We start from the raw sequence: 115,343 nt of genomic DNA on the forward strand, positions 1-115,343 counted from the left end.
CGCCGAGGCACGCCAAAGCGCGCGATCAGCGCGCCCGTCATCATGTGTGCATGCACGACGTCAGGGTCGATCTGCGATACCAGCCTGTTGAAGCGCGCGACCATCGCCGGCACGCGCAAAGGTCGCGGCGATTGCGGCAATAGCACATGACGCACACCGTGCCGCGCGAGCAGTTCCTCGAATCCGCCGCCTCCCGAGGCCACCGTCACGTCGTGTCCGGCGCGCGCCTGCATGCACGCGAGATCGACCATTACATTGACGATGCCGTTGCCCACATTCAGCGCGTGATTGGCGAGATGGATGATTTTCATGATTTTCCTGCAACGTCGATAGAGTTGCGATGAGCAGCCGCGAGCGCGGCCTTTGACGGCGTGAACCGGTACATCAATGCCTTGCCGTGCGCGTCTTCTTCGACGAATACCAGGTATTCGCCCGACGCGAGACGATGCGCGGTGACGGGCATCGGCACGTCGGCCCAGCCGCTCGCCGCGCCGACTTCCTTGCCCGGTGTCAGACGGCCCGCTTCGCGCCCGCTCGCGCGGTCATAAATCCGCACGGCTGCGCTGCGCGTTTCGACGGCAAAGATGTAGTCGCCCGCCACCGCAAAGCCGTTGACCGAAAGCCATTCGGGCGGACCGCGGTCCGGCAGATCGATCAAATAGCGCAGCACCGGCTTGCCGGTTTTCCAGTGGTCGTAGCGGGCAAGCTGTGAACCCGCACTATTCCAGTTGTCCTGAACAAACGGCCGCGCGCGCGTCGAGCCGGAGACGAACAGTGTGTCGTCTTCGGTAAAATAGTTGAGCCGAGCGACGCGGTAAAACGGCGCAGGCACTGGGTATTGCCGCATCGCCGCGTAACGGTAGACCGGATTGCCGACGCGGTCGAATCCTTGCAGCGGGAAGCAGCGAATGCCGGCCGCCTCGGTGCCCTGCCAGACGTCGCCGCGACTATCCACCCACCAGCCTCGCATTGCAGGCGCATCGGCGCCGTTGCTGCTCTGATCGAAAGCAGCACGGGAGAAGTCACCCGCGCCCGTCACGTCGCGCCAGATCCACTCACCGCGCGCCGGCTGATTGCGCGGCCACGGACCGTCTATGTGCGATTGCGCGAACAGCCCCGACGGAATCGCCGTCTCGCGATCTTCGGCGAAACGATAGACGCGCAGATACGACGAATACATGTCGGTGGTGTACAGCAGCCGATGCCCGTCGATGTCGCGCACCATCGGCATACCCCGCTGGCCGCCCAGGTACAGATGAAAGTACGGATCGTACGGGTAGCGGAAACGGTCGGCGGTATAACCCGCATACGACCACTCGTTGCCCGGCGTGCGCGTGAGATCCAGCGTGAAGCGCTTGCTGCCGCTGTACACGGACGGCGGATTGCCGTCGACGAACTGCGCGCCGTCGACGAACAGCAGCCCTTGCAGGCTGAAGCGCTGCCGTCCATCGGGCGTATAGCTTTCGAGCAGCGCGCCGTCGTAGGTGCTCGGTCCGGTGCCGTAGGGGCGCGGACCGGCACCGTTCATCGACACATAAATGTTGCCCGCGCGATCCACGCCAACGCCAGTCAGACCGTTGAAACGCCGGGGCCCCGGCGCGCCCGCGCGCCCCGCGTAGATACCGCCTTTTTCCCCGAAGCTGGCCGTCAATTTCATGGCCGTACCCTGCTGCGTATTGGCCGCCGACGTGCTAGTCCGTGCGTTCGCGTCGCCGGTAAAGATCAGGATGTGCTGGCGCATGCCGTTGTCCGCGATCAACAGGCGTCCGCGTGCGTCGACGGTCAGATCCGCCGGCACGACGCCTTCAGGCAACGGCAATTCGCTGATGACTGCCCCATTGCGCGCATGGTGCACGACGCGTTGCGCGCCGTCTGTGAGGCTGTTCTCCAGGATCCATAACGAACCGTCGGGCGCGAGCGCAAGGCGGCCCGGCTCACGCACCGGGAATGCGCCGATTGCCTGCATGGTCTGCGCGTCGAACACCTGCACCCGGTTCTCGAGCACGTTCGAGACAAAGAGCCGCGTGTCGTCCGCGGCCAGACCACGAATCGCGTAGTCGGCCTTAGCGGAATAAGTGGCTATCAGCAGGTACGCCAGGCGGCTGCCGGGGGGGAACTTCACCTGCCCCGCGAACGGTACGCCGTCGCGAATGTCCGCGCGGCTGCGGCGCGAGATACCGGTCCACACTTCCCCCTCGCGTGGCGACGGTCTGTGCTTCGCGGTTTCGTTGCCGAGGCTGACCATGGTTTGTGCGACGTACACATACTCGTCGTTCGCGGCAATCGCGTCGCCACCCATCATTCCCCAGCCATGCGTCTCGCCACCGTGACGGAGCAGCTCGCCATTGCGGTACTGACCGAGTTCGCCACCGCCCTCGTCCCATGGTGCATTGGTGAAGACGTCGCCTTGCGGCGTGACGGCGATCGCCTGGATGTCGATCTGCATCCAGCGCTGATCCCCGTAGCCCCATGTATTGCCGATCCATGAAGTTACATAGGATGGCGAATGATCCGCACCGGTCGCCTGTGCGCTGGCTGCGGGGTTGCTGGCCGCCGCTTCGGTGGCTTCGGTCAAAATCTTTGCGGCCGCAGGCGGAGCTTCCAGTTGACCCGCAGAGACTTCACCGCCCGGCAACCGGGCACCGCCCGCGCCGTGCTCCGACTCGCCCGCCGCAAGCAGCACGACCAGCGGGAGCGCGAGAGCGCCCGCGCACACTAGCCGCTCGAATGTTTTGCGTGTGAGGCGTCGCATGGTTACCGGCGTTAGAACACGTCGATTGCTTCGCGATAGATTTGCGCGACCTGCGCGGCCACCACCGGCCTGTCGAAGTTCTCACGCGCATACTTGCGGCATGCCTCTTCGCCCGGCAACTTGAGCCGGCCGAGCAACGCATCGGCCATGCCTTCTCCAATCGCCTTGCAACCGCCGGACGGCAGCACCAGATCGCGCGACAACGGCGCCACGGCCTCAGGCAGGCCGCCTACCGGCGTCACCAGAACCGGTGTGCCGGCAGCAAGCGATTCGATCGTAGTCAGGCCGAAGCCTTCCAGCGATACGGTCGGCACCACCGAGAGGTCGGCCGCGCGATACCACAGCGGCACGGTCTCATCCGGCACGAAGCCGGCAAGCGTCACGTTGCCCTCGAGGCCGCGCGCGACGATGCGAGCCTGCAACTGCGACGCAAGCGGACCCTTGCCCGCAATCGTCAGCAATACGTCTGGTAGCAACGGCTTCACGATCGCCATTGCGTCGATCAGATCTTCGAGCCCCATGCGCGACACCAGACGACGCATGCAGAAAATAAGAGGCCGGTCCGCTGCGAGGCCGAGTTGCCGACGCGCTTCGAGCTTCGTCATGCCAGTGTCGAAGTGCGCGACGTCGACGCAGCCGGGCACGATGCGGATGCTGTCCTCACTCACGCCATAAGTCTCATGAAGCAGACGGCCGAATGCCCGCGACAGCACGATATGACGCGTCGCGCCGCGATACACGAATCGTTCGAGCGCGACACGCAACGCGCGCGATAGCCCGCCTCCGCCCCCGGGATATGACTCCGCCGCCCACGGTCCATGAAAATGAACGACCTTCGGCACGTTGCGAAACACGCCCGCAGTCGGCGCTGCATAAAGGGCGAAATGCGTCGCGACTATGTCAGGCATGCGCGCGGCCCGCAACACACGCGAATGCCTGCGGGAGCCCAGCAACCGCGCGCCGAGTTGCGCCTGCGCGCCCGCGAACGATTGCACGCGGCCACCCGACGCCTCGATCACGTCTGCGCTGCCAGCCACCATGCCGCGCACGTTCACCCCTTGAGCGGGAAGCGTATCCACCAGCGCCTGAAACATACGATCAAGGCCGCCTGGCCGTTCGTCGAACCAGTGCATGCCAATTTGCAGCGAATCGATCGGAACCGCGCTCATAGTTTCACCGGCTCAGTCGCGCATGCGGGCGGCAACGGTTGTGCCGCGCGGCGTGCATGCACCTGCTCATACACTGTCAGATAGCGCTCGGCCATGGCCTGCCAGCTCAGGCTTTTTGCCACCTCTCTCGCGCGCGTGCCTAGGCTTCGCGCGTAGTCCGTATCGCTCGCCACACGCATGATGGCCGCGCCGAGCGCCGCCGCGTCGTCAGGATCGTCGAGCACGACGCCGCTGCCCGGCTCGATCACTTCGGCACCTCCGGCGGTGCGCACCGTTATGACCGGCAAGCCCGCGGACAAAGCCTCCAGCAATACCAGCCCCATTGGTTCGTAGCGCGAAGGAAACACGAACGCATCGACCGAGCGCATCAGCGCGGGCATGTCCATCACCATGTCGGTGAAGTGCACGCGTGCGCTCAGTCCGAGCGATTCGACCAGCGCCGGATACGGACTGTTGTGCAGAATGCCCGCGACCGCGAGATGCACGTCGGCTGACGTATGGATCAGTGCGTGCAGCACGGTGTCGAGGTTCTTGCGCGACATGCGCAGATCGCCCGCGAACAACAGCATGAACGGTACTTGCGGCAAGCCGAAGCGCGCGCGTTCGCATGCGCCGGGCCTGAACTCGTCGACATCCACGCCGTTATGAATCACCTGCATGCGCGCCGCACCGACACCCAACGTCCGCACTTCGCCTGCCACCTTCTGCGAAACCGGCACGACGACCTCGGTATGGCGAAACGCCCATTTCTCGCATGCGATGTTCAGCCACGTATAGATAACCTGATACGCGTGATAGAAACTGTGCAGCAGACGAAACGGATAGAAGCCGCAGCGATACCAGCCGTCGTGCACGAAGTGCGCCGCGTTGACGTCGGAGCGGGCCCATGCAATGAAGCCGTTGACATGAACCACGTCGAACTCATTACGGTGAGCGCGAATCCACGCACCGCAGCGCAAAGCGAACATCTGATACTGAACCAGCCGTGTCGGCAGGCGACTCGTCGCAACGCGCACGAAACGCACGCGCGGATGCGCGACCAGTTCCGCGACTGCTTCTGTGGCAAGCAGCGTCACGGTATGCCCAGCGGCCAGCGCCGCCTGCACGATCTCGTAGTTCACGCGCCCTTGCCCATCGTTCTTGCGCACGACATGGGTAACGATGAGAATTCGCATCCCGTTGTCCTTCATTTGTAATATCAGGTCCGCGAAAGCGCCGCACTGTTCGTGGCGTGCCGCTCTCGCGCATAGCGCGACGAAATCACCGGCAAGGTCACGCCGAGAAAGAAAAACATCCCGGATACGGAGGTGAGCGTGTTGATGAAAATCATCATCGAGAAAATGGCGACGGCCACACCTACGCCGGAGATAGCGAGAAGATCGGTTGGATGCGATCGGCTCGCGCGGTACGCGCGCCACAGCAACATGACCACGCCTGTCGCATACAGCAGCGTGCCTGGCCAACCCATCACGAAGGGCACTTCCATCAGGCCGCTGTCGAAGTCGGCTATTGCGGAGGCGGACTTGTCGTCGGACAGTTTGGTCCCTTGACCCGTCGCGCCGAGGCCTTGACCCGCGATATCGGTGAGCGCCGACGAAAGAAACGTCTTGTAGAACTCCGCGCGCGCCTGGTAGCTGTTGTCCTCGCCGATGTCCTGGATGGTGCTGAAGCGGCGCATTACGGGCTCGGCCACCTGATCGACCATCATTAGCGGCGCGGCCATCACGGCCAGGCCGAATACGCCGGCGAGCAAGCGCATCCGGCTCTTGCCGTCGAGCATGGCAAATGAATAGACGAGCGCGATTGCAAAGCCGCCCCATGTACTGCGCGCGCTGGTGAGCAGCAGCGCGGGAATGCCGACACAGCCGAGCACGATGCGCGCTTTGCCGCGCGCTGCGAGCGACATCAGCAGGATAGTCATGAGCGTGACCGCGAACGGGCCGCAAGAATTCATCGTGCTGCTGATGCGCATGCCGAACGGCACCGGCTGACCCTCGGATTCCATCTTCGAGGCAATCAGCCAGAAGGCGTCCCACGGCATCGGCGAGATGAATTCGAGCAATCCATAGAGACTCATCAGGAGTCCGCCGTAAATGAATGTCTTCAGCAGGACCCGGTGGTAGTCCGGATAATGGCGCCACGTCACGGTCATATAAAACGCGACCATCACTGGATAGAGCCAGTTGATCAGCGTAAAGGTTGCGGCGGCAGGACCGGCTTGCACAAACCCCACCACGTACGCGTACAGAAGCGCGATCACGATCAACAGAAGCGGTGCGGCCCGGCGCTGCCCGAACGCAGAGACGTGCTTGATGAGGGTGAATCCCATGAGTGCGACCGCCAGCAACGGTGCGACCATGATCGGGCTTTGCTGATTGAACGCTCCGCTCACGAAGTCCGCGAGACGCCTCACTTCCGGCGTGAGAAAGAAAAGCCAGCAGACGAAGCCGAGGTAGTGAGCCGGCGAGCGCCGGTACAGCAACAGCGCAACGCCAAAGGCACCGGCTGGAAAGAACAGCTCGACCACTTTGCCCTGATGCAGCAGGATGAGGCCCAGCGTCGCGCCGAACAGCAGCAACGGCCAACGCAGCGGGTGACGCAATGTGCGCGACGCGCGGCGAGTGCGAGCGGTTCTGGCCGCTCCTCGTTCGCTCCTCGTCGTTGCGCCTTGCCTGTCGTCAGCCGGCGTGCGCAGCGCGAGCCGCGCGCTCGACGGCGTGATCAGCAACCGCTCCATTACAGCATCTCGAACGTGTTGACGAGCGCAGCACGATCGCGCTCGCGCCGCCGCAACACAGCGAGCGGCTGCGAGGCGCGCATGTGCCGCGTGAGGCCGATGAAAGGCACGCCATGTTCGAGGTATGGACCTTCCGTCTTGCGAAAGCCGAATTGCTCGTAGAACTCGCGCAAGCCGAGCGGCGCGCTCACACGCGCGGCGTGTCCCGGCCAACGCTCGGCAATGGCCTGCAATACGCGCTCCACCAGCATTTCGGCGGTACCGTCGCCGCGCCGCAGCGGGCTCGTCAATACCTTGTCGATCGTGATCTCGGGGTCTTCAGCGTCGCCGGGCCGCACGCGAGCGTAGGCGAGAATCGGCATGGGCCGCCCCATGTCCTCCACGGCGAACACATGCAGCGATTCCTCGTCGCGGCCATCGGCATCGAGGTAGACATGCGATTGTTCGACGACGAACACCGCGCTGCGCGCCCGCAGAATCAGGTACAGCTCGCGTGCCGAAAGCTGCTCGAACTCCAGCGTTTTCCAGTTCATCACGTTCCCCAGCGGATTCTTTTATGTTTAACGGACCGGCGCCGCACGCCGCCCGCCTGGGCCACGTTCGACACGCCGGCCCGTCTGATGGCTACACGTTAAGGCCGCGATACATGCGTTTCCGTGCGGCATCGCACTGACGCTGCGGGTTGGCGATTCTTAAATACGAGGCACCGGATCGCGCCTCACGTCGCGAATAAAAAAATCGGCCGCATGCATTCGTCTACGTCGGCGAACGCGAAGAGACCGCTGCACAACTGAGGGGTACACCACCATGAAAACCGCATTGCGACGCATCCTTTCCGAATCCGCTCGCCTCGACGTATCGCCGGAGAGCCTCGCGGACGATGCCGATCTCTATGCCGCAGGCCTCTCCTCCCTCGCGACCGTGCACCTGATGCTCGCAATCGAGGATGAATTCGACGTCGAGATTCCAGACCGCATGCTCACGCGCCGGCTGTTCTCGAGCATCGATTCGATGGCCGCCGCCGTTACCGAACTGCAACAGGCGAAAGCAGCATGAACACCCCACTGCTGGATCCGGCTGCTTCGGCGGCTGCGACCACGCCTGCGGCTCTGACGGCGATCGAGCCCGAACCCGCATGGCGCGCTGCGGCGCAACGCTGTGCGGCGGTAGCCGCGCAGTTCGCCGACGCCGTCGACAGCGAAGCCCGGTTTCCTGCCGAAGCGTTCGCGGCACTCAAACGCGAGCGCCTGCTCTCGGCGATGGTGCCGGCGGCATACGGCGGCGAGGGCCTCTCGCTTGCGGACGTCGGCGCGATTTGCGAAACGCTTGCCCAGGGTTGTGCGTCCACCGCGATGATCTATGCGATGCATCAGATCCAGGTCGCATGTATCGACGAGCACGGCGGCGAGTCGCCATGGCACCGGCAGTTGCTCGCGCAACTTTGCGAGCAACAATGGCTTTTTGCATCGGCCACGTCTGAGGAAACGATCGGCGGCAATATGCGCACGAGCGCCTGCTCGGTCGAGGCCGACGGCGAGCGCTTTTCCATCGAAAAACTCGCCCCGACGATTTCATATGGCGCGCATGCCGACGCCATTCTGGTCACCGCGCGCCGCACGGCCGAGTCGGCTGCCTCGGACCAGGTGCTGATCGTCGCGTTACGCGGACAAACGCTGCTTGAAAAACGCGGCGCCTGGGATTCGATGGGCATGCGCGGCACCTGCAGCGAAGGCTTCAGGCTGGTCGCCAGCGGTCTTGCCGCGCAGATCCTGCCGACGCCCTTCGCCGAGATCGCCGACCAGACCATGCTGCCGGTCTCGCACACGCTGTGGGCATCGGTATGGACGGGTGTGGCCGCCGACGCAGTGAATCGCGCGAAGGCCTTCTACAGGGCCCAGGCTCGCTCCAAGCCGGGCGCGAATTCGCTGGCCGGCGTGCGCCTCGCGCATGCTGTCGGGTTGCTGCAGATGATGCAGGCGCGTCTTTCCGTAGCGCTCGACGCGGCGCGTGCGGCGCACGCCGCACGCCTTCACGAATCGCAAGCCGATGCGCCGCTCGCGGCGATGCTTGGCTTTGCGTCGGACATGAACACGCTGAAGACCAGCATTTCGACGATTGCACTGGACGTCGTACACGAAGTAATGATGATCTGCGGGATGGCCGGATACAAGAACGGCACGCCGTACAGCGTGGGACGCCATTTGCGCGATCTCTACTCCGCGCCGCTCATGATCAATAACGACCGCATCGCGCAGAACACCGCGAGCCTGTTGCTCGCGCAGCGCCCTGCCGCGCCGGGGAAAGCCTGATGAATACGATGACCGAAACCGCCGCTCTCGCTACCGCCACGAATGGCGACGAACATATTGCGCCCACCTTTCGCGACGAGTTGCTGGCCGCGGGCCTGTTGATCGATACCGGTGAAGATGGACTGTATGGCCGCAGCCAGATTTTCGAGGATGTCGTCGATCGCCTGAACGTGGCTATCACGCACCTTGGAGCCGATCAGGATGCCGAAGTATTGCGCTTTCCACCCGCCATGCGCCGGACAGACTTCGAGGACAGCGAATATCTGAAGAATTTCCCCGACCTCGCCGGCACCATCCACTCGTTTTGCGGCAACGACATGGGCCACCGGCGCCTGTTGCAGGCGCTCGATCATGCAATGAGCGCGAGCGACGACGATCGCAGCGACGAATGGATGGCGCAACAAAAGCCCACGCGCGTGGTGCTCACGCCGGCCGCCTGTTATCCGATCTATCCGGTACTGGCGCGGCGCGGCCCGCTGCCTGCGGGCGGACGCACCGTCGACGTGCTCTCGTATTGCTTCCGTCACGAGCCTTCTCTCGATCCCGGCCGCATGCAGATGTTCCGTCAGCGCGAATATGTGCGGCTCGGCAACGCGCACGAGGTAATGGCGTTCCGCCAGATGTGGATTGAACGCGGCTCGCTGCTCGTCTCCCTGTTGCAATTGCCTGTCGAAGTGGACCTCGCCAACGACCCGTTTTTCGGACGCGGCGGGAAGATCGTCGCCGATAGTCAGCGTGCCCAGGCGCTCAAGTTCGAACTGCTGATTCCTGTGGCGAACCCGGACAGCAAAACCGCGTGTCTGTCGTTCAACTATCACATGGACCACTTCGGCAAGATCTGGAAGATCGCCTGCGAAGACGGCACGCTCGCGCATACGGGTTGCGTCGGCTTCGGCATGGAGCGCATCACGCTCGCGCTGTTCCGTCATCACGGGCTGGACGTGAAAGCGTGGCCCGACGACGTGCGCGCTTTGCTATGGGGCGACACCGCAACACGCGTCGCGCACGGCATGGCACAGATGCACGCGTTGGCTGCGGCACCGGGCACCGGAGACGGCGCATGAGTCCATCGCACAGGCGTTTGCCGGGAAACGCATTCTCTACATCTCAGTTGTCTCGGCAACGCGCATCGGCTGCCAACGCTGCGCATGTTTCGTCGCAAGCAGCCGCACTCCACGCGCAAGCAGCGCGTGCGCGCCAGCACGAGCCGCATGCATGGCATCAGGGCGAGCGCGTCTGGCAGGAAACCAACTGCTATGTGGATTTGTGGATCGAATTGCTGCACGGCTTCGGTCTCGATCCGCGCGCGGCGTTTGGCTTCACGGTCACGCAGGACTTCGAAGGCGATCAGTTCACGTTCTTCAAGTTCCCTCTTGAAGACCTGGAGCGGCTCTACGGCACCCAGGTCCAGGAACTCGCGATCTACGACTCGCTCGAAGCACGCGTGCTCGCGCAGACTCTGCGCGGCCACACCGTGCTCGTAGAAGTAGACGGCTTTTATCTGCCGAACACGCGCGCCACGTCGTATCGTCGTGAGCATCCGAAAACTACGGTGGGTATCGACTTCATCGACCCGGACGCGCGCCGTCTCGGCTATTTTCACAACACCGGCTATCACATGCTGGATGGCGAGGACTACGACGGCGTATTCCGCAAGCTGCCGCAATTCGCACAGCAGCCCGACCTGCTGTTTCCCTACGTCGAATTCGCGAAGCAGGCGCGGCCCGCGCTGGAAGGCACGGCGCTCGCGGAAGCGTCGGCGGAACTGTTGTGCGCGCATCTAAGCCGGCGGCCTTTGACGAATCCAATCTCCGAATGGCGTGCCGCATTCCCGGGCCACCTCGATACGCTGATGGCGCGCGGCGAGGCGTTCTTTCACCCGTACTCGTTCAATCTGATGCGGCAGCTCGGTGCGAACTTCGAGTTTCTCTCGAAGTACCTACTGTGGCTCTCCGAGCAAGGCTTTGAGATTCCCGCGACGATTCCCGCCGCCGCGCAGCGTATCGCGTCGGAGTCGATGGTCATGCAGTTCCGGCTCGTCCGAGCGATCGCGCGCGGACGCCGTGACGCGTGCGGCGACTGCTTCGACGTGCTCGAAAGCGCCTACGAACAGACACTGCCGCCGCTCGCCGCTCTCGTGTCGTGACGCATGTGCCCCGAGCCCCGGGGACTCATCAGGAACCCGCCGTGGATGCACTGACGACCGACCCGGTGCCCGAAGCCGATGACATAGGCGGCTCGCCCGCCGTCGCGCCCGACGACATCTGGCCGCAGCGACTCGACACCGGCTGGCAATGCGTCAGTACACCGGCCGGCGCATGCGCGTCACCGTGCGAGCTGCCCGACAACGGCTGGCTCGCAGCGCAAGTTCCGGGCACGGTGGCGAGCGCGCGGCGAGCCGCGGGTCTCTTCGACGTGGCGCATCCCGAACCCCTCGCCTTCGACGATCACTGGTATCGCGTGACGCTGAACGGCACGGGCAAACGGCGCTTGCGTCTGCATGGACTCGCAACCATCGCGGAAGTCTGGCTCGACGGCATCAGACGCCTCGAATCCGATTCGATGTTCGTCGCACACGAGCTCGACGTCGAACTCAACGGCAGCGCGACACTCGACATATGCTTTCGCTCTTTAGCGCCAGCGTTGGCGGCAAAACGCTCGCGTGCAAGATGGCGGCCGCGGCTCGTCTCGCCACCCACGCTACGCAACGTCCGCACGACGCTGCTCGGCCACATGCCGGGCTGGTGCCCTTCTGTACACGCGGTGGGGCCGTGGCGGCCGGTCGAGATGCTGAGCGATGCACGGAACGCGGTCGACCGCTTCGAAGTCTCGAGCCGGATCGACGGCGACGACGGTTTTGTTTCGCTAACGCTACGTTTCGTTCATCCGCACGATCGCGCGGCGTGCCGCGCTTCGCTCAGCTGCGGCGGCCATGTCTCGTCGTTGCAATGGCGCGACGCCTTCACACTGACCGGCAGCGTGCGGGTGCCGTGCGTCGAACGCTGGTGGCCCCACACGCACGGGGCGCCCACTTTATATCCGCTTCTATTGCATCTCGATGACAGCGAGGTCATTCCGCTGCCGCTCGGCTCGATCGGCTTTCGCGAGATCGTCGTGGACCGCGGCGCTGACAGTACGGGCTTTGCGCTGCATATCAACGGCGTGCCGGTGTTCTGCCGCGGCGCGTGCTGGACGAGCGCCGACCTTGTGACGCTCGCCGGCAGCGAAGCGCAACTCCGGCACGCCTTCGAACTAGCCCGCGACGCAGGCATGAATATGCTGCGCGTGGGCGGCACGATGGTCTACGAGTCCGACCTCTTCTATACACTCGCCGACGAATATGGCGTGCTCGTCTGGCAGGACTTCGCATTGGCGAATTTTGACTACCCGAACGATGCGGCTTTCCGTGCGTCGGTCGAATGCGAAGCCTCGCAGTTTCTTGCCCGCACGCGCCGCTTTGCGTCGCTCGCGGTGTTGTGCGGCGGCAGCGAGGCCGATCAGCAGGCCGCGATGTTCGGGCTGCCGCCTTCGATGCGCGTGCAACCAGTGTTCGACGAGCTATTGCCCGCTATCGCCGCTCGCGAGCGGCCTGACGTGCCCTATGTGAGCAACTCGCCGTCAACAGGCGTGTGGCCGTTTTGCACTAATGAGGGCATTGCTCACTACTATGGCGTGGGCGCGTACCAGCGGCCTCTCGACGATGCGCGCCGCTCACAGGTACGGTTTGCTGCCGAATGTCTGGCTTTTGCCAACGTGCCAGACGACGCCACCTTGAATGGAGCGCTCGGTACGATCCATCCACACGATCCGCGCTGGAAAGCCGCAGTGCCGCGCGATCCCGGCGCAGGATGGGACTTCGACGACGTCCGGGACCACTATCTTCATACGCTTTATGGCGTCGAGCCGGCGCGTCTGAGATACGAAGACCCTCAGCGCTATGTGGACGCGTCGCGGGCAGTGGTGGCCGAATTGATGGCCGAGGTGTTCACCGAATGGCGCAGGAACGGATCGGACTGCGGCGGCGGACTCGTCTGGCAGCTTCAGGACTTGCGGCCGGGCGCGGGCTGGGGGTTAATCGACGCCACGGGACGCCCTAAAAGCGCTTTACACGGCCTCGCTCACACGCTGCAACCGATACAGGTGCTGCTCACCGACGAAGGCCTCAACGGCCTCGATATCCACCTGATCAATGAGCGCGCGCAAACGTTGTCAGCGCAACTCGAACTCGTCTGTCTGCGCGACGGCCGCGTGAAAGTTGCGCAGGCGAGCCGCGCGGTGCAACTCGCGCCGCGTTCCACCGCGCGTATCTCGGCCGCCGCGTGTCTCGGTCAGTTCTTTGATCTGACGCATGCCTACCGCTTCGGCCCGCGCGCACACGACGTGACGATCGCGACGTTGCGTGACGCGGCGAGCGGGAAGATTCTGTCCGAAGCGTTTCATTTACCCGAGCGGCGCATTGGCGAGCGTCACGAACTCGGCTTGACCGTCGGAATCGAGCGCGCGGGCTACGGCTGGCAGTTGGTGATAGAAGCGCAGCGCTTCGCGCGCTTCGTTCATATCAATGACGCGAAGTACCGCGCCGCGCACGACTGGTTTCATCTTGCACCGAACCGTCCTTGCATCGTGCCGCTCATTCCGCTCGCGCCGAACGCATCGCAAAGCGCAGTGGTTGCGCGCGCATCGAAAGTCGCCTTTAAAGCGGATGCAACAAATGCGGCACCCGCCGGTGAAGTGCTCGCACTGAATGCGGCGAGCCCCACCTTCTACGGGTAAACGTATCTTCTACCGCTCATCCCTTCGCAAGCCGCGTAAAACCTCGCGCTGCGCGAATGCATTTGTCTGCTGCGGCCCATCACTGTCGTTTTTTTTGCGACTCCTTAAACCACAAATGACGAACCGTACGCCAGCGAACGCAAAGCGTTGAACACATCTGAATCAATTCCGGCACATCGCGGACATCGCGTGAAGCGGTGCCTGGAAAGGCCCGGTTCACCCCGGCGAGTGCTGCGCGATACCCCTGCGAGTGGGCGCGAATCCAATTGGATCAAGCACTTGGCTCATATTAAAACAGCGCTCACGACGCCGGCTGCGAGGCTGACCGATGTACAGAATTGAAACAAAAAGCCGCATCTGGGTGGGCCAACCCACACTGACGTCCTCGCTGCGTCGCACCAGTCAGGCATTTCCCTATGGTTGGCACAATCCTCGCTAATAGGAGAACGCGACACCGCGACGCCGCAGGGGAGCAACGAAAACGGCGTCGCGCATCAGGCAAATACGGGGCCGGTTCCATTCATCCTCCGCTGCGCGCAATGCAGCAGGACTTATAAAAGGATGCAGGAATCGGATCAAAAACAGGAAGACGCGAACACGCGCGCCTTCACGCGAGGACCGATCATGTTGACACTTCAATCAGATCTGCATGGAAACCATTTGCTCGGCGCATTGCCGTCACACGAATGGCAAGCACTTGCTCCGCACCTCGAACTGGTTCATCTACGCACTGAGCAACTGCTCTGCGATTCGGGCCAACGTATTCACCATGTGTACTTCCCCACTACCGCAATCATTTCGATGCTGTCGACGATGGAAGACGGCAGCTCGGTGGAAATCGCCGCGGTCGGTCGCGAAGGCATGACGGGTGTGCCGGTGCTCACGGGCGGCGAGACCATGCCGAATCGCGTGCAGGTTCAGTGCGCCGGTTTCGCGTACCGGATGAGCGCTCAAGCTCTGAAGCAGCAATTCGCACGCTCCGATTTCCTGCGCCGGCTGATGTTGCTCTACATGCACGCTCTTCTTACGCAAGTCGCGCAAACGGCAGCCTGCAACCGTCATCATGCATTGAACAAACAACTGTGCAGGTGGCTTCTCATCGAAGTGGACCGCGTCGCGTCGAACGATCTGACGGTCACGCAGCAGTTGATCGCCGACATGCTTGGCGTGCGCCGCGAGGGCATCACCGAAGCGGCCGGCAAGCTGCATGACGAAGGCCTGATCCATCATAGCCGCGGGCATATCAAGGTGCTCGACCGCAAGGGGCTCGAAGCGCGTGCGTGCGAATGCTACGGACTCGTCAAGCGCGAGTTCGACCGCCTTCTGCCGCGCCTGCGCCAGGCTGAGACTGTCGAATAAAACACCGCACCGTTCGACTACCTCGCAGAGTCAATAATGTTCAGGAATACTGCGCGATGCCTCGACGCAATCTTCGTGATCGCGGGAGGCCTGCTCGCCCATTGGATGCGGTTTTCGACGCTCGCCGCATTGCCGGATACGGAACGCCTGCTGATCGCGTTCAACTGCGTACTGGTGCTGCTGATGTTTCCCGGCTTCGGCGTGTACGAAACGTGGCGCGGCAAGCCTCTGATGTCGATGCTCGCAAGAGTCGCGGCTGCATGGCTCGCCGTCGTCGCCGGTGCGTTGTTGCTTGCGTTCACGCTGCATCGCATGGATGAGGTGTCGCGTTTGTGGCTCGCTTATTCGACGCTGATTTCGGGCGTGCTGATCATCGCGACCAAATGCGGGGTACACGTGGCGTTGCGCAGTGTACGGCGCCGCGGCATGAATTTCCGCACGGTTGCAATCGTCGCCGCCCCCGGGTTTGCGCGCACGTTGCTCGCCCATCTGGAGCACGCGCCTCAAGCGGGCTTCAGGCCGGTCTGCGTATTCGATAGCAGCATTCACACCAGCATTCATGCGGGCACCGAAGCGTCCGGCGCTTACGGCGCGCGTTTGAACCGCCTTCCGGTATTGACCGACCTGAACGCATTTGCCGCAAAAGTGCGGGACGAGAACGTGAACGAAGTGTGGCTCGCATTACCCCTATCAGAAGAACGCATGATCTATCGTTTCCAACGCATGTTCAGGAACGACTTCGTGAATCTGCGCTTTATTCCCGATGTACGCAGCCTCTCGCTATTCAACCACTCGCTCGTCGACGTAGTGGGCTTGCCCACGCTGAACCTCGGAGCGCCGCCGTTTTCGCCGCCGCAGATGTGGCCGAAGCTGATTTTCGACCGCCTCTTCGCGGCGGCCGCGCTGATCGCGCTTGCGCCGGTTTTCCTGGTGCTTGCCGTCGGCATCAAGCTCACTTCTCGAGGACCGGTGTTCTTCCGCCAGACCCGTAAGGGCGCCGACGGCGAGACGTTCTCGATCTACAAGTTCCGTTCGATGACCGTGCATCAGGAGGCGCATGGCGAGCTCACCCAGGCCTCTCGCAACGACGCGCGAGTGACGAAGCTCGGCGGCTTCATGCGCCGCACGAGCCTCGACGAGCTGCCGCAGTTCCTGAACGTGCTGCTCGGCCAGATGTCGGTGGTCGGCCCGCGTCCGCACGCAATCGAGCACGACGATCTCTACAAGGATCAGGTGTACGGCTACATGCACCGCTACCGTATCAAACCCGGCATCACGGGTTGGGCGCAGGTGAACGGCTATCGCGGCGCAACACGCAAAGTGGAAAAGATGGAAGCGCGCGTGAAGTTCGACCTCTTCTATATCCACAACTGGTCGTTCTGGTTCGACATGAAGATCGTCTTCATCACGATCTTCAAGGGCTTTGTCGGCCGCAACGCATTCTGATCATGCCGCTACGTGAACCGCTCGTGAAAGTCTCAGTGATCGTCCCGACGTATCGACGCACCGCCGATCTGGCGCGGTGCCTCGCGGCGCTCGACGCACAGGAGCGCCGCCCTGACGAGGTGATCGTCATCGCTCGTCACGACGACCATGCGACGCTCGACTGGCTTCGCACGCGCGAGGCCAACCGGCCCGATCCGCGCCGCTACGTCGTGCTCGTGCATAAGCCAGGTGTAGTGGCCGCCTACAACCTCGGCATCGAAAGCGCATGTGGCGACGTGCTGTGCTTTACCGACGACGACGCCGCTCCGCATTCCGACTGGGTCGCGCGAATCGCCCGCGCATTCCAGAGCGATCCGGGCCTGGGCGGCTTGGGCGGGCGCGACATCGTGCATGAACGCAACGGCATTCTGCAGGGGCAGAAGCCGTGTGTGGGCATCGTGCGATGGTATGGCCGCACGATCGGCAATCATCACATCGGCCACGGCCAGGCGCGCGAAGTTCACATGCTCAAAGGCGTGAACATGGCGTTTCGCCGTGAGGCGATCGGCACACTGCGCTTCGACGCGCGCCTGCGGGGTAGCGGCGCGCAGGTTCATTGCGAAATGGGCTTCAGCCTCGACGTGCGGCGGCGCGGCTGGAAGCTCGTCTACGACCCGGCGCTGCTCGTCGAACATTTTCCCGCTCAGCGCGGCGACGAAGATCAGCGCTTCACATTCAACGACGCGGCTTTCTACAACGCGTCGTTCAATCTCCGACTCATCATGTGCGAACACCTGACGCCGCCTGGCCGATGGGCATTCGTCGCTTATTCGACGCTAATCGGCGATCGCGCGGACCCGGGGTTCCTGCGCGCATTGTCGCTGGCATTCGAGCGCGGCGGACTGGCGCTTGCGCTTCGCAAATGGCGAGTGGGTTTACGCGCAATGCGCGGGGCATGGCAGGAAGCGGTGCGCTAACCATCGACGTACCGGCTACACGCGAAGGGACCATAAAATGACTATCAAAACAATTGCCGCGACGCTCGCGGCTGCATCTCTATGCGCCTGTTCACTGGCGCCCGGACCATACCTCGACACCAAACGGCTGGAACCGCCGGCACCGCCCGAGCAGACCGCCGAAAAGTTTCCGGTGCACGCAATCGACGTCGGTTATTTCCGCGAGCAACGCGCGGCCACCGTTCCCGCCGTGTGCCCGTTGACGTGCCTTACGCCGCAAACGCGCGGCCTTTACGAGTATCGGCTGGGGATAGGCGACCAGCTGACCATCATCGTCTGGGATCACCCTGAACTGACGGGCGGCATGGGCCTCGCAACCGCCACGCCGCCGTTGCCCGGAGGCAGCGGCGCCGCGCCCTCGCCCGGCCCTACGCAGACACAAGGCGCGACGCCCATCGCGCCCACCACGATGAGCAGCGGCGAAGGCGGTCTCACGGTGCGCGTCGCCAATAACGGCACGATCTTCTTTCCGCGCGTGGGCCGCATGAAGGTGCAAGGCATGACTGCGCAACAGGTTCAGGAAGCGCTGACGAAAGGTCTCGCGCGCACGATTCGCGACCCGCAACTCGACGTGCGGGTGTCGGGCTTCAACAGTCAGTCGGTGCAGGTGACCGGCAACCTGCGCACGCCTGCGTCCGAAGCAATCACCGATGCGCCGCTCACCGTGCTCGACGCGATCAACCGTGCGGGAGGCGCGCTGCCCGACGCTGATCTGCAGAACGTCGGCGTCACGCGCGACGGCAAACGCCATACGGTCGACGTAGCGGCGCTACTCGAAACAGGCGACCCGCAGCAGAACGTATTGCTGAAGGACGGCGACATCATCGACGTGCCGGATCGCTCGAACAGCCGCGTATTCGTGCTCGGCGAAGTCAACAAGCCGACTTCGCTGCCGATGAACCGCGGCCGTCTCACGCTCGCCGACGCACTCACCGGCGCAGGCAGTCTCGATGTGAAGACCGGCGATCCGCGCTACGTCTATGTGGTGCGTGGCGCCGACAAAACGCTGACGCCGGACGTCTATCAACTCGATATGACGCAAGTGGACGCGTTGATGCTAATGACCAAGTTCGATCTGCAACCGAAGGATGTGGTGTACGTGCAAGTGTCGAATGCCGCGCGCTTTAATCGCGCACTCGAACAGATCACGCCGACTCTCCAGTCGCTGTTCTACACCGTCCAGTTGTCCAGATAAATTGCTTGCAACGGAGTATCGACATGAGTACGTATGACATGCTGGACCACGGCCCGGCGCCGGGCGGCGACGAAGACGCGGTGATGCGCGATCTGCTGCGCACGGTTACGGAGCAGATCTGGTGGGTAGTCGGCATTGCAGGCAGCGTGATCCTCGCCGCGGTCGTCTATACGAAGATCGCCACGCCGGTCTATTCCGCCGACGCGCTGCTTCAGGTCGACGCGCAGAGCAGCGGCAACAACGCGCAAAATCAGAAGCTGCTTTCGTTGACCCCGAGCGTGGGCCCGATGCGCACGGAGGCCGAGATCGAAATCATCAAGAGCCGCGCGGTGGTCGAGCCGGTAGTCGAGCAATTCAAGCTGAACTTCAGCACATCGGCGAACACGGTGCCGGTGCTGGGCAAGATTGCTTCATTGTTTGCGAGCCCGGGGCACCCGTTCGCCGCACCGTTCGGATTGACCGAATATGCCTGGGGCGGAGAGCAGTTCGAGGTTGCCTCGATCGTCGTGCCGAAGGCGCTCGAAGGCGCGCAACTGACGCTGCACGCGCTCGACAGGGGCCGATACGCACTGACCGATGCGCGCGGTGCAACGCTATTGACGGGCGTGGCCGGCGTGCAGGCACAGGGCCACGACATCACGCTGCTGGTGAAAAGACTGGTGGCGCGTCCCGGCACCGAGTTTTACATCACGCGATTCAATCAGCTGGACGCAGTGTCGGGGCTGTCCACTTCGTTGCAGGTCACCGAGAAAGGCCGCGACACGGGCGTCGTGCAATTGTCGTATTCGGGTACGGATGCCCATGCGATCACCGCGATCACGAACGCGGTAGCCGCCTCGTATCTGAAGCAGCGCACCGAACGCGCACAGGAAGAAGCGAGCCACATGCTCGACTTTCTCAACAGCGAACTGCCACGGCTGCGCGACGAGGTAAAGAAGACGGAAACCGCGCTATCGGAGTATCAGTCGAAAGTCGGTTCGTTCCAGCCGACTCAGGAAGCGGGCGTGTATCTCGCCGGTGGCCTCGACTACGAAAAGCAGATCGCGGCGCTGCGTATTCAGCGCGCGCAATTGCTGCAGCGTTTCACACCTGAAAGCCCGGAAGTGCTGCAAGTAGACTCGCAATTGGCCGCAATGGCCCGCGAGAAAGCACGATTCGAAGACCACTTCACGACGCTGCCGAGTTCCGAGCGTAACGCGCTCGCATTGCAACGCGATGCCAAAGTCGCCGAAGAGATTTACGTCGCGCTGCTCAACAAGATTCAGGAGTTGTCGATCTCACGAGCCGGCACGATCGGCAATGTTCACATCGTCGACGAAGCGTTGCTGCCGTCGAAGCCCGTGCGGCCGAAGTCGGCACTGGTGATTTCGGCGGGCACGCTGCTCGGCGTGATCGGCGGCATTCTGTTCGCGTACTGCAGGCGCAAGTTTTTTACCGGTGTGGCCGATCCGGAATTTGTCGAACGCCGCTTCCAGTTGCCGATTTTCGGCGCGATCACATTCAGTCCGGAACAGGCGCGCAGTGACCGGCTGTTGAGCGCGACGCGCGGAGCCGCTCTTGCCGCGCCTCGTTCGCGGCCGACCGAAGTGGAAGATGCTACTGCGTCCCCGAGCGGCATCGCGGGACTGTTGTCGTCCCGCTCGCGCGCGAATGCAGCGGCAGACGAAGCGCGCACCGAGCCAATCGGCACACAGACCGTGATCGCGTCGGGCAGGACGCCGGTGCGCCCGCTACTCGTCAAGACGCATCCGTACGACACGACTGTCGAAGGCTTGCGCGGCTTGCGCGCCACGCTGCAGTTCGGCCTGCTCGATGCGCCGAACCGCATCATCGCGATTACGAGTCCGGCGCCGTCCGACGGCAAGAGCTTCCTGAGCGCAAACCTCGCGGCGCTGATCGCCGAATCCGGCAAGCGCGTGCTGCTGATCGACGCCGATTTGCGGCGCGGTCGTCTCGCACAATATCTCGGCCGCTCCCCTGAAGGCGGGCTCACCGAGTTGCTGACAGGCCAGGTGGACCTTGAAACGGCGGCACGCGCGACGGGCGTCGCGGGTCTTCACTTCATCGCGGCGGGCACTTATCCGCCGAATCCGTCGGAGATTCTCACCTCGTCGCGGTTCAGTGAAATCCTTGCGCGTTTCGAACAGCAGTTCGACCTGATCATCGTCGATACGCCGCCGCTGCTTGCGGTCGCCGACGCCGCGGTGGTCGCGAACCTCGCGGGCTCGACGGTACTCGTCATGCGCGCCGGCGCGCACACCGAGGGCCATCTCGCAGAAGCGTTGAAGAAGCTGCGCCGTGCACGCGCGCGCGTGGTCGGTGGCGTGATGAACGCCGTACCGCTGAAGAGTCACCATAAAAATGGTACGTACGACTATGCTTATGCATACACGTACGCGACTGCCCATTCTGACGACACCGGCAAGACGGGCTGATTCACGCTGCAAGCGATAAACGGTAAGCGATCAAGGGCCGCGCTCCACGGAGACGCGGCCCTTTTTTCTATTACTGCGTCGACGCGCGATGATGCAATGGTGAGGGTGCTGGAGCGATAGCAGACAGGGCGCCGACAGCGGAAAACCGCCGGCGCAGAACGAGTGAGACGTCTTGAGTGAAACCAGCCGCACAGGCGGACCGCGGACGATCGGCGCCGCCCGGCTACGGCCTTATAGAAATGCGCTGACGTCCGTCTGGAAACGCTGGGCAAGCGCTTTAGCGACCTTCTTGCTGATCGAACGGCGGCCCGCCAGGATATCGCTCACCACTGTCGGCGACGCGATGCCCATCAGATCCTTCTGCTTGAGGCCGTGGGTCTCCAGCAGGTGCCGCAATACCTCGCGCGGCTCGCCTTTCGGAAGCGTCGTATTCTGCGCTTTCCAGGCGCGGACGAGCTCCGAAACGATTGCATGAAGATCGGCAAGCGGATCGTCCTCCTTGCCGTTCAGATGGGCGGCAAGCGCGCTGGCGAGCTCGACCATCGTCTGGTAATCATGCTCGTTGCGAATGGGAGTAATGGGCACGTGAGCCTGCAGCGCGGCCCAGCTTTGAGCAATGTCGGGAAAGGATCCCGGAAGGCGATCGGCATTCATGAGTGTAGGTTCATCCTCGTCCAAAGGTCGTGCTCGCATGCGTCACCACGTGACGAACGAATAACGACTGCCTGTTGTAATAAATCGCCGCGACAATCCGTGCCGGCTGTCGCCGCGTCGAAGACCGTGTATCGAGGCGGCCATGACCCACGCTGGCGCCTCCCCCCGGATAGCCGCTCGGGTGGCATCGCCCGGCGACTTGTTCGATGATGCTGCCCTGCTGAAACAGGTTTGAATCGCCGAGCAAGGAAGCTCGCGAAAGCCTCGGCTCATCGTCCCCAACTGCTCCGCGACGCCGGCTGTGCAGGCCAGCCAACCTCGTCGGTGATGAGATCGGCGCCAGTTCTCTCCACTACCGCCGCCTCACTGCGCAAGCCCGCCGCGGCGATCGTGCGCGTCACCTCGGCCATGAACGCGCGGCGAAACACAGCCGACGAGAACCGCTCCGCGTTCGCACGGCAAGCGGCTGGCGTGATCTGCTCGCGCTGCCGCTCGAAACGGTCGATGGCATCGAGCATCGACACGACAGTCTGTCGTCCGAAATAAACGCCTGTAGGATGCACTTCACCGACAGGCACAACTGTTTCGAGCGCTCCGCCCTTGCCGAACGCAATGACCGGCGTGCCGCAGGCCTGTGCTTCGAGCGGAACGATGCCGAAGTCCTCTTCGGCAGCGAAGACAAACGCCTTCGCGCGCTGCAAATAGTCCTTGAGCACGCCGGCCGGCTGATAGCCGAGTATCGTCACATTCGGCCCGGCCTTGGCGCGAATCGCAGCCATTTCGGGTCCGTCGCCGATCACGACCAACTGGCGGTGCGGCGTTGCGCTGAACGTCTCGACAATCAGGTCGATGCGCTTGTACGACACCATTCGCGAGGCCGTCAGATAAAAGTCTTCCTTGTGTGTGCACAGTTCGAACTGCTGCACGTCGACGGGAGGCGGAATGACGGCCGCGTCACGTCGGTAGGTTTTCATCATGCGGCGCGCGACGAATTGCGAATTGGCGATAAGACGGTCCACGCTATTCGCCGAGTGCGAATCCCAGCCACGCAGGTAATGCAGCAGCAGGCGCGCGAGCCAGGACCTGGGTCCGTGTGTCAATCCCGCTTCGCGCAGATACTGATGCTGCAAATCCCACGCGTAACGCATCGGCGAATGCACGTAACTCACATGCGTCTGATCGGGTCCGACGAGCACACCCTTCGCAACCGCATAGGAACTCGTGATAATGAGGTCGTAGCCCGAGAGGTCGAATTGCTCGACCGCGAGCGGCATCAACGGCAAGTAAGCGCGGTAGCGGCGCCGCGCGAGCGGCAGGCCTTGAATGAATGAGGTCGTGACCGGTTTGCCGCGCAACGGCCGGCGGTCTTCGAGGAAGTCGACGAGACTGAAAAGATCCGCGTCGGGAAAGCATTCGATGATCTGCTCGAGTACTTTCTCCGCGCCGCCGGGTGCGACGAGCCAGTCGTGCACGATCGCAACTCTCATGATCTCCTTATCCTCAGTCAACGCCTCTGGGCTTAGCAACGAGTGTATGTGGCGCTTCGTTTGCTGCGTGTGCGCGTGCACACATTCGACGCGCGACTGGACGCGAATAATTAATCATCGCCATTCGCCTCTTGCGAACGAACAAAAACCAATTAATTCGCCTTCCTATGCGCCCTACGCTCGACGCCTCTCCAATCGCTACCCCGCTTCCGCTCGTGTCGCCGGTGTTCATCGATCCAGTTGCAGCGCCTGCCGCGCCGGTCGGCTCCGGCATGTCGGCACCCGCGGTCAGGCACACGAGCGCATTGCCGCGCGTGCTGTTTGTCGACCAAAGCGGCCAACTCGGCGGGGCCGAGTTCGCGCTGCTGCAATTGGCAGAACATTGCAGATCGCATAGCGAAGTCGTCTTGCTTGCCGACGGTCCGTTTCGCATGCGTCTGGAAGCGCTCGGCGCTCGCGTGCAAGTGATCAACGACGCGAAGGTTTCGGGCATCGCGCGGCAAGCGTCGGCTTTGAACTGCTTGCGCGTGCTGCCGGGCATCGTGCGGCAGGTCCGCGCTCTTGCGGCACGCGCGCGCGCGTTCGACGTACTGTTCGTCAACACACAGAAAGCGCTTGTGCTGGGCGCGCTTGGCAAGGCGCTGTATCGCAAGCCTGTGGTCTGGTATCAACACGACATCCTCACGCGCGAGCATTTCGGCCGGGTGCAACTGAGCGTCATCAAGTGGGCGGTGCGGCTTGCGGTCGACCACGTGATCGTCAATTCGCAGGCATCGGCGAGGTCGCTTGCAGCACTCACGGGTCTCGCCGCTGACTCGGTGCCGGTCGTCTACAACGGCATCGACGCGAGCGCGTTCAATCGAGTGGATGGCACCGACATCGGCTCGCTCAGGCAGCGCCTCGGCTTGCCGGAGAACGCATGGCTCGCCGGTCTGTTCGGCCGCCTCGCGCCGTGGAAAGGTCAGCACATTGCGCTCGACGCGTTGGCGCAATTGCCCGATGCACACCTCGTTCTGGTCGGCGCACCGCTATTTGGTGAGGATGCCTATGCGCAGCGTCTGCGCGACCAGGCCACCGCGCTCGGCATTGCCGAACGCGTGCATTTCGCGGGCTTTCAGGACGACGTGCCCACGTGGATGAAAGCGATGAATGTGATCTTGCACACGTCGACGGAACCCGAGCCGTTTGGCCGTGTGATCGTCGAGGGGATGGCGGCGGGCCGGCCGGTGATCGCGGCGGCCGCAGGCGGCGTAACGGAGATCGTGCGGCATGGCCGCAACGGCTGGCTGGTCAAGCCCGGCGATGCAGCGGCGCTCGCGGACGCAATCGTCGCGTTGCGCGCGGATCCGGCGCTCGCACAGCGCCTCGCACAACAGGCCCTGACCGATGCACAGGCGGAATTTTCGGTCGAGCGGTATTTGCAGCGAATGATGGACGCGTTGACGGCCGCCATGCAGCGCCCCGGTGACAGAACGAATACTCAGACAAGCCGCTAGAACGCGTGCCGCTGCTGAAACGATGGATGCGTGCGAGCCCGCGTGAGCAGGCCCGCACGTGAGTCAGTCCTTGCGGTATTCGATGGTTTGCACGCCGGCGTCCGTGCCGAGCAAACACAGATTTGCGCCGCGCGCCGCGAAGAGTCCGACCGTCACGACGCCTGGCCACGCGTTGATATGCATTTCGAGCGTGCGCGGGTCGCTAATACGCAGACCTTTGACGTCGATAATCTCATTGCCGTTGTCGGTGATGAAGGGCGTGCCCTCTTTCGTGACGCGCACCACCGGCACACCGCCGAGCGCGGTGACGCGGCGGCCGATTGCGGTGCGAGCCATCGGCACCACTTCGATCGGCAGAGGAAAAGCGCCCAACGTGTCGACGAGTTTGCTCGCATCCGCGATACAGACGAACACGTCCGATACCGACGCGACGATTTTCTCGCGCGTCAGCGCACCGCCGCCGCCTTTGATCATCGCGCCGCTGTGGTCGATCTCGTCCGCGCCGTCCACATAAACCGGCAGCGAATCGATTTCGTTCAGATCGAGCACCTTGATGCCGTGCGATTGCAGGCGCGCGGTGGTAGCAAGCGAACTCGACACCGCGCCGCGATAGCGCGCCTTGTTGGCAGCCAGCGCGTCGATGAAGCAGTTCGCGGTGGAGCCTGTGCCCACGCCGATCAACGAGCCTTCGGGCACGTTGGCGTGGACGTAGTCGGCGGCGGCCTGGCCGACCAGTTGCTTGAGTTCGTCTTGAGTCATGGGAGTGCCGGCTAGCAGTAAAAAACACTAGTTTACCGGAGTAGAAGCCTCGGGACGGCCGGAATTACTTCTTCACCGCCCGCTGCCTGACCGCCTCGAACAGACATACGCCGCTCGCCACGGATACGTTCAGGCTTTCCACGGTGCCAGCCATCGGAATCTGCATGACGACGTCGCAGGTATCGCGCGTAAGGCGGCGCATGCCCTCGCCTTCGGCGCCCATCACGAGTGCAACGGGACCGTCGAGTTCCGTCTCGTACAGGCTCTTGCTGGCCTCGCCGGCCGTGCCCACGACCCACACGCCGGCGTCCTTCAGTTCGCGCAACGCCCGTGCGAGGTTCGTCACGGTGATGTACGGCACGGTGTCAGCGGCGCCGCTCGCGACCTTCGCGGCAGTCGCGTTCAGGCCGACCGCCCGGTCACGCGGCGCGATCACCGCGTGCGCGCCGGCAGCGTCGGCGACGCGCAGGCAGGCGCCCAGATTGTGCGGGTCCGTCACGCCGTCGAGCACCAGAATGAGTGGCGAACCGTTGATGCCGTCGAGCAATTCAGCCAGGTTCTGCGCGAGCGGCATGTCGCCCGCGCGCGCGACGACGCCCTGGTGACGCTCGGTGTGCGCGAGGCCCCACAGGCGCGTTTCGTCGGCGGCGATGAGACGCACGCCCGCTTCTTTCGCCACGTGCAGAAACTCGGTCATGCGACGGTCCTTGCGCGTGGCGTCGTAATAGACATCTTCGACGGTGGACGCGTCGTGCCTGATACGCGCGGTGACTGCGTGGAAACCGTATAGAACCTTGTGACGTGCCATGACTGATACAACCTTTGATTGAGCGCGGCAGGATCGCCGCGCTGCTGTGATGAATATATGTGCCTGTGCGCGATCCAGCCAGCGCGTGAATCCGGGATTGACCGCAGATTGAACCAGGCAGATGAAACGAACACCGCGCGCAACCGGCACGTCCAGACGTACCCGCTGCGCGCGGTTCAAGCCATGAGGCGGCTTTAGCGCTTCTTGCGCGCCGTCGGCTTGGACGCCGGTTTGGGCGGTGCGCCGTGCTTCTTCGCGGCACCGCGCGCGGCGCGTGCTTCCTTGACGGCAGCGCTTTGTGCGGGAGCCGCTTTCTTGCGACGCGCGCCCGCCGCATTGCCGCCTTCGACCGGCGGCAATGCACGCACGCGCGCGCCGCCGTTTTCGCCGGATGACTTGTCGGCCGGCGCCACGCCGCGCACCGGATGCGGCTTGATCGGCGTATCCCGCACGAGACGGAAGTCGATCTTCCGCGCGTCGAGATCCACGCGGCTCACCTGCACGCGCACGCGATCCGACAGGCGGTAGCGAATGCCGGTGCGCTCGCCGCGCAGTTCGTTCTTGATCTCGTCGTACTGGAAGTAGTCGGAGCCCAGTTCGGTGACGTGCACGAGGCCTTCGATGAAAAGCGAGTCGAGCTGCACGAAAATACCGAACGACGTGACACCGTTCACCATGCCGCCATATTCTTCGCCGAGCTTGTCGCGCATGAAATAGCACTTGAGCCATGCTTCGACGTCGCGCGACGCTTCGTCGGCGCGGCGTTCGTTGGCCGAGCAATGCAGACCCAGTTCTTCCCAGATCGCCACGTTGTTCGAGCGCGAGCGGCCGCTTTTTTCCTCGTCGGCCTGCTGCATCGCGCGTGCGCGCGGCGACAGTGCCGTATTCAGCGTGACGCCTTGCGGCGGCTCCGGCTGATACTTGCGGCCCTGCAGGATCGCGTAGATCGCGCGGTGCGTGAGCAGATCGGGATAACGGCGAATCGGGCTCGTGAAGTGGGCATACGCCTCGTAGGCGAGACCGAAGTGGCCGATGTTGTCAGGGCTGTACACGGCCTGTTGCATCGAGCGCAGCAACATGGTTTGCAGCATCTGCGCGTCGGGCCGTTCGCGGATTTGCGCCATCAGCGCGGCGTAGTCGCTTGCATGCGGCTTGTCGCCGCCGCCGAGCGTAAGGCCCATGCCGCGCAGGAACGTGCGCAGATTCTCGAGCTTCTCCGCAGTCGGCCCGGCGTGCACGCGGAACAGGCCCGGATGCTTGTTGCGCTTGAGGAAGTCGGCGGCGCAGACGTTCGCGGCCAGCATGCATTCCTCGATCAGCTTATGCGCGTCGTTGCGGGTGCGCGGCACGATCTGTTCGATCTTGCCCTGCGCATTGCAGACGATGTACGTCTCGGTCGTATCGAAGTCGATCGCGCCGCGCTTCTGACGCGCGGCAAATAGCGACTTGTAGACGCCGTACAGGTTCTGCAGTTGCGGCAGCAGCGCGGCGCGGCGCGCGGCTTCCGGACCCTTGGTGTTCTTCAGCACCGCGGCGACTTCGGTATAAGTCAGGCGCGCGGCCGAATGCATCACGCCGGGATAGAACTGATACGCCTTCACTTCGCCGCGTGCAGTGACGATCATGTCGCACACCAGCACGCAACGGTCGACGCTCGGATTCAGCGAGCACAAACCGTTCGACAGTTTCTCCGGCAGCATGGGAATCACGCGGCGCGGGAAATAAACGGAGGTGCTGCGTTCGATCGCGTCCGCGTCGAGGCCGCTTTTCGGATGCACGTAGTGCGAGACGTCCGCGATCGCGACGATCAGGCGGAACCCATCGCCGCGGCCTACCTTGACCGGCTCGCAATAGACGGCGTCGTCGAAGTCGCGCGCGTCTTCGCCGTCGATCGTGACGAGCGGCACGTCGCGCAGGTCGACGCGGTGACGCACGTCGGCCGGTCGGACTTCGTCGGGAAGTTTCGAGGCTTCGGCAAGGGCGTCGGCGCTGAACTCGTGCGGCACGCCGTATTTGCGCACCGCGATTTCGATTTCCATGCCGGGGTCGTCGATATCGCCGAGCACTTCGGCCACGCGGCCGAGCGGCTGCGAATGACGACTCGGAAAATCGGTCAGCTCAACGACCACCACCTGACCGACCTTGGCCTTCTTGGTGTTCTGCGTGATCAGGATGTCGTGGCCAATGCGCTTGTCTTCCGGCGCGACGATCAGCGCGCCGTTCTCGTTGAGCAGGCGGCCGATGACGCGTTTGTTCGCACGGTCGGTGACTTCGACGATATGCCCTTCCGGCCGGCCACGCCGGTCATAGCCGACGATGCGCGCGAGCACGCGGTCGTTGTGCATGACCTTCTGCATTTCGGCAGTGGGCAGGAACAGGTCGTCCTGGCCGTCGTCGCGAATCAGGAAGCCGTAGCCGTCGCGATGGCCCTGAACGCGCCCCGCGACGAAGTTCGACGGATGAGTCAGCTGATACAAATTGCGCTGATCGAGCCGGATCTGGCCGTCGCGCTCCATCGCGCCGAGGCGCTTGAAGAATCCCTCGCGCTCCTGGCGCTTGATCGACAAGGCTTCGGCGATGTCGTTGGCGGCGAGCGGCGCTTCGCTCGTACGCAGGACGCCGAGGATTTCCTCGCGGCTCGGAATCGGATACGGAAATTTGCTCAAGGGCTTGTCGATGATTTTTTCTCGTTGCATGGACGTCGGTCGGCGATGTGGCTCGGCTTAAGAAGCGTTTGCAGCGCGCATGATCCGCGCCTGCCGTTGCACTAAAAAGACTGTCTCGGGTCCGGCTCGTTCAAGGCTGAGTCCGACGGGCTTGTGCACCGTGCCAACGAACTACTGCGAGGCATTCTAACACCCGTGCGGCGCGCCACGCGGGCCGTCAATAGTCGCCAGGAAGCCCGCGCAGCGTCGTTGACGGGTTGTTTAAGGAGAAACGCTTGACAGGCTCCACCCTGCCGCTATAATGGCGGTCTTTGCTGTTCATCACCTGCCCAGGTGGCGAAATTGGTAGACGCACTAGGTTCAGGTCCTAGCGGTGGCAACACTGTGGAGGTTCGAGTCCTCTCTTGGGCACCAGGATTCAAAACTAAAGCCGCCATGTTGTATGGGCGGCTTTAGTTTTTGTGCAAAGCGTTTGGCTTGATGGTCATGCAGTCCGATTACCGGTCGTCGGCATTGGATGCATTACTCGTGGCTGTAAAAGCGAAGTTTGTTTATAGCGGGGATTGACACGCTGCATCAGCCCGCTAAAATAGCGTTCTAGCTTGAAGACGTGCCCAGGTGGCGGAATTGGTAGACGCACTAGGTTCAGGTCCTAGCGGTGGCAACACCGTGGAGGTTCGAGTCCTCTCCTGGGCACCACAGTTGTTCCGGCGTAAGCCGCAGTAGTCGAGAAACCCCGTAAGGTCAACGTCTTACGGGGTTTTTTGTTGTCTATAGATCCATTGCGTTCTACTGACATCGACGATTTTTGCCCCTACTCAGACCTCACGCATCGTTAATGCACGACGGTCGGCCACGTTCAATCGCTCACACGCACGGCGCGGTAACGCTGCCGCACTTCATGTCCTGACGTTTTTCCGGTGACAATTGCCGCAGCGCATTTGAAATAAGCTCGCCGACCAAGGATTGAATCGCCTCGTCGCTGACTGCTTGCGGCGTGCATATCTTCAAGAAGTGCACGCCGTTGCACAGGCTCATCAGCGTCAACGCGACGGCGTCCTGCGGCAAAGGCAACTCGCAGCCGCCATGCATGACATTCGCTCGCAAATAGGCGCTGACTTCTTCCAGTTGTTCGTGGCGGAGCGCATTCACGCGCTCCCGGAATGCGCTGTCGCGGCGCGCAATGAGATGCGCCTCCATCCAAAGCGGAAAGGAATCGCTTTGGAGAAAGCAGCGGCTGTAGTACGCGATGGCGCGCGAGCTCATATCGTCCGCCCTGCCCCTCTCCGCGACGATGGACTGCAGACGCACACTTGCCTCGTCGGCATCGCGCCGGAGCAGTTCCAGAAGTAGTTCCTCTTTGCAGTGGAAGTTGGAGTAGAACGCGCCGCGCGTATAACCCGCCGCCTTGACGATGTCCTCTACGCTCGTTGCGGCCAAACCCTTTTCAAGGAAAACGCTCCGCGCAGCCTCGAACAGACGCTCTCGCGTCTGCTGTTTCCTCCGCGCGTGGGTCAGGCGTTCGTGCGTCATCGCGTAGCTCACCGGTGGCGTTGCCGTCTGGGCTCGCCGAGCCTAAGCGAACGTGTCAAATGGCGGGTTGCTCGACAGCTCTACCGGTGCATCGAGCGGCGCACCGATCATGTCTGCATATAAAACTCATAACTGATTATATAGTCAATTGATAAAACCGGAACGGAAATAACGAACCGTCCCGGCAAGCACGCTCATCCTGACGTTACGCGGGCTCGGCTGCGGTCGCCGGCTGCACGACGTTCACTTCGCCGAGGTAGACGCTTTCGCCCAGTTCGCACTCGCGTGACGCGTTGCCGAGCGCGTGAACTATCTGCACCCGGTAGAGGCCGCTGTCCTTTGCGAGGCCCAGGAACCGGAAATCGCCGAACGCGTCCGACACCGTTTCGGCAATCTTCTCGCCACGCGCATACAGCACAACCACGGCATCGGCAACACACTCGACGATGCCTTTCACCTCGGCACTCACGCTTCCGCCGATAAAGCAGCTTTCCCAGCGTTCAAGGCCGCTGTACCACACTCGAGGTTTTGTGCCGAGACGCGGTTGCAAGACCTTCAGCCCCTCCTGCCTGGCCTTTTCCGCCATCTTTGCGTCGTCCAGCTTGACCGTTTCGAACACGCCAGTCGGACATGACTGTTCACATCTGGGGCGCTGCCAACCCGCGTCGAGCAGGTGAGCGTCGAAGATCCACGTCTGCGGCAGTTGCAATTCCTCGTTCCACACAATCGCCTTGTAGGGGCAGGACTTCACGATATCCTTCCGCCCGCGCGCCTTGTCAGGATCGATGATGACGATGCCGTCGGCACGTTTGCGAACGGCGCCGTCACCCGCGCGCACGCATGGCGCGTCGTCGCAGTGATTGCACATCACGGGCAGGTAGGTCGTGTCGACCATGTGCGAGCGGCCCTGCACACGGCGCAAGATCCGGATGGGGCTCCCGGCGCCGGCCGCGGCGGGTGCGGCGTAACCGGGGAAGTCGTTGCCGACGTGCTCGTCGCGCGCGGCGATGACGCAGTTCTGGCAGTTCTCGCAACGTCCGACCTTGATAATCAGATTCCATTTTTTCACGCTGTGCTCCTTACGCTGCGCGGGCGAGCAGAAACGCTTCGGCGCCTCGCCATTTTTCGACCTGTACGAGGCATGAATTCGGGCTCATGCTGCTCGTTCCTGCCGTTTGGGGCCGGTCGGGTGTCAGCATGTTCATGCAACCACCAATTTCGACGCGTTCGCCGTCGACCTCGATCAATTGAAACTCGGCGCTCGCCTCATATGACTTGACGACCCCTGCGGTGACCAGCGGCGAAACGTCGGCCGCGCAGATCACGGCACCGCGGTCGTTGTAGACCTTGACGAGATCGCGATGACCGATGCATCGCATCGCCGCATCGGCCGCGCTCAACCTGAGGAGCCAGAAACGGTGCCCGCCGATGAGCGCCCGATGATCCTCGACACTGTTGATGGACGAATTCTTGCCGTCACAATGCGTATGAAAGCTGTAGCGGCTGTGCGTGGCGATCAGTTGCAATGGGTACCGGTGAGCCAGGTCCGAGCGCAGCCCTTCCCACGACGGGATATAGCGGTTCAGCGCGGGCCGCTCAGGGTTGTCTGCGGTATGGCGCTTGAGCAGTTCGGGTATGAACTCGAACTTCCCGCTCGGCGTTTGCAGCCCCATGCCGAATTTTTCGGCATGCTGCGACGGCAGCGGATGCGGTTCCTGCAAGTCCTTGCGACGGCCCTGCGCGAACCAGCGCATATCCGGCGGCTGGCGCAATGCCGCTTTCTCGGGTGGCACGACGAAATAGCCTTTGCGGCAGAAGTCTCGCCACGAAACGTGATCGGGTAAATCCGACGATTCGAACACACGCTTGACCCAGTCGAGTTCGCTGCATCCCTCGGTGAATACGCCGCCGAGGCCGAGCCGGCTCAAGATGGCAGTGAAGATGTCGTAGTCGGAGCGCGACTCGCCCAGTGGCTCGATGCATTTGTGCTGCATGGTCATGATGCGATGATTGACCGTGCTGAAACCATGATGTGCGTAGCCGCCGGAATTCGACCATTCGCCGATGTCCCATCGCTCGAGCGACGTGCACGCGGGCAGGATGATGTCGGCGAACTGCGCCTCGCCTTCCATCCAGATCGACTGATTCACGACGAACTCGATGCTCGGGTGCCGGTAAGCCTCGGCCCAGCGTCCGGATCGGGTCACCGTGCTGAAGGCGGAGCCGCCATATCGGTAGATCATGTGGATGGGCGAGTAACCGGGCATCGGGTAACTGAACGGCGCAAACTGCGCTTCCTGAGAAATGCCGTCCCATAGATATCCGGTCGCATGGCCGTTGATAATCGCGTCGGGCAGTTGCTGCCGCGGCACCATCTGCTTGACCGGATTCATGGTGAGAATATGCGGCATGCGCTGGTAGTTGTTCACCGCGTTCGCGGTCCAGGCCAGGTCGCCGGACATGCCGCCGTCAGCATAGCCAGGGAAGTAGAACTGCAGATCGTGCGGAACCCCGATCTCCAGGCAGCCGAAATTGACGCCCGGCTTGCCCCAGCCTTGCATCGCCATCATCATGACCATGCAGCGCGCCCATTGTGCGCCCGTGGCGCCGCGTGCCGCACCGCCAAATCCCGCCCCTGTCATGCCGACGGCGAGATAGACCTTCCTGTTTCCCCAGCGCCGCGCGAGCGCGCGAACATCTTTTGCAGGAACGCCGGTTTCCGGCTCCTGCCATTCCGGCGTCTTTGGCACGCCATCGGATTCGCCCAGCAGATAGGCACGCCACTCGTCGAAGCCGGTCGTGCGCGAGACAACGTAGTCCTCGTCATATAAGCCTTCAACGGCCCATACGTGCATGATGGCAGTGGCCAGCGCCGCATCGGTTTGCGGCCGCACGGGAATCCACCGTCCGCCGAACAGTTGGGCGGTCGGATTGCAGTGCGGATCGATGTGCACGAACTCGATACCAAGCTCCTTCGCCCACAGACGCCTCGCCGTTCCTTCGAATCCGGCGTATGCCCCATTGGTGCTCTCCGGATCGCAGGACCAGAACACGATCATTTCCGCTTCCTTCAGGCAATCTTCGACGCCGCCGTAGCCGGACGGCACGCCGACCCGCATCGAGTTGCCGAAGTGATGCATCGCCCCCCAGTACCATCCCTCCCAACTGTCCGGATTCGCGGCCACGCGGGTGAACCCGATCAGGTTCGCAAACCGGGTCAGCGCGCTCAGGTAGTAGCCGACATTGCCCCATTGGTGATGGGAAGACATCGGAAACGTGATCGAACCGGGACCATGAACGCGCTTTTGCCGGTTGATCTCCCGCGAGACGATGTCGAGAGCTTCGTCCCAACTGATCGGCACATAGCCGGACGTGCCGCGGTTTTGCGGATTGCGTTCGCCATCAGGGTCGAAGTCGACCCGCTTCATCGGGTGAAGAATGCGCTTGTCCGAGTAGACCAGTGACTTGATCGCCAACGCGTGCGGCGCGACCATGCCTCGCCGCGGCGGGCTGAAACGGCGTCCGCGCGCCTCGATCTCCCAGCTTGCCGCATCGGAGCGATCCAGGTCTATGGGCGTGACCCGGACGATGCGACCATCCTTTACATAGACGAACAACGGCCCGCCGTTCGTACAGGTCGCATAGCGCCGCGTGCCATCGCGCATCGGCGTACCCATCGGCAGGCCGACGGTTTGCATCATGCTCAGTGTTTGCATGAGCCACACCAGCAGTTCGTCGTCGCCTTCCGTCACGACCTTGAAATTCTTCGCCGCATGCACGATCTCGGCCTGATCGGGACGTGGAGAGAGAAACTTGAGCGCGGTGGCCACATCCTTGAATGCGATGCGTACGTCCGGCTTTCGGCGCGTGTCAGCAAGAGAGCGAACTCGCCCGTTCTTTATCTGGATTGCGCGCCCCATGCTTTCGTCCATCAGTCCGATCCAGGCGACCAGATCGTGTTCTTTCAGCCGATGTCGATAAGCCGGAAAGCGGCGCGCCGTCAGTTCGAGAACTTTGGGCAGCGCAAAAAGAATGGTCTTGAGGACCTGTCGTTTCATCATTCGATCCTATGTGAGCTTTGTGTTGGAAGCGCAGCGGGCGGACTTGCGCTAGAACGTGTACGCCACGTTCACGAAAACGCTCACGGGATCCAGCCTGAGCGTGGATTTCGACACGACCTGGGTTCCCGTGGCGGTCTGCCCGTGCAAGGTCAGGTTGGTCTTGACCGGCATGTAGTTGACGTTGCTTCCAACGGACCAGTGCTTTGTGATCGCGTAACTTGCACCCAGCTCGAATACCGGATTCCACGACGAACTAAGCGTCGCGTGCGCCGATCCGCCGGGTCCAAAGCTTCCTTCGACGAACGCTTTGTTAGTAGCCCGTACCTGTGTAAACCACGTATAGTTCACGCCGAGCCCTATGAATGGCCGGAACGCCGAGCCGGCCGAAAACAGGTGATAGCGAAGTTCGATCGCCGGCGGCATGGGCTTCGTCGTGCCAAGATTGCCGTACTTCGCTAGCGTCCCTTCCCCAATCAGATCGACCTTCACTGGAAAACCCAGAAGCGCGGCAACGCCGATGCTGTCCGTCACGTAGTATTCGGTTGTGATTCCCACCGTATCCGACGTCGATGCATGCGCCCCCGTGCCTGTGAGCGTCTGATTCACTGGCTGCCCGCCAACGCTCTCGACCGTGAGCGGCGTTGCGTGACCCTGTGGCGCCACATGCAACCATCCGAGCGACAGCGTCATGCTGCCTGCGCTCTGCGCGTGGGCCGCATCAGTCAACGCGATCCCGCAGACGCACGCCACCGCTCCGGCAATGCCGGTTCTCCTCTGCTTCGTCATTGTTTTCTCCTGTCTCCATTTGCCGCAACTGTTATGAATTGGGCTCGTCCATGCCATTAGTGAGGCATTTTTTTAGATTTTTAATAGCCGTACTAAATTAATTGAATCGTTACCCGTGCGATGAAGAGGCAATGCGCGCAAACGTCTTTGCGTGCGGCGACGCCCTATCGTCGCGTCCCTGCTATGGCGGCTTCACCGCTCCTGCTGCTGGCGCACACAAGAAAACGAAATGGCGAACGGAAAACGTGCGAGTGCCGAAGCGGCCAAAGCCTCCAGTGCGAGATCGGAAAGTTCGACGTGCAGCGCAAGACCCTTTGTCGCGTCTTCAACGACGCTAATGCTGGCGCCTTCGATGCCAGCCGCTGCAAGAGCGCAATCAACTGCGTCTACCGTCTCGCGCCGTTTGAGCGCGGGCTTGAAAATCTTGCCTACAGCCGTCAGCGGCATGGAATCGACAATGCGGATCGCCTTCGGCAGCGCGGCGCGCTCTTGAATCTCGCCACGCAGGAAATCGAACAATTCCGCCTCTGTTGCGCTCATGCCCCGCTTCGTTTCGACATAGGCGACGGGCAGCTCGCCCGCGTGCGTATCCGGGCGGCCCACTGCAGCGGCGAGTCGTACCGCCGGATGACGATGCAACGGTTCCTCGATTGCCGCGGGATCGATGTTGTGTCCGCCCCGGATAATCAGCTCTTTTTTGCGGCCGGTGAGCCAGAAGTAACCATCGGCGTCACAACGTCCGAGGTCGCCCGTGCTAAGCCAACGGCGGTCGTCGCCCGTATCCATCCAGATGCCGCTGTTCTGCTCTGCTCTCGCATAGCCGACGAATACATTCGGGCCGGAGATCAGCAACTGTCCGACTTCATTTGCAGCGCAGTCGCGGACGTAGCGGCCGGCCTCGTCGACCACCACTGCTTTCATCGCCTGACCGGGCAGACGCAGACCGATCGAGCCGGCCCGGCGTTCGCCGAGCGGCGGGTTGACGCTGCTGACGCAACTGCCTTCGGTGAGACCGTAACCTTCGAGAATTCTTATTCCCGTGCGAGCCTGAAATGCACGGAGCAACTCAACCGGCATGGGTGCGGCGCCGCATAGTGCGTATTCGAGTGAACCGATGTCCCGGCCATCGACTGGAACCTCCATCAATGAACCATAGAGGGTTGGCACGCCGCTGAAAAAGTTGATCCGGTAATGCTCAACGATTTCCCAGAAACGCTTGACGACGCCCTCGCCCCGATAGCCCTGTGCCGTGCCAAGCACGACATGCGCGCCGCGCGAAAACGGCAGCAGACCCGTCACCATGACGGCGTTGACGTGAAAGAGCGGTAGTCCGCAGAAAATCGTCTTCCCGGGCCCGACGCTCTCTCCAAGGAACCGGCCGGCGCTCCACGCGTTGGCCACTTCGTTGCCGTGTCGGCGCATCGCGATCTTGGGCAGCCCGGTCGTGCCGCCCGTGCAGAAGTAGGAGGACACGTCGTCCGGGTTCATCCGCTGCGCGGTGCAAAGCGCCTCGCCCGACTCGCGCGCAACTGCCGTGGCGAAATCGTGGAACTCAATCTGCGAGGCCACGGCGCGACTCTCGCCGACAGGTTCGTGCTGCGGCGAGCATTCGCCGGCTCGACCCGTCTGGGCCGGAGCCGCCCGGTCGCTGCGCGCCTCGCCGGCGAGATCGACCAGTACGACATGCTTGAGCGAAGGCACCTTATTCAGAACCGGCTGCACCTTCTGCCAGACGTCAGTGCCCGGGAACGGGGCCAGCGTGACAAGCACGGCAGCACCTGACGACTTCAGCAATTGACAGATCGCCTCGCCTTCAAGCATCGGATTGATCGCACAGACGATCCCCACCGCCTCGCCGCCCCAGATCACACAATGCGTCTCGGGCAAATTGGGCAGCACGTAGGCGACAACCGTGCCGCGCTGTACGCCGAGGCGCGACAGCATGTTCGCCGTGCGCGTGATATCGCGCAGCAGTTCGCTGTACGTCCAGTGCTTCGCGTTCGCGTAATCGTCGGCAGTTGCGAAATACGAAAGCGCCGGTGCCGATGGATCGATCGCGGCGCCCCGGCAGATCATCTCGTAGGTGTTTGACGGCAGATCGGCCGGTTGTCCTTGCGCTTCGATAGCAAGAACGTCCTGTAGGTTCGCGACGCCTTTCATGCTGCCTCTGCGACGACCAGGTTACGCTGCACCCCAAGGTCGATCGAACCGTCGGGGCTGGTGATACGCGCTTCCACCACATCTCCCATGCTCAAATACTGCGGCCGCTCGGACTGCATCTTGAGGAACATGCGCCACTTTTCCGCTTCCGGAAGTTGCGCCGCGGCGCGCTGCTTCTCGGGCGATGGAACGATGAGCGCGCAGCCGGACGGTGTCCCGGTCGCGAGCAGGTCGCCTGCGTACAGGTCATGCACTCCGGAGAGTTCAGTTAAAGTCTCCGCCGGACCGTAGACGAGACCCGCGGTCGAATCGCTCTGGCGAACCGCGCCGTTGACAGTCAACGTCAGCTTGAGCTCCTTCAGCTTGGGAATGTCCTGCTGTTGAAGCAGACAGAGGTATGGACCGACCGGGCCGAACGTGCGGTAGCTCTTGCCCTTGTAGAACTGCATTTGCGGAATCTGGATATCGCGCGCCGAATAGTCGTTGACGATGACGATGCCCGCGACGAAGTCGTGGAGATTCTCGTCGGTAACCGTTTGGCGCGATGTGACGTTGCGCTTGAGAACAAGGCCGAGTTCGATCTCGTAGTCGAGAAACTGCACCTCCTTGGGCTTTACCAACCGGGAATCGGCGGCAACGATACAGCTAGACGCCTTCGTGAAGATCATGTTGAATTTCTTCACATCAGGGTCCAAGCCGGACTCGATCATATGCTGGCGGTAATTGGCGCCCTGGCAGATGAACTGCTGATCGGCCGTGACGGGCGAGAGCCATTGCACGTCGGATTCGGCGATTTTTTGACCGTCGAGGTACAGCAACTGCTCGACAGGATTGGCCTCGATGAACTCCGCGGTGGACTTGAACTCACCGGGGATGGGCGTGATAGCGCCATCGGCCACGACGCCCCATTGTGCGCGGCCTTCATGCAGGTAATGCAGAACGTGAACTGGCATAGGTCGATCTCCGGATTCCAAGAAAAGGTGTGGTGTCACGCGAAAATTCTGGCCAGCGTCCTCAGCTTGCTCAGCGTGAGATCTGGGCAGCGCCGCAAATTCGAAATCAATGCGGCTATGCTCGCGGGGGTGAATCGGGGCCTCGTGAAACTGCGTGGCATCGTGGGACCCCACTGAGCCATCGCCTCGCGGCTCACGGTATGAACGCCCGTTGGCGCGGCGGACGTGAATAGATCGCCATCGCAGTAGTGCTCATGCTTGTCGCCCCACGGGTCCTGCCAATAGTCGAATATCTGGCTGCCGAGAATATGCCGGCCGATGCCCCACGCGTGCGTCCAGCCTTTGTCGCGCAGAACGCGCTGGCCCATACCGACCGCGTCGGCGTCCACGACTTCGTAGGCACTATGGCTGTAGGTCGCCACGAAGCCCTGTGCGAGCGCGAGCGTGTGATGGTCGGCCGGCTCGTCACCGAGATCCAGCCGCAAGAATGCAACTGCCGGCGAACCGTCGGGAAGCACCTGTACGTCGCTCGGAATGAAGCCGAAGTGGCGCGTGTACCACGCACAGGTCGCCTGATAGTCGGCGAGTTCGAGCACGACATGGCCGAGCCGGATGACCTCCGGCGGCCGTTCGGGTGGCCGCTGCGTATCGTTGATGCGGACTGCCGCATCGACGGAATTGAAAGACAGCGGCTGCCGATGGGGCAAGGCCTCCGCCGGCGACTGGCCCCATATCGCATCGACTTGGAAGCCCGACGGATCGGTTAGCTGAACGACGTAGCCGCCGCCCAGGAGCGCACACGCTTGCACCTGGGACGCGCCCGGCAGGTTGGCCAGTGCATCGAGTTCGGCCAGGCTGCCGACCTGCAGACCGAACCCGGCAAAGCGAGCTTTCTGCGCCTTGCGCACGGCATAGCAGAAATGCGAAGCGCCGGTACCGCGAAGAAGCAGGAGCGCTTCGTCCCGCGATACGGTCAGGAGCCCGAAGTCGTTGAGAAATCGTTCTGCCTGCTCCAGATCAGGCCGCTCGAACATCAGATAACTCAATGCCGTTGCTTTTGCGGTCGGGTTGGCGTGACGAGCAGGCTGTGCGGTAGTGATTTTCATGGCGGGATGTGATCAGGCGATCGTAGTGACCGATGCGGCTTCGAAAGCCGGCGAACCGGCAGCGGGCGCAGACGGCGGAAGATGTCGTTGCCCACCGAGCTTGCCGACGGTACCGTGAACCAGAGGGATGCCTGGACAGCAGCGAGATAGGCCTGTCACGCGACGGCTCACAGGTCGCCGGGCAATCGCTGTCTCCGCTGGCGGGCATTTCTCCGCCACGGCATGAATGACGCATGACGACGCCGCCATGCGCGGAAGAATGAGGTAGTGCCGGCCGGTCGGCGCGACACCCTTTCGGGTTGCTGTCTCCACAGTCACTCCATCTGTTTTCATTAGACCGGCCGTTGCGCCGTTGATGACATTAAACTCATCGCTGATGGTTTTGTCAACGTAGACGTTCGAATCTATACTGTGGACATAACCAGATCAGGATTGAACATGACGAACACGACAAATCGCCGGACAGCCCCGCGTCCGGCGCGTAAGGCGCCCGTCTCGCCGGCTCCCGCCGTCGAAGAACGCGAGCCGCGCGGCGCGCGCCGCAAACGTGAGACACGCGCGCGGCTGCTGGACGCGGCGCTCAGATTGATGGCCGAAAAAGGCATGGAGGGCGTGGCGATCAATGAGATCACCGAGGCCGCAGACGTCGGCTTCGGCTCGTTTTACAATCACTTCGAGTCGAAAGAGGCGATCTACGCGACGCTGATCGACAACGTGTTCGAGGAATTCGCGGACATGCTCGACCGTCTGGCGGGCGGCATTTCCGATCCGGCCGAAGTGGTCTCTGTCTCGGTGCGCCATACGGTGCTGCGCGCACGGCGCGACCCGGTTTGGGGACGTTTCCTGATTCGCGAAGGGTTCTCTGCTCGCGTCGTCAGCCGCGGGCTGGGCCAGCGACTGCTGCGCGACATTGGAAACGGCATCGCTGCGAAGCGTTTCATCGTCGCAGATCCGTTTGTCGCGTTTCTGGCAGTGGGAGGCACGGTCCTCTCAGTTATTGCGGCCGATCTTAACTTTGCCGCACCAGGCGCAACCGCACCGGCGGTGCTCGCAGAGCTCGGCTTCAGCGGCGAGCATTTTCCCGAGCGCACGGCGGCCGTGCTGCTGCAAACGCTGGGTCTGAAGCGCGCGGAGGCGGAAAAGATCGCGGCGCGTCCGCTGCCCGTCGTGGACGAGGCCGCCGAGGAGCAGTGAGACAGATGACTAACGCGAGCGGTCCGGGTGCGTTTGCCATCGCACCCGGACTGTCAGCCGGAATGTCACCCCCGGTGCCGCTCGCACCACGCTCATAGGGCGTGATACGCGGCTCGCGGAGCTGCTTTAATCCTCGCCGCGCGGGACCGATCGGTCGGCGATAGTTGCAGCGCTATCGGACAAGCGGGGACATGCCAGCGCCGCCTTCCCCGTTTTGACAGATGTCGCCGCAGGTCGAAGGCCAGCCTCCGTCGATGTGCTGGAGAACGCGCGCACGGCCTGCGCGATCTGTGTAGCGATCGTCCGTATCGCGCGCCGATGTCCGTTCACCATGGCCTGATAGCCGTCTTGCACCGGCTCGCTCACCACGCTGCGACAGGTCAATGTCTGGCTACCGGCGAGCCTGTGAACGTTCCATATGACGTCGATCAGTACACGCGATCCAGGCCATGATTCGAAGCGCTGAACGTCTGCAGCGATCTGATAGGTCGGAATATCCGCGTCGTGCGCGACGCTCTCCCCACTCGGCGCGCCGCCGGCCTGCTGATTCACGCCGGCTAGAAGCGCGTAGCGGATCTCGTCGGGAAGCGGGGACGCCCACCGGTCGTCCTCCAGCACCTTCACCTGGGCCGCGTCGATCTGCACAACGAGCTGACTTCTGGCGACGGCGGGCGGTACCTTGACCGGGCGCATATCTATCGCGAAGGCGGGACTCGACGTGCTGTTCACAATCGTCGGCTGCGCGTCGGCGCCCAGCGTATAGAAGTGCGTAGGCGGCGACGCGCATCCAGCTAAAGCGGCGAGTCCAACGGCGGCAGCGATACGCGCCGCGGTGCTCAACGGGTAGAGGTATTTCAGTGTCATGGCTTGTCTCCTTTCTTGCCGACCAGCAGCGCCTGCGGATGCCGCTCAAGGTAATCCGCGAGCGCGTTGAGCGATTGCAGCGTACGCGTGAGTTCCTGCATCGCGTCCTGAATGTCCGACTGCATCGGCGCGGTCTGCCGGAGCGTCGATTCAGCGGTACTGAAAGTTTTTTGCGCGGCCGCGAGCGTGTCGCGGGCTTGCGGGACGATCTCCGTGTCCACATGCCCGAACAGCCTGTTGGCGTTCGCGAGCGCGCCGTTCAGATTGGCGCCGATCTGGTCGAACGGCACCTGGTTCAGTTTTCTTGCAATGTCCGCGATTTGCACCTGTAGTTCGTCGAGCGTATTGGGCACGGTGGGCAATTCAATTGGGTTGCGGTGCACATCGACGCTCGCGCGCGGCGCTTTCGGGAACATGTCGAGCGCGACATAAAGCTGTCCGGTCAGAAGGTTTCCGGTTCTCAGCTGTCCGCGTAGCCCTTCCATCACGAGATGCTGCAACAACTCGTGGCCGCCAGGCGTGTCCGGCGCGGGCAGGGCCTCGCTGGAGCGGCGGCTGAGCCGGTCAGGATAGAGCGCCATGGACACCTTCATACTGAAGCTCTTCTTGCCTTCGTTGTACTCGATGCCGATGTCCGTCACCTGCCCGAGCGCTATGCCGCGAAGATCGACTGGCGCGCCGACGGACAACCCGCGCAGAGACTGATTGAATCGCATCACGACATTCAGCGGCGGGCCGTCGGCCTCGCGCATCGCGTCCGATTCGTCCGCGGCCAGCCGGAACACCGCCTTGTCGGCTGCCGGTTGTCCGGCCTCCTGTCCCGGCGCAGACTGGAACGCGAGCCCTCCCACGACGACCGTCGCGAGCGATTGCGTGTTCAGCTTGAGCCCGTTCGAATCGAGCCGTAGATCGACCCCGCTTGCATGCCACCAACGCGTATTGGTTGCCACATACCGGTCGAACGGCGCATTGACGAATACGTTGACCACCACGCCCGCTCCGCTCGGATCGAGCGAGAAGCCAACCACCTGACCGACCTGGATACGGTGGTAAAAAACCGGCGCGCCGATATCCACCGAGCCCAGCGACTGGCCGCGCAGCGTGTACTGATGGCCAAGCTGCCCCGTCGTGACAATGGGCGGATTCTCGAGGCCGGGAAAAGCGGTTTGCTTCTGGGCGGAGCGGCCGATATCCACGCCGATATACGCACCCGAAAGCAACGTGCCCAACCCGGAGATGCCGCTTGCGCCGACGCGCGGGCGCACGACCCAGAAGCGCGTGCCCTCGGTCGCGAATTTCTCCGCGTCCTTGCTCAACTGGATGTTCACGATGACGCGCTGCAGATCCTTCGACAGCGTGATCGTTTGTACCGAGCCGATCTCGACGTCCTTGTACTTGACCTTTGTTTTGCCCGCTTCCATGCCGTCGGCGCTACTGAAGGTCACGCTCACCACGGGCCCCTTGTCCACGATGGATCGCGCCACCAGCGCAACGCCGATCAACGCTGAAATAAGCGGCACTAGCCAGATGAGCGACGGCAGCCAACGTTTGCGCGGCTTGAGTTCAGGGCTTGTCAGGTTGGAAAGATGCATCGTTTGAGAACTCTTTCAGGAATTGCGGTTATTGGTGATCAGCGGCGCAGCGGCGGCGACATCATGGGCCGGGCGGTTCAAGCACTGCGTCGCATCCTCGTGGTCCCAGATGAGCCGCGGATCGAACTGATGCGACGCGAGCATGGTGAGCACCACCACCGCCGCGAAAGCGAGCGCGGCGGGACCCGCAGTGACGACGGCGAACGAGCCGAAATGCACTAGTGCGACCGTCAGTGCGACAACAAACACATCGAGCATCGACCATCGGCCAATGCGTTCGACTATCCGGTACAAACGGGCTCTTTCACGAGCGCGCCAGCGCGAACCCCGGTGAGCGGCGAGCGCCAGAAGCGTCAGAACCAGGAGCTTGAGCACGGGCACGAGAACGCTCGCGACAAAGACCACGACCGCGAGCGGCCAGTCTCCGGATGTCCAGAAATACGCAACGCCACCGAGGATCGTGTCGTCCTCGGTGCGACCCAGCGAAGACGCATGCATGATCGGCAGCAGGTTCGCCGGAATGTAGGCAATTGCAGCGGCGAGCAGCAGACTCACGGTTCGCGTGAGACTGTCCGGGCGGCGCTGATGCAGTACGCTCGCGCATCGCGAGCAACGCGCGGTCACCTTGGCTTGGTGACCCGTCTGAACGAGACCGCAGGCGTGACAGCCGACGAGTCCCGCGCGCCGCGCGCTGACGGCGGCCGAAGAATCGCCCTTGACTGCCCGCTCGGGCCTGGCGAAGCAAACACGTTTGCGGCTCGCCGACGACCAGCGAAGCCTCGTCACGCGAGCAGACTTCGATTCATCGCCAATTGCCCAGAGTCCGCGGGGGTCGAAGGCGGCAAGAATGCCCAGCATGACCGTCAGCGCAGCCAGTGCGAATAGTCCGGGCCCGGCGATCACCTCGGCCATGCTGACCATCTTCACGATCGTCACCAGCACGCCGAGCATGAACACTTCGACCATGCCCCAGGGCCGCACGAGTTGCACTACGCGTAACGTCGTATCGAATTGCGGTGGCCGCTTGCTGAAGCGAAGCGGCACCAGCAGATACAGCAATGCAAGCAGTTCGATCAGCGGAAAAAGAATGGATGAACAGAACACCATGATCGCGACGACGCCCATGTTGCCCGTCCAGAGCGAGCGCACGGCGCCCCACAGTGTTGCCTCGGATGTCATGCCGTTTGCGCGCAGTCCGATCACGGGGAACGCCTGCGCGATGCAGAACGTAATCAACGCCGCGAGGGTCAACGCGCAAACCCTGTCGAGCGCCGCACCGGCGCCTTGCAGCGCCGCCAGCCTTGCACCGCAGCGGGTACAGGTCGCGACACGCCCCTCGACGTGTAAAGGCTTGCGAAACAGCATGTCGCATTCGTGGCAGGCAATGAGTCTCTGGTATTCCATATGGGGTGAAGCGGAAATCCGGGGGATGGACGGGCGCAAAGGCCCGCAGCGCGTGGTTCGCGCCGCAGGCCTCAGATGCAGGCGTTGTGCAACAGCTATCGTTCGACCGGGGCGGAAGCCGCGACTTCATGGCTGCGCCGAACTTGCGGCTCCGCCCACGTCGACTCGCGGGAACGTTCCGTTATTGCCCCGACGCTGTCGTCTGCTGGTTCACCGGCAGCTCGCCCATCGACTGGAAAAGCGTCGCGGTGTCGCTCATGCGCTGGCTGGCCGCCCGCACCGCGCCGATCTGCGCGTTCAGATAGCGCGCTTCGCTCGCGTACTGCGCCGTGGCAGGCAGCGAGCCCATACGATGGCGCGACGCGGTGTCGTCGAATGCTGCGCGCGCGGCCTGAGCGGCTACTTCGTTCGACGCCAGCGTCTGCGCATCGTTATGGAGTGCGGCAAGCGAATTCGCCACGTCCTGGAACGCGGAAAGCACCGTCGACTTGTAGTGCAGCACTGAGGCGTCGTAGGCATCGATCGAGGCGCGGCGCTGCGCAACGAGCGCGCCGCCGTGGAAGATCGGCTGCGACAGGCCGGCGCCGATAGCCCATAGGCCGCCTGCGCCCGAGAGCAGCGCCGGCCAGCTGAAGCCGCCGCGGCCCATCGAGGCGGTCAGCGACAGGCTCGGGAACATCTGCGCCGTTGCAGAGCCGACATCGGCGGCTGCAGCCTTGACGGCGGCGTCGGCGGCCTGAATGTCAGGGCGTGCACGCAGCAGGTCCGAAGGGACGGCGACGGGCACATGCTCGGGCAGCGACAGCGTGTCGAGTGCCGGCACGCCCGGCGGGTTGTCGGGCGTACGGCCGAGCAGCACAGCGAGCGCATGAATCGCAGACGCGCGCTGCTGTCGCAGCGCCGGCAAAGTCGCCGCGACCGACGCGGCATCCTGTTTCGACCCAAGCGCCTGAGCACGCGAGACCGAGCCGAGCGCATAGCGCTGCTGGTCGTCGTTTGCCGTGTCGTTGGATACCGCAACGAGCCGTTCGGTGAGCGCGATCTGCCGGTCGAGCGCCGCGACATTGATCGAAGCACCCACGATGTTCGCGGCCAGCGCACGCCGCGACGCTTCCAGCTCATACGCCTGCACGTTCACTCGGGCCGCGCTTGCCGAGTTCATGTAACGGGTCTGGCCGAACAGGTCGAACGTGTAGTGCGCCGCAAGCTGACCTGCAAAGAAGTTGTATTGCACCTGCTCGGGACCAAGTCCGGGCACGACCGGTGACCGGGCGCGCTCGATCTGTGCCACACCGTCGATCGACGGAAGCGTCGTCTCGCCGATCTGCGCCCGCAGTTGCTGTTGCGCCGACGCGAGCGTGCGCTGTGCCGCTGCGAGCGTGGGACTGTTGCGCAAGCCCTCCTCGACGAGAGCGTCGAGCGCATCGGAGCGATAGAGGCGCCACCATTGCGGCGCCGAGGTTGCGCCCACATCGAAAGTCTGTGTAACGCCGCCCGCCGCCACTGTCGTCGAAGGCTGCGCCTGCGCGCCGTAATGCTCGGGCGAAGGCATGGCCGGCGGCTCGCCGCCAGGTCCGAACGAGCACGCGCTCACAGCGAGTGCCGCAGCCACCGCCAGCATGGATGTCCTGTAGTTGAAGCTCATGATCAAACCTCCGTATGCTCGGCGACGACCGGTTGCGTGCCGCGCTCGTCATGGCGGACCCTGAAGCACGTCGCGTACAGCGCCGGCAGGAAGAACACGGTCAGCACCGTGGCGATCGTGATGCCGCCCATCAGCGCGGTTGCCATGGGTCCGAAGAAGCCCGAGCGAAGCAGCGGAATCAGCGCGAGCACGGCGGCAGCCGCCGTCAGCATGATCGGCCTGAAGCGCCGCACCGTTGCGCCGATGATGGCGTCGAAGCGCGCATGCCCCGCCGCGATGTCCTGATCGATCTGATCGACCAGGATCACCGAGTTGCGCATGATGATGCCGAACATCGCGATTACACCGAGCAGCGCGACGAATCCGAATGGCTTGCCGAACAGCAGCAGCGCAGTGACCACACCGATCAGACCCAGCGGCGCCGTCAGCACCACAATGAACGTCCGCGCAAAGTTCTTGAGCTGAATCATCAGCAGTGTGAGCACCGCAATGATCATCAGCGGCATTTCCGCATTGATCGACGTTTGCCCCTTCACGCTTTCTTCGACCGCACCGCCCACGTCGATCCGATAGCCGACAGGCAGCGTGGCGCGCACAGAGGTGAGTGCGTGGTCGATGTCGCGCGTGACGTCGATGCCCTGTGCGTCGCCGCGTACATCGGCCTGCACCGTAATGGTCGGCTGCCGGTCGCGTTCCCAGATCACGCCGTACTCGAGCGTATCGCGCACATGTCCGAGCGAGCCGAGCGGCACTGGGCCATTCGGTGTCGGAATCGCGAGGCTCGTGAGCTTTGCTGGATCGACGCGCTCGCTCTTCGGCGCACGCAGGTCGACGCTGATCAGCTTGTCGCGCTCGCGATACTGCGTGACCGTATATCCCGACAGCGTCATGGCGAGAAAGCTCGATACGTCTTCCGAACTCACACCCAACTGGCGCGCCCTGTTCTGGTCGATCTCGAACGAGATGGACCGTTCGGCCGGTTCGTCCCAGTCGAACTGGACGTTGCGCGTGCGCGAGTCGCCGCGGACCTTCTCCGCGACCGTCTCGGCGAGCAAGCGCACCGTCGCGATGTCGTCGCCGCTCACGCGGAACTTGATCGGGAAGCCCACGGGCGGCCCGTTCTCGAGTCGTGCAACACGGGTACGAACGCCGGAGAAGTCTTTCTCGAGTTTCCCGTCGAGCCAGTGCATCAGCTCCTCACGAGTCTCGACGTCCCTGGCCGTAATCACGAATTGTGCGAAGTTCGGCTGCTGAAGCTGCTGGTCGAGCGGCAAATAGAACCGCGGCGCACCCGTGCCGACGAAGTCGACGAAATGCTGGATCTCCGCCTTGCCGTCGAGCACTTTCTCGAGGCGCTTCGCCTCACGCAGCGTTGCCTCGAACGAAGCACCTTCGGGCAACCTCAGGTCCACGAGCAGTTCAGGCCGCTCGGAGTTCGGGAAGAACTGCTGCGGCACGCGCGTGAATGCGCCCATGGCGATCGCAAACAGCACGACGGTCACACCGAGCACGACCCAGCGTCGCTCGATGCACCACGTCACCCAGCCTGCCAGACGCTTATAAAAGCCCGTGTTGTAGACATCGTGCTCGTGCTCGTGCCCATGACCGCTGCCGGCATGACCCTTGCGCTCCGGCAGCATGTGAAAGCCCAAGAGCGGCACCAGCACGACGGCCGCGAACCACGAAACGACGAGCGCGATTGCCGACACTTCGAAGATCGAGCGCGTGTACTCGCCCGTGCTCGATTTCGCGAGCGCGATCGGCAGGAAACCGCAGACGGTCACGAGCGTGCCGGTCAGCATAGGAAACGCAGTGCTGGTGTAGGCAAACGCCGCGGCGCGCGTGCGGCTCCAGCCCTGCTCCAGTTTCACCGCCATCATTTCGACCGCGATGATCGCGTCGTCGACGAGCAGGCCGAGCGCGAGCACGAGTGTGCCGAGCGACACCTTGTCGAGCCCGATACCGAACAGATGCATAGACAGCGCCGTCACTGCGAGCACGATCGGAATGGTGATCACGACCACCATGCCCGTTCGCAAGCCCAGCGAAACGAGACTCACAACGAGCACGATCGCCACTGCCTCGCCCACCGAACGCACGAACTCGTCGACCGAGTGCTTGACCGCATGCGGCATGCTCGAAACGGGTGCGAGCTTCAAACCCGCGGGCAGCGTGGCCTGCAGTTCGGACGCCTTTGCGTCGAGCGCCTTGCCGAGGTCGATGACGTCGCCGCCCTTTTGCATCGTCACGCCAATGCCGAGCACCGCCTGACCGCCGACGCGCATCTGCGTCACGGGCGGATCGTCATAGCCGCGCCTGATGGTGGCGATGTCGCCGAGCCGGAACGTGCGCTTGTTGATGGTGATCAGCACGTCCGACAACGCCTGCTCGTCCTTGATCGCGCCGCTTGGCCGCACGAACACGCGGTCGTCAGCCGTGGTGACCGTGCCGACGGGCGCGACGGTATTCTGCGCGTCGATGGCCTGAGCCAGCTGCTGCGGCGTGATCGAAAGCCGCGTGAGCTGCGCATTCGAGACCTCGACGAAGATGTGCTGGTCGGGATCGCCGAAGTAATCGACCTTCGCCACGCCGGGCACGCGTAGCAGCACCGTGCGCAGCTTGTCGGCATAGTCGTGCAGCTGCGCGGGCGTGAAGCCGTCGCCCTCGAGCGCGTAGATGTTGGTGTAGACGTCGCCGAACTCATCGTTGAAGAATGGCCCGACCGTTCCCTTCGGCAGCGTTGCCCGGATATCGCCCACCTTCTTGCGAACCTGGTACCAGGTCTCGGGCACTTCCTTGACGGGCGCTGAGTCCTTCATCGCGAAGAAAATCATCGACTCGCCGGGGCGTGAGTAGCTTTTGATGTTGTCGACATACGGCGCCGCCTGCAACTGGCGGCCGATACGATCCGTGATCTGCTCCTGCACTTCGCGCGCGGTCGCGCCCGGCCAGTAGGTCTGAATGACCATCGTGCGAAACGTGAATGGCGGATCTTCCGATTGCGCGAGGTGCGTATAGCCGATGACGCCGAAGAGCGTCGCCAGTCCGATCAGGAAGATCACGAGCTGCTGGTGACGCAGTGCCCAGGAGGAGAGATTGAAACCGCCTGCGTCAGCGGTCTCTTTGTCGGAAGCATCCACGGGCGGCATGTCCGGCCCGTTCTCATGGTCGCGCGCGTTCATGACGGGAAGTCCTCCGGATGCAGCGGCGGCACGACTTGCACATGCTGTCCCGAACTCACGGCGTGCACGCCTTGCAGGATCACGCGGTCGCCGTCATGCAGGCCCGAACCGATCGACACCGTACGTTCTTCGTATCGCTGGATCGTGACCGGGCGCAGCTCGAGCGTGTCGCTCCCGCTACGCACGACCCACACCGCGGGATTCTCGCCACGATGGAAAAGCGCAGTCACCGGCAGCGTGAAGGTCTGTCCGGCTGCGTTGCCTTGAACCGAATCGAACGCAACGTTGGCCGTCATGCCAAGGCGCACTTCCGGGCTCGCTGCCGCGAGCGTCAGCTTGACCCGCCAGGTGCGGCTTTCCTGATCGGCGGCGGCCGACACTTCGCGCACGCTCGCTTCGAACGACTTGCCCGGCAACGCGGGCAGCGTCACACGCGCCTTGCTGCCGGCCTTCAGGGAGTTCACCACGCGCTCCGGGGCATCGCAGACGATATCCACATCACCCGTCCAGTCGATGTGATACACGGCTTGCGTGGCCTGAACGTTCTGCCCGGTGTTGGCATCTTCGGAAGTCACCACGCCGTCGTGATCCGCGGCAAGCGTTGCATAGCGCAGGTGATCGGCGGCGAGCGCCATCTGGGCCAGCGCGGAATTGCGCTGCGCCAGCGCGGTTGCGTAGGCATCCTGGGTCTGTTCGAGCTGTGCGGGCGCAATCAGGTTCGCGTGCGCCTGCGCCTCGTCGCGGTCGAGCTGCTGCCTGGCAAACACGAGGCGATGTTCTGCGGCGTCGAGTTGCGCTCGCGCGCTGACAAGGTTGTTCTGCAGATCGGTCGGGTCGAGCAGCGCCACCGTCTGTCCCGCCTTGACGGTATCGCCGATACGCACTCGCCGCTCAGTGATCTTGCCGCCGACGCGAAACGAAAGCGTCGTGGAATAGCGCGCCTCTACTTGCGCGGGCAGTGAGTCGCCCGGGATGCGTCCGTCGGGACGAACCACGCGTGCAACGACCGGCTTGGCCTCGGGCGCCACGGCTTCGCGTTGGTGACATGCGGAAAGAAGGATTGCGCTGCACGCCATGAGGATGACGGGCGCCCGATGCGTCGACCGGATGATGGAAGGTAACAACGAACGCGCCCGCTTCAGCGCGACAGGAACGGAATGTTTCACGATGTTCACAAACAGGTGGTGAGTCCAGGTAGAAAAGTCGTCCGCGCCGATGAAAGACCGCCGTGCCCGGAAGCACGCGTTGCCATTGGCGCGAAAACAGGAAAGCCCTCTGATGCGCTACTGATCCTCTCGAGCACCGCGGCAAACGATGGCACCGGCTTCTGGCCGGCCACCGAACCTGGCACGCAACACGTGCGTGTTGCAGATCAGCATTGACGGAGCCGCGCGATTGCATAAGCGCACGCGCTGCTCTGCACGGTATCTGCGGATTCCGGCCCGGTGTCCGTCAACGCCTGAGACGCTGCCGCTGTATCCACCCTGCTCGTTCAGTCCTGCTAGCCCTCGTTTCCGCATGTCAGCCGCACGGATGAGATTAGACCCATAACTGATAATCTTGTCAACCATGACGTTTGAATCTAAAATCGGAGCAGACAATGACCGAGGAGGCAACGATGTCTGATGGCTCCAACCCGCGCGCGAGCCGCCGACAAGCAGTCATGGCCCTGATTCCGGCGCGCGAGCCGCTCGCCGGAGATTCGCCGCGTCTCGCCCGGCGCAAGAGCGAAACCCGCGCCCGTCTGCTCAACGCCGCGTTCGGACTGATCGCGAAAAAAGGAATGGACGGTGTGACGATCAGCGAGATCACGGACGCAGCCGATGTGGGATTCGGCTCCTTCTACAGCCACTTCGACTCGAAGGAAGGCATCTTCACCGCGCTGGTCGAATGGCTGTTCGAGGAATTCGCCAATACGCTGGATCGACTCGCAAGCGGCTTGTCGGACCCCGCGGAAGTGATCGCGGTGTCGGTTCGTCATACGCTTTTGCGCGCTTGCCGTGAGCCGGTCTGGGGGCAACTGCTGATACGCGAAGGCCTGTCGATGCGCGCGCTCAGTCGAGGGCTCGGCCAGCGGCTGCTGCGCGATACGGAGAGGGGCATTTCCGAGCAACGCTTCGTGGTCGCCGACGAGCTGATGTGCGTGATTTCCGTCATCGGCACGGTGCTCGCAGGAGTCGCCGTCGAACTCAATTCCTCCGCGTCGTCGAAACGCATGGTTCATATGCGCAAGACGCTTCGATCGAAACAGGAGAAGCTCGCAGAGAGCACGGCGGCCATCGTCCTGCAGGCGTTCGGCCTGAAACGCGCGGAGGCGGAGAAGATTGCCCGGCGTCCGCTGCCGGCGCCGCTCCAAAGCCAGCAATGTTTTTGAGGAGTCGCCAGGCCGTGTCTTACTCTCTACGCGCTCCGCGCATGTACGTCATGCGGTATTTCTTTGTGGTCGTCGTCCGCCTGAGCGTTCTTGCGCTGTTCGGCATTCTTCCTGGCACGGCCCGCCCGGCCAACGCGCCACCTCCGGGGACGGCGGAATCCGCCTATGCTCTGCCCCTCATCGCCCCCGCACCGGAAGCCTCCCACGCACTCACTGCTTTTCAAAACAGGGAAGATCTGATCAGGCAGCGTGCATCTGCGGCAACCAGCGACGCCCAGCTACTCGAACTGGACGCACTGAGCCGCCGTGTAGCCGACGATGTCGACAGATTGATAGCAAACTCTCTGCAGCCCGATCTTGCGAGAACACATGCGCAGCTCGACGTGCTGGGTGCGATGCCCGCCGCGGACACCGGTTCGGAAACCCCTGCGGTGGCGAGGCAACGCGACGCACTGACGGCACAGCAAGCGCGGCTCGATGCAGAAGTCAAACAGGCGCAAGCGATCAAAGACAACCTTATCAACGTGAATGCGCAGATTGGGCGACTGCTGCACGAACATTTGAAAGACCAATTGGCGCTTCGAACAGGAAGCATTCTGAGCATTGCATTCTGGACGCCTGTCCTGCACCCTGAAGCGGCGGACTATCAACATCTGCGGGCATTCGGCGAGCAGATTGAAAAACTGATGCAATCGATGTGGCAACCGGAACGGAGGATCGCCACGGCGATTCTCCTGCTGATAGCGCTGGCCTGCACGACAATCGGGACGCGCATTCTTGAAAGCACGTTGGGCTCGCTCTGCCTGAGGCGTCTTCCGGAAGGACGGCTGCGGCGCAGTGCTTTCGCGGTATCGACCGTGCTTGCGACGTTGGCCACCGCGATTTGCGCCGTTCACCTCGTCAGCCTGGCGGTTGCCGGTGAGCAGCCCCTTTCGCCTGCCCTTCAGACCTTCGTCGACGGTCTGGTCAAACATATCGTCAATTGTGTGCTGGTCGCCGCTCTGGGCAGGGCGTTCCTTTGTACACGACATCCTTCCTGGCGGCTGCCGGCCATCGCCGATCCGGTTGCGCGCGCTCTCAGCCCTTTCCCACGGATATTGGCGGCGCTGCTGCTATTTTCAGGGACGATCGAGCAGATCAACCGGGCTGTCGATACGAGCCTGCAGCTTACGATTTTCACTCGCGGTCTGGTGGCGTTGATCGTCGTGTTGACCATTGGTGCGTCGTTGCTGCGGGTCAACCGGGTACGCACCGCGCTTGCCGCTGCGGGCCATTCCCCCGAAGCGCGGTCGACGCTTGCCGGCCTGATTCACGCTGCCGTCTGCGCGAGCGTCATGGGTGCTCTAATTGCACTGCTCTGCGGGTACGTTTCCGTCGCGCGCTTCGTCACCTACGAGCTCGTATGGTTCGACATCGTTCTATGCAGTCTCTATTTTCTTGTCACGCTCACGCACGACGTATGTGAAAGTGCGTTGTCTCCCGCGCATGCAAGCGGCAAGACGATCAAACATCTGTTTGCTCTTAAAGACTTTCATCTCGAACAGATCGGCACGGTTCTTTCGGGCATTTGCCGAAGCGCACTGATCGTCGCTGCGGTGGTCGCATTGCTCACCGGTGGCTTGGGAACGACGCCAGCCGATCTCTTCGACAGCATTCTCGACATGCTGGGCGGCGATCGCCTGCGCGCGCTCAATATCGTCCCCGCTCAGATCGTGAGCGCCATACCGACGTGCGGCATCGGGCTATACCTGGTCCGCTCGGTGCGCAAATGGTTCGACAACGAGTTGCTGCCCAAGACAGAGATGAGTCCGGGCATGCGCGCCTCACTGCTGACGCTGTTCGCAAACGTCGGCTACGCATTGGTTGCGCTGCAGACGTTGTCCGTGCTTGGAGTGAGATGGCACAACCTGGCCTGGATTGTCAGCGCGTTATCCGTGGGAATCGGTTTTGGCCTTCAGGAGATCGTGAAGAACTTCATCTCTGGGCTCATATTGCTCGCCGAGCGGCCCGTCAAGGTAGGCGACATGATCAGTATCGCGGGCATCGAGGGCGACATACGGCGCATCAGCGTGCGTGCCACCGAGATCCAGCTTTCTGACAGATCAACGGTGATCGTTCCCAATTCGCAGCTCATTTCGCAGAACGTGCGCAACGTGACGATGGGAAACACCACGCAAGGCGTCGTCACTCTTGTTCTTACATTCGCGCTGGATGTCGACCCCGAGCGGGTCCGCGATATCCTTGTCGATGCTTACCTGGATCATCCGGCGGTTCTCGAACACCCTCTGCCATCCGTCATGTTCAGTCATCTGACGCCCGACGGCATTACGATGACTGTCACCGGATATGTAAAGAGTCCTCGAATCGCTGGAGAAACGAGAAGTGAACTGCTGTTCGCCATACTGAAAAGGCTACGCGCGGCCGATATCTCGCTGTCGAACCCACGGACCGTGGTGGTTCAAGGAGCGAGAAGCAGCGAACTGATCGCGTGACAGCAATCTACTTAGAAAAGGACCCGGCAGCGAGCGACACGAGGTAAGGTTTCGTGATGTTTTCCAGTTCCGTACAGGAAACAACGTTCATATTTCAAGCACGACGCGGCCACGGGTCCCAGCCTGGACCGCCTCGTATGCGGCCTTTGCATTTTCGAGCGTGTATCGTTGCGCAATCACCGGCGGCTCGAAGCTTCCCCGCTCAAACTCCGCTCTTAGCGCATCCATGAAGGGTGCAGAGTCAGCAACGCCAAGTTTCGCGCTGTCCGCCCCGTATAGCTGTGTCTCGTTGTGATAAAAGTCGATCAGGTCGAATTCGACGCGCCGCTTGCCAGTGGCACTGATTTCAACGACACGGCCGCGCCGCTTCGCAAGCGAAAGCGCAAGCTCGAACGTCACTCCTCCTACCGCATCGTAGACGAGGTCGACACCACCGTTTGCCAGCTCGCGTACAAGAAGTGCTGCGTCCTCCGATATAGGCACGTAATGGTCGATGAGGCGACCGGCTGGTGAATCCCGAAGCGGTTCGTGGCGATCCACTGCTATCACTCGCGCGCCGCGTGCTTTTGCAATTTGCGTCACAGCACCGCCAACGCCTCCCGACGCACCAATCACGGCGATGGTTTCGCCCGCGGCAAGTCGCCCGTACTCGACCGCGCCCAGCCATGCAACGACGAAATTGACGCCAATGGAAGCGGCTTCGGCGTGTGAAAGGTTGGCCGGCTTGCGCGACAGCGCTTTAAGGGGAATTCGCACAAATTCGGCGTGAGTCCCGTCGCGCGTGAAACCAATGTCGCCTCCCGTGCCCCAAACTTCTGCTCCAGTCCAATCGGCAGGACCTTCGACGACAACGCCGCTGAAATCGCGACCAGGAATTCGCGGCGGTACGGTGTGCGAGAAGTGACCCGAAAGATTCTTGACGTCACTGGGATTGACCGACGCCGCTTTGACCTGAACCACCGCCTGCTCTGCATCGGCATGCGGGGTCTCCAGATCGAGATACTCGAGTACGCTCGGGTCACCGAACGAGCGGAATTGAATTGCTTTCATGGCCTGGTCCTTTGACGGTTCTGGCTGCACTGGAGTCAGTGCATGCATTCACGAGTGAAAGTGTAGTGCGTGATGCAGCGGAGCGTCCGATTGTGCTCACGCGGGCACTCACCACCCACAGTGGCAATCAAGACTCAGTCGGCTCGGCTCAGCCAGCGAATTATCGTTTGCAGAAATGGGCTACAGCCTCTGCTATCGCAGCCTTTCCTCTACCGCCGATGCTTCGCAAAAGCGCCAAAATCGAGTCATCCGCTCTGGCATGGAACAAAAAGTGCTGCTTCCAGCGCTCATGAAACGAATGCCGGAGCTCGTCCAGTCACGAGGCTTCTGCCTGAGGGAAAGCTAATGGGCTCGCAACGAACAGAGTGTCAACGGCCAGGCTTGGCGACCGATTGCCGTGGCCTTATCGGCAACATGAAGACGACGGCGCTCGTTTCCACCCATGGGTCCATCGATTTCATGTGCTATCCGCGCATGGATTCGCCCACCATCTTCGCCGCGTTGCTGGATAAAGAAGGTGGCCAGTTCTCGATCACTCCATGCTCTGCCGATTTCACCTCGAAGCAGATGTATTTGCCAGAGACTAACGTCCTCCTGACCCGCTTCATGACAGGCGATGGTGTTTGCGAGCTTGTCGATTTCATGCCAGTCGTCAATGACTCCAAGGGCAAACTCTCACAGTCGACGGCAAACTGCGTGATCCGGGCGGTCAAGGTTCTATTTGGCTCGATGCATCTGTCGATCTCCTGCACACCTCGCTTTAACTACGGGCGCGCTGGCCACACTGTCGAGCAGACAACGGGCGGCTTCCGGTTCGTCCCTGATGACGGTGCCGCACCTCTTCTCCTTCATGCGTCAACATCACTTGCATGCGACGGCGATACGGTTGAAGCCACAGTGAAGCTTACTGAAGGCGACACGCTTTGCATCGCGCTCGGTGCCGAGGCGGACCTCGCGCAGCGGAATATTGATTGTGAGGCGCTGCTCGGCGACACCACCGATTTCTGGAAGCGCTGGTCTTCCCAGTCGTCTTACCGCGGTCGATACCGGGAGATGGTTCTTCGCTCGGCGCTTACCCTCAAGCTACTCAGCTCGAGTGAGCACGGCGCGATTATCGCGGCACCCACCTTCGGACTTGCTGAATCGCAGGACGGCTCGCGTAGATGGGACTACCGCTTTACGTGGATACGCGATGCCGCGTTTTCCGTCTATGCGCTATTGCGGCTCGGCTACACGCAGGAAGCGGAGCATTTCATGCAATGGATTGCGGACCGGAACCGGGACTGCGCTTCGGACGGCTCCCTCCAGGTGATGTATGCCGTCGACGGTCGGCCTGTGCCAGAAGAAGAAGCCCTCGAACCGTTTGGCGGCTCAACCAGTAGCTTCCTGATAGGCAACGCTGCCCGGGACCAGAAGCAACTGGATGTCTATGGGGCGCTCCTCGATGCCGTGTACCTGTACAACAAATATGGCGTCAGCATATCGTACGAAGGCTGGCGCCATGTAGCGCGAACTGTGCAGTACGTGGTCGACCACTGGCGGGAGGCGGATAGCGGAATCTGGGAATTGCGCAATGGTGCCCGCCCGCTGCTGCATTCTCGCCTCATGTGCTGGGTGACTATTGACCGTGCTCTGCGGCTTGCTGAGAAGCGTTCCTTGCCGGCACCGTTCAGCGACTGGTTCGCCGCAAGGGACGAGATATATCGAGACATTCACGAGAATTTCTGGAACCCGGAGCGCAACACCTTCGTCCAGACTCCGGGCTCGACCACACTCGACGCCTCCGTGTTGATGATGCCACTGGTACGGTTCATCGGCCCACAAGACCCTCGCTGGACCGGAACGCTTGACGCAATCGGAGCAGAACTGCAGGTGGACCCGCTGATATTCCGCTACACGCGCGGCTCGACGCTCGACGGCCTGCCCGGTATGGAGGGCGGATTCAGCGCGTGCTCTTTCTGGTATGCCGAGGCTCTCGCGCGCTCCGGAAGAGTCGACGAGGCTCGCCTCGTATTCGAAAAGATGCTGGCTTACGCGAACCACGTCGGCCTGTTCTCAGAGGAAGTCGCCACGACGGGAGAATCCCTCGGCAACTTTCCGCAAGCACTGACTCACCTCGCCCTCATTAGTGCTGCTTACCGGTTAGACCGTGACCTTGATGGGAACCATGTTCCGTGGACCTGAGGCTGGAACATTGGGACAAAGAGCGGCAATCGCTCTGTCAAAGCCGCCACAATGAGGCTCGCATGCAACGTAATACGTAGCCATCTTTGGCGCGTCGTCACTTCGGTTTGTGACGGGGCTGATGGAAAGTTGGCTTCATCCATGCTTTACGCCGAAACCAGCAAACCGTCGTACGGCTCACGCTCTTCGGTGAAGGAAAATTCACCGTGTTTGAGCATCCCGTTCTTCTTTCGCGGGATTCAATCGAGTCGTCGCAACGTTGCACTGTTCGGGCGCAACGGCAGTCCATAGTGCCGAGTCGAGTCTTGAGCCGGGCCGCACCAGACGCAGCGCATGGGAGCCGTCGCCAAACGCGAGGCATTCTATCTCCATGCAATCGCCAACCGGTTCCGATGCATTGCGGCAGACGCCGCGAAAGCGCTTGAAAGGAAGCCCTCCTTCTCGCAGCATATCGAGAGCCGATGGCTCTCCGTCGAGTTCTTCCTTCGTTAATCGGCATCTATTGAGTAAGGTTGTTGCAGCTTCGGCGTCGTGCATCTTCGTACCCCGTTGGAGAGTCGTGGCGAGTGCCGCCCGGGGGGCGGTGTCCAGTCCACTACGCTAGCAATTTTTGTGCAATGCAGCACTGCCGTGCGCTGCTCGAACGGCGCGACCGCAGCGGGCGATTGTGCCGCGCCGGCGGTCTAACAGGGCTCTTCGTGCCGCATGACAAAGCATCACAAGGGATGCAAAACCGACGTCAATGAAGGGAAACTTTCTACAAAGCGGAGGGCGACATCGCCTTCACAAAACCGTCATAGAGCGGCCGGCGAAGATTTCGTTTGATACAAACGGCGTTCGCCCGCCGTTTGATAGCGCGCGGCATTACGCGTGGGTCATGAAGCCAGGAGGAATGGTTTTTGCCCATACTGGTGCATCGCGCAACATGAGGAACCATCATGACTTCGGACGGCAGCAAACCCCTACCCGACCGTGACGCGCTGGCGGAATCCAGCTTCGCGACCTACGCGAACCCGTTGGTCACCGAGGCCATCGGACAGGTGTCGGCTCTGCGGGACGATGCAGACGCCGAGAAGCTCCACAAACTTCGCATCGCCCTGCGCCGCTTGCGTACTTTGCTCTGGGCGTATCGGCCGATTCTCGACGAAAAATTCGACAACGAGCAGCGCGCCCTTTTCAAGTTCATGGCCAACGCGGCGGGCAACACGCGCGACTGGGACATATTGATCAAGCTCGTTGAGAAAGACAGTGACCAGGCCCTTCTCGATGCATTCAGAAGAAGTCGAAACGAGACGGCCGAAAAAAGCGCCGAAACTTTAAGTAACGCGCATCTCGACAAGGCGCTACGCAATGCAGTAAGCGAAGCGAACCGGGAGTTGAACACATCTCCGGCACGCACACCGTTGCGGAAATTCGCGCAAAAGCGGGTAAAGACGGCGCAGCAACAATTGAAAAAACGGATGCGCCACGCGTCGAAAGCAGGCAGCGCTGACTACAACTCGTATCACGATGTGCGCAAAGCTGGAAAGAAGGTGCGCTATCTCATCGAGTTCTTCGAGCCCTTGCTGGGCAAAAAACAGCGCAACGGACTGAAGGGACTCAAGCGGCTACAGAAGCATTTCGGCGCACTAAACGACGCCGTTGTGAGCCGTGACCTGCTCGACGCGAATCGCTCTTCGTTGCCTGCAGGCGTCGATGCAACGTCAGTCCTTCGTGCGTTGAAGAAGGAACAGCAGCGCCAGATTAAAGCGGCGTCAAAACTGCTTGGTTAAATGCTCGGGCCAGTCACCACACTCGCCTTGCAAGGCGCTCTGGTGTGCTGGCCCGTTGTGTGTTCGTTGTGTGTGGTTAGCGCCGCCGTGCGGCGAGCTAACAACCTGGCGTCATTCGAGCAACGAGGCAATCTTGTCCAGCGTCACAGAAGGCACAAAATCCTTGTTCTGATAAACCTTCGCCAATTCCGCTTCTGGTATTACCCGTGCTCCTGATGGCAGCGACGTGTCAGCCTTTTCGAATGCTGCTTCCCAGATGGCCGCAAGATATCGCGCTCCTGCGCCCATGAGCCTCGCGGTATCGTCTCCAAAAGCGTTCCAGAGACCATCGACTACCTTCGCCGAACTGCCGCCGCCGAGGCGAATATATTCGTCAATCAGCCTGCTGGGAGGGAGCATATCTGCCGCCTGCGCCATCAGCGTTACGGTGGCGAAAGCGGCATCGCGTCCGTTACAAATGGCGGGGATCGTACCTTCGAAGCGTTTCGCTTGCGGAGCGATCTTGGGCAGCAACTCAGTCGAGTGCCGGTCGACCATCTTGTCTTCGTATGTCGAATGGACTCCCTTGCCCGGCCACGTCTTGCTGGTTGCGCCCGGGGCATCACGGTATCCGTCGGCATGATAGGACCCATGAAGCGGCTGGCACGCATCGCCAACGTAGTGAGCCAATACCCCTGCTGCGCACAGGAATCGCGTATCGTCCCGGGCCTTCAACTGCCGAACCATCTCGTCAAAGATCTGCCAAACGCGGAACGGCAGCAACCCCTCTGAGCGACTGTCCGCCTGCCCTTCATCGGCATACCACTTCAACCACGCAGAAACACTCATGTTGTCGATGCTGCTTAACGTGACGTCGCGCAAGGTCTTGCCGTTCGCATCGGGCCTGTCGATATCGGCATAATGGGTCGGATGTTCGGGCCCGGCGTTCTGCGCATAGTCCCGTCCGCCGGGCACACGCGCAGGCGTTTTCTTCCACACGAGGTCGGGCACATCGGCAAGTTCAACGAATTCGCCGTTGGCGAGTTTCGCGTGGATCTGCTGCGGCGTCAGCTCATCAGGACGAAAACTGATGCGCTCTATATTCGCTGCCATAAACTCCCGCAGTGGACCGTTCGATACCGACTCAATTGCAGCGGTCGCGATGCTGTAATGACCCGTTTGTCCCCAGTACGGGTTAGCGCCCTGATTCTGGTCGCGGATCAGGTCGACGTCGAGCAACTGACATGCAGTGCTGAGCCCGGTAGCCAGCGCGTAGTTCAAACGCTTGTCGCCTTCGAGTAACGTCTGTCCACCCCATTCCACCGCCAACGGATGCAGCTTGGGCTTTTCCTTGTCTCCAGACTTCAGATACCACACCGTGCCTGAATCGCCGGCCTGGGTTTGCGTCGAGCCCGATGTCGGCGCGATGAGAAACTGCGAAACATAGTCATAGCCCGCCAACGATTTGTGGCGGTAGAACAGGGCTTTAATTGTTCCCTCGAGCAGTCCCGAAGCGCTACCGAATGCAGTCACGGGCTGGTCGACCAATCGAAGGCTCAGGCTCAGTTCGTTCAGGTCAGCGATTTCCTCGGGCGTTCCTTCGATGCCGAAGGGCTGGCTCGACCAGTCGTTGGCGTCGTGGACTTCGACGAGGCCAATGTCTAGCGTCAGATAACTGCGGCTCCCAGGAAACGCCGGAAAGACGGAGGTGAACGGTTCGCGCGTCAGTTGTCGCTCAGAGGCGATGCCGATTTCGACGACCGCGCCGCGCAGACGCGCTTTAACAGGACTTCCAGGCTCCCCGCACACGTGCCGATTCGTGAGCGCATAGGTTGTATGGCCGTCGGTCACGAGACATCCCACGCTCGCGGTGCGTTCGACACCTTGGGCCTGCGCAAGCAGCGGACATCCGCCGCCAATATAGGTCGAGGGCCAGCGGGTATCGGCCGGGGCTTTTTTGGACGGCTCGGTCTCCTGCACTGCGACAACACAAACAGGAACTGCGCGGCCGTCCGGCATATAAAGCGTACGTGGCACCATGTGGTCCGGGTCGACCTTGCCAAATCCGAATTCCGTCGCATCTATCCAGTTGCGCACGAGCACGATGACTGCAGGCCACGAATACGGACGCACTTCCGAATTGTCGAACGTGCGAATGCCTTTCTCGAGCGGCGAACTGCTTCTGTCGGAATCGGCATTGTCCCCGGGCCAGGGGTCGTCTTTCCGGATCAGGTACAGACCCACAGCAGTGCCTACGACGTTCGCCTTGTTCGACAGATGCCAGTGGTAAAGCTCTCTGGCTTCGAGCAAGTCCTTCAGTGAGAGGCTCTGGAAATTCTGCTGCGTGGACAGTGGGCTCATCTCATCACCTTCGCGAGTTCGACCAGGAGCGGCCGGTTAGGATGCGCGTCGTGAGACAAGAAACTGCCCGCTTCGCGCACGTTCGCATTCAGGTTGGATGACCCATGTGACAACTTCGCGAAAGCGTCGTTGGCGCGGTCGCAACGCGGGCTTTCCAGGTCCCGGCGGACCGCCGATGATTTAATTGACCCTTGGTTTACAGGAACATCGTGTGGGTGGCGCAAGGAACACGTTTTAGTCGCTTGCGCCCTGCCAACAAGTTAGAAGGCGCGTGAGCGAGCGCCCAGACCGACTGCTTTCATCCTTTCGCGGGGCGCCCCGTCTTCACCGCCTCTACCGCGGTCACGGCTGCCAGAAGACGTTTCAACGCCGCAGCCTCGAGCATGATTAGCCCCGCTCGCAACAGCTCACTCTTCTTGACGGATATGCCCGCGTCCAGACATTTCTGCTTCAGGGCCGCAATCTTTTCGTAGTCGGATTTCGGCATCGTAAAGCTGTCTCGTACCACCTTTTCCTTTCTTGCGCGACGGGGCTTCTCTTCAGCCTGCGCCTTTACTTCCTCCTGCTTCGAAGCAGCGGCGCGCTTCGCTTTCGGTGCAGCTTTCGTCGGGACAGGATTGTCGGCCGCAGACTGCTCGGCAGGAGCGGCCTGCGCTACGTTATGGCTTTCCTGACCTTTCGAGTTTTTAGGGAAATGAAACGCCTTTTTCGTTGGCTGTCGTAAAGTCGGTGCGGCCATGGCTGATCCTTAAGAATAACGGTATAAACAGTATATACCGTTGCTTATCCGGGAAGTGGTCTATGGGAGCGCCGGGCGGGCGCCGCGCGCTTCGTGACTACGCCGCGCCGGTTGCGTATGGTCCCCCTCCAGTCCCGCCGCTCGCGCCTGCATATCGTCTGAGGGCGGCGAAGAATCGGTCCTTGACCGTTTCGACCCAGTATCATTTCGCATCGTCGCCGATCGGTTTGACGTGCCGCGGAAGCCCATCGCCGTTGCGGCTGCAGGCCTTTAAGCACAGGCCAGCCCCGGCCCTCGGAAGAGCCGGCGTCGTTGACTTGGCGTGCTTCGTCCCGTATTGTTAAATGGACCCTTGGAGTGAGAGGTGGGCCTGCGGCGACCGCTCGCACATATGCCGCGAGCCCTGCCTTGCGTCACTCTCCGGTCTCCCTCATCTTTGGATAGCAGCATGGCTGGTTACACTGTCGAGCTTGCCCGACGGCCTGCCCGGGCACCCGATTACGCAGCCGAAAATCAGGCCCTCGTCGCTCTCGCCCGGGCCCAGGCTGGCTCGCGCGAAGAACTTCTCCAGGCAATTGCAGATACGGCGCTGTTGCTATGCTCGGCGGGCAGCGCAGGCATCAGCCTCATCGAGCAGCAGCAAGGCGAGCAGGTGTTCCGCTGGCTTGCCGTATCAGGACTCTGCGCGGGCCTTCAGGGAAAGACGACCGCATGGAACGACTGCCCCTGCGGAGTAACTTTGCGGGCCGGTACCGCCCAATTGTTTGTCGAGCCACAGACGCAATTCCCGTGTCTGTCATTCCCCGGTATTAGCGTCCCGGAAGGGGTCGTTGTTCCTATCAATGTAGGAGGCAGGGACCTCGGTGCGATATGGGTCATGTCCCACCGGGACGACTGCAGATTCGACCTCGAGGACGCCCGGCTGTTATCGAATCTTGCCGTCTTCGCGGGCTCTTCGCTGACAATCGTTGATGCACGCGACATCAGCGAGGAAAGCGAGCGCAGGCAAAACGAATTCATCGCGATGCTCGGGCACGAACTGCGAAATCCGATGGCGCCGATAGACAGTGCGATTGGCGCAGCGAGGCATCTCTGCGCCGACAACCAGCGAGCGGCCAGCGTGCTGGATATCGCACACAGGCAGATGCGCCACCTGCGCACGCTCGTAGACGACCTGCTAGACGCCGCGCGCCTGCAGCACGGAAAGCTCACCATCAAGCTCAGCGACACATCGTTCAACGACATTGCGTTCGATGCGCTGTCGGCAATCAGGCATCACATTGAAGCGCGCAAGCATAAGCTGACGGTAGCCGGCCTCGACGAGCAGCTCCCTGTCCGTGCCGATCATGTGCGGCTGAGTCAGGCCCTCGGCAATCTGCTGTCGAACGCTGCAAAGTACACCGCAGTCGGCGGCGATATCCGGATGAGCGTGAGCATCGAGCCTTCGAATTCCACTGACGGCGTCTCTGACTCGGTGCTTGTCGAGATTCAGGACAATGGCATCGGTATCGAAAGCGTCGCTCAGCAACAGATATTCGAACTGTTTGCCCAGGGAGCGAGAGGCGCAGCGCGGGCAGACGGCGGCCTCGGCATCGGACTCGCCGTTGCCAAACGCATGGTGGAACTCCACGACGGCGAAATCTTGTTACGCAGCGACGGTCCAGGAAGCGGAACGACGGTACGCCTTCGACTACCGATACTGAGGCCGGTCGCTGATACGCACGTCGCTCAGCAGGTGCAAGCGCGTGCGGAAACGAAACGGGCGCGACTGATGGTCGTCGACGACAATCGCGACGCGCTGGAGGCACTCGGGCTTCTGCTCGAAGTGGAAGGTCATGAAGTCACCACGTCGGACAATGGCACCGACGCAATCAAGCTGATGTCAGAGCGCCGCCCAGACATCGCGCTCATCGATATCGGAATGCCGATGATGGACGGATTCGAGGTCGCACGCCTCGTCCGGCTAAATCCAGAACTCAACGGCATCGTGCTGGTGGCACTCACCGGCTACGCAGCGGAATCAGACAAGTCCCGAGCGCTTGCCGCTGGTTTCGACTTCCACCTGACGAAGCCGCTTTCGCTGGACAAACTCGAATACATCCTGTCGAACCGGTCCGAAGGCACGCTTGGCGGCATGGTTTGAAGCCGGGAGTGGCCGCGCACCGGTTTGTATCGCCATCGTTTGTTCCTGATCCACAGATCCCTCTGATCGGCTAGCGCTTTCGCAATAGCCGCGGCATGCGGCTTGCTACGCCTTCAAAAACCTCGACGCCCCACTAGTCGCCCTCCGTACCGCCCGCCTCGCTACGGGACTGGTGCTGCAGTGACGGCGGGCGACTGGCGTCGATCTGAAATTGCACGACCCGGCAGTCCATCGAAAAACGATAAGTTGCGGAGTTCACGGAGCCGATGCAGACATCTCACCCAGCGCACCCGGTAGCAACATTCCTCGGCAAGACGCGTTTCGCTGCCGACGATCCGCTCGCCCTCGGCGCTGTATTGGCGGACCTCATCGAACAAGAGTTCGATCGCGCGCCCCACATGCCGCTGCCCGGTCATGGCGAGACTCTTTCGCGTTGGCGTGTTCTCGCCGATGTCGCGGCGCACGATCTGGGGCTCGTCAAACTCTACGAGGGCCACACCGACGCCCTGGCGATCCTCGCGGAGCTTCATGGCCCCACGCCGCAGCGCGGGAGCAAATGGGGCGTCTGGGCGGCCGAATCACCCAACGCGCGCGTCCGTGCAACGCGACAAGCGGTCGGAAGCAATCGTGCCGACGTGATCCTTGAAGGTACCAAAGCGTGGTGTTCGGGAGCAGGCGTTCTCAGCCATGCGCTCGTGACCGCGTGGCTCGACGATCAGCCAGTGCTCGCTGCCCTCGCCTTGGATCACCCTTCCGTTTCGATCGATACCTCGAACTGGCAGGCCGTCGGTATGCAGGCCACCGCAAGCGCAGACGTGACTTTTCGCGGCACACCCGCGACGCTCGTTGGCGACGCCCATGCCTATGTAAATCGGCCCGGCTTCTGGCATGGCGGCGCTGGCATCGCGGCGTGCTGGTACGGAGCCGCGGCGCGCATCGGCGAAGTGCTGCGTGACGCCTGCCGGCAGCACGCAGACCCGCACCGCCTCGCGCATCTGGGGGCAGTCGATTGCGCGCTGGCAGGCGCGGCGTCGGTACTGCGCGAGACGGCCGCGCATATCGACGCGCATCCTCACGCCATCGTGCAACGCGAGGCATTGCGTGCGCGTCTGGTCGTCGAAGACGCAGCGACTGCCGTGATGCGTCACACCACGCGCGCGCTAGGCGCGGGACCGCTATGCCGCAACGGCCGCTTCGCCCGCGCGATCGCGGACCTGCCCGTGTTCATTCGACAAAGTCACGCAGAGCGCGATCTGGCGGCGCTCGGCGAAACGCTCCTTGAAGAAGGTGGCGTCAGCACGCACAGCTGCGAAACGGAGAACTCCCCGTGGACGCTATGACGCACGACGCCGAACGCTATTTCGATGACCTGTACAAACACAGCGACGATCCGTGGAACCTGCGCAACGGCTGGTACGAACGCCGCAAGCGCTCGCTCACGCTCGCCGCTTTGCCACGCGAACGTTACCGCAACGCATTTGAGCCGGGGTGCGCAAACGGCGAATTGACCGCTGAACTTGCGACGCGCTGCGACGCGCTACTTGCCGTCGACCTGCACGAGCGCGCGGTGCGCGCCGCACGCGAGCGCGTGGCGCACGCGCCGCACGTGCGCGTCGAGCAATGTGCAGTGGCGCGAGAATGGCCGACGCAAAGCGGACCGTTTGACCTGATCGTCGTGAGCGAACTGGCCTACTACCTCGACGACAGCGAACTGCAAATGCTCGCCGCGCGGATCGCCGACACGCTCTCGTCCGACGGCACACTGCTCGCGTGTCACTGGCGCTGGCCCTTCGCCGAGGCGTTGCAGGAGACTACCAAGGTGCATGCGCTACTCGATGCGCGCTGTGGCTTGACGCGGCTTGTGCATCACGAGGAAACCGATTTCATCGTCGATGTCTGGTCGCGCGATGCGCGCTCGGCAGCGCAACACGAGGGCCTTTTATGATCGGCGTCGTCGTTCCCGCACACAACGAAGAGGCGCTGCTCAAGCCCTGTATGACAGCGCTCGCCGAGGCGTCGTGCCATCCCCTGCTTGACGGCGAAGCTGTGCGTATCGTCGTCGTGCTCGACGCGTGCGACGACCGCACCGGCGTCATTGCACATGCGCATGGCGCACAGACGCTGAGCGTAAGCGCGCGCAACGTCGGCATAGCACGCGCGGCCGGCGCAGATCTGCTGCTGGCCGAGGGGGCGCGCTGGCTGGCCTTCACCGACGCCGACAGCCGCGTCTCGCCGGGCTGGCTCGCCGCGCAGCTCGCGCTGGGCGCCGACGCTGTTTGCGGCTCGATCGCCGTGGACGACTGGAGCGAGCATCCGCAGAGCGTGCGCGATTTCTTTCGCGCGACATACATGGATGCGGACGGCCACCGGCATGTGCATGGCGCCAATCTCGGCGTCAGTGCGCAAGCGTATCTTCGCGCGGGCGGTTTCCCGCCCTGTGCGTGCAGCGAAGACGTGGGGCTTGTCGATCGGCTGATCGCTACGGGCGCACAGATCGCATGGAGCGCAGCACCGCGCGTCGTGACGAGCGCGCGAACAGCGGTACGCGCACGCGGCGGTTTTGGCGATACGCTCGTCTCATGGGCGGCGAACTAGCGCGCTGATCTTTCGCGTCGCTATGCATTGCCGCGAAAAGACGGAGCAATGCCCATTCAGAACGGACTGATGCCTGACATGCCGCCATCGACTGCGAGGTCGGCGCCGGTCACGTATCCGGATGCATTCGACGCAAGAAAAAGGATCGCCGCAGCAACCTCGGCAGGTTCGGCCGGCCGCTTCATGGGAATCACATTCGACCATTGCAACAGTTGCGCGTCGGATATGCCCAGCGTATTGAAGATCAGCGTATGGGCGACTCCGGTGAAATGCTGTTGACGCGCACGCCGAGTTCGACCAGATCGGCTGCAAAGCACTTTGCCAGCGAGACCACCGCCGCCTTCGAAGCGCAATATGCGGAAAAATTCTTCGTGCCCTGACTGGCCGCGAGCGACGCCACGAGGACGATCGACGCAGGTCGGGCGAGGAACGGCAACGCCTCTCGTACCGTCGAGAACACGCCGCCGACATTGATGTCGAGAAGTTCGGAAAATTGCTCCAGCGTCGTGTCGCGTAGCGGAGTTTGCCGGGAGACGCCTGCGTTCGCGACCACCACATCGACGTTGCATTTGAAACGGCCGACCGCTGTTTGATATAGCCGTCGCATGTCTTCCGGGTTCGCGGCATTTGCCATGACCGGCAACGCGTTCTCGCCGAGTTTGTCCGCGGCCTGCTGGAGTTTTTCCGCGTTACGCCCGCTGATCACCACGCGCGCGCCTTCGGCTATAAATCGCTCAGCGGTTGCGAAGCCTATGCCGCTGCTGCCGCCTGTCACGACTGCCAGAGCATGCTCGAGTTGCATCGCGTTATCCCCGCAAGTTGACGACTAATGCACGGCCTGGCCGGACTGCGCGCGTCGTGTGGCCGGTGGCCTGCAGATCGTTAGCAATGAAAACTGCGCCCGCTGGAAAACGCTGCGCTGTGTCCCGCCCTTGCACGCTGATTTCCAGTTCCCCTTCGAGCACCACGACATATTGCCGTGATGGCGGGTTGTGCCAGCCGAGAAAGTAATCACCATCGAATTCATGCATGAGCACGCTTTCGCATGGGAGCGGCGAAGACAACGAGACGGCAACACCCTTGAACAACACCGGGCTCGTTTCAAAGTCCTGGATAGTCCTGAAGTTCGGGTGTCCGTCGGCGCCCGTGTATATCTCGATGCACTCCATCGGATCTCCTTTTCTCGTCGACGAACAGGCGCAAGCGGTTCGGCATATGTGCAGACGATTCCACACGGCCATCAACCGCTTGCGGACAAGAATCGAGTCTAGGAGGTGAAACGGAAAAGATCACGCCGGCTCTGTGTGAACTGACTACGCGTTGAAGCCACCGTCGATCGTCAGGCTCGCACCCGTGACGAACCCGGCGTCCGGTCCGACAACATAAGCCACCATGCCGGCGATCTCATCAGGATGTGCATGACGCGGCAGTGCCATGAGGCCATGCAATGCCGACGCAAAGTCGCCGCTTTCCGGATTCATGTCGGTGTCGGTCGGGCCAGGCTGCACGTTGTTGACTGTGATCCCGCGTGGGCCAAGGTCGCGTGCAAGGCCTTGAACCAGTCCTTGCAGCGCCGACTTGCTCATCGCATAAGCAGCGCCGCCCGCAAAAGGCATACGCTCCGCGTTGCAACTGCCGATGTTGACGATGCGCCCGCCATTTCCCATGTGCGGCAGCACCGCCTTTATGGCGACGAACACCCCGCGCACATTGACTTCCAGCGTCTTGTCGAAGTCTTCCAGCGAGAAGGTGTCGATCGGGCCCATCAACAGCACACCGGCGTTATTGACCAGGATGTCGATCTTGCCGAGCGCCGCCGCTGCTTCGTCGACGGCGCGCGTCAGTGCGGCGGCGTCGCCTGCGTCGGCCTGCAGCGCGATGGCACGCCCGCCCGCCTGCGTGATGCTCTCCGCGAGATCGTTCGCAATCGCCGCCGAGCCTTTGTAGGTGAACGCGACGGCCGCACCGTCGCGCGCTAACCGTCGCACGATGGCGGCTCCGATTCCGCGGCCGCCGCCGGTCACAAACGCCACTTTGCCGTTGAGGGTTGAGTTCATGATGTCGTTCCTTGTTGAATTGAGTGCATGCAGTATGGGGCTCGACACCTGGTTACCGGTAGCGTTTAATGTAGAGTTGCTCTTTCAACCATTTGTATCAAATCGCGATGGAAGCGTTGAACTCGATCGAGTCGTTCGTTCTTAGCGCGGAGTCGGGCAGCTTTTCGGCAGCGGCCCGGCGACTCGGCCTCACGCCCGCGGCGGTCAGCAAGAACGTCGCTCGCCTCGAGGCGTCGCTCGGTCTGCGTCTGTTTCAGCGCACCACGCGCAACCTCACGCTCACGGCGGCCGGCGAACGTTTCCTGCGGGACGTGGCCGATCCGTTCTCCGCGGTTCGCGATGCCATTGCAAATGCAGCCACGCATGAAGGCAAACCCTCCGGCTCGCTGAAGGTCAGCATGGCGCTGGCATTCGGTCGCGAGTATCTGCTGCCGTTGCTCGGCGAGTTTCTCCAACGCTACCCGGCGATCATTCCCGACTGGCACTTCGACAATCGCCCGGTCGATCTGGTCGCGGGCGGTTTCGACGCCGCGATCGGCGGCGGCATCGAACTGACGCCGGGACTCGTGGCACGCGAACTCGCGCGGACCCACGTCATCGTGGCAGCTTCCCCTTCGTACATGGCGACACGGGCAATGCCGCGTCATCCCGGCGATCTGGCCGACTTCGACGGCATCGTGCGGCGCTCGGCTACATCGGGACGTCTGCGTTCATGGACGCTGCGTAACCAGGTCGGCGAGCAGGCCGAGGCCGAGTGCCGTCCGAGGATGATTTTCGACGACCCCGAGGCGATGGCTCACGCAGCCATGCTAGGCCACGGTGTCGCATTCCTTCCGATGCCGCATGCGGCGCGCTGGCTCGCGAGCGGAGCGCTGGTGCGCCTGCTACCCGGCTGGTACGCGGACCACGGACCGATTTCGATCTACTATTCGAACAAAAAACTCCTCCCCGAAAAAACGCGTGTGTTCATCGACTTCGTGGTCGCTGCTTTCCGGGAGCAGAGACTCGCGTCGAAGTTCGACGCGCGATAACACGAGAAGCGCGAGCCATCTGTCATCGCGACTCGACAGCCGCGAATCTGCTCGTTGCACGCCGCGCGAGGGAAAACCCCTAAACCGTGAAGCGGGCTCGTCCGCCCCCGCCACGCATGGGCCTCGGCATCGCCTACCTGGAATCGTTACCCTCACGATAACGAACGCCTGGCAAACGTCATTGAACGGTTGTCTCGCGCTCCCATAGACTCGCGCCATATCAAAAGAATTAGCAACTGCCTGGCATGAGGTCAGAGCAAGCACATGGCGAGCTCGAGCCGACACCATTTGCATGAGACACGGGACAGGAGACACGAATGATCATTTATGGAACTGCGCTGCTTGCTTTCTGCCACCTCGCCGGTCTGTTTCTCGGCGACCTGCTCGGGGTCGCCATCGGCGTGAAGACGAACGTTGGCGGGGTCGGCATCGCGATGCTGCTGCTCATCTTCCTGCGGCTCTACCTGCACGGCAAGGGTCTGCTGCCCAAGGAAACGGAAGCAGGCGTGGGCTTCTGGGGCGCAATGTACATCCCCGTCGTGGTCGCGATGGCGGCCAACCAGAACGTCGTCGCCGCGCTCAAAGGCGGGCCCGTCGCGCTGCTCTCGGCATTGGGCGCCGCAGCCTTGTGCGCCGTCTGTATCGCCGTGCTCTCACGCACCGGTCGCGACAGCACGTCGTTCATCGGCAGCCCGCAACCCGAAGAAATCTGAAGCAGGAGCCAGCCATGATCCAGATGCTCGACAAAGTACTGATACACAACGGCCTCGTCACGGCGTTCGCGCTGGTTGGGCTCATCATGTGGGTGTCGTCGGTGATTTCGCGCAAGCTCACGTTTGGGCGCGTGCACGGCTCGGCGATCGCTATCGTGATCGGGCTCGTGCTCGCTTACTTCGGCGGAGTTTTCACCGCTGGCCAGAAAGGTCTGGCGGACCTGCCGCTCTTCGCCGGCGTCGGCCTGATGGGCGGCGCGATGCTGCGGGACTTCGCGATCGTCGCGACGGCCTTCGAGGTGCAGGCCACCGAAGCGCGCAAGGCCGGGCTCATCGGCGTCGTCTCGCTGCTGCTCGGCACAGTGCTGCCGTTCATTGTGGGCGCAAGCGTCGCTCATGCGTTTGGCTATACCGATGCGGTCAGCATGACGACCATCGGCGCGGGTGCGGTGACCTACATCGTCGGACCGGTGACGGGCGCGGCGATCGGTGCAAGTTCGGACGTGATCGCGCTCAGCATCGCGACGGGCCTCATCAAGGCAATCATCGTCATGATCGGCACGCCGCTCGCGGCCGGCTTCATGGGACTCAGGACGCCCCGCTCCGCAATGATCTTCGGCGGCCTTGCGGGCACGGTGAGCGGCGTGAGCGCAGGACTGGCGGCCACCGATCGGAGGCTCGTTCCTTATGGCGCGCTGATCGCCACGTTTCACACGGGCGTGGGCTGCCTGCTCGGACCTTCGCTGCTGTTCTTCACGACGCGCGCACTGGTCGGCGGCTGAACTTTATCGAAGCGGTTTCGCGGGTGACGCGTGGCGACTTTTGTGCGACGGTAGGCGCCGCTGTCATGCGCCGCTGTCACACGCCGCCTCGCGGGACAGGCGCAAGCGCGCCACGAACGCGGGCACTCACTGTTATGCGCACGACAAAGCCGCGGCCCAAAACCTCAACCGGCGCTTCTTGTTCGAAGACGGCACACGGCCATGAGCGCAAGCAGGTTCGGATCACGCTCGCGTGCCCGCAGGAAGCTGACGCCGATCGTCTGGCGCATCATGTATTGCGGTTTGAGCGGAATGAACTGCACCTTGTCGCCGAATACACCTCGCACGCGGCCGGGCAACAGCGTATAGCCGACGCCTCCGCTTACCAGGTTCATCAGCGAATAGATGTCGCCCACTCGCATCGTCACGTTGGGCGTGAATTCCGCGACGCGAAATGCTTCCTGGAAGCCGTGATAAGTCGCAAACCCCTCGCCTAGCGAAACGAAGGTTTCGTCGCGGCAGTCGCGCAGATCGACGGCATCGAGGTTTGCATACGGCGAATCCGCGGGCGCGGCGAAGAAAATATCGTCTTCGAAAAGCGGGATCGATTCGACCTCGGGCTCGGCATCGGGCAACGCCATCAGTGCCGCATCGATCGCGCCCTGCTTGAGCTTCTCGATCAGTTCCGCATTCGGACCAAGCACCAGTTCGACCTGAAGTGCCGGCCGCCGCACCTTGAGGTCGACGACGATGCCCGGCACGGTCCTGATAGTCAGCGAATACAGCGAGCCGATCTTCAGGCGATCCGACGAATAACCGGCGGCCTCGCGCGTCGCGCGGATACCGTCGGACATCAGCGTGATCACTTCTTGCGCGACGTCGGCGAGCATTTGCGCCGCGTCGGTGGACTTCAGATTGCGGCCTTCGTGGCGAAACAGTGCGCAGCGCACACCCTGTTCGAGCGAGTGCAGCGCCCGATGCACGCTGACCGTGCTCACGTTCAGCGCCTCGGCCGCCTTCGCGAGACTGCCGGTCTGCATGAATGCGAGCAGCACTTCCAGTTTGCGGAAGGTAATCTCGTCGTCGATTCGGTCGCGCATGTCGAGCTGTGGAACGGTCGAAACCGTCGATTATCGGCTCGCGTGCGCCTTGCGGCAAATAGCGTTATTCCCTCACGGGCTGCGCCAAGCAGCCGGCGCGGGCACGCGTTGCGTCAATTGCTTGAGTTGCGTCAGTTGCGTGGCTGATGGCGCTGCCAGTACCACCCGGGTACCTGATGCAGTTCGCTTAACAGCTTGCTGCGGCGATGTTCCCGCCGATAGTGACCTACAGTGAAGACGATCGCAATCAGGAGGACCGTTACACCCAGCACGATGCTAATCAATTCTTCGTTCATTACCGCCCTTCGTTCAGTACATGGTTCTGGCCGTAACTGCTGCCCGGCTCAGCGCTTTCGCGCCACCGCATTGAGCATGGAATGGCCCGCGCCGGTCACATGCAGGCGCTGGTGACCGCACGCGAGCTCCTCGAGGGCGACCAGTTGACGTTCGAGCAGCGTGTCGAGTTCTTGCCTACACATGTCGATCTGGTCGGGCGCGGCCTTGACCAGCATCAGCGTGGCGAACTCTTTTGGACTCAGCATGGGTTGTCTCTCACAAATTTTGTATTAATAAAGATGGAAGAACGAATTACCTGCGGGCCGTTCCACTCCGGTAAATTTCGACATTTATCCCGCCTTTTCACTAATGCGAGGCGGAGATGCGTCGGGTGAACATTCTAAACTGAAAGGTACGGTGGTTATCAATCGAATAAACCATCGACGCCCGCACACGATAGCCGCTATATAAACATATGATATGCAACTTTAGCGAAAAGCCCGGCGCGTCTGGGATCACCTGTCCGGCGCACTCAGCGGCGGACAAAATAGTTCCGCCCGCAATTCTCGACATGTCAGTTAAATTTCACCCGTCAATAGATTAAACGGGTGAAAACAAACCGACACTTAATTACTTCGCAAAATGCCCGACGCTGTTCGAATTAGTCCAAACAATTATTAATCCGCGGGACGCGAATTTTCTTAAAAGACGTACACAACGGTCACTTGCGGGACACTTACCGCATGACAACCTTTATCTGCCTGAAATGAGCGACCCGACCCAGCGCGCCTCGGAGGCTCTTAAATGCGAGCGCATGGCGGCTTGTGCCTCAAGTGGATCGCGTGCGCATAGCGCCCCGACGATTCTTTCGTGCTCGACAAGCGCGGCGCTCCACGTCGAAGCATTCTCTGTTTGCATTCGCAGCTTTTGGGCAATGGGCGCGTGTCGCTCGTCGAACAGTTCGCCGACCAGCCGCGTCAACACCGCGTTCTGCGCGATCTCGGCAATACAGATGTGAAACTGCCGGTCTGCTTCCACCGGCGAGGCGCCTTGCGCAATGGCGCGACGCATATCCGCGACGAGTGCCTGCAGACGTGCGAGTCCCTGGTCGGTGAGACGCGCGCATGCCAACGACGCAACACAACCTTCGATTGCTGCGCGCGCCTGCATGATGTCGCTCGGGCTATCGCCTATTTTGTCGCGAAGTGCGTCCGGGACCGGTGCGATGGAGCGAACGAAGACTCCCGCGCCCATCCGGATCTCGACGACGCCTTGTATTTCGAGCGCAATCAACGCCTCGCGCACCGAGGGTCGCGAGACATTCAGCTGCAGCGCAAGGTCACGCTCGGGCGGAAGCCGGTCGCCGGTCGACAGATGGTTCGTCGCGATATAGGCCCGGATCTGATCCCCGATCAGGTGATAGAGCCGACGCGGCTGTACCGATTTGAGTTCCATGGTCCGAATCCCTGACATATCTAACTGGCCTGACCAAGTACGGGGAAAACGCGGGAAAAGCGCGGGCAATCTTGAGAATATGCGTATAAGCGACCCGTCATACTCCGTATTTACCCGCAAATCGCCAAAGTGGCTTGACCAATTCTGACAGGGAAAGTTATTCTACGTTCAGCGAATGCAAGGCTAGTTAAGCTTCGGCCCTGGTTTCGATGACATCACGCGGCAACGGCGCCGCTGTCAGGGCAGCCATCCGCGCCCTCGCACACGATGTTCCCGTCCTGCTCCAACTTTTCGATAAAAAAGCCCACATAGGTCATTTAGTCATGCTTACAGTTGTCTGCGAGAAGCCCGGCACTCTTCGATCCGAAACGCGCTCGATTCCCGAACGCGGGCCGGGCGAAGTATTGCTGAGGGTCAGGCGCGTCGGTGTGTGCGGAACCGACATGCATATATTCACGGGCAATCAACCGTACCTCGAGTACCCACGCGTGATGGGCCACGAACTGTCGGCCACTGTCGAGGCAGCCGACGCGAAGTCCGGCCTCGTTGCCGGCGATGCGGTCTACGTCATGCCTTATCTGTCCTGCGGCACATGTATTGCCTGCCGCAACGGCAAGACCAATTGTTGCGTGAACATCAAAGTACTCGGCGTGCATCGTGACGGCGCAATGACCGAATATCTGAGCGTACCCGCTCAATTCGTTCGCAAAGCGGAAGGCGTTACGCTCGATCAGGCCGCGATGGTCGAATTCCTCGCCATTGGCGCGCACGCTGTCCGACGCGCGGACGTCAGCGCCGGCCAGCGCGTGCTGGTCGTCGGCGCGGGACCCATCGGCATGGCTGCGATGATCTTCGCGGGCCTTCGGGGCGCAACGGTTACCGCGCTCGACTCGAGAGCCGATCGCTTGAAGTTCTGTTCCGCGAAGCTAGGCGTGGCAGCGTCGGTCACCGTCGGTAACGGCGACATTGAAGCGCTGAGCGAGTTGACGGACGGCGAGTTCTTCGATGTGGTGTTCGATGCAACCGGCAATCCGGACGCCATGCGCCGTGGCTTCGAATTCATCGCACACGGCGGAAGATATGTGCTGATCTCCGTCGTGAAGGACGTCATATCGTTTTCGGATCCGGAGTTCCATAAGCGCGAAGCAACCTTGTTAGGAAGCCGCAACGCGACGCTCGAAGACTTCGACACGGTTCTCGATGCGATGCGTGCCGGCAAAATCCCCGACGCGGCTTTGAACACGCATCGCTTGCAGTTGTCGTCTCTTCCCGCCGATTTCTCGAAGCTGCTCGATCCGTCAGCAGGCGTCGTGAAAGCCATCGTCGAATGCTAACGAACGGAAACCGAGCATGACAAACACGCCCTGTCCAATCCTTCAGTTCGGGACCAGCCGATTCTTGCAGGCGCACGTCGATCTGTTCGTCTGCGAAGCTGCGCGTCGCAATCCGGATGACGCGCTCGGAAAGATCGCGATGGTGCAGACCACTGCGAGCACGCAAAGTCGCGCGCGCATCGACGCGATCCGCGCAAACGCGAGCTACCCTGTCCGCATTCGCGGCTTGCATCGCAAGGAAACTGTCGATCTGACTATCGAGTGCGACAGCGTTGCTCAAGCGCTGCATGCCGACGACGACTGGCCGATGTTGCTCGAATGCATTCGCGACGAAGTGAAAGTGATCGTTTCGAATACCGCGGACAACGGCTATGCGCTCTTTGCTGAAGACACCGCTTCGGTGCTTGACGGCCGCACAGCGCCACGCGGCTTCGCGGCAAAGCTGGCCGTTCTGTTGCATGAACGCTATCGCGCGGGTGCCAAGGCAATCACGCTGCTACCGTGCGAACTGGTTTCGCGAAATGGCGACGTGTTGCGAGATCTGGTGCTTTCGGTCGCGCGCGGCTGGCAGATGGACGCCGACTTTCTGCGCTATCTGACGAACGATTGCATCTGGGTCAATTCGCTCGTCGACCGGATCGTCTCCGAAGCCATCGAGCCCGTCGGCGCCGTGGCCGAGCCGTACGCTCTCTGGGCGATCGAACAGCAGGAAGGCATGGTCTTGCCCTGCCGTCACGAAAGCATCGTGGTGACCGACGATCTGGCGCACTACGAGCGCCTGAAGCTTTTCCTGCTGAACCTCGGTCATACGATGCTGGCGCAATGCTGGCTCGACTCGCAAGGCGATCCGGCCACCACCGTCCTCGACGGCATGCGAAACGAATCGTGGCGCGCAACGCTCGAATCGACATGGAACGAAGAGGTACTTCCCGTGTTCGAAGCACTCGGCCAAGGTGAGATTGCGACGAGGTATCTCGACGATGTGCGAGACCGCTTCAGCAACCCGTTTCTGGCGCACCGGCTTGCCGATATCGCCAACAACCACCAGGAAAAGAAACAGCGCAGGCTCAAACCTGTTGTCGAACTCGCCAGCGAACTCGGCGTGCGGGTCGAGCAAAAGCATCTCAGGGCCGCACTAGCCGGTGCGTAGTCGTTCATAATCGTTCGTTACTGGTCTTGATCAAAACAGGCGGCCCGGCTCCACGCAAGAGGCCGTCATGAAGAAGTAAAGGAGACAAATATGCGCAACATGCGTTGGATAGTGATACTGCTGTGCTTTCTTGCGATCGCGATCAACTACATCGACCGCGCGAACATGGCCGTGGCGGCGCCCGCCATCCAGAAAGCTCTGGATATCGGTCCCGCTCAAATGGGTCTTATCCTGAGCGGCTTCTTCTGGACTTACGCGTTGATGCAGATGCCGTTCGGCTGGTTCGTCGATCGCATTGGTGCGCGCATCGCGTTGCCGCTCGCGGTGGGCTGGTGGTCACTGTTCACGGCGCTGACCGCGGCAGCGACCAGCGTCGGCGCCATGTTCGGTTGCCGTCTGCTGCTAGGCATCGGCGAAGCCGGCGCCTATCCTTCGTGCGCGAAGCTCGTGAGTCAATGGTTCAAGCCCGCACAACGCGCGCTTGCCACAAGCATCTTCGACAGCGGATCGCGGGTCGGGTCCGCACTGTCCATTCCGGTGGTGGCGCTCATCATCAGTGGGCTCGGCTGGGAGGCGTCGTTCGTCATCACGGGCGTAGTCGGCTTCGTGTGGGTTCTCGGATGGTTTCTGGTCTACCGGAATCCTTCGCGCGGCGATCTGACCGGCGAGCCCGATGGAGCCGCCCCGCAAACCGCAGTCCCCGGGCGGAAAGTTCCGTGGCTCTCGCTCTTCAGGCATCGCACGCTGTGGGGCATGATGCTCGGCTTCTTCTGCCTGAACTTCGTCATCTATTTCTTCATTACCTGGTTTCCCAGCTATCTCGTCCAGACGCGCGGTTTTTCGCTGAAATCGCTCGGCACGCTCGGCATGATTCCGGCGTTGATGGCGATTCCTAGCGGCTGGCTCGGCGGCTTCGTATCCGACGCGCTGTATCGCCGCGGCTGGAGCCTCACCAAGGCCCGCAAGACCTGCATGGTCACAGGCATGCTGCTGTCGTCGGTCATCACGCTATGCGCATTCACGACGAACATCTACCTGATGCTCGCCTTCTTCGGCATTGCTTATGGAAGCCTCGCTTTTGCCGCTGCGAGCATCTGGTCGCTGCCCGCCGACGTCGCTCCTACGCCCGACCACGTCGCCTCTATCGGCGGCATCCAGAATTTCGCGTCCAATTGCGCCGGCATTGTGATCACCACGTTCACCGGCCTGATGGTTTCGTTGACGCACGGCTCGTTCACGATTCCACTGTGCGTGGCGGGAGGCTTCTGCGTACTTGGCGCGTTCAGCTACCTCGTCATTGTGAAAAAAATCGAGCCGTTGCCCGTCGAGGGCGATGCATACGACGCCGAACGCAGCCACGCTCATTCAACGGTATGAACACCATGTCCACTCAATTAACGCAATCCGATCCTGCAGTGATTCGCCTGCATGCAAACGACGACGTCGTCATCGCAACCCGGCAGTTGATGTCGGGCGCGCGCATCGCGTCGGAAGATCTCGTCATTGCCGGACTGATTCCGCCGGGTCACAAGATCGCGACACGCGCTATCGCTGCAGGCGAGCCGGTCAAGCGCTACAACCAGATCGTCGGAGTAGCAACGCAGCCGATCCAGCGCGGCCAGCACGTCCACGTTCAGAATCTCGGCATGGCCGAGTTTTCGCGCGCTCACGAGTTCGGCGTGGCGGTGCATGCAACGCAATACGCCGCAGAGCCCGCGAGCTTCAAGGGAATTCGTCGCGCCGATGGCCGAGTTGCAACACGCAACTACATCGGCGTGTTGACGAGTGTGAACTGTTCGGCCACCGTCGCGCGTGCCATCGCCGATCATTTCCGGCGCGACGTGAATCCGCATGCGCTCGCCGACTATCCGAATGTCGACGGCGTCGTCGCATTGACGCACGGACTAGGCTGCGGCATCGATACACTCGGCGAAGGGCTTGCGGTGCTGCGCCGCACGCTTGCCGGATATGCGGTTCATCCGAACTTCCACTCGGTGCTGTTCGTCGGGCTTGGCTGCGAGACGAACCAGATTGCAGGCGTGCTCGAGTCTGCGGGATTGAAGGACACGGAACAGTTGCGCAGCTTTACGATTCAGGATTCCGGCGGATCGAAGAAGACGATCGAGCGCGGCATCGCGATGGTCAACGAGATGCTCGCCGATGCTAACCGTGTGAAGCGCGAGCCGTTGCCGGCATCGCATTTGATCGTCGGTCTGCAATGCGGCGGGTCCGACGGATATTCCGGTATTTCGGCCAATCCCGCGCTGGGTGCAGCGGTCGATCGTCTGGTGCAGCACGGCGGCACGGCGATTCTCTCGGAGACGCCGGAAGTGTACGGCGCGGAACATCTGCTCACGCGGCGCGCCGTCAGTCGCGCGGTCGGCGAAAAGCTGCTGGCACGCATTGCGTGGTGGGAAGAGTATTGCGCGCGAAACGGCGCGGCGCTCGACAACAATCCCTCCGCGGGAAACAAGGTCGGCGGCCTGACGACGATACTTGAGAAGTCGCTCGGCGCAGTCGCCAAGGGCGGAACGACAAATCTCGTCGACGTGTACCAGTACGCCGAGCGTATCGACGCGAAGGGATTCGTCTTCATGGATTCGCCCGGCTACGATCCGGTGTCCGCGACGGGCCAGGTCGCGGCGGGTGCAAACCTGATCTGCTTCACGACAGGGCGCGGTTCGGCCTACGGTTGCGCGCCCTCGCCTTCGTTGAAACTGGCGACAAATACCGCGCTGTGGGAACGGCAGGAAGACGACATGGACATTAACTGCGGCGGCGTGATAGACGGGTCGGCTTCGATCGAAGAACTCGGGGAAGCTATTTTCACGCGTATGCTCGAATGCGCGTCGGGTGTGCCTTCGAAAAGCGAAGTGAACGGCTACGGACAAAGCGAGTTCGTGCCCTGGCAGTTGGGCGTGATCACCTGAAGACAGCAGCGGCACGCGTTGTCGCCTGCACCGTCCTGCGCCGCCGCGAACGCCCGGCGCGCCATGGGCCACGCAAGCGCGCCGGCCGCGGATTCGCCGCATGCCGCTGAGCAGCGCCACCATCGGCAATTTCGCCGTTGGGACCGGGAGACACAACGACGCCAGCGTTATGGTCGTCGTTGAATCCGCCGTTCAGCTCGATTGCACGAAACATCGCTTGAAGTTTTTTCAGCATCACAGCACAGAGTCCTCATCAGGCATTTGCACTCGCGGCAAGCTCACCGTGACGCGGTGTGGCCGGTCACGCGTCACGCGCAACGGCGTTTCAAGCCGCACTCAAGCGCGCCAGTTCCGTATCGACCAGCAGCTTCTTCAACTCCGGCACACACGACCCGCAGTTGCCGCCGGCCTTCACGCACGCAGTGATCTGCGCGGCGGTCTTCAAGCCCTGCTCGCGAATCGCGGTACAGATCGTGTTGCGCCCTACGCCGAAGCACGAGCAGACCGTCGGCCCGGTATCGGCGCCCTTGCCTATTGGTTGACCCGCTAGCACGGCAATCCGGTCGGCTTCGTCTAGCTTGTCCTTCGCAAACAGGCTCGCGAGCCATTCGCGCGCCGGCAAGTCGGGACGCGCCGACAGGAAAACACAGTTCTCGATGCGGTCGTCAACCACATGAACCGCGCGATAGACACCGGCGGTGCGGTCCTCGTATTCCAGCCAGTCGGCATCTTCATCGTCGACTTCGAACAGCGCCCGCGCCCAGGCGCCGCGATCGCCCTGCTCCGAGAGCGGGTTGCGGCCCGCGAGTTCATAGCGCACGAACTGTGCGCCGTGAATGCGGGTCCAGTACGTGACGCCGGCGAGTGCCGGAGCGCGCCGGCTCAGCGAGAAGCCGTGCCACGCGACGTGAAACTTGTCGACCCGCACCGGCGTGTGTTTGAACTCGGGCTCGCCGGATAACGGATCGACCGATGGATTGACCACGGCGCCCACACGCGCGTCGGAAGCCACCTGATCGTTCCAGTGAATCGGCACGAACACGCTGCCGCGCGCCATGCCGCCGCCATATTGCACGCGCGCGACCATCGCCCCCCAGCGGCTCAATACGCGTGCAAGGTCGCCTTCGCGCACGCCGCACAACAGCGCGTCCTGCGGATGCATGTCGACGAATGCCTCCGTGACATGACCCGCGAGTTTCTCCGACTTGCCCGTGCGAGTCATGGTGTGCCACTGGTCGCGCACGCGGCCCGTGTTCAGCGTCAGCGGATAGTCGTCGTCGGGCTCGTTAGCCGGCGCGCGCGGCGGCGTAGCAATGAAGCGCGCCTTGCCGTCCGCGTGGCTGAAGCGGCCATCGTCGAACAGACGCACGGTGCCCGTCGCGGCCGGGTCGTTGTCCGCGCGAACGGGCCACTGCACGGGTTGCAACCCGGCATAGCCCTCGCTGCCGAGACCCACTAGCCCCGCGAGATTGAAGGCGCGATGCACGCCGCCGCCTTCAACGCTTGCGTCCTCGACGCCTGCGTCATCACGGCCCGCGCTGTTCCCGTTACGCCATGCACTCAGCCGCGCATGCTCATCGAAAATCTCCTGCTGGCTCGCGAACTCAAAGCCTGCATAGCCCATGCGCCGCGCCACATCGCAGATAATCTTCCAGTCCGCGCGTGCTTCTCCCGGCGCGGGTAGAAATGCGCGCTGCCGCGAAATCCTGCGCTCGGAATTGGTGACCGTGCCGTCCTTCTCTCCCCAGCCGAGCGCGGGCAGCAGAACATGAGCAAATGCATTGGTGTCCGTGCGCTCCACAATGTCGGAGCAGACCACGAGCTCGCAGCGGGCGAGCGCGCGTTTTGCCTGGTCGCTGTCAGGCAGGCTCACAACGGGGTTGGTGCCCATGATCCAGACCGCCTTGATTCGGCCTTGCTCGATCGCCTCGAACAGTTCGACCGCTTTGAGTCCTGGCCGCGATGCGATCGCAGGTGCGCCCCAGAACTGCTGAACGATTTCGCGATGCTTCGCGTTGTCGAGTTCCAGATGCGCGGCGAGCGTGTTTGCGAGACCGCCCACCTCGCGCCCGCCCATTGCATTTGGCTGTCCGGTGAACGAGAACGGACCCATTCCGGGCTTGCCGATGCGCCCCGTCAGCAAATGGCAATTGATGATGCTATTAACCTTGTCAGTGCCGGCGCTCGACTGGTTCACGCCTTGCGAATACACGGTCACCACGCGCTCGGTCCGCGCGAACAGGCGGTAGAACTCGAGCAGATCGTGAGGATCGAGCTTGCATGCCTTCGCGCATTGGGCGAGGTCGAAGCGGGTTGCCGCGCCGTTCGAATCACCGTTCACATCACTGGCTGAAGCGGCGGCTAACGCGTCGGCAAAACCGCTCGTATGCGCATCGACGAACTTGGCATCTATCGCACCGTGTTCCGCGAGAAAGCCAAGCAAGCCGTTGAAGAGCCGCACGTCGGTGCCCGCGCCCAGCGGCAGATGCAGATCGGCCATCTCGCAGGTCGCGGTATAGCGCGGATCGATCACGACGATCTTCATGTCGGGCCGCGCTTCCTTGATCCTGACGATCCGCTGGAACAGGATCGGATGACACCACGCCGTGTTCGAACCCACCAATACGACGAGATCGGCCAGTTCGAGATCTTCGTAGCAGACCGGCACGATGTCTTCGCCGAAAGCCCGCTTGTGTCCGGCAACCGATGACGACATGCACAGCCGCGAATTGGTATCGATGTTCGCGCCGCCGACGTAGCCCTTCATCAGCTTGTTCGCGACGTAGTAGTCCTCGGTCAGCAACTGCCCCGAGACGTAAAGCGCTACAGCATCCGGCCCGTGCTCTTCGACGACCTTGCGAAAGCCGCCGGCCACCGCATCGAGTGCATCGTCCCACGACACGTCGCGCAAGACGTCGCTCCCGGGCTCGCGCATCTTGGGATGAAGCAGCCGTCCGTCGAGTCCGATCGTTTCGCCGAGCGCCGAGCCTTTCACGCACAAGCGTCCGAAGTTCGCGGGATGCAGTTCGTCGCCTGCCATGTCATGTCCGCCGTCCGGCCGTGCGCTCACGCGCACGCCGCAACCGACGCCGCAATACGGGCAGGTGGTCCTGACAGTGTCGCGGCCTTCGTCAGCCGCGCTCGAAATAGCGATGGGGAAACTCACGGTGTCTTCCAGGTCAGGCAGCTTGCGTTTCGCAGAGCGTTTTGCCGAACAGCAAATGGCTGCGCAGCGAAGAAATGTCGGTGCGGCTCTGGATCAGGTCGAAATACCACGCGCCTTCCTTTACGTCGCCGTATAGCACCGCGCCGATCACGCGGTTACCTTCGATCACCAGACGCTTATAGACGCCGCGGCGCGGATCGCGCAGCACGAGGTCTTCGCTGTCCGGACCGCCAATGAAATCGCCGGCCGAATACAATTCGACGCCGGTAACTTTCAACTTCGTCGCCGTCGCACGTTGCACATAACGGCGATGACCCGCTCCGGCGAGATGTGCGCCGCACACGAGCGCCTGGTCCCAGATCGGCGCGACGAGGCCGAAGGTCGCGGTGCGATGCTGCACACATTCGCCGACCGCATAGATGCGCGGATCGTAGGTCTGCAACGTGTCGTCGACGACGATCGCGCGCTCGCAATGCAGCCCCGCCTGTTTCGCGAGGTCGATGTTCGGCCGCACACCGGCCGTCATCACCACGAGATCCGCGGGGACCTCCGTGCCGTCGTCAAAACGCACCGCGGTGACGCGATCCGGTCCGACGATTTCCGCAGTATTCGCCTTCAGCAGGAAACGCAAACCCTTGCGCTCCAGCGTCTGCTGCAGCAACGCCGACGCGCTTCGGTCGAGCTGGCGCTCCATCAGGCTGTCCGTGACGTGCACCACCGTTACCGACATGCCCTGGCGCATCAGCCCGTTCGCGGCTTCGAGACCGAGCAAACCTCCGCCGATCACGACCGCGTGACGATGACTGCGTGCCGCGTCGAGCATCGTTTCGACATCCTGAATATCGCGGAACGCGATCACACCCGGCAGATCGTGACCGGGCACCGGAATCAGAAAGGGCTTCGATCCCGTTGCGATCAGCAGCCGGTCATAGCCCGCTTCGACGCCATTTTTGGAGCGCACGATGCGTCGCGTGCGGTCGATCGCGACCACCGGATCGCCGGCATGCAGACGAATCCCGTTCTCTTCATACCAGCTACGCGAGTTGAGGATGATGTCGTCGACGCTCTTCTCGCCCGCCAGCACCGGCGAAAGCATGATGCGGTTGTAGTTGCCGTATGGCTCCGCGCCGAACACGGCGATGTCGTAGAGATCCGGCGCGAGCTTGAGCAGTTCCTCGACCGTGCGCATGCCGGCCATGCCGTTGCCGATCACGACGAGGCGCGGGCGCGAAGGCGTTGCCAACGGTATGCCTCGCGGCAAGCGCGCATCGATTTCCGCTTTCATGCCGCGACCCACACCTTGCCGCTCTCGACGCGCACGGGATACGCACTCACCGAATTCTCGGGTGCTTCGAGGCACTCGCCGGTGCGCAAATCGAAGTGATGCTTGTAGATCGGCGAAGCGACCACGATGCGCTCGCCGAGGCTCCCGATCAGCCCGCGCGAAAGTACCGCCGCGCGCGAGCCCGGATCGAAATTGTCGATTGCGAACACGCCGCCCTCGCCGTCCGCGACGTGAAATACCGCTACCTGCTCGCCGTTGACGAGCGCGCAGACGCCCGTATTCGGAACGATGTCATCGAGCGCGCATACGGGCATCCAGGAAGCCGAAGTCTGTTCGTTGCTCATGCTGGGTTCCTCACTCATGTAGGTAGTTGTCAGGCGGTTCATACGGTTTCATTCGGTCGCGACACGGTTCCCGACACGATCCGGACAACAAATAAAAAACGTCCCGCGGATGCAATCGCCAGAGCGACTGTATTCGTGGGACGCCGTTGTCCGAACCAGTAATCTACGAAACGACTTCTTGCTGCGTGCGGGCCGGATCGTCATTGATCCGCCGCCTTCGTAATGCAAAGCCCATGCCATCGGAGAGCAGCAACACAGTGACGGCGCGCAAAGCCCGCCCGCTAAGCCACCGCACATGTCGCCGCGCCGGACCGCTCGACCGGAGCAGACGCATTGCGAGGCATGAAAGCGCAACAATGGTGCGACGCAGCACCGTCTGCGTGCAGCGCATCGTAGCGAGGTGCAACGCCGGGCGTCTGCCGGGTGTCGCCGTGCTTGTGACGGTGCTGCCACAAAGCGCAATCAGGAGGGACCGCCTTTGAACCTTTGGTTAGGCACGATGCGATCACACTCCTCATCCAGCGGTACGTTCAGACGTCGGTAGACAGCGTGACGGATTCCCACGCTGCGATTTCATCGGACAATGCCGACAGTTTCGCGCGCACGACGCCGAGCGCATCGCTGCCGAGCAGCAAGTGCGCGGGCGGCCGCTCGGCAGCGATCGCGGCCAGCATGGCGCGCGCCGCCTTGACCGGGTCGCCGGTCTGCTTGCCGCTCTTCTCTTCGCGAGCCTTGCGCACGGGATCGAACAAGGCGTCGTAGTCCGCGATGGAGCGCGGCGTGCGCGCCATCGAGCGGCCTGCCCAGTCGGTGCGAAAAGAACCCGGCGCCACGGCAGTCACCGCGATGCCGAACGGCTCCACTTCCTTGCCGAGCGCTTCCGAAATGCCTTCGAGCGCAAATTTGCTGCCGCAGTAATAGGCGATGCCCGGCATCGTGATGTAGCCGCCCATCGACGTGATGTTGAGAATGTGGCCGCGGCGGCGTTTGCGCATGTACGGCAGTACTGCTTTGATCATTGCCACTGCGCCGAACACGTTCACGTCGAACTGTCGCCGCATTTCGCCGAGCGGCGACTCTTCGAGGACGCCTTCGTGGCCGTAACCGGCATTGTTCACGAGGACATCCACTGGGCCGACATTGGCCTCCACTTCAGCCACCACACCGTCGATGGCGTCGAAGTCGGTCACGTCCAGCACGCGGCCCCATGCGCTGTCAGGCGCAAGCGCCTCGAACTCTCTTTTCGACGCTTCGCTGCGCACAGTGCCAATCACACGATGACCCGCCGCAAGCGCTTCCTGAGCGAGCGCGCGGCCGAAGCCGCTGCTCACGCCGGTGATAAGCAAAGTCTTGGTCGATGCCATGATGCCTCCTTCTCAAGTTGAACAGAAAGTGCATACTATTCTCTTCAACTCGCCGATTTGAGGCCGAATCATCGATTTTTCTTGCCTATTCTTATGACGACCCAAAAAACGCCCCTGGAGACGCGCGCTGCTAGTCGACCTGCTCGCCGGCCTGTCCGCCAGGAACAGCAAAAGATGGCCGCGCTACTGCGCGCACTGGCGCCCCAGGAAGGCTACAACCTCACGGCACTGCCTGGCGTTCGCATCTTGCGCTCCGACTGGCCGTTGTCATCCACGCCCGTGCTGTACGACCCCGGCATCGTGATCGTCTGCCAGGGACGCAAGCGCGGCTATTTCGGCGATCAGCTTTACGTGTACGACGAGCAGCACTATCTCGCGGTGTCGGTGCCTGTGCCCTTCACAATGGAGACTGACGCGACGCCGGAGCGCCCGCTCCTCGCTATCTACATGCACCTCGACTTCAAGCTGGCCGCGGACCTGATGGCCCAGATCGAGCGTCATGAAATGCCCGACCACGCGCAAGCGCCGCAGAGCATGATGTCGAGCCCAATGGACGAGGCGCTGCGAGACTCCGTGCTGCGCATCCTGGAAGCGATGAACCGCCCGCTCGATGCAGCGGTTCTTGGTCCGGGGCTATTGCGCGAGCTGTACTTTCGGGTCCTCACAGGTGCGCAGGGCAACGTGATGCGCGCCGCGCTGGGCATGAACGGGCAGTTCGGCAAGATTGGCAAAGCGCTGCGCCGCATTCATTCCGACTACGCCGGCGCACTCGACCTCGCCGAACTCGCGAGCGAAGCCGGCATGAGCGTTCCCACGTTTCATACGCATTTCAAGGCGATCACGCGTACATCGCCGATGCAGTACGTGAAGTCGACGCGCCTGCACCAGGCCCGCTTGCTGATGTTGCGACAGGACATGACGGCCGAGGCGGCAAGCAATGCGGTCGGTTATGCGAGCACGTCGCAGTTCAATCGCGAGTTCAAGCGGCTTTTCGGGCTCACGCCTGCCGCGGAAGCGCGGCGCATGCGGGCGAGTTTCGCCATTCCGCCCGCGCATGCCGGTTCGGAATTTGTCTCTTCGCATTGAAGCCGACGGTCGCGCCATCGTTCGACACGCCGCCACTTGAACTGCGTCCGCCGGCTACACGCGCCCGCCAGGACCGTGGCCGGGCCCGCACGTCGCGAGCCCCGACTCGGTCCGCGCGAATCACGCCCGATTCGCGCGCGACGCGGTGCCGCGTGCTAGCCCGCGGTGCCTGCATACGCCGCCTTTAACGCGGCGACGTCGAACTTCACCATCTTCATCATGGCCTCCGCGGTGCGACGCGCTTTTTCCGGATCGGGATCGGCCATCATGGCGATGACCTCCGCCGGCGCAATCTGCCACGACACGCCGAAGCGGTCTTTCAGCCAGCCGCACGCGTCGGGCGCGCCACCGCCATCGAGAAGCGCGTCCCAGTAGCGGTCGACTTCCGCCTGATCGGCACAATTCACGAGGAGCGAAACGGCATGGTTGAACGGTTCGTTGCCGGGGGAACTCATGGCGATGAACGGCTGTCCGAACAGAACGAACTCGACGACCCTGGTCGAGCCGGCGCTCGGCACCGGTGTGACGCGGACTATGCGCGAGTCCGGAAAGATGCTTGTATAGAAGGCCGCAGCCTCCTCGGCTTCGGTGGAGTACCAGAGAAAGGGGGTGATCTTCTGAATCGTCATTGAGCGTCTCCTGTCAGTATCGGCCAGATGGGCGGCGAGGCCGCATGCCGCTATGGGGACGACGAAAGAAGACCATCAAAATCGACACGCCGGAAGAAAAACACGGCTCGCGAGCCGCCCCCCCCGGATGACGCATCGGCTCCGCCGCTCCACCGGAGCCGATTATAGGCAATCAAGCGCTCCGCTATCCTTCCGATACGTCCCCGTGCGCACTTTCAGCCACCAGGGCGCTTGCACCGCGATCTACCTGAATCACGGCGCGCGTGGCAATCGCAAAGAGGCCGCCGAGAGTAGACATCCCTTGCCGCTGACGCAGCGCTCTACCTCTCGCGGCGCTGCATGCGCCAAGGTTCTTCAGGATCGGACGCATCGGCGACCGCGTGTGCCGCTATGGCACAACGCTGACCGCGATCGCAGCGCGCCTTTTCATGGACAGGCGCGCAAGCGTCCTCGTAGCCTTTACTGCTTGACTTCACCCGTTCGACCCGGCCCGGACGCTCCCTGCGGCGACAGCGCGTTTGCGCGCTTATCCATCAGCGTTCCCGGTTTGTTGCCGGGCGCGCCCATCGCCGCGGGCTCGTCGACGGTGCGGCCGGCCTGTCCGGGCTGCGCCTGCGTGCCGCTTTGCGTGCCGCTGTTCGCCGGCGCATTACCGCTTTGTTGCGCATAGACCGTGCTGCTCCCGCACAGCACCAACGCGACACCTGCCACTTTCACCCTATTCATGACTGTCTCCCGATTTCACGGCGCTTGCCGCTTTCAAGGAATCCAGCATGGCGCGTGCCGCGAACCGGATTACGGCGCGCAACGCTCGGCACAACCGGGGGAAGTAAGAGCAGCGCCGCTATTCGACGCGCCGCCGTGTGGAAATTGCAGAGGCCGTTGAAATGACAAGATCGGCGAAGCGCTTTTCGTCGCGATCCGCCTGCCAGCGCGAGCGGGCCACCGCAATATTGACCGCGCCGATGCCGCGCCCGTGTGCGTTCGTGATCGCCGCCGCCGTCGAAATATCGCTCACGAAGTATTCGTCTTCGGTATGCGCGTAGCCCTGCTTGCGGATCTGCGCGATCCGCTCCCTGATCTTGCGCGGCTGGTAGACGGTGGATGCCGTGTACGCCACGAGATTCGTGCGCGACAGAATGTCGTCGATCTCGCCGTCGGCGAGCGTCGCCAGAATGGCGAGGCCGGGCGCGGTGCAATATGCGGGCAGACGCGAGCCCGTGATGACGTGTGCGTTGAACACGTTGCGGCTCACGATCCGCAGCACGAACACAATGTCCGTATCATCGAGCACGGTGAGGTTGGTTGCCTCTTCCGTTTCGGAGCCGAGCTGCTGCAAATAAGGCGTCGCACGGCTCACGAGATCGTTTGACGTGAGATAGTGATACGTGAAGTCCAGAAGCCGCGGCGACAATTCGTACTTGCGACTGTCCGGGTCCTTGAAGAGATACCCAAGCGCGGCAAGCGTATAAGTGAAGCGCTGCGTCGCGCTCATGTCGAAACCCGTGAACGACGAGATTTCCGAGAGCGACAACTGACGCTTGCTGCCGTCGAACGCGGTGAGCACCTTCATCGCCTTTTCTACTGACTGCACGTAAAGCGAAGACGCGGTCGGGTCGACGGCTTCGGGCGGCGGCTTTGCCGCAGAAGTCTTGCGCTTGCGCGGGGCTTTGGGCTCGTCGCTCATCAGGTCAGTTCGTATCCGGTTTGAACGGAGAATTATCGCATAGCCCTAAAACGCTATCTATATACGATAGCTACTGCTTTGCGGTGGCGAGCCGGTCCCACGCGTTCCCAGTGTCGCGGGACAGCAGGTGTTTCTTCACGCGCTCGCTCGCCGTCATCTCGAAGCCTGCCACCGCGCGGTAATAGCGCGGCAACTGGAAACTCGCGAGACGCTCGCACGCCCACGCGTGCAATGCTGTCCACTCCACCGGTTCGTCCTTGAACTGCACGTCGAGCAAGATGTCCTGCTCGCCGATCGCCGACGCGACACCGATTGCCGCGCTCGCGCGGATCGCCGGATGCGCCGCAAAAATGCGTTCGATTTCCCAAGCGGACACGTTCTCGCCGCGCACGCGCATGCTGTCCGTCTGCCGGCCGATAAAGAACAGATCGCCGTCGGCATCGCGGCGCGCGCGGTCGCCGGTATGAAGCCGGCCATTGCGCAAAGCGGCTTTGGTTGCGTCGGGATTCTTCAGATACGCCGGCAAAAAAGTGCCCTCTACCTTGCTTGTCAGCACGATCTCGCCAGCCTCGCCCTCTTTCACCGGACGGCCATTTTCATCGAGCAATGCGATGTCGATCCAGGGCAACGCACGGCCGATCGAACCGGCCTTGCCCGTCACGTTCGCCGTGGCGAAGCTCGAACATTCGGTCATGCCGTAGCACTCGCGCAACGACACCTTCAACCGCGTTTGAATTCCCTCCCACGATGATGCGCTCACGCCCGCGCCCCACGCGACGCGCAACGTGTGCTTTGCGGGTTGTTCCCTCTCGGGCAACTGCATCAGGATATCGAGCACGCCGCCGAGATAATGAAGTTGCGTTGCGCCCGCGTGCTCGATCTGCGGCCAGAACTGCGATGCGGAGAAGCGCGGCACGGCGTGCAGCGTCACGTTGGCAAGAAACGGCAGCAACAGCATCTGCGCGCCGCCGATGTGGCACAACGGCTCCCAGAGAAAGAGCCTGTCGCTGTCGCGCACGTCCGCCACGCGAAGTGCCGCCTCGCTCGCGATACGCATCATCCTGTGCGTGAAGACGACACCCTTCGGCGCGCCGGTCGTCCCCGACGTATAGATGATGCACAGCGGATCGTGCACGCCGATAGCCGGCGTCGCGAATTCCGTGCTCGTGTCATGAGCATCGAATGCCGGCAGATGCGTGCGCCGCGCCGCGCCGCAGTCGAGCTGCGCCGTCACCGTGTCGAATTCATCGTCGACGACGAAGAGCTTGGGCTCCGCATGCTGCAGCAGATATTCGAGGCCGGCCGCGCGCAGCTTCGTGTTAACGGGCACCCACACGAGACCGCTCAGATGCAGCGCGTAGATCAGATGAATATGCTCGGGACTGTTGCCGAGCATCACGGCGACGCGGTCGCCCTGCTCTAGACCTTGCGCGGCAAACCAGCGCTGCAATTGCACGACGTGGCGCGCGGCGTCTTCGCACGAAATCGCGCGATCCTCGAAGTGCACGATGGTGCGCGCGGGGTCGCGGCGCAATCCCGCCGCGAGCAGCGGTACGCAGTCGAGTTCGTCGTTGGCGTGCCGGTGAGCGAAATATTCTGGATAACGATGCATGTGTGAACCGGTCGAAATACGAAGACTCAGCGCGTCTTGCGCTTGAGCCAGGAGGAAACCGCGACGACGAGCGCAATCAGAATGACGAGTGTGGTCGACACGGCTGCAAGTGTCGGCGTAATCGCGAGCTGGATGTCGTCCCACATCTGCTTGGGGAGCGTCGAGTTGATGCCGCCGGAAACGAAGATCGCAATCGTGAGGTCGTCGAACGAAACGAGGAATGCGAACAGGAACGCAGCCGTTACACTTGCCATGAGAAGCGGCAACACGATCGACGTGATGCGCCGCAATGGCGACGCGCCCATCACGCGCGCGGCGTCGTCAAGACGCCAGTCGAAGCGCTGGAAGCCGGCAGCGAGCGTGACGACCACATACGGAATGGCGAGTACCGTATGGCCGATCACGAGGCCGAGGTTGGTGCCTGTGAGGCCGAAGCGTCCAAACAGATAGAGCAAGCCGACTGCCACCACGATACGCGGCACGATCAGCGGTGCGACCAGCAGCGCGAAGATCGGCTTGCTCGCGCGGCGCGGCATGCGCGTCATCGCGAGTGTGGCGCCGAAGCCGAGCAGCAGCGACAGCAGCGCGGTGCCGAGACCCACTTCGAACGAGCGGACGATCGCGCTTTGCCACACCGGCGAATCCATGAACGTGCCGAACCAGCGCACGCTGAACAGCTTCGGCGGAAAAGAAATGTAGTCGCTCTTCGTGAACGCATAGGGAATCACGGAAAGCACCGGCACGACGAGCACGATCATGATCGCGCACGTATAGAAACCGAGCGGGCTCACCGCGCGCGCGCCCTCTTCGGCGTGCGTCTTGCGGCGCATCATGAATGGAGCGAACACGCGCCCCGCCGCGATCAGAAGCGCGAGTTTGAAGCCTTGCGCACGCGAGCCGCGCTGGCGTTCCGCGACTTCGCCGGTGAGCGACGTGAGGCCCACCATGCGGTCGTACACGAAAAAGATCACGATCGAGCAGATCAGCAACACGGTCGACAGCGCGCCGGCAAAGCGCATGTCGAAAAGCTCCAGCACCGACGAGATCACGAGTTGCGCGATCATCGTCTCCTTCGGCGAGCCGAGCAGCGCCGGCACGATGAAGAAGCCGAGACTCGAGATAAACACGAGCAGGCCGGCCGCCGCGACACCCGGCGAGGACAGCGGCAGAAACACCGTGAAAAAGCTCGTGCTGCGTTCGGCGCCGAGCGTTTCGGCGGCTTGCGTGAGCCGATCGTCGATGCCGCGCATGACCGGCAGCATGGTCATCACGGCGAGCGGCAGCATCGAATGCACCATGCCGATCAGCACGCCGGTGAGCGATGGAATCGTGCCGCTCGTCTCGCGTACGAGGCCGAGCGATAACGCGATGGTCGACAGCACACCGGTCTTCGAAAGCAGCAACATCCATGCGTAGGTCTTTACCAGATAGCTGGTCCAGAACGGCAGCATGATCCACAGCAGCCAGCGTTCGCGTGCTCGCTCAGACAGACGGCTCAGCATGTAGGCAACCGGATAGCCGAGCAGAATGGATAGCGCCGCCGTCATGAACGAAATGGCGAAGGTGATCCACAACACCTTTGCGTAGACCGGCGTGCGTGCAATGCGCTCGAACTGCGCGAAGCCGACCTGCCCTTCGGCGCTGACGAGTCCGCCTTGCAGGATTTCGCCGACCGGCACGATGAAGAACACCAGCAGGAACACAAGCGTCGGCACGATCGGCAAAAAGCGCATGCAGCGCGCGAGCCAGACGGAGCGGCCGCGTCGCGAGGCTTCGTTCTCGCGGTGCGCGTGAAGAGCGATGGTCATCGTGATCCTCTCAGGCCTGCAGAAGCGTCGTGCGATACGGGTCCCACACGAGGCCGACCTTCTCGCCGATGCGCGGCGAGAGGCTGCGCTCGCAGCGCACGGTGAGTTCGCTGCCGTCGTTCATCGCGAGTTGCACACGTGTATCGCTGCCGAAGAACACGATGTCCGCAATCGTGCCGTCGACAAAGCCGCGTTCGGGTTCGACAAGTCGCGGCGCCTCCGGGCGGACCAGCAGCGTATGGCGGGTGCCGGCCGCGCCGGATGCAACGGATGCGTTCATTGCGTTCATTGGCAGAGGAATGCGACCGCCCGCCGCGAGCAGAATTGCCTCGCCGCGCGCGCCGCGAGTGTCGTCGAGCGCACCTTCGAGCAGGTTCGAATGACCGATGAAGCCGGCCGCGAAGCGCGTCGCGGGACGATCGTACAGATCGGCAGGCGTGCCCACCTGCTCGATGCGCGCCTGATTCATCAGGCAGATGCGGTCGGACAGCGTAAGGGCTTCGTCCTGATCGTGCGTGACATACACGAACGTTGCGCCGAGTTCCTTATGCAAGCGGCGAATCTCCGACTGCATATGCTCGCGCAGTTTCTTGTCGAGCGCGCCGAGCGGCTCGTCGAGCAGAATCACCGAAGGCCGGTACGCAAAGCAGCGCGCGAGCGCAATCCGCTGCTGTTGCCCGCCCGACAACTCCTTGGGAAAGCGCTTGGCATATTCAGTCATGCGAACCATCGCGAGTGCGTCGTCGACGGCCCTGCGCACTTCTTCGCGCGACTTGCGTCGCATGCGCAACCCATAGGCGACGTTGTCCCACACGCTCATGTGCGGAAAAAGCGCGTAGCTCTGAAACACCATGCCGATGCCGCGCTTGCCGGGCTCGACATGCGTGACGTCGCGCCCGTCGATCTCGATACGGCCCGCGCTCGGCGCGACGAGCCCCGAGATCATCTGCAACAGCGTGGTCTTGCCCGAGCCCGACGGACCGAGCAGCGTCAGGAACTCGCCGGCTTGCACGGCGAGGTCCGTCGGTTCCAGCGCGACCGCATCGCCGTAGCGCTTTGCAATGCCGATCGCCTCGAGCTTCGAACTCATGATGCGGTCCTTACGAAATGATCCACGAATTGAACCGCTCGGTGACTTTCTGACGGTTCGCTTCCCACCATTGAGGGCTCGGCAGCCGCATATCGCGAATGTTGTCAGGCGCCGTGGGCAACAACGTCGCGCGGTCTTTGGCGATCGTCTCGAACGCTTTCTTGTTGGTCGGACCGTAGGCGAGCGTGCGTGTGAGCAGCGCCTGACGCTTCGCGTCGGCGCAAAAACGCACGAACTGCTTTGCCGCGTCCGCGCGCGGCGTGCCCTTCGGAATGCCCCAGCCTTCGATCGAATAGAGGCCCTGGTTCCATACGATCGTGACCGGCGCGCCGCCGTCCTTCGCGGCTTGCGCGCGGCCGTTCCACGCCGAGATCATGTCGACGTCGCCGCTCTGGATCGCCTGCATGGCTTGCGCGCCCGAGGTCCACCAGATGTTGACGTGCGGCTTGATCTTGTCGAGGCTCCTGAACGCGCGGTCCACGTCGAGCGGATAGAGCTTGTCGAGCGGCACGCCGTCGGCGAGCAGCGCCTGTTCGAGCGTGTCGAGCGGACTGCGCCGCAGGCATCGGCGGCCGGGGAATTTCTTTACGTCCCAGAAGTCCGCCCACGATTTCGGGCCGTTGTCCTTGAACTTGTCCGCGCGATACGCGAGCACCGTCGAATACACGTCGACGCCGAGCCAGTTCGGCGTGATCGCTTCGGGCATGATGTCCGGATAGTCGCTCGCCTTCAGGCCGATAGGTTCCAGCAGACCTTTCGATTCAAGGTACGGAATATCGGCCGACAACGTGAGCGTGGTGACGTCCCACACATAGTTCTTCGTCTGAACCATCGCTGCGAATTGCGCGACAGGCTGCGATTCACGCGCGACGCTCACGACCTTGATACCGGTTGCTTTCTCGAACGGGTCGTAGAACGCTTCGCGATATGCGGTCGTATAGGGGCCACCCGGGTCCGACACCACGATCTGCTTCGATTGGGCTCGCGCGGCGAGCGGCATCGCGCTCGCGACGGCAAGCGCGCCCGCGCCATGAAGAATGCGACGGCGCGTTGCATTGAAGTCTTGCGTCATTGTTCAGGTCTCCCGCACATGGGTTGAGATTGGAACGGTGCGACTTTGACTCGATTCTGGCGGCTTCGGGCTCCACCTTCGGCCCCGCTCGCGGCAGGCTACTTCCCGCGCTTCCGGAAGAACTCTTCCATCATGCGAGCCGGTTCGCCCGAGTCGTACGCTTCGCGCTGAATGCGCTCCCCCGCTTCGATGCAGTCGACGAACCCCGGCTCTGTCATCTCACGAAAACGCTGCTTGTCCAGACGCATCGCGACGGGCGGCTTCGCGGCGAGTTCGGTGGCGATTTCCAGCGCCTTGTCGAACACCTTGTCTTCGTCGACCAGATGATGGATGAGGCCGATGCGCTGACACTCGTCCGCGTCCATCAGACGGCCCGTCAGCGTGAGTTCGATGGTGCGCGACATGCCGAGCATCGAGTTCATGATCCAGGGGCCGGTCGTGCTGGCAATGCCCGCATTGATTTCCGGCTGGCCCATGCGCACGCCTCTATGCGCGACGCGAATATCGCCGAGCAGCGCCACCTGGAATGCCGAGCCCGCGGCGGTGCCGTTCAGCGCCATGACGAGCGGCTTCGCAAGGCTGCGCAGCGCCGTGTAGTAGCGCTGCCATTCCTTGACCCACGCCACCGCGCGTTCGCCGTCGAAATCATGTGCTTCCGACAGGTCCTGGCCCGCCGAGAACGCCCGGTTGCCCGCCCCCGTCATGATGATCGCGGCGACGTCGGGGTCGTTGTTAAAGCGCTCCAACGCCTCGATGATCATTTCGCGCATCGGCGTGGTCCACGCGTTCAAACGCTCAGGACGATTGAGAGTGATGACCGCGACGCGGCCGTGATTCGAGAACAGCACGTCATTGTTCATGGGTTATCGCATCGCAATAGTTGATGGTGTAATGCAATATAGGCGCATCAAAATTAAGGTGCAAGCGGGTTTACCAGAGAGACGATCGGTGAAGCTTCCTAGCGCACGCTCTGCGGGTTTCGAGCGCTTAATAGTTAGTTGGACGATCGGACACAACCGCGTCGAAGTGCGCGGTCAAGCTCGGTTCTTTAGAGGGAGGATTGGAACCGCGGCGCTGACACCCAACGGCGTTGCGCCGCTGGAAACGGTCACGACAGATCGCAGATCGCGGAGCGATGGAACAACAGAGACCGCATCGAGGACAAAACCGACGCGCAGAAAAAAGCCGCAGACAAGCTGCGGCAAACAAACACACACGCCGAACGTTTGGGAACGCTGACGCCTGATGAATCGTAGCCACGTTTGCGGGGCATGAACATCGGGTGTTTTGTATGAAAGCATGCGCTGAGCGCGTCAGAAGCTTGTGGCACGTGCGTGTCGGCGCAACTGGCCCTTCGTCAAGTCGCGAAAAAACAACGCAAAGCGCACGACGGGTCGCCCCATACATGGCAGGCGATTAGAAGCGATCGCCGGTGGACGTCCGCGCAACAATGTAAAATCACCCGCCGGTCGAACGCTGCAACCCGTACTCGCGCAGTCGCCGCGATGCACGTGTATCGCTTCGTCACCAGGCCGCGCTGTGCGAACAACGTGCAGGACGGTTCCCGCGTGGGGTCTTCGGCTTCCAGTTCGCTCTAGGACTGCGGGCGAATCCGTGTTCGGCACGAAATTGATTCGGCGCGCCAACCAACGCGCTCGCACCGGATGGTAGAACGCCAGCCGGTCCAACCCATTACTTCAGGTTTCAATTTGACTCCACTATCCGTCTACGTTCTCACATACAACAGCGAGCGTTATCTGGACAAGGTTCTGGCGGCCGCGAAGCGGGTCGCGGATGACCTGCTGGTCGTGGACAGCGGCAGCACCGACGCGACGCTGTCGATTGCGGCCAAACACGGCGCACGAATCGTGCATCGGCCGTTCGACAACTTTCGCGCGCAACGGCAGTTCGCCAACAGGCTTTGCCTGCACGAAACCGTGATGTTTTTCGATAGCGACGAAATTGCGAGCGACGCGCTAATCGACGAAGTACTCGCACTGAAAGCCCGCGGTTTCGATCACGAAGCGTATGCCGTCAGGCGGGACTGGGTTGTCATGGGCAAGGTCATTCACGCGCTGATGCCGATCTCGTCGCCGGACTATCCAATCCGCATCTATCGGCGCGCCACGCTGCGTTTCACCGACCATAGCGTTCACGAAACGCTGACCGGTTACGAGAACTGTGGGCGAATCGAATCGCCGGTCGTTCATCGTACGTTCGAGACCGCGAGTGAGATGAAGACCAAGCTCGATCTGTACACGGACCTCGCCGCAATCGACCTGCTGGATAGAAGAGACCCGGCTCGCGTTCTGTGGCTCAAAAGCTGGTTCAGCCCTTTGGGAGCATTCCTGAAGTGGTACATCCGCAAAGGCAATGTCCGCGACGGTCGCATCGGTCTAACTCTTGCGCTTTACGCTTCGTCCTATACGCGGCGAAAGTACCGCAAAGCGCTCGTGCAACTCAATGCAAATCGTTGAGGTGCTTTTTTCTATCGGCGCGTGAGAGCAGAATGAAAAGCCGCCGCCCACACTGAACCGTGCGATCTGCCCAGGATCGCACCGCTACCGACCGGGAGTTTCGTATGATCGTATCGATGAATACGTATTTCGACGTTCCCGGCGGATTGCGCACGGGCACCGTCGGGCTGACTCTGGCTCTCGTCGTTTCCACCGCGGGCGCGGCGTCGAGCTGTCCGACAGTGATCACGACGCCGGGCGGCAGCGCATTCGACATGGCCTCGCTCATTTCAGACAACGGCTCACCGGCAGGGGCGCTCGCAAAGCTGCGCTCCGTGTTGTCGAAGCTCGGCTGGGGAAGCCGCTGCAGCATGCTCCGAAATGTGGCCGCGTGTGACGAAACGGTTGAGCTTGCGAAGCGGGCAGTCGTCGCGCTCGAAGCTTGCGCCGGCTCGACGCCGCCCAATACGGGTGCCGACAAGCCGCGCGAACAAAGCGGTGACCGGGGCCAATCCGCACGACTCGGCGAATGAAGGCGTAGGCCGGACTACCTGGCAATTCGCGCGATGCCTGGTCGTTGTTCTACGCACGTCATGCGCGACATGCGTCACTGCGATTCGTACTTCAGCCCGAGGCAGCGGCCGTACGTCGAAGCGCGGCTTCACCAGGCGTCGCCGCAAGCGGCGAGCTATCCATATCCGCTGTTTCCACGACGACGCGTTCCAGCGCTCTGAACGGCGCGAGAAGCGCCTCGTCGGCGACGCTCGATGTGATGAGCCGCCAGTCGCGTTCGAGAGGAGTCCAGTGTTGTTGCCGCGAGCGGCCGAGTTTGTCGGCGTCGGCAAGCACGAGGACCTGCGCCGCGCGCCGGATGATGCAGTCTTTCAGATACGCTTGCTGCGCGCTGGCTTCGCACAGCCCGAACTCGGCGACCACGCCATCCGCGCCGAGAAACGCCTTGTCGACGCTCAAACGGCTCAGCGAAAGTTCGGCAAGCGGCCCGAGCGTACTCATGCTCGAACTGCGCAGATCGCCGCCGATCAGCGTCAGGTGTACGCCCGGAGCGTTCGCGAGCGTCATCACGGCAAGCAGATTATTGGTGACCACGTGAAGACCGACGCGCGAGCCGAGATGCCGCGCGAGCGCGGCGCAGGTCGTGCCGCCGTCGAGCAGCACCGTATCGCCGTCGTGCACATGCGCGGCAGCCGCACGCGCAATCGCTTCCTTCTGCTCGCGCTGCGTCGCCTTGCGTTCCTCCAGCGACGCCTCCGGCTCATGCGAGCCGATCAGCGCAGTCGCGCCGCCATACGTGCGCACGAGGCGGCGCTGGTTCGCAAGCGTCGTGAGATCGCGCCGGACCGTTGCCTCGGACACGCCTAGCGCGGCGCTGAGCTGTTCGACGTTGGCGTCGCCGGTCACAACGAGATCGAGAATCGCGCGATGGCGCTCGGACGCTTTCATGGCTGTCATCTGCAGTAAAGAGGCTGCCGATCTTACACTACGGCCGCCGCACCATTTGCCATGCTTCAGCCGCGCCGCGTGGCGAGTTCGGCGCCCTGGCGAAGTGCCTCGAGCAAGCTGCGCTCGTCGGCGATGCCCTTGCCCGCGATGTCGAATGCGGTGCCGTGATCGACCGACGTGCGGATCACTTCGAGGCCCACGGTCACGTTCACGCCGGCTTCGAGGCCGAGCACCTTCACCGGGCCGTGGCCCTGATCGTGATACATCGCGACTACCAGGTCGAAATCGCCGCGGCCCGCGCGGAAAAACAGCGTGTCGGCGGGCAGCGGCCCCGTCACGTCGAGCCCGCGTTCCTGCAGCACTTTCACAGCCGGCACGATCTTCTCTTCTTCCTCGCCGTAACCGAAAAGGCCGTTTTCGCCGGCGTGCGGATTGATGCCGCACACGCCGATGCGCGGCTTCGCAATGCCGGCCTTGACGAGCGTCGCGTTACCCCGTTCGATGGTGCGTTGCACGAGACCCGGCTCGATCTTGCGGATCGCGTCGATGATGCCGATATGCGTGGTCACGTGAATCACGCGCAGTTGCGGTGCGACCAGCATCATCGACACCTCGTCCACACCCGTCAGATAAGCGAGCATTTCTGTGTGGCCGGGAAATTTGTGGCCGCCCGCGTGCAGCGCTTCCTTGTTCAGCGGCGCCGTGCAGATCGCGTCGATCTGCTTCGCCTCGGCGAGTTGAACCGCGCGCGCGATGAACTGATAGGCGGCGTCGCCGGCGACTGCCGACAACTGGCCGAACGGCATGTCGGCGGGAATCAGGTCGAGGTCGATGCAGTCGATCGTGCCCGGCTCGTAGCGCGCTTCGGCCGCTTCCTTGATACGGCGGATCCTGGCGTTGCCGCCGACGATCTCATTCGCGCGCTCCAGCCGCCGCGCGTCGCCGATCACGAGCGGACGGCACTGCTTGTAGACGATGTCGTGCGCAAGGCTCTTGACGATGATCTCCGGGCCGACGCCCGCTGCGTCGCCCATCGTGATGCCGATGACTGGAAGGTAATTGCTCATGATGTTTTGCCTGGTCCTTGATGTCTGCCTAACCTGCCCGCCTGATTGCGCCGATGCGGCGCTCAGGCTGGATCGTGTAAGCCGGTTCCCGCGACCGCCGACGTTGCCGGCGCTTCGTGCAGATAGCGCCACGCGGCGAACAGCGCGTGATCCGTGCCGAAGGCGCCCGCCTTCGTGACGATACGCAAATGCGGTTGCGAAGCGCGGGCTTCGACGGGCTTGCCTATGGCCACACCCGGTTCGATCTCCGCAATCAGTTCCACACCGCTGACGCCGACGGCACTCAGCATCGCGCGCGCGGTCTCGCCGCCCGTCGCGATCAGTCCGCCGAGCGCATCGAAGTGCGGCTCGACGAGCGCCGCGAGTGCCGTGGACAGCAGCGCGCCTTCGGCGGGATCGAACGCGTCGTCGCGGCCGATACGCAGCAACAGATCCGCGCGCGTCGCGATCACCTCGCCGATCCGTGCTCGCCATGCGAGCCAGTCGGGATGACGCTCTCCGTCGCGCAGCATCGCGGGCGGTACGGTCAGCTCCGCCATGCGCGCACGTTCGCGCAGCATCGCACACTGCCGCTCCGACACCGCCGAAAGACTGCCCACGAGAACCAGCACCGGCGCGTTTTCATCGCGCGGTTGCGGCGCAGATTGGGTCTGTGCCGCAGCTCGGGCGTCGAACAGACCAGCAAGCCCCGCGATCTCGCGCGCGAGGCCGCCTGAGCCGACCCAGAACAGCGCCTCGCTCATCTGCGTCGTGACCTGAGCGAGCGTCGATAAATCCTGCCTTGTCTCGGCGTCCACCACCAGTGCCTGCGTGCCGCTCGCTGCCACGGCCGCGATCCGCGCGGCGAGCGTGTCAGCACCTTCGCGCAACGCGTCGACCTCGAGTTGCGCGGTCGACAAGCCGGCTTCCGCCAGCATCGCGTGCAGGTCGGCGGCGCGACCGGGATTGTCGAGCTGCCAGGTGTCGGTCGATTCGAGCGGTTCGCCGTGCACGAACACGCGGCCGCCGCGCAAGGTGCGACCCGTCGCCGGGAACGCAGGCGCGACGATCGCGAGGCCGGCTAGCGGCTGCAACGCGGCGACCTCGGCCGCCCAGTTGCCGCGCAGCGTCGAGTCGATTTTCTTGTACAGGCGCCGGCCCGGACCGCGCAATGTCTGCCAGGCCGCCGCGCTGCGTTGCGCGGCCTGGGCGGGTGTAAGACGGCGGGTGTCGGTGTCCGCGGCGATCACGTCGGCCGCCTGTGCGTCGAGCCCATGCGCCGGCACGTCGAGCGTAACAATGGTGCGGTGCCCGGCGCTTGCAAAGCCGATCGCGCAATCTGCGGCGCCGGACAGATCGTCGGCGATGATCACTATGCTCATCGCGCCAGCTCTCCTGCTTCGCGGCGAAGCTGCACGCGTTTCGCGACGGCGGCCGTGAGGATCGGAGAAAGGATCGCGGTCACCACCACGCACGCGGCCACGAGCAGTGTCGCGCTTTTAGCAGCCTCCGAGTAGACCGGGTTCGCCGCGGCGATCAACGCTGGCACAGCGGCCGCATTACCCGCGGTATTCGCTGCCGCGACGCCCGCGACACCGGTGCCGCCCGTCAGACGATCGGCCAGATAAAGCGGAATGCCTGTGACGATCACAACCGCGATGCCGAGCCCGATGCCCAGGACGCCAGCCTGCCACACCTTGTGCAGATCGAGGCTCGCGCCGAGCGCCAAAGCGAAGAATGGAATCATCACCGGTACGGCTTTGCCGAGGAACGCGCGCATTTCGCGGTCCAGGTTACCCAGCAGCATGCCGAAAACCAGCGGCAGGACGCTACCGACGAGCGTAGGCCACGGGAACGCCGACAGACCGGCGACGCCAAGCGTGACCATGGTCAGGAAGGGGCCGGATTCGAGCGACATGATGGTGTAGGCGCCCACGTCTTCCGAGCGGCCGTATTGGCCCATCAACGCCATGTAGAGTCCGCCGTTGGTGTCGTTCATCGCCGCGACGACGGCAAGCGTCGACAGGCCGGCGAAAAGTCCCGACGAAATGGGCTGTTCGCCGAGGAAATGTCCCATCACGACGCCCACTACGATCGCGGCGCCCACCTTGGTGACGAACAGCGCGCCGCCTTTTTTCAGCAGATAAGGCGTGGCTTTGACGTCGATGCTCGCGCCCATGCAGACGTAAAACACCGCAAGAATCGGCAGCGCGCCAGTGAACAACGCGTTGGTGAACGAGCCGAAGAATTTCGGCATGCCCGGCAGGAAGGTCGCGACGAGCGCGCCTAGCAGCAAGGGGACGATCATCATGCCGCCGGGTACGCGTTCAATGCCGCGCTTTATGTGTATTTGGGCCATACGAGTCTCCAGTCTGATCCGACCTGATTGATTTGGTCACTGATTTGATTGAAACAATCAGATTGCAGTGTACTTCTTCCGCGAAACTTGCGCAAATCAATCATTTGTGTGATCGATGTGAGCAGACGGTTACCAGCACGAACGCCGACGCGTTGCTGCGCATTTCGCTAACCGGCGGTAGCTGGCCTGCGCCGACGGCGCGAAACGTATGCTGACCACGTACACTGCGGTCAGCAACGGGTAATCCCAAAGGAGCGAGGTAAGCAATGACGCGCGCGGCGTTCTCCCCTGCAGGTTCTGACAACTGGCTAGAGGCGCGACGCGATCCGGAGACGGGAATCGAGAGCCTGCGCGCGCATTTCAGCGGCCACGCCTACGATCCACACGACCACGACGACATGCTGGTCGGCTACACCGAACAGGGTGTGCAGCGCTTCCGGTGCCGCCGCTCGCTGCACACGAGCGTCCCGGGCCGGGCGATCCTGATCGAGCCAGGCGCGTTGCACGACGGCCACGCGCCGGAGGCAGGCGGGTTCACCTACGCAATGTTGTATCTGCCGCAGGCCTGGGTCGAACGCGCGACGCGCCGCCTGAACGTTTCCGGTCTCCAGCGGGTCGACGCGGCTTTCGCGCATACGCTCGTCGATGACAGCGGCCTTGTCGACGCAATCCGGCAAGCGTTTCTCGCGATATACGGCAATGAGGGTCGACTAGCACGCGACCAGACGTTGGATCGCCTGCTCAGGCGGCTCGCCGGTCACCTGGGCGATATGCCGATGGCGGGTGGCGTGGCTATGTCGGCGACGATCGCCCGTGTCCGCGATTTCTTGCACGACCACATGGACGGCAACGTCGGACTCGATGAACTGGCCAGCATTGCGGGGATCGACCGGTTCCGGCTGACGCGTCTGTTTCAGCAGGCGTTCGGCACGTCGCCGCATGCGTATCTGGTCCGCCTGCGCCTGCGCGCGGCGCGCAGACTGCTCGCAAACGGCCGCACACCCGCGGAGGTTGCCGCAGAAGTCGGATTCGCGGATCAAAGCCATCTTGGCCGCTGGTTTCGCCGTGCGTACCGGATGACCCCGGCCGCCTACCGGCGCATGTGCACGAACGTTCCAGACTGATTGCGCAGGCTCGCCGATCATGAGCGCCTCACGGAGGAGCAAACATGTTCGATACGAAGGTAGCGCTGATCGTGCGCGACGATCTCGCAGTCTGGCAAAAACTCAATGTGGCCGCGTTTCTCGCGACGGGTGTCGCCGCCGCGATACCGGAAGCGCTGGGCGAGCCTTACGAAGATGCCGCCGGGCGCCGATATGGCCGCATGCTAGGTCAACCGATGCTGGTGTTCGCCACCGATCTTTCCGGGCTGCAAGCTGCGCATCGGCAAGCCGTCACGCGCGAACTCACGATAGTGCCCTACGTGCACGCGATGTTTTCAACCGGCCACGACGCGGCAAATCGCGAGGCTTTTCGTGCGCAGGACGTCGCGAACCTGGACTTCGTGGGTCTCGCGCTGCATGGGTCCAAAAAGGCCATCGATAAAACGGTGAAAGGGCTGAAATTGCACTCGTGAGTCGGCGCGAGCGCCGGGCGCCGAGCGAGACGACGCGCGCCGTCACTACGAGGTGCGCATCGACGTGATCCGGCCGGAAGTCGAATATTCGTTCTATCGGATCACGTGCAGCGGCCGCGATACGCTGCCCGCGTTGGATCAGTTCACGCAGATGTTCTCGGCGGCGGCGCAGCTTGGTCCATCCAACGCGGCTTCGGGAGCAAGGTAGTCGCGTTGGCGTGTCGAGCGCCGCCTCGCCGCCTCGCCGTCCCGCACGTAGCGAACCGGCATCGCTTCATAAGTACTCGACGTTGCCATCCACACTGATTGCCTGCCCCGTCACATTGCTGCCCGCCGGCGACGCGAGGAACAGTGCCATTGCCGCGATGTCGTCGACAGTCACCATGCGGCGCAGCGAGATCTTCTTCAGATACTCTTCGCGCATCGCGTTAAACGGGATGCCAAGGGCGTCTGCACGAGCGGAGATCACGCGGTCCATCCGTTCGCCTTCCACCACGCCGGGCAGGATCGCGTTGATGCGCACATTGCTCGGCCCGAGCTCCGCAGCGAGCGATTTGACCAGCCCCACGATCGCCCATTTCGTCGACGCGTATGGCGTTCGGAACGGATAGCCAAGGCGCCCCGCGACAGACGACATCGCGATGATGCTCGCGCAGTCCGATGTCTCCTTGAGTACCGGCACCGCCTTGCGCAGGAAATAGAACTGACTGTTCAGATTGGTGGAGACGGTACTTTCCCATTGCGCGGGATCGAGTTCCTCCACGGCACCCGTAGGTCCCGCTATGCCGGCGTTGTTGACCAGAACATCGAGTCCGCCGAGCTTGCGCCGTGCATCGTCGATGATCTGATCGACCTGTGCCTGCTTCGACACGTCGGCGATGCCCGCGTGCAGTTTGGGGAACCGCGACGTGGCCTCATCGATGGCGGCCTGGTTCACATCGCAGATATAAACCTCTGCTTGCGCCTCGATGAACGCTTCGGCGATCGCCAGGCCGATTCCCGCAGCACCCGCTGATACGAATACCCGCAACCCGGGCCTCGGCTTCAGAAGATCAATGATGCTCATGCTCGTGTCTCTCCGATGTTCCTTATATGGCTCGTCATGCGGCTCGTAGAGTGATTAATAACGCTGCTCACAGCGTGAGTCCTCCGGTGACCTCTATAACCGCGCCGTTGACATAGCTTGCTTCGTCGCTCGCGAGGAACGCGTAGATGCTGGCGATTTCCTCGGGCTTGCCGAGCCGGCGCAGCGGCACCTGATCGCGCATCTTCGTCAACACATCTTCAGGGATCGTCTTGAGGATAGGCGTGTCGATGAAACCCGGCGCAACCGCATTGACGCGAATGCCTTTCGGACCCAGCTCGCGACTCCATGTCTTCGTGAAGCCGATCACGCCGAACTTGGCTGCGGCATAGTTCGTCTGTCCGTAGTTACCGTAGACGCCCACCACGGAACTCGCGTTCAGGATGACGCCGGAACCCTGTTCGATCATGGTATCGACAACGGCCTGTGCGGTATGGAAAACGCCGCGAAGATTCACGTCGATGACGTCGTCGAATTGCTGCAACGTCATTTTTTGCAAACGGGCGTCGCGCGTGATGCCCGCATTGTTCACCACCACATCGATGCGCCCATACGTGCCGCGCACTTTGGCGACCATTTCATCGACTTGCGTGCGATTGGCGACATCGACGGCAAATGCGTCCGCCTTCCCGCCCGCTTCGCGACACAGGTGCGCGACCGTCTCTACCGCATCGAGATTCATGTCGCAAGCGATCACGACCGCACCTTCGCGTGCAAACTTCAATGCAGTTGCCGCGCCGATCCCCTGCCCCGCGCCTGTAATGATTGCGACTTTTCCGTTCAGCTTCATCGTTGAATATCCTTACTGTAAAAGCCAGGCTCGAACATGCCCGCTATGGTTTCAGCTGTGCAGCCGGCCCCGACGACGCAAGCACACCGGCCTCGCTGCGCATTGCTCGCGCCAGCACGGGAACCAGTGCGAGACCGAGCACCCCGGCAATCAGGATCACCGTGAAACCGGCATCGCTTCGACCGGAGGATGTTTCTGCAATACCGAACAGATACGGTCCCACGAAGCCGCCAATCAACCCGATCGTGTTGACGAACGCAAGGCCGGCGGCTGCCTGAATGCCTTGCAGACGCTTCATCGCGATCGCCCAGTAAGAAGGCAGCACACCGCCCGCGAAGAACGCGGTCACCGTGAGCAGCGCAATGCGCGCGGCGGGACTCGTCACTGCAAGGTACGCACAGGCACCGAGAATAAGCCCTGCGGTCAGGATACCGAGAAACACACAGTCGCGATCCGTGCGGCGGTGAATACGCGGAAGAACCAGCACGCCAAGCAGAAAGCCGAGACCGACGCTCGCCGAGAGAAAACCTACCACGAGTGACGAATCGACATGCATCTGATGAATGATGGCGGGCGTAAAGAAATACAGTCCGACGAACGCGACCTGATTCAAGAAGTAGATGAGGCCGATCAGCACCGTCGTCGGCCTTTTCAGAGCGGCAATCCAGTTCGCGGACGAATAGTCGGCGCGGCCGTGCCCGTCGATCACCGCATGCGTCTCCAGCACATCGCGCTCGGCCGCCGAGAGCCATCGTGCGTCGCGCGGCCGCTCGGGCATCTTGAAGAACAATATGATGCCGACGATCACGCTCGGAATGCCCTCGAGCATGAACATCCATTGCCAGCCGTGCAGGCCGCCGAAGCCGTCGAGTTGCATCAGCGCGCCGCCCAACGGATTGCCGAGCATGAGCGCGAGCGCCGGTGCAATGTAGATCCAGCCGACCACGACGGGCCGGTCGTGAGGCGCGAACCAGAGCGTCACCATATACATCAGCGCGGGGAAAAGGCCCGCTTCCGCAATGCCCAGCAGAACACGCAACACGTAGAACGAGGACGTTCCCTGCACGAACATCATCGCCGTCGACAGGATGCCCCACGTCACCGCGATGCGTGCGATCCAGCGGCGCGGCCCGACCTTGTGCGCTGCGAGGTTGCTCGGAACTTCGAGCAATGCATAGCCGAGAAAGAAAATGCCCGAGCCGAAACCGTATGCCGCGGCGCTGATGCCCACATCCGCCGCAAGCTGAAGCTTCGCGAGCGCCACGTTGGTGCGATCGAGGAAGGACATGAAGTAGATGGCGCACATCAACGGGATGAGCCTGACCATTGCTTTGCGCGTGGCGATGCGATGCAACTGTCCGACCCGCTGATCGGCGGAAGCGGTATCCATAACGTTGTCTCCAATATTTGAAACAGCTCTATTTTTTTGTTGTTGCGAGGCAGACCGGGTTCATCGGCTGATGAGTCCCGTAGCCGGTACGGAGCGGCTACAGGTTGACCTGATCCGCGCCCTTGAGACCCAGCATTTTTCGCGCGTCGGCGGGCGTGGCGATTTCCAGAGACAGTTCTTCCAGAATGCGCCGGATTTTGCGGACCTGTTGCGCGTTGGTCTCCGCCTTCACGCCCTTCGAAAGGTACACACTGTCTTCCAGACCCACGCGCACATTGCCGCCCATGATCGCGCTCATGGTCACGAGCGGCATCTGATGCCGACCTGCGCCGAGCACCGAGAAGTGATAATTCTCGCGGCCGAACAGCCGGTCTGCCGTCGAACGCATCAGCAGCATGTTTTCCGGGTCGGCGCCCAGACCGCCCAGAATCCCGAACACCGATTGAATGAAAAACGGCGGTTTAACGAGGCCCTGATCGACGAAATGCGCGAGGTTATAGAGGTGGCCCACGTCGTAGCATTCGAATTCGAAGCGCGTGCCGCTTTCGCCCAGTTCCAGAAGAATGTTGCGGATGTCCCTGAAGGTGTTGCGGAAGATCATGTCTTCCATTCCTTCGATGTAGTCCTTCTCCCAGCCGTAGCGCCACGATGAAATTTTTGCGGCGACCGGATGGATCGAAAAGTTCATCGAGCCCATATTGAGCGAACACATCTCGGGTCTCGCCAGTCGCGGATACGCAAGACGTTCTTCGAGCGTCATACGCGTGCTGCCGCCTGTCGTAATGTTGATGACGGCGTCGGTGGCTTCGGCGATCGCGGGCACGAAGGCCTTGAAAATTTCCGGACTCGGTGTCGGTCGGCCGTCAACCGGGTCGCGAGCGTGCAAGTGGATGATCGCGGCGCCCGCCTGAGCCGCCTCGATCGCCTGATCCTTGATTTGCTCTGGCGTGATCGGCAGGAATTCTGACATCGACGGGACATGCGTTGCCCCCGTGATGGCGCATGAAATGATGACCTTTCGGCTTGTGTCGCTCATTGAAATATCCTCGATTGCGGACCTGATCCGACGCACTGTCGTGCGCGACCGGATCACGCGTCCGCGTTTGTCCCCATTGTCTGCAGATGCCGCGACCGCTGCGCGGGCGCATCGTCTTGTGTAGTCAATCTTATTTCGATACGATCGCAGTGGTAAGGTCATTTCCGGACATGGAGATGTCCCTCGAGGACAATTTGCGGAGCTTTCTTTGGCATCGACCCGCCCATTGCTTAACGAGCGTATCTACGCGCCGTACAAAATCGCCGCGCTGGTCGAAGTCCTAGCGGAGCAAGGCATTGCGCCCGAAACCAGTCTGAAGGGAAGCGGCCTGACAGTGGACCAGCTCAACGACGCGTCCGTGATGACCTCGGTGCGTCAATATGCAGTGGTGGCCCGCAACGCGGTGCTGCTCTCGCGCGACCCGGCGACGCCGTTCAAGGTCGGCTCGCGTCTGCACCTGTCGGCGTACGGCATGTACGGTTATGCGTTGATGTCGTGCCTGTCGTTGCGCGATTACTTCCGTCTCGGCGTGAAGTACCATCGCCTTGCAACACCCACGGTGACGATCGAGTGGACGGAGTATCCGGACAAGGCTGTCTGGTCGTTTCCGGACGCGTTCGTTTCGAGCCCGTCTCGCGAACTGCGCGAGTTCATCATCGAGCAGCAGTTCACGCAGCATGTCACGCATCTGCAGGACGTCGCCGGCCATAGCTGCCCGCCGCTCAAGGCCTGTTTCTCGTACCCTGCTCCGCCGCATGCCGGCATCTATTCGCAGTACCTCGGCTGTCCGTGCTTTTTCGACGCGCCGCAATGCGAGCTCATCTACGACAGCGCGATTCTGAACCAGAAGCCGCAACTCGCGCACAAGCTCACTGCAACGCTGTTGCAGGAAACGTGCGATCGCCTGATCGGGCAGGCGAAGACCTCGGTCGGCACGTCCGGCGAGGTGTACCAGATTCTGATGAGCACGCCCGGTGTTTTTCCTGGCATGGAGGAAGTAGCGACAAGGCTGAACCTTACGAGCCGGACCTTGCGGCGTCACCTTGAAACAGAGGGAACCTCTTTCGTTGCAATCGTCGACGATGTGCGCTGCTCGCTCGCTATCGAATATCTGCAGTCGACAAGAATGAGCACCGAAGATGTCGCGATGCTTCTAGGCTTCAGCGACGCTGCAAATTTTCGCCGCGCATTGAAGCGGTGGACAGGAAAAGGGCCCGGTGAATTGCGACGGTGAGCGCGTTTCCAAAGCCCGCTGCCTTCGATTGAATGACAGTACTGCGAACGTTAATGTGCTCTTCGAACGCGGATACCGTTGGCGGAAACTCGCGCCACATGGCGGCATGAAAAGCTTGCCCGTCAGATCCGCGCGTAAATCGAACTGCCGATTGTCAGCGTCGTCGCACTGGTCGACGCGAAACGGATCTCGTAGAGGTCGCGCCCGAAATTGCCCGGCACTTTGACCGACATGCCACCGAGCGTGTCGCTCAACGGCACGAACAGCTGGTAGCGAAGGTCTTCGTTGCCGTACAGCACGTAGCCCGGAAGTTCGTCAAGTGTCGCGAAAAACGCCGGCGGATTGCCAAGGACGACGATCGGCACGGCGCTCGGCGAATCGTTGGTCAACGTCCATTGCGTACCGACGCGTTGCTGCCACGCGCTGTCGAGCGCCGCCAGCGGTGTCATTTGCTGACCCACCGGCAACGTCAGATAGGCATAGCCCGCGCCCGGCACGACGCGCTTCATCAGATAGCGATAGTTGAACGCATTTCCCCCGCTGTCGCTGCCCGACACGACTGCGAAGCGATACGACGCCGTGTCGGTATCGCTTCCCCACCAGCCGTCGCTGCGATACCGGTATGCGCCAATCTGCGCCCAGCCTCGCGTATGGGCGTCCCACTGGTTGATCTGCAGACTACCGTCCGCGTTGGCAAGCACCTGATACGGCGAATCGGAGTTGCCGTAAATGCCCGCACCGCTCGCAATGCCCGGCCCCGCTGCAACCGGGGGGGGCGTCGTACTGATCCTCGCCGGCAACGACGAAATCGTGCCGTCTTCTTTCAACGCCGACAGCACCAGCGTTTCAGCAAGCGCGCGAGCGTCGTATCCCGCATTGCCGGTCACCAGCAGCGCGAACTGCGAGTTGGGCACAACGAAAAATTCGGTCGAATAAAACGCAGTGCCGCCGTCTTTTTCCCAGCCGAGCACGCCTGCAGCGTTGAGCGCCGGCTGCACCACGCTGTCCCAGCCGAGACCCCAGCGCCATTCGGGCGATGGGTTGATCGTCAGGCTTTTCGTCTGGTCCGCGCCCATCTCCGCGATGCCCGCCGCGGAGACGATGCGCTGTCCTTCGAACATGCCGCCGCCGTAGATCATTTGCGCCAGGTTCATCATGTCGGCGGGCGTGGAACTCAGTCCTCCGGTCGCGTACGCATTGACGAACTCCTGGTGCTGCGTGCCGCTCACGTACGGCAGCGAGAACGATCCGCTGGAAGGCACACTCGTCAGATAACTGGAGTTCGTCATCTTGAGCGGCGCGAGGATCTCCGACTGGACGAAGTTCACGAAGCTCTGCCCCGTCACGGCGAGCACGACCTGCTCGACCATCGTGAAGCCGTCGTTGCAATACACGGCCAGTTCACCGGGCAAATGCTTCAGGTGCGAGTTGGCGAGTTCGGCTTGCGTGTCGGCGGCGTAGCCGGCAACCGGCTCGAACGTGAAGAGATTGCGCCCATTCGTGCCGGGCAGACCGGACGCATGCGACAGCAGATGACGCATGGTGATCTGCGCGTATTGCGGCGACAGCATCGTGAAGGCCGGCAGATATTTGACGATCGGCGTGTCGAGCGTGATCAGCCCGCGATCGACGAGGATCGTCGCCGCCAGCGCCGGGAACAGCTTACTGACCGAGCCGATGTTGAAGCGCGTCTGCGGCGTCGCCTTGATCTGCCCCGGCACCGATGCCAACCCGAAAGCCTGCTGCCAGACCACCGCGTTGCCTTTGACCATCGCGACTGAAATGGCCGCGACGCCATTCGACGGATCACTGACGGCCTGCTGGATCATCTGTTGACCAAGCGCAATGGTCTGCTGATAAGGCGTCGAATGGAGCTCGTCGTTGCCGCAGCCGGGCAGCACGGCCGCGAGCACCCCAGCGCCCGTGTAGCCGAGAAACTGCCGCCGCCCTGTGCTGGAAAGCCCCTTGTGATTGCGGTTGCATCTGGCCACGGCGTTCCCCTTTGTTCAAGTTTTTCAGAACCTGCAACAAGCGTTTCTTCAACCGTGGCACCGCCAGCACGGCGAAGCCATTTTTCGCATCTTCGACACAATGCGAGGGCGTTTTCGCGTGCGGCACCCTGCCCCAATCATAGCGGCGCAAGGCAAGCGCGAATAGCAATGTGTCGAGATGCTGCGAGGCTTTGGCTCAAGAGTGCGCCCAACGAGTTGCAAACACCTGGTCGGGGCAGCCGGTTAAGCTTGCGACCGATATGTACCTTTCGAAAGGCCGCCTAAGCAGGCGCTTCTTTCAGCTTTTCCATCAGCATCAAGGCGTTGGGCACCGCCTCGCCGTGCGCGGTGTTGTCGAAAATACACCAGACGTCGGCTCCGGATTCCCGGGCTTGGACAATGCGCGCCGCGACCGCTTCGATGAAGGGCTCGTCGTAGGCCGAATAGTAGATACGAGGCGAGCCGTGCAAACGGATGTACAGCGTGCGCGGATCGCCCACCGGTTCGGCGCCGGCGACTGGCGGTGGATGCGCGCGCACGCAGGCGACCCTGCCATCGATTAGCGTTTGCGCGGCTTCGTCGGTGAACCACGACGCATGACGCGGTTCGCAGACAACGCGCACGTTTGTGATGTCGCGCAGTAGCGCAAAGAAGTCGCATGCGACGGCTTTATCGAATGCGAGGCTTGGAGGTAACTGCAGCAACAGGCAGGCCATTTTCTCGCCTAGCGGCGCGACTTCCGCGAGAAATGCGCCCATGGCGGCATCGGCGTCGCGCAACCTGAGTTCGTGCGAGACCGCCTTCGGAATCTTGACGGAAAACCGGAACGCTTCGGGTACGGTTTCAGCCCAGCGGGCGTATGTTTTCGGCTGATGCGAGCGATAGAACGACGAGTTGATTTCCACAGCCGGGAACACCCGCGCATACCGCTCCAGATGGCTACCCTGCGTGGAAAATTGCGCCGCGACATTGGATGACAGCGCCCAGCCTGCACAGCCGATAAGTATCGGCGATGCGCTGGGAGGAGTCTCGCGATGCGTCGAATGAGTCATGCGTGTAGGCGCAGCAAAGTCTGGGCCCATGCGGCGCGGTGATGCCGCTGGGTTAGCAGCTAGATGGGATACCTACAGAAAAAAGGCCCGCGGGAAAGCGGGCCTTGCGAGATGCTGACGGCGGGAAGGCTGCGGGAGCAGCGTTCCCAGGAGACCTTTGACGTCGACGACGGCTTTGATCGGCTTCGGTCTTTTGCGTCGGTTAATGGACCGGAAGTGCTCGATCTGCACGCCGGTTGTTACCGCTTACTCCCACTCGATCGTCGCCGGCGGCTTGCCCGAGATGTCATACACCACCCGGTTGATCCCGCGCACTTCATTGATGATGCGGTTCGACACATGGCCGAGGAGCTCATGCGGCAGATGCGCCCAATGCGCGGTCATGAAGTCCAGCGTCTGCACGGCGCGCAACGCGACCACATACTCGTAAGTGCGGCCGTCGCCCATTACGCCGACGCTCTTCACCGGCAGAAACACCGCGAACGCCTGGCTCGTCAGGTCGTACCAGGACTTGCCGGTTTCCTTGTCGATGAACGTGCGCAGCGTCTCGATGAAAATGGCGTCTGCACGACGCAGCAGGTCCGCGAAATCGCGCTTCACTTCGCCGAGAATCCGCACGCCCAAACCCGGGCCGGGGAACGGATGGCGATACACCATAGCCGGCGGCAGACCTAGCTTCACGCCGAGCTCGCGCACTTCGTCCTTGAACAGTTCGCGCAGCGGTTCGAGCAGCTTCAGGTTCAACGTCTCAGGCAGGCCGCCCACGTTGTGGTGGCTCTTGATAGTCTGCGTCGCCTTCTTGCCCTTGCCCGCCGATTCGATCACGTCCGGATAGATCGTGCCTTGCGCGAGCCACTTCGCGTCGGTGAGCTTGCCGGCTTCCGTCTGGAACACCTCGACGAACTCCGCGCCAATGATCTTGCGCTTCGCTTCCGGGTCAGTCACGCCTTCCAGCTTGCGCAGGAACACGTCGCTTGCGTCGACATGGATCACCTTTACGCCCAGGTGATCCGCGAACGTAGCCATGACCTGCTCAGCTTCGTTCAGGCGCAAAAGGCCATGATCGACGAACACGCAAGTGAGCTGATCGCCGATCGCGCGGTGCAGCAGCGCCGCCGCCACCGACGAATCCACGCCGCCCGACAAGCCCAGAATCACATGTTCGTTGCCGACCTGCTCGCGAATCTTCGCGACCGCTTCGTCGATATAGTGGCCCATTTCCCAGTCGGGGCGCGCGCCGCAAATCTGCAGCACGAAGCGCTCGAGCATCGCACGGCCTTGCACCGTGTGCGTGACTTCCGGATGCCATTGCAGGCCGTAGAAGCGGCGCGTCTCGTCGGCCATTGCGGCGATCGGGCACGATTCCGTCGACGCCATCAGCGCGAAGCCAGGCGGCATTTCGAGCACCTTGTCGCCGTGGCTCATCCACACCTTCAGCATGCCGTGACCTTCCGGCGTAGTGAAGTCGCTGATGCCCTCGAGCAGGCTCGTGTGATTGCGCGCGCGCACTTCGGCATAACCGAACTCGCGCAAATGGCCGATGTCGACCTTGCCGCCCAGTTGCTCGGCCATGGCCTGCATGCCGTAGCAGATGCCGAGCACCGGCACTCCGAGTTCGAACACTGCTTGCGGCACGCGCGGCGTGTCCGTTTCGGTGACCGAGCTCGGGCCGCCGGACAGGATCACGCCCTTCGGCGCGAAGTCGCGGATGAATGAAGCATCGACGTCGTAAGGATGGATTTCCGAATACACGTTGGCTTCGCGAACGCGACGTGCAATCAGTTGTGTGACTTGCGAACCGAAGTCGAGGATCAGGATCTTGTCATGCATGGCAGCGGACGGAGTCAAAAGTGAGCGGATACGGAATGCCGCGCACGAAGCGCGGCGTTGAATTCAAAGCGGTCCACGCAGACATGCGGGTCCGCGGATGCGATGGCGAAACGCGATGATGAAGCCTGTGTGCGCCTGGTCCGCCACTGCTGCAGAGAGCTGCCTGTAGCGCGCGCGTACGGATTGCGGTTGCTTCGGCGAATGCAGTGGCGCGCGGCGCGTCAACCATGAAACGGGGGCCGGGGCGCATTGGGCGCATCGGCAGCGGCATTGCGGGCCTCGTCGCGAGCGGCAGCAGCTTGCGCCCGTGCAGCGCGTTCGGATGCGCTCAGGCCGGGCTCGTCGACCGCCGGATGCAACGGCGCGGTAGAGGCCGGACCGACCGGCCGCGTGTCCGGAGCAGCAGGCACGGCCGTCGCAGGCACGACCGTCGCAGCAGGCATAGCCGGCTCGACGAGCGGCTCCGCGCGATACACCGGGAAGCCCGCCGTAGCAGGCACCACGGGCTCGCGCCGGCCGTCCGTGCTTGCAGTACTAGTTGCAGTGTTGATTGCCGCTTCGTTCGCCGCCCTGTTTGCCGCGTTTTTGGCGGCGTCTTTCGCGGCCTGCTTTTCCGCACGCTCCGCGGCAGTGGCTTCAGCGGCGCGCAACTTCGCGCGCCGCCGCACCGCGCCCGACAACCGCACGCCGCCCAGACCCAGCACCAGCAACACCACACCCGTGAGCACCGCGACGATCTGCCCGAAGCCGGTCAGCGCCGGCGTATGCAAACCGAGCAGCCAAACCAGCATCAGCACGCCGGTCAACCAGTTCACGTGGCCGACAGCCCTTGCAACCGAAGACGTCAGCCCGCCGTCGATCGACGCATGCAACGCGAGC

The 115,343-nt window shown here is 62.4% G+C and carries 90 protein-coding genes, 2 tRNA genes and 1 pseudogene (2 of these 93 cut by a window edge); 35 read left to right on the forward strand and 58 right to left on the reverse strand.

What is annotated here, in order from left to right; genetic code table 11:
- The 6 genes in view from BCA01S_RS00330 to BCA01S_RS00355 are tightly spaced (at most 23 nt apart) and all read right to left on the reverse strand, a layout consistent with a single transcriptional unit that may run on beyond the window.
- Positions 1–311, reverse strand: partial view of a glycosyltransferase family 4 protein gene (locus tag BCA01S_RS00330; RefSeq protein WP_027775227.1) — the beginning only. It extends 844 nt beyond the left edge of the window; the window shows 311 of its 1,155 coding nt (coding positions 1–311); it begins with the start codon at positions 309–311; the stop codon falls past the left edge of the window.
- On the reverse strand, positions 308–2,752 hold the full coding sequence (locus BCA01S_RS00335) for an NHL repeat-containing protein (protein WP_052369391.1): 2,445 nt from the start codon (positions 2,750–2,752) through the stop codon (positions 308–310). Before BCA01S_RS00335 ends, BCA01S_RS00330 begins: the two co-directional genes overlap by 4 nt.
- A gap of 11 nt (positions 2,753–2,763) precedes the next feature.
- The gene (locus BCA01S_RS00340) at positions 2,764–3,921 is read right to left on the reverse strand and encodes a glycosyltransferase family 4 protein (protein WP_027775229.1); all 1,158 of its coding nucleotides are present in this window, start codon (positions 3,919–3,921) and stop codon (positions 2,764–2,766) included.
- Positions 3,918–5,096: a glycosyltransferase family 4 protein gene (locus tag BCA01S_RS00345; protein ID WP_027775230.1), complete on the reverse strand. Its 1,179-nt coding sequence runs from the start codon at positions 5,094–5,096 to the stop codon at positions 3,918–3,920. The genes BCA01S_RS00340 and BCA01S_RS00345 overlap by 4 nt, the downstream gene beginning before the upstream one ends.
- A 23-nt stretch (positions 5,097–5,119) precedes the next feature.
- A complete protein-coding gene (locus tag BCA01S_RS00350) occupies positions 5,120–6,658 on the reverse strand; it encodes an O-antigen ligase family protein (protein ID WP_027775231.1) in 1,539 nt (512 codons plus the stop codon).
- Complete coding sequence (locus BCA01S_RS00355; RefSeq protein ID WP_020065748.1) at positions 6,658–7,191, reverse strand: GNAT family N-acetyltransferase; 534 nt, start codon at positions 7,189–7,191, stop codon at positions 6,658–6,660. The genes BCA01S_RS00350 and BCA01S_RS00355 overlap by 1 nt, the downstream gene beginning before the upstream one ends.
- A 274-nt stretch (positions 7,192–7,465) precedes the next feature.
- On the opposite strand from BCA01S_RS00355, the gene BCA01S_RS00360 reads away from it, so the two are divergent.
- The 10 genes from BCA01S_RS00360 to BCA01S_RS00405 all read left to right on the forward strand — a co-directional run bounded on the left by BCA01S_RS00360 (position 7,466) and on the right by BCA01S_RS00405 (position 21,170).
- Positions 7,466–7,714 carry an acyl carrier protein gene (locus BCA01S_RS00360; protein WP_020065747.1) on the forward strand — a complete coding sequence of 83 codons (249 nt, stop codon included), beginning with the start codon at positions 7,466–7,468 and terminating at the stop codon, positions 7,712–7,714.
- Entirely contained in the window at positions 7,711–8,967 is a 1,257-nt protein-coding gene (locus tag BCA01S_RS00365) for an acyl-CoA dehydrogenase family protein (protein ID WP_027775232.1), read from the forward strand. The genes BCA01S_RS00360 and BCA01S_RS00365 overlap by 4 nt, the downstream gene beginning before the upstream one ends.
- Entirely contained in the window at positions 8,967–10,031 is a 1,065-nt protein-coding gene (locus BCA01S_RS00370; RefSeq protein ID WP_027775233.1) for an amino acid--[acyl-carrier-protein] ligase, read from the forward strand. Before BCA01S_RS00365 ends, BCA01S_RS00370 begins: the two co-directional genes overlap by 1 nt.
- Complete coding sequence (locus tag BCA01S_RS00375) at positions 10,028–11,113, forward strand: DUF1839 family protein (protein WP_027775234.1); 1,086 nt, start codon at positions 10,028–10,030, stop codon at positions 11,111–11,113. Before BCA01S_RS00370 ends, BCA01S_RS00375 begins: the two co-directional genes overlap by 4 nt.
- Before the next feature lie 41 nt (positions 11,114–11,154).
- On the forward strand, positions 11,155–13,740 hold the full coding sequence (locus tag BCA01S_RS00380) for a glycosyl hydrolase 2 galactose-binding domain-containing protein (protein WP_027775235.1): 2,586 nt from the start codon (positions 11,155–11,157) through the stop codon (positions 13,738–13,740).
- A 624-nt stretch (positions 13,741–14,364) separates the two neighbouring features.
- On the forward strand, positions 14,365–15,099 hold the full coding sequence (locus BCA01S_RS00385) for a Crp/Fnr family transcriptional regulator (RefSeq protein WP_006048767.1): 735 nt from the start codon (positions 14,365–14,367) through the stop codon (positions 15,097–15,099).
- Between the two features lie 36 nt (positions 15,100–15,135).
- A complete protein-coding gene (locus tag BCA01S_RS00390) occupies positions 15,136–16,545 on the forward strand; it encodes an undecaprenyl-phosphate glucose phosphotransferase (protein WP_027775236.1) in 1,410 nt (469 codons plus the stop codon).
- Between the two features lie 2 nt (positions 16,546–16,547).
- Complete coding sequence (locus BCA01S_RS00395; RefSeq protein ID WP_027775237.1) at positions 16,548–17,501, forward strand: glycosyltransferase family 2 protein; 954 nt, start codon at positions 16,548–16,550, stop codon at positions 17,499–17,501.
- 37 nt (positions 17,502–17,538) lie between these two features.
- A complete protein-coding gene (locus tag BCA01S_RS00400; RefSeq protein WP_027775238.1) occupies positions 17,539–18,735 on the forward strand; it encodes a polysaccharide biosynthesis/export family protein in 1,197 nt (398 codons plus the stop codon).
- Between the two features lie 23 nt (positions 18,736–18,758).
- The gene (locus tag BCA01S_RS00405; protein WP_027775239.1) at positions 18,759–21,170 is read left to right on the forward strand and encodes a polysaccharide biosynthesis tyrosine autokinase; all 2,412 of its coding nucleotides are present in this window, start codon (positions 18,759–18,761) and stop codon (positions 21,168–21,170) included.
- Between the two features lie 231 nt (positions 21,171–21,401).
- Here BCA01S_RS00405 and BCA01S_RS00410 read toward each other — a convergent pair whose 3' ends face one another.
- Positions 21,402–21,824 carry a helix-turn-helix domain-containing protein gene (locus BCA01S_RS00410; protein ID WP_020065737.1) on the reverse strand — a complete coding sequence of 141 codons (423 nt, stop codon included), beginning with the start codon at positions 21,822–21,824 and terminating at the stop codon, positions 21,402–21,404.
- 269 nt (positions 21,825–22,093) lie between these two features.
- Complete coding sequence (locus BCA01S_RS00420) at positions 22,094–23,311, reverse strand: glycosyltransferase family 4 protein (protein WP_027775240.1); 1,218 nt, start codon at positions 23,309–23,311, stop codon at positions 22,094–22,096.
- Positions 23,312–23,478: 167 nt separating this feature from the next.
- Here BCA01S_RS00420 and BCA01S_RS00425 point away from each other — a divergent pair, with 167 nt between their 5' ends.
- Positions 23,479–24,807, forward strand: a complete 1,329-nt coding sequence (locus tag BCA01S_RS00425; protein WP_027775241.1) for a glycosyltransferase — start codon at positions 23,479–23,481, stop codon at positions 24,805–24,807.
- A gap of 63 nt (positions 24,808–24,870) precedes the next feature.
- Here the strand turns inward: BCA01S_RS00425 and rpiA are convergent, their stop codons facing one another.
- The 3 genes from rpiA to rnr form a co-directional block, all read right to left on the reverse strand.
- Entirely contained in the window at positions 24,871–25,566 is a 696-nt protein-coding gene (rpiA, locus tag BCA01S_RS00430) for a ribose-5-phosphate isomerase RpiA (RefSeq protein ID WP_027775242.1), read from the reverse strand.
- Positions 25,567–25,630: 64 nt separating this feature from the next.
- Entirely contained in the window at positions 25,631–26,374 is a 744-nt protein-coding gene (rlmB, locus tag BCA01S_RS00435) for a 23S rRNA (guanosine(2251)-2'-O)-methyltransferase RlmB (RefSeq protein WP_020065733.1), read from the reverse strand.
- Between the two features lie 194 nt (positions 26,375–26,568).
- The gene (gene rnr, locus BCA01S_RS00440; RefSeq protein WP_027775243.1) at positions 26,569–29,070 is read right to left on the reverse strand and encodes a ribonuclease R; all 2,502 of its coding nucleotides are present in this window, start codon (positions 29,068–29,070) and stop codon (positions 26,569–26,571) included.
- Positions 29,071–29,367: 297 nt separating this feature from the next.
- Here rnr and BCA01S_RS00445 point away from each other — a divergent pair.
- A tRNA-Leu gene (locus BCA01S_RS00445) sits at positions 29,368–29,454 on the forward strand.
- Positions 29,455–29,652: 198 nt separating this feature from the next.
- A tRNA-Leu gene (locus tag BCA01S_RS00450) sits at positions 29,653–29,739 on the forward strand.
- A gap of 168 nt (positions 29,740–29,907) precedes the next feature.
- On the opposite strand, the gene BCA01S_RS00455 is transcribed toward BCA01S_RS00450, so the two are convergent.
- From BCA01S_RS00455 to BCA01S_RS00485, 7 genes are all read right to left on the reverse strand, one after another.
- Positions 29,908–30,585: a TetR/AcrR family transcriptional regulator gene (locus tag BCA01S_RS00455; RefSeq protein ID WP_303621336.1), complete on the reverse strand. Its 678-nt coding sequence runs from the start codon at positions 30,583–30,585 to the stop codon at positions 29,908–29,910.
- Positions 30,586–30,778: 193 nt separating this feature from the next.
- Positions 30,779–31,642, reverse strand: a complete 864-nt coding sequence (locus BCA01S_RS00460) for a 4Fe-4S dicluster domain-containing protein (protein WP_027775245.1) — start codon at positions 31,640–31,642, stop codon at positions 30,779–30,781.
- A gap of 10 nt (positions 31,643–31,652) precedes the next feature.
- Complete coding sequence (locus tag BCA01S_RS00465; protein WP_027775246.1) at positions 31,653–34,631, reverse strand: molybdopterin-dependent oxidoreductase; 2,979 nt, start codon at positions 34,629–34,631, stop codon at positions 31,653–31,655.
- Between the two features lie 51 nt (positions 34,632–34,682).
- Complete coding sequence (locus BCA01S_RS00470) at positions 34,683–35,420, reverse strand: OmpW/AlkL family protein (protein WP_027775247.1); 738 nt, start codon at positions 35,418–35,420, stop codon at positions 34,683–34,685.
- A 192-nt stretch (positions 35,421–35,612) separates the two neighbouring features.
- On the reverse strand, positions 35,613–37,580 hold the full coding sequence (locus BCA01S_RS00475; protein WP_027775248.1) for an acyl-CoA synthetase: 1,968 nt from the start codon (positions 37,578–37,580) through the stop codon (positions 35,613–35,615).
- Complete coding sequence (locus BCA01S_RS00480; RefSeq protein WP_027775249.1) at positions 37,577–38,533, reverse strand: fumarylacetoacetate hydrolase family protein; 957 nt, start codon at positions 38,531–38,533, stop codon at positions 37,577–37,579. The genes BCA01S_RS00475 and BCA01S_RS00480 overlap by 4 nt, the downstream gene beginning before the upstream one ends.
- A 35-nt stretch (positions 38,534–38,568) precedes the next feature.
- Positions 38,569–39,639: a VOC family protein gene (locus BCA01S_RS00485; RefSeq protein WP_027775250.1), complete on the reverse strand. Its 1,071-nt coding sequence runs from the start codon at positions 39,637–39,639 to the stop codon at positions 38,569–38,571.
- Positions 39,640–40,077: 438 nt separating this feature from the next.
- On the opposite strand from BCA01S_RS00485, the gene BCA01S_RS00490 reads away from it, so the two are divergent.
- Positions 40,078–40,833, forward strand: a complete 756-nt coding sequence (locus BCA01S_RS00490; protein ID WP_027775251.1) for a TetR/AcrR family transcriptional regulator — start codon at positions 40,078–40,080, stop codon at positions 40,831–40,833.
- Between the two features lie 126 nt (positions 40,834–40,959).
- On the opposite strand, the gene BCA01S_RS00495 is transcribed toward BCA01S_RS00490, so the two are convergent.
- From BCA01S_RS00495 to BCA01S_RS00520, 6 genes are all read right to left on the reverse strand, one after another.
- Complete coding sequence (locus BCA01S_RS00495) at positions 40,960–41,697, reverse strand: PqiC family protein (protein WP_042317726.1); 738 nt, start codon at positions 41,695–41,697, stop codon at positions 40,960–40,962.
- Positions 41,694–43,289 (reverse strand): PqiB family protein, encoded by a 1,596-nt coding sequence (locus BCA01S_RS00500; RefSeq protein WP_027775253.1) that lies wholly within the window; start codon positions 43,287–43,289, stop codon positions 41,694–41,696. Before BCA01S_RS00500 ends, BCA01S_RS00495 begins: the two co-directional genes overlap by 4 nt.
- 15 nt (positions 43,290–43,304) lie before the next feature.
- Positions 43,305–44,693: a paraquat-inducible protein A gene (locus BCA01S_RS34290; RefSeq protein WP_042317728.1), complete on the reverse strand. Its 1,389-nt coding sequence runs from the start codon at positions 44,691–44,693 to the stop codon at positions 43,305–43,307.
- 181 nt (positions 44,694–44,874) lie between these two features.
- Complete coding sequence (locus BCA01S_RS00510) at positions 44,875–46,338, reverse strand: efflux transporter outer membrane subunit (protein ID WP_027775254.1); 1,464 nt, start codon at positions 46,336–46,338, stop codon at positions 44,875–44,877.
- 2 nt (positions 46,339–46,340) lie between these two features.
- The gene (locus BCA01S_RS00515; RefSeq protein ID WP_027775255.1) at positions 46,341–49,520 is read right to left on the reverse strand and encodes an efflux RND transporter permease subunit; all 3,180 of its coding nucleotides are present in this window, start codon (positions 49,518–49,520) and stop codon (positions 46,341–46,343) included.
- Positions 49,517–50,695, reverse strand: coding sequence for an efflux RND transporter periplasmic adaptor subunit (locus BCA01S_RS00520; protein WP_042317730.1), 1,179 nt, complete (start codon positions 50,693–50,695; stop codon positions 49,517–49,519). The genes BCA01S_RS00515 and BCA01S_RS00520 overlap by 4 nt, the downstream gene beginning before the upstream one ends.
- 443 nt (positions 50,696–51,138) lie before the next feature.
- Between BCA01S_RS00520 and BCA01S_RS00525 the strand changes: the two genes are divergently transcribed.
- Both BCA01S_RS00525 and BCA01S_RS00530 read left to right on the forward strand, forming a co-directional pair.
- Positions 51,139–51,894, forward strand: coding sequence for a TetR/AcrR family transcriptional regulator (locus BCA01S_RS00525; RefSeq protein WP_027775257.1), 756 nt, complete (start codon positions 51,139–51,141; stop codon positions 51,892–51,894).
- A gap of 50 nt (positions 51,895–51,944) precedes the next feature.
- Positions 51,945–54,386, forward strand: coding sequence for a DUF3772 domain-containing protein (locus BCA01S_RS00530; protein WP_027775258.1), 2,442 nt, complete (start codon positions 51,945–51,947; stop codon positions 54,384–54,386).
- Between the two features lie 87 nt (positions 54,387–54,473).
- Here the strand turns inward: BCA01S_RS00530 and BCA01S_RS00535 are convergent, their stop codons facing one another.
- Positions 54,474–55,436, reverse strand: coding sequence for a quinone oxidoreductase family protein (locus BCA01S_RS00535; RefSeq protein WP_027775259.1), 963 nt, complete (start codon positions 55,434–55,436; stop codon positions 54,474–54,476).
- A 345-nt stretch (positions 55,437–55,781) separates the two neighbouring features.
- Here BCA01S_RS00535 and BCA01S_RS00540 point away from each other — a divergent pair, with 345 nt between their 5' ends.
- Entirely contained in the window at positions 55,782–57,620 is a 1,839-nt protein-coding gene (locus BCA01S_RS00540; protein WP_027775260.1) for a glycoside hydrolase family 15 protein, read from the forward strand.
- 938 nt (positions 57,621–58,558) lie between these two features.
- On the forward strand, positions 58,559–59,392 hold the full coding sequence (locus BCA01S_RS00555) for a CHAD domain-containing protein (protein WP_027775261.1): 834 nt from the start codon (positions 58,559–58,561) through the stop codon (positions 59,390–59,392).
- Between the two features lie 111 nt (positions 59,393–59,503).
- On the opposite strand, the gene BCA01S_RS00560 is transcribed toward BCA01S_RS00555, so the two are convergent.
- Positions 59,504–61,732 carry a Nal1-like putative serine protease gene (locus tag BCA01S_RS00560; protein WP_027775262.1) on the reverse strand — a complete coding sequence of 743 codons (2,229 nt, stop codon included), beginning with the start codon at positions 61,730–61,732 and terminating at the stop codon, positions 59,504–59,506.
- A gap of 298 nt (positions 61,733–62,030) precedes the next feature.
- Positions 62,031–62,471: a hypothetical protein gene (locus BCA01S_RS00565; protein ID WP_027775263.1), complete on the reverse strand. Its 441-nt coding sequence runs from the start codon at positions 62,469–62,471 to the stop codon at positions 62,031–62,033.
- Between the two features lie 448 nt (positions 62,472–62,919).
- On the opposite strand from BCA01S_RS00565, the gene BCA01S_RS00570 reads away from it, so the two are divergent.
- The 4 genes from BCA01S_RS00570 (at position 62,920) to BCA01S_RS00585 (ending at position 67,209) form a co-directional block, all read left to right on the forward strand.
- Positions 62,920–64,614, forward strand: a complete 1,695-nt coding sequence (locus BCA01S_RS00570; RefSeq protein ID WP_027775264.1) for a hybrid sensor histidine kinase/response regulator — start codon at positions 62,920–62,922, stop codon at positions 64,612–64,614.
- A gap of 266 nt (positions 64,615–64,880) precedes the next feature.
- The gene (locus BCA01S_RS00575; RefSeq protein ID WP_027775265.1) at positions 64,881–65,954 is read left to right on the forward strand and encodes an acyl-CoA dehydrogenase family protein; all 1,074 of its coding nucleotides are present in this window, start codon (positions 64,881–64,883) and stop codon (positions 65,952–65,954) included.
- On the forward strand, positions 65,951–66,559 hold the full coding sequence (locus tag BCA01S_RS00580) for an SAM-dependent methyltransferase (RefSeq protein ID WP_027775266.1): 609 nt from the start codon (positions 65,951–65,953) through the stop codon (positions 66,557–66,559). The genes BCA01S_RS00575 and BCA01S_RS00580 overlap by 4 nt, the downstream gene beginning before the upstream one ends.
- Positions 66,556–67,209 carry a glycosyltransferase family 2 protein gene (locus BCA01S_RS00585; RefSeq protein WP_027775267.1) on the forward strand — a complete coding sequence of 218 codons (654 nt, stop codon included), beginning with the start codon at positions 66,556–66,558 and terminating at the stop codon, positions 67,207–67,209. Before BCA01S_RS00580 ends, BCA01S_RS00585 begins: the two co-directional genes overlap by 4 nt.
- 56 nt (positions 67,210–67,265) lie before the next feature.
- Here BCA01S_RS00585 and BCA01S_RS34295 read toward each other — a convergent pair.
- The 3 genes and pseudogenes from BCA01S_RS34295 to BCA01S_RS00600 all read right to left on the reverse strand — a co-directional run bounded on the left by BCA01S_RS34295 (position 67,266) and on the right by BCA01S_RS00600 (position 69,266).
- Positions 67,266–68,011 (reverse strand): annotated as a pseudogene (locus tag BCA01S_RS34295) (SDR family NAD(P)-dependent oxidoreductase).
- Positions 68,012–68,015: 4 nt separating this feature from the next.
- Entirely contained in the window at positions 68,016–68,378 is a 363-nt protein-coding gene (locus BCA01S_RS00595) for a cupin domain-containing protein (protein ID WP_027775268.1), read from the reverse strand.
- A 144-nt stretch (positions 68,379–68,522) separates the two neighbouring features.
- A complete protein-coding gene (locus tag BCA01S_RS00600) occupies positions 68,523–69,266 on the reverse strand; it encodes an SDR family oxidoreductase (RefSeq protein ID WP_027775269.1) in 744 nt (247 codons plus the stop codon).
- A 107-nt stretch (positions 69,267–69,373) separates the two neighbouring features.
- On the opposite strand from BCA01S_RS00600, the gene BCA01S_RS00605 reads away from it, so the two are divergent.
- From BCA01S_RS00605 to madM, 3 genes are all read left to right on the forward strand, one after another.
- On the forward strand, positions 69,374–70,297 hold the full coding sequence (locus BCA01S_RS00605; protein ID WP_027775270.1) for a LysR family transcriptional regulator: 924 nt from the start codon (positions 69,374–69,376) through the stop codon (positions 70,295–70,297).
- Positions 70,298–70,614: 317 nt separating this feature from the next.
- Positions 70,615–71,010 (forward strand): malonate transporter subunit MadL, encoded by a 396-nt coding sequence (madL, locus tag BCA01S_RS00610; RefSeq protein WP_027775271.1) that lies wholly within the window; start codon positions 70,615–70,617, stop codon positions 71,008–71,010.
- Between the two features lie 14 nt (positions 71,011–71,024).
- Positions 71,025–71,792 carry a malonate transporter subunit MadM gene (gene madM, locus BCA01S_RS00615; protein ID WP_020065695.1) on the forward strand — a complete coding sequence of 256 codons (768 nt, stop codon included), beginning with the start codon at positions 71,025–71,027 and terminating at the stop codon, positions 71,790–71,792.
- Between the two features lie 164 nt (positions 71,793–71,956).
- Here the strand turns inward: madM and BCA01S_RS00620 are convergent, their stop codons facing one another.
- From BCA01S_RS00620 to BCA01S_RS00635, 4 genes are all read right to left on the reverse strand, one after another.
- Positions 71,957–72,871: a LysR family transcriptional regulator gene (locus tag BCA01S_RS00620; protein ID WP_027775272.1), complete on the reverse strand. Its 915-nt coding sequence runs from the start codon at positions 72,869–72,871 to the stop codon at positions 71,957–71,959.
- A 131-nt stretch (positions 72,872–73,002) separates the two neighbouring features.
- Positions 73,003–73,167 carry a hypothetical protein gene (locus BCA01S_RS38380; RefSeq protein ID WP_167455729.1) on the reverse strand — a complete coding sequence of 55 codons (165 nt, stop codon included), beginning with the start codon at positions 73,165–73,167 and terminating at the stop codon, positions 73,003–73,005.
- A 48-nt stretch (positions 73,168–73,215) separates the two neighbouring features.
- On the reverse strand, positions 73,216–73,413 hold the full coding sequence (locus BCA01S_RS00630; RefSeq protein ID WP_027775273.1) for a hypothetical protein: 198 nt from the start codon (positions 73,411–73,413) through the stop codon (positions 73,216–73,218).
- Between the two features lie 487 nt (positions 73,414–73,900).
- Positions 73,901–74,602 (reverse strand): FadR/GntR family transcriptional regulator, encoded by a 702-nt coding sequence (locus tag BCA01S_RS00635; protein ID WP_042317734.1) that lies wholly within the window; start codon positions 74,600–74,602, stop codon positions 73,901–73,903.
- A gap of 323 nt (positions 74,603–74,925) precedes the next feature.
- Between BCA01S_RS00635 and BCA01S_RS00645 the strand changes: the two genes are divergently transcribed.
- The 4 genes from BCA01S_RS00645 to BCA01S_RS00660 all read left to right on the forward strand — a co-directional run bounded on the left by BCA01S_RS00645 (position 74,926) and on the right by BCA01S_RS00660 (position 80,016).
- Entirely contained in the window at positions 74,926–75,936 is a 1,011-nt protein-coding gene (locus BCA01S_RS00645) for a zinc-binding alcohol dehydrogenase family protein (RefSeq protein WP_027775275.1), read from the forward strand.
- A 16-nt stretch (positions 75,937–75,952) separates the two neighbouring features.
- On the forward strand, positions 75,953–77,086 hold the full coding sequence (locus BCA01S_RS00650) for a mannitol dehydrogenase family protein (RefSeq protein ID WP_027775276.1): 1,134 nt from the start codon (positions 75,953–75,955) through the stop codon (positions 77,084–77,086).
- 90 nt (positions 77,087–77,176) lie between these two features.
- On the forward strand, positions 77,177–78,463 hold the full coding sequence (locus BCA01S_RS00655) for an MFS transporter (RefSeq protein ID WP_027775277.1): 1,287 nt from the start codon (positions 77,177–77,179) through the stop codon (positions 78,461–78,463).
- A gap of 5 nt (positions 78,464–78,468) precedes the next feature.
- Entirely contained in the window at positions 78,469–80,016 is a 1,548-nt protein-coding gene (locus BCA01S_RS00660) for a UxaA family hydrolase (RefSeq protein ID WP_027775278.1), read from the forward strand.
- A 325-nt stretch (positions 80,017–80,341) separates the two neighbouring features.
- On the opposite strand, the gene BCA01S_RS00670 is transcribed toward BCA01S_RS00660, so the two are convergent.
- From BCA01S_RS00670 to BCA01S_RS00690, 4 genes are all read right to left on the reverse strand, one after another.
- Positions 80,342–83,182, reverse strand: coding sequence for a nitrate reductase (locus BCA01S_RS00670; protein ID WP_027775280.1), 2,841 nt, complete (start codon positions 83,180–83,182; stop codon positions 80,342–80,344).
- 13 nt (positions 83,183–83,195) lie between these two features.
- Entirely contained in the window at positions 83,196–84,467 is a 1,272-nt protein-coding gene (locus BCA01S_RS34300; protein WP_052369393.1) for an NAD(P)/FAD-dependent oxidoreductase, read from the reverse strand.
- Positions 84,464–84,811, reverse strand: a complete 348-nt coding sequence (nirD, locus tag BCA01S_RS00680) for a nitrite reductase small subunit NirD (protein ID WP_027775281.1) — start codon at positions 84,809–84,811, stop codon at positions 84,464–84,466. The genes BCA01S_RS34300 and nirD overlap by 4 nt, the downstream gene beginning before the upstream one ends.
- Before the next feature lie 530 nt (positions 84,812–85,341).
- Positions 85,342–86,175, reverse strand: a complete 834-nt coding sequence (locus BCA01S_RS00690) for an oxidoreductase (RefSeq protein ID WP_027775283.1) — start codon at positions 86,173–86,175, stop codon at positions 85,342–85,344.
- 174 nt (positions 86,176–86,349) lie between these two features.
- On the opposite strand from BCA01S_RS00690, the gene BCA01S_RS00695 reads away from it, so the two are divergent.
- Entirely contained in the window at positions 86,350–87,261 is a 912-nt protein-coding gene (locus BCA01S_RS00695) for an AraC family transcriptional regulator (RefSeq protein ID WP_027775284.1), read from the forward strand.
- Positions 87,262–87,416: 155 nt separating this feature from the next.
- Here BCA01S_RS00695 and BCA01S_RS00700 read toward each other — a convergent pair whose 3' ends face one another.
- The 8 genes from BCA01S_RS00700 to BCA01S_RS00735 all read right to left on the reverse strand — a co-directional run bounded on the left by BCA01S_RS00700 (position 87,417) and on the right by BCA01S_RS00735 (position 96,019).
- Positions 87,417–87,890: a VOC family protein gene (locus BCA01S_RS00700; protein WP_027775285.1), complete on the reverse strand. Its 474-nt coding sequence runs from the start codon at positions 87,888–87,890 to the stop codon at positions 87,417–87,419.
- Positions 87,891–88,349: 459 nt separating this feature from the next.
- Positions 88,350–88,616, reverse strand: a complete 267-nt coding sequence (locus BCA01S_RS00705; RefSeq protein ID WP_027775286.1) for a hypothetical protein — start codon at positions 88,614–88,616, stop codon at positions 88,350–88,352.
- A 118-nt stretch (positions 88,617–88,734) separates the two neighbouring features.
- Positions 88,735–89,577, reverse strand: coding sequence for an IclR family transcriptional regulator (locus BCA01S_RS00710; RefSeq protein WP_027775287.1), 843 nt, complete (start codon positions 89,575–89,577; stop codon positions 88,735–88,737).
- A 70-nt stretch (positions 89,578–89,647) separates the two neighbouring features.
- Positions 89,648–91,189, reverse strand: a complete 1,542-nt coding sequence (locus tag BCA01S_RS00715) for an AMP-binding protein (protein WP_027775288.1) — start codon at positions 91,187–91,189, stop codon at positions 89,648–89,650.
- A 26-nt stretch (positions 91,190–91,215) separates the two neighbouring features.
- Positions 91,216–92,997 carry an ABC transporter permease subunit gene (locus BCA01S_RS00720; RefSeq protein WP_027775289.1) on the reverse strand — a complete coding sequence of 594 codons (1,782 nt, stop codon included), beginning with the start codon at positions 92,995–92,997 and terminating at the stop codon, positions 91,216–91,218.
- Between the two features lie 10 nt (positions 92,998–93,007).
- Entirely contained in the window at positions 93,008–94,087 is a 1,080-nt protein-coding gene (locus BCA01S_RS00725) for an ABC transporter ATP-binding protein (protein ID WP_027775290.1), read from the reverse strand.
- 10 nt (positions 94,088–94,097) lie between these two features.
- On the reverse strand, positions 94,098–95,159 hold the full coding sequence (locus BCA01S_RS00730; protein WP_027775291.1) for an ABC transporter substrate-binding protein: 1,062 nt from the start codon (positions 95,157–95,159) through the stop codon (positions 94,098–94,100).
- A 98-nt stretch (positions 95,160–95,257) separates the two neighbouring features.
- Positions 95,258–96,019, reverse strand: a complete 762-nt coding sequence (locus BCA01S_RS00735; protein ID WP_027775292.1) for an enoyl-CoA hydratase/isomerase family protein — start codon at positions 96,017–96,019, stop codon at positions 95,258–95,260.
- An 849-nt stretch (positions 96,020–96,868) separates the two neighbouring features.
- On the opposite strand from BCA01S_RS00735, the gene BCA01S_RS00740 reads away from it, so the two are divergent.
- A complete protein-coding gene (locus BCA01S_RS00740; RefSeq protein WP_027775293.1) occupies positions 96,869–97,636 on the forward strand; it encodes a glycosyltransferase family 2 protein in 768 nt (255 codons plus the stop codon).
- Between the two features lie 104 nt (positions 97,637–97,740).
- The gene (locus BCA01S_RS00745; protein ID WP_027775294.1) at positions 97,741–98,148 is read left to right on the forward strand and encodes a hypothetical protein; all 408 of its coding nucleotides are present in this window, start codon (positions 97,741–97,743) and stop codon (positions 98,146–98,148) included.
- Between the two features lie 91 nt (positions 98,149–98,239).
- On the opposite strand, the gene BCA01S_RS00750 is transcribed toward BCA01S_RS00745, so the two are convergent.
- The 4 genes from BCA01S_RS00750 to BCA01S_RS00765 form a co-directional block, all read right to left on the reverse strand.
- Positions 98,240–99,076 carry a DeoR/GlpR family DNA-binding transcription regulator gene (locus BCA01S_RS00750; protein WP_027775295.1) on the reverse strand — a complete coding sequence of 279 codons (837 nt, stop codon included), beginning with the start codon at positions 99,074–99,076 and terminating at the stop codon, positions 98,240–98,242.
- Positions 99,077–99,141: 65 nt separating this feature from the next.
- Positions 99,142–100,143 carry a 4-hydroxythreonine-4-phosphate dehydrogenase PdxA gene (pdxA, locus tag BCA01S_RS00755; RefSeq protein WP_020065668.1) on the reverse strand — a complete coding sequence of 334 codons (1,002 nt, stop codon included), beginning with the start codon at positions 100,141–100,143 and terminating at the stop codon, positions 99,142–99,144.
- Positions 100,144–100,205: 62 nt separating this feature from the next.
- Entirely contained in the window at positions 100,206–101,504 is a 1,299-nt protein-coding gene (locus tag BCA01S_RS00760; RefSeq protein ID WP_027775296.1) for a four-carbon acid sugar kinase family protein, read from the reverse strand.
- Positions 101,501–102,481 (reverse strand): 2-keto-3-deoxygluconate permease, encoded by a 981-nt coding sequence (locus BCA01S_RS00765; RefSeq protein ID WP_027775297.1) that lies wholly within the window; start codon positions 102,479–102,481, stop codon positions 101,501–101,503. The genes BCA01S_RS00760 and BCA01S_RS00765 overlap by 4 nt, the downstream gene beginning before the upstream one ends.
- Positions 102,482–102,747: 266 nt before the next feature.
- Here BCA01S_RS00765 and BCA01S_RS00770 point away from each other — a divergent pair, with 266 nt between their 5' ends.
- Together BCA01S_RS00770 and BCA01S_RS00775 are read left to right on the forward strand one after the other, a co-directional pair.
- Complete coding sequence (locus tag BCA01S_RS00770) at positions 102,748–103,605, forward strand: AraC family transcriptional regulator (protein WP_027775298.1); 858 nt, start codon at positions 102,748–102,750, stop codon at positions 103,603–103,605.
- A 44-nt stretch (positions 103,606–103,649) separates the two neighbouring features.
- Positions 103,650–104,057 carry a DUF2000 domain-containing protein gene (locus BCA01S_RS00775; RefSeq protein ID WP_027775299.1) on the forward strand — a complete coding sequence of 136 codons (408 nt, stop codon included), beginning with the start codon at positions 103,650–103,652 and terminating at the stop codon, positions 104,055–104,057.
- A gap of 274 nt (positions 104,058–104,331) precedes the next feature.
- Here BCA01S_RS00775 and BCA01S_RS00785 read toward each other — a convergent pair whose 3' ends face one another.
- The 4 genes from BCA01S_RS00785 to kce all read right to left on the reverse strand — a co-directional run bounded on the left by BCA01S_RS00785 (position 104,332) and on the right by kce (position 108,357).
- On the reverse strand, positions 104,332–105,123 hold the full coding sequence (locus tag BCA01S_RS00785; RefSeq protein WP_027775300.1) for an SDR family oxidoreductase: 792 nt from the start codon (positions 105,121–105,123) through the stop codon (positions 104,332–104,334).
- Between the two features lie 67 nt (positions 105,124–105,190).
- Complete coding sequence (gene fabG, locus BCA01S_RS00790) at positions 105,191–105,931, reverse strand: 3-oxoacyl-ACP reductase FabG (RefSeq protein WP_027775301.1); 741 nt, start codon at positions 105,929–105,931, stop codon at positions 105,191–105,193.
- Between the two features lie 43 nt (positions 105,932–105,974).
- The gene (locus BCA01S_RS00795; protein ID WP_027775302.1) at positions 105,975–107,321 is read right to left on the reverse strand and encodes an MFS transporter; all 1,347 of its coding nucleotides are present in this window, start codon (positions 107,319–107,321) and stop codon (positions 105,975–105,977) included.
- A 97-nt stretch (positions 107,322–107,418) separates the two neighbouring features.
- On the reverse strand, positions 107,419–108,357 hold the full coding sequence (gene kce / locus BCA01S_RS00800; RefSeq protein WP_027775303.1) for a 3,5-dioxohexanoate:acetyl-CoA acetone transferase: 939 nt from the start codon (positions 108,355–108,357) through the stop codon (positions 107,419–107,421).
- A 208-nt stretch (positions 108,358–108,565) separates the two neighbouring features.
- Here kce and BCA01S_RS00805 point away from each other — a divergent pair, with 208 nt between their 5' ends.
- Positions 108,566–109,591 carry an AraC family transcriptional regulator gene (locus BCA01S_RS00805; protein ID WP_027775304.1) on the forward strand — a complete coding sequence of 342 codons (1,026 nt, stop codon included), beginning with the start codon at positions 108,566–108,568 and terminating at the stop codon, positions 109,589–109,591.
- Positions 109,592–109,713: 122 nt separating this feature from the next.
- Here the strand turns inward: BCA01S_RS00805 and BCA01S_RS00810 are convergent, their stop codons facing one another.
- From BCA01S_RS00810 to BCA01S_RS00835, 4 genes are all read right to left on the reverse strand, one after another.
- The gene (locus BCA01S_RS00810) at positions 109,714–111,582 is read right to left on the reverse strand and encodes a serine hydrolase domain-containing protein (RefSeq protein ID WP_027775305.1); all 1,869 of its coding nucleotides are present in this window, start codon (positions 111,580–111,582) and stop codon (positions 109,714–109,716) included.
- Positions 111,583–111,863: 281 nt separating this feature from the next.
- Positions 111,864–112,634: a DUF72 domain-containing protein gene (locus BCA01S_RS00820; RefSeq protein WP_027775307.1), complete on the reverse strand. Its 771-nt coding sequence runs from the start codon at positions 112,632–112,634 to the stop codon at positions 111,864–111,866.
- Positions 112,635–112,880: 246 nt separating this feature from the next.
- On the reverse strand, positions 112,881–114,464 hold the full coding sequence (gene guaA, locus BCA01S_RS00825; protein ID WP_027775308.1) for a glutamine-hydrolyzing GMP synthase: 1,584 nt from the start codon (positions 114,462–114,464) through the stop codon (positions 112,881–112,883).
- A gap of 221 nt (positions 114,465–114,685) precedes the next feature.
- Positions 114,686–115,343, reverse strand: the 3' portion of a protein-coding gene (locus BCA01S_RS00835; RefSeq protein WP_027775310.1) for a hypothetical protein. 173 nt of this gene lie beyond the right edge of the window; 658 of the gene's 831 nt are visible here — the last part of the coding sequence; the start codon falls outside the window, past its right edge; the stop codon is at positions 114,686–114,688.

Source organism: Paraburkholderia caledonica NBRC 102488, from assembly GCF_000685095.1.
GTDB classification, from domain to species: domain Bacteria; phylum Pseudomonadota; class Gammaproteobacteria; order Burkholderiales; family Burkholderiaceae; genus Paraburkholderia; species Paraburkholderia caledonica.

Bases quoted from the DNA above. Each gene is read 5' to 3' on its own strand.
- rnr (WP_027775243.1), bottom strand. From the start codon at position 29,070: ATGCAACGAGAAAAAATCATCGACAAGCCCTTGAGCAAATTTCCGTAT.
- BCA01S_RS00750 (WP_027775295.1), bottom strand. From the start codon at position 99,076: ATGAAAGCGTCCGAGCGCCATCGCGCGATTCTCGATCTCGTTGTGACC.
- BCA01S_RS00390 (WP_027775236.1), top strand. From the start codon at position 15,136: ATGTTCAGGAATACTGCGCGATGCCTCGACGCAATCTTCGTGATCGCG.
- BCA01S_RS00565 (WP_027775263.1), bottom strand. From the start codon at position 62,471: ATGGCCGCACCGACTTTACGACAGCCAACGAAAAAGGCGTTTCATTTC.
- BCA01S_RS00585 (WP_027775267.1), top strand. From the start codon at position 66,556: ATGATCGGCGTCGTCGTTCCCGCACACAACGAAGAGGCGCTGCTCAAG.
- BCA01S_RS00730 (WP_027775291.1), bottom strand. From the start codon at position 95,159: ATGACGCAAGACTTCAATGCAACGCGCCGTCGCATTCTTCATGGCGCG.
- BCA01S_RS00420 (WP_027775240.1), bottom strand. From the start codon at position 23,311: ATGAGAGTTGCGATCGTGCACGACTGGCTCGTCGCACCCGGCGGCGCG.
- kce (WP_027775303.1), bottom strand. From the start codon at position 108,357: ATGAGCGACACAAGCCGAAAGGTCATCATTTCATGCGCCATCACGGGG.
- BCA01S_RS00785 (WP_027775300.1), bottom strand. From the start codon at position 105,123: ATGAGCATCATTGATCTTCTGAAGCCGAGGCCCGGGTTGCGGGTATTC.
- BCA01S_RS00515 (WP_027775255.1), bottom strand. From the start codon at position 49,520: ATGAACGCGCGCGACCATGAGAACGGGCCGGACATGCCGCCCGTGGAT.
- BCA01S_RS00705 (WP_027775286.1), bottom strand. From the start codon at position 88,616: ATGAATAGGGTGAAAGTGGCAGGTGTCGCGTTGGTGCTGTGCGGGAGC.
- BCA01S_RS00745 (WP_027775294.1), top strand. From the start codon at position 97,741: ATGATCGTATCGATGAATACGTATTTCGACGTTCCCGGCGGATTGCGC.
- BCA01S_RS00690 (WP_027775283.1), bottom strand. From the start codon at position 86,175: ATGGCATCGACCAAGACTTTGCTTATCACCGGCGTGAGCAGCGGCTTC.
- BCA01S_RS00595 (WP_027775268.1), bottom strand. From the start codon at position 68,378: ATGGAGTGCATCGAGATATACACGGGCGCCGACGGACACCCGAACTTC.
- BCA01S_RS00605 (WP_027775270.1), top strand. From the start codon at position 69,374: ATGGAAGCGTTGAACTCGATCGAGTCGTTCGTTCTTAGCGCGGAGTCG.
- fabG (WP_027775301.1), bottom strand. From the start codon at position 105,931: ATGAAGCTGAACGGAAAAGTCGCAATCATTACAGGCGCGGGGCAGGGG.
- BCA01S_RS00525 (WP_027775257.1), top strand. From the start codon at position 51,139: ATGTCTGATGGCTCCAACCCGCGCGCGAGCCGCCGACAAGCAGTCATG.
- BCA01S_RS00580 (WP_027775266.1), top strand. From the start codon at position 65,951: ATGACGCACGACGCCGAACGCTATTTCGATGACCTGTACAAACACAGC.
- BCA01S_RS00340 (WP_027775229.1), bottom strand. From the start codon at position 3,921: ATGAGCGCGGTTCCGATCGATTCGCTGCAAATTGGCATGCACTGGTTC.
- BCA01S_RS00725 (WP_027775290.1), bottom strand. From the start codon at position 94,087: ATGAGTTCGAAGCTCGAGGCGATCGGCATTGCAAAGCGCTACGGCGAT.
- BCA01S_RS00350 (WP_027775231.1), bottom strand. From the start codon at position 6,658: ATGGAGCGGTTGCTGATCACGCCGTCGAGCGCGCGGCTCGCGCTGCGC.
- BCA01S_RS00395 (WP_027775237.1), top strand. From the start codon at position 16,548: ATGCCGCTACGTGAACCGCTCGTGAAAGTCTCAGTGATCGTCCCGACG.
- BCA01S_RS00470 (WP_027775247.1), bottom strand. From the start codon at position 35,420: ATGACGAAGCAGAGGAGAACCGGCATTGCCGGAGCGGTGGCGTGCGTC.
- BCA01S_RS00400 (WP_027775238.1), top strand. From the start codon at position 17,539: ATGACTATCAAAACAATTGCCGCGACGCTCGCGGCTGCATCTCTATGC.
- guaA (WP_027775308.1), bottom strand. From the start codon at position 114,464: ATGCATGACAAGATCCTGATCCTCGACTTCGGTTCGCAAGTCACACAA.
- BCA01S_RS00620 (WP_027775272.1), bottom strand. From the start codon at position 72,871: ATGCGCGACCGAATCGACGACGAGATTACCTTCCGCAAACTGGAAGTG.
- madM (WP_020065695.1), top strand. From the start codon at position 71,025: ATGATCCAGATGCTCGACAAAGTACTGATACACAACGGCCTCGTCACG.
- BCA01S_RS00760 (WP_027775296.1), bottom strand. From the start codon at position 101,504: ATGAGCATAGTGATCATCGCCGACGATCTGTCCGGCGCCGCAGATTGC.
- BCA01S_RS38380 (WP_167455729.1), bottom strand. From the start codon at position 73,167: ATGAACGAAGAATTGATTAGCATCGTGCTGGGTGTAACGGTCCTCCTG.
- pdxA (WP_020065668.1), bottom strand. From the start codon at position 100,143: ATGAGCAATTACCTTCCAGTCATCGGCATCACGATGGGCGACGCAGCG.
- BCA01S_RS00635 (WP_042317734.1), bottom strand. From the start codon at position 74,602: ATGGAACTCAAATCGGTACAGCCGCGTCGGCTCTATCACCTGATCGGG.
- BCA01S_RS00775 (WP_027775299.1), top strand. From the start codon at position 103,650: ATGTTCGATACGAAGGTAGCGCTGATCGTGCGCGACGATCTCGCAGTC.
- BCA01S_RS00650 (WP_027775276.1), top strand. From the start codon at position 75,953: ATGACAAACACGCCCTGTCCAATCCTTCAGTTCGGGACCAGCCGATTC.
- BCA01S_RS00710 (WP_027775287.1), bottom strand. From the start codon at position 89,577: ATGAGCGACGAGCCCAAAGCCCCGCGCAAGCGCAAGACTTCTGCGGCA.
- nirD (WP_027775281.1), bottom strand. From the start codon at position 84,811: ATGAGCAACGAACAGACTTCGGCTTCCTGGATGCCCGTATGCGCGCTC.
- rpiA (WP_027775242.1), bottom strand. From the start codon at position 25,566: ATGACTCAAGACGAACTCAAGCAACTGGTCGGCCAGGCCGCCGCCGAC.
- BCA01S_RS00535 (WP_027775259.1), bottom strand. From the start codon at position 55,436: ATGAAAGCAATTCAATTCCGCTCGTTCGGTGACCCGAGCGTACTCGAG.
- BCA01S_RS00820 (WP_027775307.1), bottom strand. From the start codon at position 112,634: ATGACTCATTCGACGCATCGCGAGACTCCTCCCAGCGCATCGCCGATA.
- BCA01S_RS00645 (WP_027775275.1), top strand. From the start codon at position 74,926: ATGCTTACAGTTGTCTGCGAGAAGCCCGGCACTCTTCGATCCGAAACG.
- BCA01S_RS00410 (WP_020065737.1), bottom strand. From the start codon at position 21,824: ATGAATGCCGATCGCCTTCCGGGATCCTTTCCCGACATTGCTCAAAGC.
- BCA01S_RS00630 (WP_027775273.1), bottom strand. From the start codon at position 73,413: ATGCTGAGTCCAAAAGAGTTCGCCACGCTGATGCTGGTCAAGGCCGCG.
- BCA01S_RS00660 (WP_027775278.1), top strand. From the start codon at position 78,469: ATGTCCACTCAATTAACGCAATCCGATCCTGCAGTGATTCGCCTGCAT.
- BCA01S_RS00475 (WP_027775248.1), bottom strand. From the start codon at position 37,580: ATGAAAGGCGTCGCGAACCTACAGGACGTTCTTGCTATCGAAGCGCAA.
- BCA01S_RS00570 (WP_027775264.1), top strand. From the start codon at position 62,920: ATGGCTGGTTACACTGTCGAGCTTGCCCGACGGCCTGCCCGGGCACCC.
- BCA01S_RS34300 (WP_052369393.1), bottom strand. From the start codon at position 84,467: ATGAAAGCGGAAATCGATGCGCGCTTGCCGCGAGGCATACCGTTGGCA.
- BCA01S_RS34290 (WP_042317728.1), bottom strand. From the start codon at position 44,693: ATGGAATACCAGAGACTCATTGCCTGCCACGAATGCGACATGCTGTTT.
- BCA01S_RS00360 (WP_020065747.1), top strand. From the start codon at position 7,466: ATGAAAACCGCATTGCGACGCATCCTTTCCGAATCCGCTCGCCTCGAC.
- BCA01S_RS00345 (WP_027775230.1), bottom strand. From the start codon at position 5,096: ATGCGAATTCTCATCGTTACCCATGTCGTGCGCAAGAACGATGGGCAA.
- BCA01S_RS00495 (WP_042317726.1), bottom strand. From the start codon at position 41,697: ATGACACTGAAATACCTCTACCCGTTGAGCACCGCGGCGCGTATCGCT.
- BCA01S_RS00530 (WP_027775258.1), top strand. From the start codon at position 51,945: ATGCGGTATTTCTTTGTGGTCGTCGTCCGCCTGAGCGTTCTTGCGCTG.
- BCA01S_RS00700 (WP_027775285.1), bottom strand. From the start codon at position 87,890: ATGACGATTCAGAAGATCACCCCCTTTCTCTGGTACTCCACCGAAGCC.
- BCA01S_RS00335 (WP_052369391.1), bottom strand. From the start codon at position 2,752: ATGCGACGCCTCACACGCAAAACATTCGAGCGGCTAGTGTGCGCGGGC.
- madL (WP_027775271.1), top strand. From the start codon at position 70,615: ATGATCATTTATGGAACTGCGCTGCTTGCTTTCTGCCACCTCGCCGGT.
- BCA01S_RS00735 (WP_027775292.1), bottom strand. From the start codon at position 96,019: ATGAACAATGACGTGCTGTTCTCGAATCACGGCCGCGTCGCGGTCATC.
- BCA01S_RS00695 (WP_027775284.1), top strand. From the start codon at position 86,350: ATGGCCGCGCTACTGCGCGCACTGGCGCCCCAGGAAGGCTACAACCTC.
- rlmB (WP_020065733.1), bottom strand. From the start codon at position 26,374: ATGGCACGTCACAAGGTTCTATACGGTTTCCACGCAGTCACCGCGCGT.
- BCA01S_RS00575 (WP_027775265.1), top strand. From the start codon at position 64,881: ATGCAGACATCTCACCCAGCGCACCCGGTAGCAACATTCCTCGGCAAG.
- BCA01S_RS00385 (WP_006048767.1), top strand. From the start codon at position 14,365: ATGTTGACACTTCAATCAGATCTGCATGGAAACCATTTGCTCGGCGCA.
- BCA01S_RS00770 (WP_027775298.1), top strand. From the start codon at position 102,748: ATGACGCGCGCGGCGTTCTCCCCTGCAGGTTCTGACAACTGGCTAGAG.
- BCA01S_RS00600 (WP_027775269.1), bottom strand. From the start codon at position 69,266: ATGAACTCAACCCTCAACGGCAAAGTGGCGTTTGTGACCGGCGGCGGC.
- BCA01S_RS00375 (WP_027775234.1), top strand. From the start codon at position 10,028: ATGAGTCCATCGCACAGGCGTTTGCCGGGAAACGCATTCTCTACATCT.
- BCA01S_RS00540 (WP_027775260.1), top strand. From the start codon at position 55,782: ATGGGCTCGCAACGAACAGAGTGTCAACGGCCAGGCTTGGCGACCGAT.
- BCA01S_RS00405 (WP_027775239.1), top strand. From the start codon at position 18,759: ATGAGTACGTATGACATGCTGGACCACGGCCCGGCGCCGGGCGGCGAC.
- BCA01S_RS00490 (WP_027775251.1), top strand. From the start codon at position 40,078: ATGACGAACACGACAAATCGCCGGACAGCCCCGCGTCCGGCGCGTAAG.
- BCA01S_RS00425 (WP_027775241.1), top strand. From the start codon at position 23,479: ATGCGCCCTACGCTCGACGCCTCTCCAATCGCTACCCCGCTTCCGCTC.
- BCA01S_RS00655 (WP_027775277.1), top strand. From the start codon at position 77,177: ATGCGCAACATGCGTTGGATAGTGATACTGCTGTGCTTTCTTGCGATC.
- BCA01S_RS00715 (WP_027775288.1), bottom strand. From the start codon at position 91,189: ATGCATCGTTATCCAGAATATTTCGCTCACCGGCACGCCAACGACGAA.
- BCA01S_RS00370 (WP_027775233.1), top strand. From the start codon at position 8,967: ATGAATACGATGACCGAAACCGCCGCTCTCGCTACCGCCACGAATGGC.
- BCA01S_RS00555 (WP_027775261.1), top strand. From the start codon at position 58,559: ATGACTTCGGACGGCAGCAAACCCCTACCCGACCGTGACGCGCTGGCG.
- BCA01S_RS00485 (WP_027775250.1), bottom strand. From the start codon at position 39,639: ATGAAAATCACTACCGCACAGCCTGCTCGTCACGCCAACCCGACCGCA.
- BCA01S_RS00465 (WP_027775246.1), bottom strand. From the start codon at position 34,631: ATGAAACGACAGGTCCTCAAGACCATTCTTTTTGCGCTGCCCAAAGTT.
- BCA01S_RS00560 (WP_027775262.1), bottom strand. From the start codon at position 61,732: ATGAGCCCACTGTCCACGCAGCAGAATTTCCAGAGCCTCTCACTGAAG.
- BCA01S_RS00765 (WP_027775297.1), bottom strand. From the start codon at position 102,481: ATGGCCCAAATACACATAAAGCGCGGCATTGAACGCGTACCCGGCGGC.
- BCA01S_RS00355 (WP_020065748.1), bottom strand. From the start codon at position 7,191: ATGAACTGGAAAACGCTGGAGTTCGAGCAGCTTTCGGCACGCGAGCTG.
- BCA01S_RS00795 (WP_027775302.1), bottom strand. From the start codon at position 107,321: ATGGATACCGCTTCCGCCGATCAGCGGGTCGGACAGTTGCATCGCATC.
- BCA01S_RS00510 (WP_027775254.1), bottom strand. From the start codon at position 46,338: ATGAGCTTCAACTACAGGACATCCATGCTGGCGGTGGCTGCGGCACTC.
- BCA01S_RS00500 (WP_027775253.1), bottom strand. From the start codon at position 43,289: ATGCATCTTTCCAACCTGACAAGCCCTGAACTCAAGCCGCGCAAACGT.
- BCA01S_RS00480 (WP_027775249.1), bottom strand. From the start codon at position 38,533: ATGCCAGTTCACGTTCTGCATTACCTGCATGAAGGCCGCGCACAATGG.
- BCA01S_RS00720 (WP_027775289.1), bottom strand. From the start codon at position 92,997: ATGACCATCGCTCTTCACGCGCACCGCGAGAACGAAGCCTCGCGACGC.
- BCA01S_RS00365 (WP_027775232.1), top strand. From the start codon at position 7,711: ATGAACACCCCACTGCTGGATCCGGCTGCTTCGGCGGCTGCGACCACG.